83 protein-coding genes, 1 tRNA gene and 4 pseudogenes are annotated in these 98,893 nt (G+C 63.0%); 51 read left to right on the top strand and 37 right to left on the bottom strand.

Annotated elements, in window-relative coordinates; all coding sequences use genetic code 11:
- The 7 genes from FNJ47_RS02180 to FNJ47_RS02210 all read left to right on the top strand — a co-directional run.
- Positions 1–706: enoyl-CoA hydratase-related protein (locus tag FNJ47_RS02180; RefSeq protein ID WP_163150157.1), on the top strand; the 706-nt coding region annotated here is incomplete at its 5' end.
- Positions 707–820: 114 nt separating this feature from the next.
- Complete coding sequence (locus FNJ47_RS02185; protein ID WP_163150159.1) at positions 821–2,047, top strand: CaiB/BaiF CoA transferase family protein; 1,227 nt, start codon at positions 821–823, stop codon at positions 2,045–2,047.
- Positions 2,048–2,264: 217 nt separating this feature from the next.
- Positions 2,265–3,632 (top strand): adenylate/guanylate cyclase domain-containing protein, encoded by a 1,368-nt coding sequence (locus FNJ47_RS02190; protein ID WP_163150162.1) that lies wholly within the window; start codon positions 2,265–2,267, stop codon positions 3,630–3,632.
- Positions 3,633–3,697: 65 nt separating this feature from the next.
- The gene (gene ccoS / locus FNJ47_RS02195; protein WP_163150331.1) at positions 3,698–3,820 is read left to right on the top strand and encodes a cbb3-type cytochrome oxidase assembly protein CcoS; all 123 of its coding nucleotides are present in this window, start codon (positions 3,698–3,700) and stop codon (positions 3,818–3,820) included.
- Between the two features lie 236 nt (positions 3,821–4,056).
- The gene (locus FNJ47_RS02200; RefSeq protein ID WP_163150165.1) at positions 4,057–9,165 is read left to right on the top strand and encodes a trifunctional serine/threonine-protein kinase/ATP-binding protein/sensor histidine kinase; all 5,109 of its coding nucleotides are present in this window, start codon (positions 4,057–4,059) and stop codon (positions 9,163–9,165) included.
- Positions 9,166–9,326: 161 nt separating this feature from the next.
- Positions 9,327–9,872, top strand: a complete 546-nt coding sequence (locus FNJ47_RS02205; protein WP_163150168.1) for an FUSC family protein — start codon at positions 9,327–9,329, stop codon at positions 9,870–9,872.
- Between the two features lie 361 nt (positions 9,873–10,233).
- A complete protein-coding gene (locus FNJ47_RS02210) occupies positions 10,234–15,381 on the top strand; it encodes a trifunctional serine/threonine-protein kinase/ATP-binding protein/sensor histidine kinase (protein WP_163150333.1) in 5,148 nt (1,715 codons plus the stop codon).
- A gap of 19 nt (positions 15,382–15,400) precedes the next feature.
- On the opposite strand, the gene FNJ47_RS02215 is transcribed toward FNJ47_RS02210, so the two are convergent.
- A complete protein-coding gene (locus FNJ47_RS02215; protein WP_163150171.1) occupies positions 15,401–16,390 on the bottom strand; it encodes a Bug family tripartite tricarboxylate transporter substrate binding protein in 990 nt (329 codons plus the stop codon).
- Positions 16,391–16,732: 342 nt separating this feature from the next.
- Positions 16,733–17,638 (bottom strand): LysR family transcriptional regulator, encoded by a 906-nt coding sequence (locus FNJ47_RS02220; protein ID WP_163150335.1) that lies wholly within the window; start codon positions 17,636–17,638, stop codon positions 16,733–16,735.
- A 109-nt stretch (positions 17,639–17,747) separates the two neighbouring features.
- Between FNJ47_RS02220 and FNJ47_RS02225 the strand changes: the two genes are divergently transcribed.
- The 4 genes from FNJ47_RS02225 to FNJ47_RS02240 all read left to right on the top strand — a co-directional run bounded on the left by FNJ47_RS02225 (position 17,748) and on the right by FNJ47_RS02240 (position 19,892).
- Entirely contained in the window at positions 17,748–18,167 is a 420-nt protein-coding gene (locus tag FNJ47_RS02225) for a DoxX family protein (RefSeq protein ID WP_163150174.1), read from the top strand.
- 78 nt (positions 18,168–18,245) lie between these two features.
- The gene (locus tag FNJ47_RS02230) at positions 18,246–18,836 is read left to right on the top strand and encodes an NADPH-dependent FMN reductase (RefSeq protein WP_163150338.1); all 591 of its coding nucleotides are present in this window, start codon (positions 18,246–18,248) and stop codon (positions 18,834–18,836) included.
- A gap of 49 nt (positions 18,837–18,885) precedes the next feature.
- Positions 18,886–19,734, top strand: a complete 849-nt coding sequence (locus FNJ47_RS02235; RefSeq protein WP_163150177.1) for a pirin family protein — start codon at positions 18,886–18,888, stop codon at positions 19,732–19,734.
- Between the two features lie 87 nt (positions 19,735–19,821).
- Positions 19,822–19,892 (top strand) — tRNA-Arg (locus tag FNJ47_RS02240).
- Between the two features lie 264 nt (positions 19,893–20,156).
- Here FNJ47_RS02240 and FNJ47_RS02245 read toward each other — a convergent pair.
- Positions 20,157–20,510, bottom strand: a complete 354-nt coding sequence (locus tag FNJ47_RS02245) for a cupin domain-containing protein (RefSeq protein ID WP_235999323.1) — start codon at positions 20,508–20,510, stop codon at positions 20,157–20,159.
- Between the two features lie 116 nt (positions 20,511–20,626).
- Between FNJ47_RS02245 and FNJ47_RS02250 the strand changes: the two genes are divergently transcribed.
- Together FNJ47_RS02250 and FNJ47_RS02255 are read left to right on the top strand one after the other, a co-directional pair.
- On the top strand, positions 20,627–20,923 hold the full coding sequence (locus tag FNJ47_RS02250) for a hypothetical protein (protein WP_163150180.1): 297 nt from the start codon (positions 20,627–20,629) through the stop codon (positions 20,921–20,923).
- Positions 20,924–20,982: 59 nt separating this feature from the next.
- On the top strand, positions 20,983–21,201 hold the full coding sequence (locus FNJ47_RS02255) for a hypothetical protein (RefSeq protein ID WP_163150183.1): 219 nt from the start codon (positions 20,983–20,985) through the stop codon (positions 21,199–21,201).
- A gap of 420 nt (positions 21,202–21,621) precedes the next feature.
- Here FNJ47_RS02255 and FNJ47_RS02260 read toward each other — a convergent pair whose 3' ends face one another.
- A complete protein-coding gene (locus FNJ47_RS02260; protein WP_163150151.1) occupies positions 21,622–21,855 on the bottom strand; it encodes a hypothetical protein in 234 nt (77 codons plus the stop codon).
- A 580-nt stretch (positions 21,856–22,435) separates the two neighbouring features.
- On the opposite strand from FNJ47_RS02260, the gene FNJ47_RS02265 reads away from it, so the two are divergent.
- Genes FNJ47_RS02265 through FNJ47_RS02275 form a run of 3 tightly spaced genes read left to right on the top strand, consistent with a single transcriptional unit; the run spans position 22,436 to position 24,990 of the window.
- Positions 22,436–23,122, top strand: coding sequence for a hypothetical protein (locus FNJ47_RS02265; RefSeq protein ID WP_163150186.1), 687 nt, complete (start codon positions 22,436–22,438; stop codon positions 23,120–23,122).
- Between the two features lie 59 nt (positions 23,123–23,181).
- Entirely contained in the window at positions 23,182–24,222 is a 1,041-nt protein-coding gene (locus FNJ47_RS02270; RefSeq protein ID WP_163150189.1) for an OmpA family protein, read from the top strand.
- A 51-nt stretch (positions 24,223–24,273) separates the two neighbouring features.
- Entirely contained in the window at positions 24,274–24,990 is a 717-nt protein-coding gene (locus FNJ47_RS02275; RefSeq protein WP_163150192.1) for a superoxide dismutase, read from the top strand.
- A gap of 6 nt (positions 24,991–24,996) precedes the next feature.
- Here FNJ47_RS02275 and FNJ47_RS02280 read toward each other — a convergent pair whose 3' ends face one another.
- A complete protein-coding gene (locus FNJ47_RS02280) occupies positions 24,997–27,246 on the bottom strand; it encodes an SUMF1/EgtB/PvdO family nonheme iron enzyme (protein ID WP_163150195.1) in 2,250 nt (749 codons plus the stop codon).
- Positions 27,247–27,376: 130 nt separating this feature from the next.
- Positions 27,377–27,955: a hypothetical protein gene (locus FNJ47_RS02285; protein WP_163150198.1), complete on the bottom strand. Its 579-nt coding sequence runs from the start codon at positions 27,953–27,955 to the stop codon at positions 27,377–27,379.
- Positions 27,956–28,231: 276 nt separating this feature from the next.
- On the opposite strand from FNJ47_RS02285, the gene FNJ47_RS02290 reads away from it, so the two are divergent.
- Genes FNJ47_RS02290 through FNJ47_RS02305 form a run of 4 tightly spaced genes read left to right on the top strand, consistent with a single transcriptional unit; the run spans position 28,232 to position 33,516 of the window.
- Complete coding sequence (locus FNJ47_RS02290; protein ID WP_163150201.1) at positions 28,232–29,356, top strand: DUF4384 domain-containing protein; 1,125 nt, start codon at positions 28,232–28,234, stop codon at positions 29,354–29,356.
- Between the two features lie 29 nt (positions 29,357–29,385).
- Positions 29,386–30,327, top strand: coding sequence for an OmpA family protein (locus FNJ47_RS02295; protein WP_163150204.1), 942 nt, complete (start codon positions 29,386–29,388; stop codon positions 30,325–30,327).
- Between the two features lie 41 nt (positions 30,328–30,368).
- Positions 30,369–31,979, top strand: a complete 1,611-nt coding sequence (locus tag FNJ47_RS02300) for a caspase family protein (RefSeq protein WP_163150207.1) — start codon at positions 30,369–30,371, stop codon at positions 31,977–31,979.
- Positions 31,980–31,995: 16 nt separating this feature from the next.
- Entirely contained in the window at positions 31,996–33,516 is a 1,521-nt protein-coding gene (locus FNJ47_RS02305) for a trypsin-like serine protease (RefSeq protein ID WP_163150210.1), read from the top strand.
- A 602-nt stretch (positions 33,517–34,118) separates the two neighbouring features.
- On the opposite strand, the gene FNJ47_RS02310 is transcribed toward FNJ47_RS02305, so the two are convergent.
- From FNJ47_RS02310 to FNJ47_RS02320, 3 genes are all read right to left on the bottom strand, one after another.
- Complete coding sequence (locus tag FNJ47_RS02310) at positions 34,119–34,790, bottom strand: hypothetical protein (protein WP_163150213.1); 672 nt, start codon at positions 34,788–34,790, stop codon at positions 34,119–34,121.
- Between the two features lie 253 nt (positions 34,791–35,043).
- On the bottom strand, positions 35,044–37,152 hold the full coding sequence (locus FNJ47_RS02315) for an ATP-binding protein (RefSeq protein WP_163150216.1): 2,109 nt from the start codon (positions 37,150–37,152) through the stop codon (positions 35,044–35,046).
- On the bottom strand, positions 37,152–37,577 hold the full coding sequence (locus tag FNJ47_RS02320) for an STAS domain-containing protein (protein ID WP_163150219.1): 426 nt from the start codon (positions 37,575–37,577) through the stop codon (positions 37,152–37,154). The genes FNJ47_RS02315 and FNJ47_RS02320 overlap by 1 nt, the downstream gene beginning before the upstream one ends.
- Between FNJ47_RS02320 and FNJ47_RS02325 the strand changes: the two genes are divergently transcribed.
- The 12 genes from FNJ47_RS02325 (at position 37,566) to FNJ47_RS02380 (ending at position 49,427) form a co-directional block, all read left to right on the top strand.
- A complete protein-coding gene (locus FNJ47_RS02325; RefSeq protein WP_163150222.1) occupies positions 37,566–38,525 on the top strand; it encodes an anti-sigma factor antagonist in 960 nt (319 codons plus the stop codon). The two genes, FNJ47_RS02320 and FNJ47_RS02325, sit on opposite strands and share 12 nt — an antisense overlap.
- Positions 38,526–38,652: 127 nt before the next feature.
- Positions 38,653–39,879: a PP2C family protein-serine/threonine phosphatase gene (locus tag FNJ47_RS02330; protein ID WP_163150225.1), complete on the top strand. Its 1,227-nt coding sequence runs from the start codon at positions 38,653–38,655 to the stop codon at positions 39,877–39,879.
- The gene (locus FNJ47_RS02335; protein ID WP_163150228.1) at positions 39,876–40,853 is read left to right on the top strand and encodes an ABC transporter substrate-binding protein; all 978 of its coding nucleotides are present in this window, start codon (positions 39,876–39,878) and stop codon (positions 40,851–40,853) included. The genes FNJ47_RS02330 and FNJ47_RS02335 overlap by 4 nt, the downstream gene beginning before the upstream one ends.
- 266 nt (positions 40,854–41,119) lie before the next feature.
- On the top strand, positions 41,120–41,266 hold the full coding sequence (locus FNJ47_RS54595; RefSeq protein ID WP_430649346.1) for a DUF1127 domain-containing protein: 147 nt from the start codon (positions 41,120–41,122) through the stop codon (positions 41,264–41,266).
- A gap of 63 nt (positions 41,267–41,329) precedes the next feature.
- Positions 41,330–41,470: a hypothetical protein gene (locus FNJ47_RS54600; RefSeq protein ID WP_163150253.1), complete on the top strand. Its 141-nt coding sequence runs from the start codon at positions 41,330–41,332 to the stop codon at positions 41,468–41,470.
- 66 nt (positions 41,471–41,536) lie between these two features.
- A complete protein-coding gene (locus tag FNJ47_RS02350) occupies positions 41,537–44,050 on the top strand; it encodes a sensor histidine kinase (RefSeq protein WP_163150256.1) in 2,514 nt (837 codons plus the stop codon).
- 266 nt (positions 44,051–44,316) lie between these two features.
- Positions 44,317–44,547 (top strand): hypothetical protein, encoded by a 231-nt coding sequence (locus tag FNJ47_RS02355; RefSeq protein ID WP_163150258.1) that lies wholly within the window; start codon positions 44,317–44,319, stop codon positions 44,545–44,547.
- A gap of 232 nt (positions 44,548–44,779) precedes the next feature.
- The gene (locus tag FNJ47_RS02360) at positions 44,780–45,187 is read left to right on the top strand and encodes a response regulator (protein ID WP_430649344.1); all 408 of its coding nucleotides are present in this window, start codon (positions 44,780–44,782) and stop codon (positions 45,185–45,187) included.
- A gap of 75 nt (positions 45,188–45,262) precedes the next feature.
- Positions 45,263–46,210 carry an ABC transporter substrate binding protein gene (locus FNJ47_RS02365; RefSeq protein WP_163150260.1) on the top strand — a complete coding sequence of 316 codons (948 nt, stop codon included), beginning with the start codon at positions 45,263–45,265 and terminating at the stop codon, positions 46,208–46,210.
- A gap of 459 nt (positions 46,211–46,669) precedes the next feature.
- The gene (locus FNJ47_RS02370) at positions 46,670–46,900 is read left to right on the top strand and encodes a hypothetical protein (RefSeq protein ID WP_163150262.1); all 231 of its coding nucleotides are present in this window, start codon (positions 46,670–46,672) and stop codon (positions 46,898–46,900) included.
- Positions 46,901–46,902: 2 nt separating this feature from the next.
- Complete coding sequence (locus FNJ47_RS02375) at positions 46,903–47,460, top strand: CPBP family glutamic-type intramembrane protease (protein WP_163150264.1); 558 nt, start codon at positions 46,903–46,905, stop codon at positions 47,458–47,460.
- 1,748 nt (positions 47,461–49,208) lie between these two features.
- A complete protein-coding gene (locus tag FNJ47_RS02380) occupies positions 49,209–49,427 on the top strand; it encodes a hypothetical protein (protein ID WP_163150266.1) in 219 nt (72 codons plus the stop codon).
- Positions 49,428–49,548: 121 nt separating this feature from the next.
- Here FNJ47_RS02380 and FNJ47_RS02385 read toward each other — a convergent pair whose 3' ends face one another.
- Entirely contained in the window at positions 49,549–50,232 is a 684-nt protein-coding gene (locus FNJ47_RS02385; protein WP_163150268.1) for a GntR family transcriptional regulator, read from the bottom strand.
- A 181-nt stretch (positions 50,233–50,413) separates the two neighbouring features.
- Between FNJ47_RS02385 and FNJ47_RS02390 the strand changes: the two genes are divergently transcribed.
- The 6 genes from FNJ47_RS02390 to FNJ47_RS02415 all read left to right on the top strand — a co-directional run bounded on the left by FNJ47_RS02390 (position 50,414) and on the right by FNJ47_RS02415 (position 57,268).
- The gene (locus tag FNJ47_RS02390; RefSeq protein ID WP_163150270.1) at positions 50,414–51,034 is read left to right on the top strand and encodes an RraA family protein; all 621 of its coding nucleotides are present in this window, start codon (positions 50,414–50,416) and stop codon (positions 51,032–51,034) included.
- A gap of 33 nt (positions 51,035–51,067) precedes the next feature.
- The gene (locus FNJ47_RS02395; RefSeq protein WP_163150344.1) at positions 51,068–51,967 is read left to right on the top strand and encodes a DUF1932 domain-containing protein; all 900 of its coding nucleotides are present in this window, start codon (positions 51,068–51,070) and stop codon (positions 51,965–51,967) included.
- A 64-nt stretch (positions 51,968–52,031) separates the two neighbouring features.
- Positions 52,032–53,018 (top strand): TRAP transporter substrate-binding protein, encoded by a 987-nt coding sequence (locus tag FNJ47_RS02400; protein WP_163150272.1) that lies wholly within the window; start codon positions 52,032–52,034, stop codon positions 53,016–53,018.
- A 10-nt stretch (positions 53,019–53,028) separates the two neighbouring features.
- A complete protein-coding gene (locus FNJ47_RS02405) occupies positions 53,029–54,960 on the top strand; it encodes a TRAP transporter large permease (protein ID WP_163150274.1) in 1,932 nt (643 codons plus the stop codon).
- A 7-nt stretch (positions 54,961–54,967) separates the two neighbouring features.
- Positions 54,968–55,801: an amidohydrolase family protein gene (locus FNJ47_RS02410; protein ID WP_163150275.1), complete on the top strand. Its 834-nt coding sequence runs from the start codon at positions 54,968–54,970 to the stop codon at positions 55,799–55,801.
- Positions 55,802–55,825: 24 nt separating this feature from the next.
- Complete coding sequence (locus tag FNJ47_RS02415) at positions 55,826–57,268, top strand: MFS transporter (protein WP_235999339.1); 1,443 nt, start codon at positions 55,826–55,828, stop codon at positions 57,266–57,268.
- Between the two features lie 470 nt (positions 57,269–57,738).
- On the opposite strand, the gene FNJ47_RS02420 is transcribed toward FNJ47_RS02415, so the two are convergent.
- From FNJ47_RS02420 to FNJ47_RS02440, 5 genes are read right to left on the bottom strand one after another with little or no spacing between them, the layout of a single operon-like run.
- Positions 57,739–58,416 carry an RraA family protein gene (locus tag FNJ47_RS02420; protein ID WP_163150278.1) on the bottom strand — a complete coding sequence of 226 codons (678 nt, stop codon included), beginning with the start codon at positions 58,414–58,416 and terminating at the stop codon, positions 57,739–57,741.
- A gap of 27 nt (positions 58,417–58,443) precedes the next feature.
- Positions 58,444–59,388, bottom strand: a complete 945-nt coding sequence (locus FNJ47_RS02425; protein WP_165445494.1) for an amidohydrolase family protein — start codon at positions 59,386–59,388, stop codon at positions 58,444–58,446.
- Positions 59,385–60,707, bottom strand: a complete 1,323-nt coding sequence (locus FNJ47_RS02430) for an MFS transporter (RefSeq protein WP_347341600.1) — start codon at positions 60,705–60,707, stop codon at positions 59,385–59,387. Before FNJ47_RS02430 ends, FNJ47_RS02425 begins: the two co-directional genes overlap by 4 nt.
- A 27-nt stretch (positions 60,708–60,734) precedes the next feature.
- Positions 60,735–61,649 (bottom strand): NAD(P)-dependent oxidoreductase, encoded by a 915-nt coding sequence (locus FNJ47_RS02435; RefSeq protein WP_163150280.1) that lies wholly within the window; start codon positions 61,647–61,649, stop codon positions 60,735–60,737.
- Positions 61,650–61,675: 26 nt separating this feature from the next.
- Complete coding sequence (locus FNJ47_RS02440) at positions 61,676–63,016, bottom strand: MFS transporter (protein WP_163150282.1); 1,341 nt, start codon at positions 63,014–63,016, stop codon at positions 61,676–61,678.
- Positions 63,017–63,218: 202 nt separating this feature from the next.
- Here FNJ47_RS02440 and ydiJ point away from each other — a divergent pair, with 202 nt between their 5' ends.
- Positions 63,219–66,251, top strand: coding sequence for a D-2-hydroxyglutarate dehydrogenase YdiJ (gene ydiJ / locus FNJ47_RS02445; protein WP_163150284.1), 3,033 nt, complete (start codon positions 63,219–63,221; stop codon positions 66,249–66,251).
- A gap of 54 nt (positions 66,252–66,305) precedes the next feature.
- Here ydiJ and FNJ47_RS02450 read toward each other — a convergent pair whose 3' ends face one another.
- The 3 genes from FNJ47_RS02450 to FNJ47_RS02460 form a co-directional block, all read right to left on the bottom strand.
- Positions 66,306–67,229, bottom strand: a complete 924-nt coding sequence (locus FNJ47_RS02450; protein WP_163150286.1) for an SMP-30/gluconolactonase/LRE family protein — start codon at positions 67,227–67,229, stop codon at positions 66,306–66,308.
- Positions 67,226–68,140, bottom strand: coding sequence for an amidohydrolase family protein (locus tag FNJ47_RS02455; RefSeq protein ID WP_235999341.1), 915 nt, complete (start codon positions 68,138–68,140; stop codon positions 67,226–67,228). The genes FNJ47_RS02450 and FNJ47_RS02455 overlap by 4 nt, the downstream gene beginning before the upstream one ends.
- A 121-nt stretch (positions 68,141–68,261) precedes the next feature.
- Positions 68,262–69,020, bottom strand: a complete 759-nt coding sequence (locus FNJ47_RS02460) for an IclR family transcriptional regulator (RefSeq protein ID WP_163150290.1) — start codon at positions 69,018–69,020, stop codon at positions 68,262–68,264.
- 525 nt (positions 69,021–69,545) lie between these two features.
- Here FNJ47_RS02460 and FNJ47_RS50970 point away from each other — a divergent pair.
- The 5 genes and pseudogenes from FNJ47_RS50970 to FNJ47_RS02475 all read left to right on the top strand — a co-directional run bounded on the left by FNJ47_RS50970 (position 69,546) and on the right by FNJ47_RS02475 (position 71,819).
- Positions 69,546–69,740 carry a hypothetical protein gene (locus FNJ47_RS50970; protein WP_235999342.1) on the top strand — a complete coding sequence of 65 codons (195 nt, stop codon included), beginning with the start codon at positions 69,546–69,548 and terminating at the stop codon, positions 69,738–69,740.
- Positions 69,741–69,746: 6 nt separating this feature from the next.
- A complete protein-coding gene (locus tag FNJ47_RS50980) occupies positions 69,747–70,022 on the top strand; it encodes a DoxX family protein (protein ID WP_347341601.1) in 276 nt (91 codons plus the stop codon).
- A gap of 297 nt (positions 70,023–70,319) precedes the next feature.
- Positions 70,320–70,388, top strand: coding sequence for a hypothetical protein (locus FNJ47_RS54605; RefSeq protein WP_430649347.1), 69 nt, complete (start codon positions 70,320–70,322; stop codon positions 70,386–70,388).
- Between the two features lie 16 nt (positions 70,389–70,404).
- Positions 70,405–70,575: pseudogene (locus tag FNJ47_RS54610) on the top strand (hypothetical protein); the annotation flags it as partial.
- Positions 70,576–71,408: 833 nt separating this feature from the next.
- Positions 71,409–71,819: a helix-turn-helix domain-containing protein gene (locus FNJ47_RS02475; RefSeq protein ID WP_235999344.1), complete on the top strand. Its 411-nt coding sequence runs from the start codon at positions 71,409–71,411 to the stop codon at positions 71,817–71,819.
- A 279-nt stretch (positions 71,820–72,098) separates the two neighbouring features.
- Here FNJ47_RS02475 and FNJ47_RS02480 read toward each other — a convergent pair.
- The 11 genes and pseudogenes from FNJ47_RS02480 to FNJ47_RS02530 all read right to left on the bottom strand — a co-directional run bounded on the left by FNJ47_RS02480 (position 72,099) and on the right by FNJ47_RS02530 (position 82,725).
- Positions 72,099–73,323: pseudogene (locus FNJ47_RS02480) on the bottom strand (ABC transporter substrate-binding protein).
- Between the two features lie 132 nt (positions 73,324–73,455).
- On the bottom strand, positions 73,456–73,935 hold the full coding sequence (locus FNJ47_RS02485) for a flavin reductase family protein (protein ID WP_163150292.1): 480 nt from the start codon (positions 73,933–73,935) through the stop codon (positions 73,456–73,458).
- Positions 73,932–74,723 (bottom strand): creatininase family protein, encoded by a 792-nt coding sequence (locus tag FNJ47_RS02490; protein ID WP_235999362.1) that lies wholly within the window; start codon positions 74,721–74,723, stop codon positions 73,932–73,934. Before FNJ47_RS02490 ends, FNJ47_RS02485 begins: the two co-directional genes overlap by 4 nt.
- A 14-nt stretch (positions 74,724–74,737) precedes the next feature.
- Positions 74,738–76,639 (bottom strand): AMP-dependent synthetase/ligase, encoded by a 1,902-nt coding sequence (locus FNJ47_RS02495; RefSeq protein ID WP_163150296.1) that lies wholly within the window; start codon positions 76,637–76,639, stop codon positions 74,738–74,740.
- A 25-nt stretch (positions 76,640–76,664) separates the two neighbouring features.
- A complete protein-coding gene (locus FNJ47_RS02500; protein ID WP_163150298.1) occupies positions 76,665–77,513 on the bottom strand; it encodes an enoyl-CoA hydratase/isomerase family protein in 849 nt (282 codons plus the stop codon).
- 27 nt (positions 77,514–77,540) lie between these two features.
- Entirely contained in the window at positions 77,541–78,335 is a 795-nt protein-coding gene (locus FNJ47_RS02505; RefSeq protein WP_163150300.1) for an enoyl-CoA hydratase/isomerase family protein, read from the bottom strand.
- Between the two features lie 33 nt (positions 78,336–78,368).
- Positions 78,369–79,553, bottom strand: a complete 1,185-nt coding sequence (locus FNJ47_RS02510; protein ID WP_347341602.1) for an LLM class flavin-dependent oxidoreductase — start codon at positions 79,551–79,553, stop codon at positions 78,369–78,371.
- A 434-nt stretch (positions 79,554–79,987) separates the two neighbouring features.
- A complete protein-coding gene (locus FNJ47_RS02520; RefSeq protein WP_163150302.1) occupies positions 79,988–81,049 on the bottom strand; it encodes a DUF7146 domain-containing protein in 1,062 nt (353 codons plus the stop codon).
- Positions 81,049–81,375: pseudogene (locus FNJ47_RS54615) on the bottom strand (hypothetical protein); the annotation flags it as partial. The gene FNJ47_RS02520 and the pseudogene FNJ47_RS54615, both read right to left, overlap by 1 nt.
- Positions 81,376–81,660: pseudogene (locus FNJ47_RS54620) on the bottom strand (DNA-binding protein); the annotation flags it as partial.
- Between the two features lie 102 nt (positions 81,661–81,762).
- On the bottom strand, positions 81,763–82,725 hold the full coding sequence (locus FNJ47_RS02530; RefSeq protein ID WP_163150306.1) for an ArdC family protein: 963 nt from the start codon (positions 82,723–82,725) through the stop codon (positions 81,763–81,765).
- Between the two features lie 1,359 nt (positions 82,726–84,084).
- Between FNJ47_RS02530 and FNJ47_RS02535 the strand changes: the two genes are divergently transcribed.
- On the top strand, positions 84,085–85,350 hold the full coding sequence (locus tag FNJ47_RS02535; RefSeq protein WP_163150308.1) for a hypothetical protein: 1,266 nt from the start codon (positions 84,085–84,087) through the stop codon (positions 85,348–85,350).
- Between the two features lie 53 nt (positions 85,351–85,403).
- Here FNJ47_RS02535 and FNJ47_RS02540 read toward each other — a convergent pair whose 3' ends face one another.
- The 3 genes from FNJ47_RS02540 to FNJ47_RS02550 all read right to left on the bottom strand — a co-directional run bounded on the left by FNJ47_RS02540 (position 85,404) and on the right by FNJ47_RS02550 (position 89,556).
- Positions 85,404–86,183 carry an enoyl-CoA hydratase/isomerase family protein gene (locus tag FNJ47_RS02540; protein WP_163150310.1) on the bottom strand — a complete coding sequence of 260 codons (780 nt, stop codon included), beginning with the start codon at positions 86,181–86,183 and terminating at the stop codon, positions 85,404–85,406.
- Between the two features lie 78 nt (positions 86,184–86,261).
- Entirely contained in the window at positions 86,262–88,361 is a 2,100-nt protein-coding gene (locus FNJ47_RS02545; RefSeq protein ID WP_163150311.1) for a molybdopterin oxidoreductase family protein, read from the bottom strand.
- A 124-nt stretch (positions 88,362–88,485) separates the two neighbouring features.
- Positions 88,486–89,556, bottom strand: a complete 1,071-nt coding sequence (locus tag FNJ47_RS02550) for an ABC transporter substrate-binding protein (RefSeq protein ID WP_165445495.1) — start codon at positions 89,554–89,556, stop codon at positions 88,486–88,488.
- A gap of 149 nt (positions 89,557–89,705) precedes the next feature.
- Here FNJ47_RS02550 and FNJ47_RS50150 point away from each other — a divergent pair, with 149 nt between their 5' ends.
- The 6 genes from FNJ47_RS50150 (at position 89,706) to FNJ47_RS02580 (ending at position 95,283) form a co-directional block, all read left to right on the top strand.
- On the top strand, positions 89,706–90,236 hold the full coding sequence (locus FNJ47_RS50150) for a hypothetical protein (protein WP_175068340.1): 531 nt from the start codon (positions 89,706–89,708) through the stop codon (positions 90,234–90,236).
- A 164-nt stretch (positions 90,237–90,400) separates the two neighbouring features.
- Positions 90,401–91,132, top strand: a complete 732-nt coding sequence (locus FNJ47_RS02560; RefSeq protein WP_163150313.1) for a GntR family transcriptional regulator — start codon at positions 90,401–90,403, stop codon at positions 91,130–91,132.
- Positions 91,133–91,173: 41 nt separating this feature from the next.
- Positions 91,174–92,205, top strand: coding sequence for a TRAP transporter substrate-binding protein (locus tag FNJ47_RS02565; RefSeq protein WP_163150315.1), 1,032 nt, complete (start codon positions 91,174–91,176; stop codon positions 92,203–92,205).
- Positions 92,206–92,246: 41 nt separating this feature from the next.
- Complete coding sequence (locus FNJ47_RS02570) at positions 92,247–92,759, top strand: TRAP transporter small permease (RefSeq protein ID WP_163150317.1); 513 nt, start codon at positions 92,247–92,249, stop codon at positions 92,757–92,759.
- A 16-nt stretch (positions 92,760–92,775) separates the two neighbouring features.
- Positions 92,776–94,071: a TRAP transporter large permease gene (locus tag FNJ47_RS02575; protein ID WP_163150319.1), complete on the top strand. Its 1,296-nt coding sequence runs from the start codon at positions 92,776–92,778 to the stop codon at positions 94,069–94,071.
- A 117-nt stretch (positions 94,072–94,188) separates the two neighbouring features.
- On the top strand, positions 94,189–95,283 hold the full coding sequence (locus FNJ47_RS02580; protein ID WP_163150321.1) for an amidohydrolase family protein: 1,095 nt from the start codon (positions 94,189–94,191) through the stop codon (positions 95,281–95,283).
- A gap of 15 nt (positions 95,284–95,298) precedes the next feature.
- Here the strand turns inward: FNJ47_RS02580 and FNJ47_RS02585 are convergent, their stop codons facing one another.
- From FNJ47_RS02585 to FNJ47_RS02605, 5 genes are all read right to left on the bottom strand, one after another.
- Positions 95,299–95,568: a hypothetical protein gene (locus FNJ47_RS02585; RefSeq protein ID WP_163150323.1), complete on the bottom strand. Its 270-nt coding sequence runs from the start codon at positions 95,566–95,568 to the stop codon at positions 95,299–95,301.
- Positions 95,569–95,696: 128 nt separating this feature from the next.
- Entirely contained in the window at positions 95,697–96,434 is a 738-nt protein-coding gene (locus FNJ47_RS02590) for a Crp/Fnr family transcriptional regulator (RefSeq protein ID WP_163150325.1), read from the bottom strand.
- 295 nt (positions 96,435–96,729) lie between these two features.
- Positions 96,730–97,569 (bottom strand): phosphodiesterase, encoded by an 840-nt coding sequence (locus FNJ47_RS02595; protein ID WP_163150327.1) that lies wholly within the window; start codon positions 97,567–97,569, stop codon positions 96,730–96,732.
- Between the two features lie 9 nt (positions 97,570–97,578).
- Positions 97,579–98,637, bottom strand: coding sequence for an ABC transporter ATP-binding protein (locus FNJ47_RS02600; RefSeq protein ID WP_163150329.1), 1,059 nt, complete (start codon positions 98,635–98,637; stop codon positions 97,579–97,581).
- Positions 98,634–98,893: ABC transporter permease (locus FNJ47_RS02605; protein ID WP_430649345.1), on the bottom strand; the 260-nt coding region annotated here is incomplete at its 5' end. The genes FNJ47_RS02605 and FNJ47_RS02600, both read right to left, overlap by 4 nt.

Here is a 98,893-nt window from a genome sequence, read left to right on the forward strand (position 1 = left end):
CGCACTCAACACGCCGACCTGGAGGGATTTGAAGGCGGCGTTCGAGGACGCCAAGGCCGACGTCGCGGTACACGGCGCGATTTTGACAGGCAGCGGCGACAAGGCCTTCATTGCCGGCGCCGACATCAGCGAGCTCGCTCATGTCGAGGCCTTCGATGCCCAGGAGTCCAGCCGCTTCGGCCAGGACGTGCTCAACCTGATCGAAAATCTCGGCAAGCCGGTGATTGCCGCAATCAACGGCTTCGCCCTTGGCGGCGGCTGCGAAACCGCAATGGCCTGCACCATCCGGATCGCCGCCGAGCACGCCAAGTTCGGCCAACCGGAGGTGAAGCTGGGTCTCTTGCCCGGCGGCGGCGGCACGCAGCGTCTGCCGCGTCTGGTCGGCAAGGGCCGGGCGCTGCAGCTCATTCTCACCGGCGAGACGATTTCCGCGCAGGAGGCCTATCGCATCGGCCTCGTCAACGAGGTTGTCCCCGCAGCCAATGTCATTGCACGCGCCGAGACGATCCTGAAGCAGATCTCCGCCAACGCGCCGATCGCCGTGAAGTTCTCACTGGAAGCGGTCAATAAGGGCATGGACACCAGTCAAATCGAAGGCTTCGCACTCGAAGCCTCCTACTTCGGCATCTGCGCAGCGACGGAAGACAAGAAGGAAGGCACGTCCGCCTTCCTTGAGAAGCGCGCCCCGCAATTTCATGGGCGGTGAACGTCAGATACGGCCAAGGCCGGTGAAAGCGCTAGTAACTCACGCGCCTCTTGCGCACCTGTTAGGTGATTTCGATCCGCCTGTGCACGAAGTTCAAAACCACGGAGAACACGGATGACGACCGACAATATCTTCTCAGGATTGAAAGTGGTGGACCTCGCGAGCTTCATCGCGGGCCCCAGCGCCGCAGTGATCCTCTCCGACTTCGGTGCCGACGTCATCAAGGTCGAGCCGCCAAGCGGTGAGCTGTGGCGGCACGCCAACAAGCTGCCTCCGCAGCCCGTCGCCGACGATGCCTATCCCTGGCATCTCGCCAACCGCAACAAGCGCGGGATCGCGCTTGACCTGAAATCGCCGAGCGCCCAGCAGGTTCTCGAAAAGCTGGTCAAATGGGCAGACGTGCTCGTCGTCAATACGCCACATCCCGCTCGTGCACGATTGAAGCTCGAGTACGACGACGTCGTGCGCTGGAACCCGCGCCTCATCTACGCGGACATCACGGGCTTCGGCGACAAGGGGCCCGATGCCAATCTCCCGGGCTTCGATATCACCTCATACTGGGCGCGCAGCGGCCTGCTGTCGCTGACGCGCGATGCCGGCGCGCCGCCGACCTGGCCGGTGGCAGGCAGCGGCGACAACGCCACCGCCGTCGGGCTCTATTCGGCGATCGTGACCGCGCTCTATCGCCGCGAGCGCACCGGCAAAGGCGCGCATGTCACGACATCCCTGCTCGCCGAAGGCGTCTGGTCCGCGAGCGTCTCGATCCAGGCCGCGCTGTGCGAGGCGAAATTCTTCGGGCTGCACGACCGCAAGCATCCTGCCAATGCCGCGATGAATGTCTATCGCGCAAAGGACAACACATGGTTTGTCCTCATTGTGACGCCCGACAAGCTGGAAGCCGTGGCGAAAGCCATTGGCCGCCCTGACCTTCACACCGATCCGCGCTTCTCTGATCCCGCGAAGCTGATGGCGAACATGGAGGCGCTAACGGCGATCCTGGACGACGTCTTCGGCTCGCAGCCGATGGCGCATTGGTACGAGGTGTTCAGCGGCGTGCATGTGACGTTCGGCGCGGTGCGCGGGCCGCAGGAGGTGATCAACGATGCACAACTTCGGGCGAACGACATCATCGTTCCCCTCGAAGGCGCCGGCGGCAAGCTGACCTCGACGATCTCGAGCCCGATTCAGGTGCACGGAGTGACCAAAGTGACGGCCAGACGCGCCCCGAAAATCGGAGAACACAACGAGGAGGTTCTCCGGGAACTCGGATTTGGCGTATCGGAAATCGATGACCTGAGCGCAGCCGGCGCCATTCCAAAAGTGAACGAACGCGCGGTGTAAGTCGCGCCGACGGTCGATAACCACCCTCCATCAAAGGGCGCAGGGACATGGACCCGATTTGTTTTCTGATAGAGGCGGTAGCTGTGGAAATTTGCTGCCTCTACATCGTCAATAAGTGGATTCAGCTCACCGGCGGCTTCGGGGTGAAATATCGGACTTCGCCAGGAAATGCCAAGCGTCCTCTTCGCTGTGGCTGATGAGCCATTCGGAGATCGTCATGGTGCACAAGGTAACCTACTTCCACGAAGTTGCGATCGAGGCGGCTGACGGGCAGACCCTTCTCGACGCCTCGATCAAAAACCGGATTCCACACCACCACCAGTGCGGCGCGCTCGCGCGGTGCACTACGTGCCGCGTCCAGATTCTGGATGGCCTTTCGCATGTCTCCGCCCGTACGCATCTCGAAGAACGAGTAGCGTCCGAGCGAGGCTGGGACGAATTTACGCGGCTCGCCTGCCAGGCGAAGGTTCACGGCAACGTCGTCGCCCGCCGGCTGCTGCAGAGCCCGCAGGACGTTATTGTGCTCGACCTCGAGGAACGCAACGCGGTTTCCGGCGTGGAAGAGCGTGAGCTCGAGGTCGCCGTCCTGTTTTGCGACATCCGAAACTTCACCGGTCAGACCGAGAAGAGCCTGCCTTACGATGTCGTGTACTACCTGAACGGACACTTCGCCGCCGCGGCCGAAGTCGTGCTCAACAACAATGGCCTGGTCGACAAGTACATTGGCGACGGCATTCTGGCGGTCTTCGGGATTCGCGGCGAATCGCCTGAGGTTGCCTGCCGCAACGCAGTACGTGCGGCGATTGGGATGCAGGACGCCGCAAGGCGGCTCTCGCCGGTTTTCGAGCGCGATCTCAATATTTCGCTGCGTATCGGTGTCGGAGTTCATTTTGGGCCTGTCATCCTTGGTCGGGTCGGCCATCCCGGAAAACGGCAGATCACCGTTATCGGAAACACGGTCAATACCGCGAGCCGCATCGAGCGCATGACAAAGGAGCTCGATGCGCCCATCTTGCTCAGCGATAGCGTTGTCACGCATTTACCCGGCGCGCTGCGCCTGGGACCTGCGACAAGGCTGCAACTCAGGGGCAAGTCAGAGGTGGCAGAGCTGTGCCGCTGCGACGGATTCTCAAAGCCCGATCCAGTTCTCCTGGTGCAGTCGTCGTTCAACCAGATCGCGACGCGCCTGATCGCGTTCGGCAATCGGTTCTACGCGATCCTCTTCGATCATTATCCCGAGCTCCGTCCCCTCTTTGCTGACGACATCAACGTCCAAACGAGGATGCTGACGTCGATGCTGAGCTCACTGGTCAAGGGGCTCAATCGAACGCCTGAAATCTCGGGCGGGTTGCGCGCGCTCGGAAGACGCCATGACGCGTATCAAGCCACCCTCGCCGACTACAGCAAGGTCGCAAATGCCCTGCTTCTGACACTTGAAGAATTTCTCGGCGAGGATTTTACCACGGATGTCCGCGACGCTTGGATTGCGGTCTATGGTACGATTTCGAGCCTCATGATCGAGGGAACGGAAGGGCGACGCGCGCCAGGTGGCGGCGGCCTCGGATCACGTGCAGTTTTGAACTGACCTTCACGCCGTAACGTTCGACCTGCGCCGCAACCGGACGAAGCAGATAAACGCGCACGAGCCCAATCGGCCTCGGGCTGGCGGGGCTCGCATCCTTCATGTGGACGCTGCGGAACGGTCAATACGATGATCTAGAGGGCGCCGCACAAAGGATCCTGTTCGAAGGCCGTGATGGTCCCGGTTCCTGACCGCAGCCAGCCGTCGTCAAATCGTGAAAACTGGCGAAGACCCGGAGGCCCCCTCCGTTCCAGCAGCCCGCTAGGCCCATGTCGGCATTGGCTTTTCTGATCAATTCAGACCATCGACGACAACTTTGTACAAGGCTTGCCCCTCTCTACCGCCGTAAGGATCGGAACAACCGCTGCGGCTGATCAACAAACCTCGCGGGCCATTGTCGGTGCAAGTTGCAGGGCAAGCAGACAGAATGCGAGTAGCTGAAGCGGATCTCGCAGGTCACACCCGCAATGTGCTGAGGCGGGGTGACTACGCGCTCTGCCGGCTCGAGCGCGAACCGGGCGACCGCATCCTGCTCGCCGTCCCCGGCCACGAAGCGGCCCATGCGAGCAAGCGCATGGAGCATGAGCTTGCGCTGCAGGCCGAGCTGGATGCAGCCTGGGCCGCGCGCCCCATCGCGCTCACCCGGTATCAGGAGCGGCCCGCCCTTGCCCTTCAGGACCCCGGTGGCGAGCTCCTGGAGCAATGGATCGGCCAGCCGCTGGACACGACACGTTTCCTTCAGATTGCCATAGGCGTCATTGAAGCGGTACGCCAAGTCCACGAGCGGGGTCTCATCCACAGGGATATCAAGCCCGCGAACATCCTGGTTGATCCATCCGGTCACCGGGCCTGGTTGACGGGGTTCGGAATTGCATCCCGTCTGGCCCGAGAGCACCAGACGCCCGAGCCACCAGACATCATCTCGGGGACTCTCGCCTACATGGCACCCGAGCAGACCGGCCGCATGAACCGGGCGACCGACTCCCGCAGCGACCTCTACGCGCTCGGTATTACGTTCTATGAGCTATTGACGGGCACCCTTCCCTTCACGACCTCCGATCCGATCGAGCTGATCCATTGCCACATCGCGCGTGAGCCCACGCCGCCAAGCCGCGCGCCCGCGCAAATTTCATTGATCGTGATGAAGCTGCTCGCCAAAGCAGCGGAGGATCGATACCAGACCGCGCTTGGCCTCGAGACCGACCTGCGAACGTGCCTTGCCGCACTGGAGGCAACCGGCCGGATCGCGCCGTTCCCGCTGGCCGCCGTGGATGCGCCGGACCGCCTCCTGATTCCCGAGCGGCTGTATGGACGCGAAAGCCAGGTAGCGACCCTGCTCAACGCCTTCGACCAGGTCGCCACCGGCGGAGCGACGCAGCTCGTCCTGGTGTCGGGCTATTCCGGTATCGGCAAATCGTCGGTGGTCAACGAGCTGCACAAGGTCATCGTCCTGCCGCGCGGCATCTTCATCTCCGGGAAGTTCGATCAACGAAGCCGCGACGTCCCCTACGCGACGGTGGCTGAGGCTTTTCAAACCCTGATCCGCCAAATCCTGAACGGAAAGGCAAGCGACGTCGCGCACTGGCGAAACGCCATCCTCGAAGCGGTCGGGACCAACGGCCGCTTGCTTACGGACTTGATGCCTGAACTTACCCGGCTGATCGGTCCGCAGCCGGACGTGACCGCCGTCGCGGCGTCCGACGCGCAGCTCCGCTTCGAGTCGGTGTTCCAGGGATTCGTCAGCGTGTTCGCACGCCCTGAACATCCCCTGTTGATCTTCATCGATGACCTCCAGTGGCTCGACCCCGCCACCCTCGCGCTGATCGAGCAGCTTGCGACCCATCCCGACCTCGGGCACCTGTTGCTCATCGGGGCCTACCGGGACAACGAGGTCGGCGCCGAGCATATGCTGCTGCGCATGGTGGCCTCGGTTCGGAAAGCCGGAACGCCGGTCAAGGAAATTGCGCTAGCCCCGATCTCGCTCACCGACGTTGGCCAGCTCGTCGCCGACACCTTGCGCTGCCCGCGGATCCGCGCGCGACGCCTTGCCAAGCTCATCTATCGCAAGACGGGCGGCAATCCGTTCTTCGCAGTCCAGTTCCTGACCAACCTTTCCGAAGAAGGCCTTCTCCATCTCGACCCGATGATGCGCGAGTGGACCTGGGATCTCGGAGGAATCGACGCCAAGGGGTTTACCGACAACCTTGTCGATCTGATGATAGGACGGCTGAAACGCCTGCCATCGGCCGCGCAGGACATCCTGAAGCTGCTCGCCTGCCTGGGCAGCCAGGCCCACATCGACACGCTTGAGCTCGTGATCGGCTTGGCGCAAGCCGAGATCCACGAAAGCCTGCGCGCGGCTGTCCAGTCCGACATCATCGTGTCGCGCGGAGAGCACTATCGCTTCCTTCACGACCGCGTACAGGAAGCAGCCTATGCCCTGATCAGCGACAGCATGCGTCCAGCCTTGCATCTCGGGGTGGGACAGCGGCTCATGGCTGAGCTGAAAGATGAGGAGGTCGCCGAGAAGATCTTCGATATCGTCAATCAGCTCAATCTCGGGATCCTGGCTGCCGCCGATCCCGATGAGCAGGCGCGGATAGCCCGCCTCAATCTTCAGGCCGGGTTGCGGGCCAAGGCCTCTACCGCGTACGCATCTGCTTGCAGCTACTTCGCGTTCGGTCTCGGAATCCTGGGCGACCAGGTCTGGGAGCAGAGCTACGACATGGCGTTCAAGCTGCTGCTCGAACGCGTCGAATGCGAGATGCAACGTACGAATTTGTCGCTCGCCGGCGAGCTGATCGAATTGCTGCTGTCGAAGGCCCGCTCCAGGGTCGATCGTACCGAGGCCTATCGGCTCCGCATTACGCTGCAGCTCCTTCATGGCAACATGTCGCTGGCCGTCCGGACGGCGCTCGAGTGCCTGGAAATGTTCGGCATGACGTATCCCGAGCGTCCCACCGCCGAGGACGTCCGCGCGGAGTACGACGATCTGCAGCAGAGGATGGGGTCCCGGTCGATCGAGAGCCTGCTGGAGCTTCCGCTGATGGAGAATCCGGAGATCCGCGCGCTCAGCATCGTGCTGCGGGCACTCGGCCAATCCGCCTATTTCGTCGACGAACATCTCTACGGCATGTTCGCCTTCCGGATGATCAAACTCGCAATCGAGTTCGGACACAGCCCATCCTGCATCGTGGGATACGGAGGCGCCGGCATCATTCTCGGCCCTGCATTCGGCCGCTTCGGGGATGGCGAGCGGTTCGCCCGCCTTGGCGCCGCGGTCGCCGAACGCCACGGCTTCATGCACCATCCCGCGACCTTCATCTTTCTGCAGATGGCGTCTCTCTGGACCCGTCCCATCGAAGAAGCCCTGGCGTACCTCGACGCGGCGGACAAAGCCGCGCGGGAAACCGGCGACCTCACGGTTTCCTGCATCAGCGCCGAACACCGCGTCACCAACATGCTGGCTCGCGGCGAGGCTCTCGACGTGGTTTGGCACGAGACGATCAACTCGCTGCTGTTCGTTCGCAAGAAAGGATACGCGCATATCATCGACAGCCTGCTGGCGACCCAGCATTTCATCGCGATGCTAAGAGGCGACACCTCGAACGAAGAGCTCGTCAGCGACGAAGCGACGCTGTTGCGAAGCCGCCTTCCGATCGTGCAGTCCTTCTACTGGATTCAACAGCTTCAGCTCCGCTACCTGATGGGAGATGCTGCGGGCGCCATCGATGCGGCGGATAAGGCCAAACCGATCCTGTGGTCGGCAAAGCGCCAAATCCAGTTCGGGACGTTTCGATTCTACCATGCACTGGCGCTTCTGGACGTGATGCGATCCGCGCTGGCGTCCGTATCGGGCGGGCTTCCGCAGGACCTTGAAGACAGTCTCGCCTCGCTCCGAACGCTCGCCGAAACCGCCCCCCACACCTACGCACACAAGCTCGACCTAGCCACTGCGGAGCTGGCGGGCGTGGAAGGCCGAGATCTGGACGCCATGCGCCTCTATGAGCAGGCTGTCCAATCCGCCTTGGAGAAGGGGTTCGTCCAGGAGGCGGCTCTCGGTGCCGAGCTCGCCGCCGACTTCTTCGCCAGTCGCGGCCTCGACAGGACGGCCCAAAGCTACCGTTCCGAGGCGCGTGACTATTACCGCCGTTGGGGCGCGCTGGCAAAGGTTGCCCTGCTCGACCTACGTCATCCTGAAGTCACGCCACGGGTCTCCCAGGCTCATCTCCCGACCGTCGAAACGTCGCTTGAACACCTCGACCTAGCGACTGTCGTCCGCATGTCGCAAGCGGTTACGGGGGAGCTCTTGCTCGACAGGCTGATCGAGACGCTGATGACGATTGCGATAGAGCACGCCGGCGCCGACCGCGGCCTCCTGGTCCTTCCGCGCGAAGACCAACTGCGGGTGGAAGCCGAGGCGAAGAGCACGGCTGAGACCGTCAACGTCAGCCTGATCGGAGAGGACGCTCCTGCGCCTGATCTGCCGACGTCGATCCTGGCGCAGGTCCGGCGGACGCAACAGCCGGTTATCCTCGACGACGCACGGACCAAGACGATGTTCTCGGCCGACAAGTATTTGCGCCTCAAGAGCACACGCTCGGTACTTTGCCTTCCCCTTGTGAAGCAGGGCGATCTCATCGGAATTCTTTATCTCGAGAACAGCCTGGTTTCTCACGTGTTCACTCCGTCTAGGATCAGCGTGTTGAAGCTGCTTTCATCGCAGATCGCGATTTCGCTCGAAAATGCGCGTCTGTACGCCCATCTGGTGAGCGAGAACCGCGAGCGCCAGAAAGCCGAGGAGGCGCTGCGGGAAGCCCAGACAGAGCTCACGCGCGTGACGCGACTTACGACCGTCGGCGAGCTCGTTGCATCCATCGCTCATGAGATCAATCAGCCTCTGACGGCGGTCGCCGTCCAGAGCCGCACCGGCCTGAACTGGCTCGGCCGCGCTACCCCCGACCTTGAGGAAGCCCGCAAGGCACTTGAATTGATCGATCGGGACGCGCGGCGTGCCGGAGACGTCATCCGAAGCCTTCGCGCGATGGTAACGAAATCAGGTCCAAAGCGTGTATTGTTCGACATCAATGACGTGGTGCGGGAAGTGCTCGCCCTCGCCCGGACCGAACTGCACAAGCACAATGTGAAGGTTGTCACCGACCTCTCGGCCGAGGTGCCGCCGATCTACGGCGACCGTGTGCAATTGATGCAGGTGATTCTCAACCTGGTCATGAACGGGATCGAGGCAATGAGCGCCGTCGAAGCTTCCCGTTGCCTTACCGTTACCTCGAGGCTATTGCCCGAGGAGGGAGTCCATATCGCCGTCGCCGATACCGGCGCTGGCGTAGAGGCAGCGAAGATTGACAGGGTCTTCGACTCTTTCTTCACAACAAAGGCGACCGGCATGGGGATGGGGCTTTCGATTTGCCGTTCGATCATCGGCGCGCATCGAGGCCGGATCTGGCTTGAGCCAAACGCGCCGCACGGGGCTGTCTTCCAATTTGCGTTGCCCATCGGTCGTGAGGTGAACCCTTGAGGAAACGTGGGCAAAGCCGCAAACCCGTTCCAGCGACAGCAAGATCGTTCACGAGGCCAGAACCGCAGCTCTGACATAGTCACATTCAGGCTCCGCGTAGGAGCCGCCTCTTGAGATATTCACAGGTGAGGCCGCCGTCCAACACGGCGATGGAGACGAATGTGACCTACACCGATTCGCCTCACGAGCCATCGCATCACTTCGACTGGGATGTCGCGACCGTCGTCAATGGTGAACTCCTCGGCGCTGTCATCTTCTCGCTAAAGACCTTTGGCGCGGCTTTGCTTGCGCTGTTCATCGCGTTCTGGCTTGGCCTGGACGATCCCAGATGGTCGCTGCTGACGGTGTACATCGTCTCTCAACCCGACAGCGGCCTCGTCCTCGCCAAGAGCTTCTACCGAAGGCTCGGCACCATCGGCGGCGTGTTGATCACCGTCGCGTTGGTGTTCGCTCTTTCCCAGTATGGCGGACTTTTTCTCGCCTCGCTCGCGGTGTGGATCGGCGTGTGCAACTTCACGGCGCGGGCAACCCGCAATTTTGCGTCATATGGCATTCAACTGGCCGGTTATACGCTCGCGATCGTTGGCATTCCCGCGGCCCTGAATCCCGCCGGCGCCTACCCGCTGATCCTGGCACGATTTACGGAAATAGCGCTTGGAATCGGCTGCGCCGCGCTCGTCAAGCGAGTGATCGCGGCACTCTTCTAGCTGGATCAATCTCGGGTAATTGTCTGACGAAGGGAGGCCCCCGCTGCAATCGAACGAGTCCCGACGCTGACGGCGGCGAGTTTCGCGCTGCTTTGCTCGAGCTTGCCGGCGGTCTAAGCGGCCCCCTTCGTCCAGCGCCCCCCGTTTTTGGATCAGTTCTAAACGCTCCGAGCAAAGGTCACGCCGGCGCCCATCCGTATGGTGCGCGCTTGCCCGCATCCTGAGGGATGAACATTGTTCATTCTTTGTTCTAACCACAAGCGGTACATATTTGGCTCGTGGTTCAGGGTTTGAATTTAGCGGTGTCTGAATTTGATTTTGGTGCGCTAAGATGCGCCATGACGAAACCGATGCTGTTCAAATGCCCGACCTGCTGAACGGCAATCCGGATGGCACCTCTCAGGTTTTGTGGGAGGACGGGGAACGCGTCTTCTGCCGAGCCTGGCGCAGCGGCGACGACGGCAACAAGAGCGCCGTACTGATCGTGATGCCCGCCGCCGAGCACCCGGCGCGCTCGAGCATTGATCGCCTTGCTCACGAATACGCCTTGAGGGATGAGCTGGATAGGACGTGGGCCGTGCAACCGCTCGGGTTCACGAACGACGGCGCCCGGCCCGTGCTGATGCTCGATGATACGGGCGGCGAGCCGCTTCATCGGCTCCTAGGCGCACCAATGGATGTGGGAGGCTTCCTGTGCCTGGCCATCGGCATTGCCACGGCTCTAGGCAAACTCCATGAGCGCGGCCTTGTCCACAAGGACATCAAGCCGGCCAACATACTGGTCAATGCCACAGCGGGCGACGTGAGGCTCACCGGCTTTGGTATTGCCTCACGCCTCTCCCGCGAACGACAGGTAGCCGGCCCTCCAGAGACGCTCGCCGGCACACTAGCCTACATGGCGCCCGAGCAGACCGGACGAATGAATCGTTCGATTGACTCGCGCAGCGACCTTTACGCGCTCGGCGTCACCTTCTACCAGATGCTCACCGGCTCCTTGCCGTTTGCCGCCGCTGATCCCGTCGAATGGATCCACTGCCATACCGCCCGGAAGCCAGTGCCGCCATCCAAGCGGCGCGGAGATGTGCCGTGCCCGGTATCGGCGATGATCCTCAAGCTGCTCGCCAAGACAGCCGAGGATCGCTACCAGACCGCCGCTGGCTTGGAGCGCGATTTGCGGCGCTGCCTCGCTGAGTGGGAATCGCGCGGCGCGATCGACGAATTCCAGTTGGGGAAAGATGACACGCCCGACCGATTGCTGATGCCCGGGACGCTCTATGGCAGGGAGCGCGAGGTCGAGGCTCTGCGCGCCGCCCTCGAGCGTGTCGTCAAAGGCGGCGGACCGGAGCTCGTGCTGGTCTCGGGATATTCCGGCATCGGCAAGTCCTCGGTGGTCCATGAGCTGCACAAGGCGCTGGTACCGCCGCGCGGACTGTTCGCCTCGGGCAAGTTCGATCAGTACAAGCGCGACATCCCCTATGCGACGCTCGGCCAGGCTCTTCAAGGCATCGTCCGGCCGCTGCTAAGCCGGGGTGATATCGAGCTGGGCTTGCGACGCGACTCGCTATTGGAGGCGCTCGGTTCGAACGGACGGCTCATGGTCGACCTCGTCTCCGAACTGACACTTGTCATCGGCGAACAACCGCAGGTCCCCGAACTCGCACCTCGGGACGCACAGCGGCGCTTTCAGATGGTGTTCCAGCGGTTCGTCAGCGTGTTCGCGCGGCCGGAACATCCCCTCGTACTCTTCCTCGACGACTTGCAATGGCTCGATCCGGCGACACTCGACCTGCTCGACGATTTGCTGACCCACTCGGATCTACCGCATCTGCTGCTGATCGGGGCCTATCGGGACAACGAGGCCGATGCCACGCATCCGCTCATTCGCAAACTCGAAGCCATCAGGAGCCAAGGCGGAAAGGTCAAGGAGATCACGCTTGCGCCGCTGAGCCACGAGCACCTTGGGCAGCTGGTTGCTGATGCGCTGCGCTGCGACACGGCGCGGGCGGCACCATTGGCCCGGCTGGTGCAAGAGAAGACGGCAGGGAATCCGTTCTTCGCCACCCAGTTTCTTCGAGCGCTCGCCGATGAACGCCTCCTCACATTCGACCACGGCGTCTCGCAATGGACGTGGGACCTCGATCGCATTCGCGCCAAGGGCTACACCGAAAACGTGGTGGAGCTCATGGTGGGCAAGATCGCCCGCCTACCGGCCGAAACGCAGACGGCCTTGCAGCAGCTCGCCTGTCTCGGCAATGCCGCCGAGCCACCACTCCTGGCGCTCACGCTCGGGACATCAGAGGCGGACGTCGACACGGCACTGCAGGAGGCGGTGCACCAGGGGTTGGTGGATCGCTTCGAAGGCCGCTACCGGTTCAGCCACGACCGGGTACAGGAAGCCGCGTACTCGCTGATGCCTGAAGCACTGCGAGCAGAGGCCCATCTCGGAATTGGGAGACTGCTCGCGGCGACAATTCCCGAAGAACGGCGCAGCGAGGCCGTCTTCGACATCGTCAACCAGCTCAACCGGGGCGCCTCCAGGATCGATTCGCCGGAGGAGCGGGAGCAGGCGGCCAAGCTCAACCTTCTCGCTGGTAAGCGCGCGAGGGCCTCGACGGCCTATGCGTCGGCGCTGAACTATCTCGCCGACGGCCGCGCGCTGCTGCCGCAGGACCCCTGGGGCCAATATTACCGGCTCGCTTTTGATCTCGAGTTCTACCGCGCCGAATGCGAATTCCTGACCGGCGCCCTCGCCGACGCGGACGAACGGCTCTCGGCCTTGTCGGGACGTGCGATGAACTCCACGGACGGCGCAGCGATCGCCCGCTTGCGATTGGATCTCTACACGACACTCGGTCGAAACGATCGTGCCGTCGAGGTGTCGCTCGAGCATCTTCGCCAGACGGGGATCGATTGGAATGCGCACCCGTCCAGCGAGGAGGTTCGACGGGAATACACGCGGGTGTGGCGGCAGCTCGGCGATCGGCCGATAGAGGATCTTGCCGCGCTGCCCATCATGACGGACCCGCTTTGCCTGTCGACACTCGAGGTCCTCGCGTCGCTCCAGGCACCGGCCAGATTCACCAATGAGCACCTGCCCCGCCTTGTCGCTGGTCGGATGACCAACATCAGCCTGGAGCATGGCAACAGCGATGCATCGCCGCTCGCCTACGTTCGCTTCGGCCAGCTTTTGACAGGCTTGGGCGATTACCGGAACGGCCTCCGCTTCGGAAAACTTGGCGTCGATCTCGTGGAAAAAGCCGGCTTGGGACGGTTCAAGTCACGCGTCTATCTGGCATTCGGACACTCGATCAGCCCGTGGAATAACCATGTCAATATTTCACTTGGCGAGCTCAAACTCGCCTTCGAGGCCGCCGAGCAGGTCGGCGACCTCACCTTCGCGTCCTATGCCCGCAGCTCCATCATCACGCTGCTTCTGTTCGCGGGCGAGCCCCTGAACAGCGTGGACCAACAGTGCGAGGATGCGGCGGCTTTCATCCGAAAGGCTCGCTTCGATCTGGTCGCTGGCATGATCGGCCCGTCGCAGCAGCTCATCAAGACTCTCCGAGGGCGGACAGACCGCTTCGGCTCGTTCACGACCAGCCCGCAATTCGACGAGCGAGAAGCCGAACGCTTTCTCGCGACAGGCCCGCAGTCGAAAATCGCTGCCTGCTGGTACTGGATCCGGAAATTGCAGGCGCGCTTCTTCGCGCACGAATGGGCCGCCGCGGTCGAGGCTGGATCGAAGGCAAGGCAGCTCCTCTGGACGTCGCAATCGAACGTGGAGGAAGCCGAGTATCTCTTCTACGGCGCCCTTGCCCTGGCGGCGCATTACGACGCGGTGTCCGCCGTCGAGCAGGCGCAATACCGGGTCAACATCCTTGGTCTTCACGCGCGGCTCCGGGCATTGGCTGACAACTGCCCCGAGAATTTCGCCAACCGCGCCGCGCTCGTCGGGGCGGAGATCGCACGCATCGATGGGCGCGCGCTCGATGCCATGGACCTTTACGAGCGGGCCATCCGGTCGGCCCGCGCGAGCGGCTTTGTCCATAACGAGGCGCTCGCCTGCGAAATCGCCGCGCGCTTTTATGCAGCGCGCGGCTTCGACCAGATCGCGCCTGTCTACTTGCGAAACGCGCTGGACGGCTATTTGCGCTGGGGAGCCGACGGCAAGGCTCAACAGCTCGTTCGCTTGCATCCAGGACTGGGTGAGAAACAGATAGCGCCCGGGCCGACAAACACAATCGGGACTTCCGTCGAACAGTTGGATCTCGCGACCGTGATAAAGTTGTCGCAAGCGGTCTCAGGCACAATCGTGCAGGAGCAGCTGCTCACGACAGTGATGCGCACCGCGATCGAGCATGCGGGCGCCGAGCGCGGCGTGCTGATCCTCTCGCGCAGCTGCGAGCCTCGGATCGTGGCAGACGCTACCATCGACGGTGACGCGGTTATCGTGCGTCTGTGCGACGCTGCCGTGACCCCGGCGGCACTGCCCGAAGCAGTCCTCCACTACGTTCAGCACACGCGGGAGAGCGTCGTTCTCGACGATGCCGCGACCCAGAATGCATTTTCGGAGGATCCATACATCCGTGCGCGCCAGGCCCGTTCCATTCTCGGCCTGTCGTTGGTCACGCAGGCCAATTTCATTGGCATGCTCTACCTCGAAAACAACCTGGTTGCAGGGGCCTTCGCGCCAGCGCGGATCACGGTGCTGAAGCTCCTGGCTGCGCAGGCCGCGATCTCGCTTGAGAATACCCAGCTATACCGCGATCTGGCAGAGAGCGAACGGCGCTATCGCGAGACGCAAATGGAGCTCACGCATGCGAATCGGGTGGCGACGATGGGGCAGCTCACGGCGTCAATCGCTCATGAGGTCAATCAGCCGATCGCCGCTACAAAAGTCAATGCGCAAGCGGCATTGCGCTGGTTGAATCGTGATGCACCGAATCTGGAGGAGGTACGCCGGCTGCTGGCTAGGATCGTGAATGACGGTGACCGGGCGGGCAATGTCGTCAGCCGAATCCGTGACCTCGTCAAGAACGCGCCGCCGCAGATGGAGCCGCTGCACATCAATAGTGCAATCAGCGAGGTGATCGAGCTCACGCGGAGCGAAGCTACGAGAAGCGGCGTCTCGGTGCACACGCAATTTGCCGAAGGCTTGCCCGCTGTGAAAGCAGACCGGACCCAGCTGCAACAGGTGATACTTAACCTGATCTTGAACGCGTTTCAGGCAATGGGTGAGAGCGGCATGACCTTACGCGAGTTGCAGATCGGCACTGAGGCGAATGGACCGAACAACGTGCTCATCACGGTTCGGGATTCCGGACCAGGCATAAGCCCGCAAAGCATCGAGCGTCTTTTCCATCCATTTTACACGACCAAGCAGGCTGGCATGGGAATGGGATTGGCGATCTGCCGTTCAATCGTCGAAGGACACGGTGGGCGAATATGGGCGGCGGAGAACGTCCCGCGGGGCGCAGCATTTCACTTCACGCTGGTCGCCGCACCGTGAAGTTGAGCGGCTGCCGCAATCAATCGATCTTCAGCGCAAGCTGTTTGACCACCGGCGCCCAGAGTGCGACGTCAGCGGCAAGGGAATCGCGAAATTTTTCCGGGCTTGAGTCGAGGACGGGTTCGAAACCTTCCCCAGTCAGCAACTGCTGGTAGGCGGGATCCGCGAGCGCAGCGCGGGTGGCCTGCGCGATCTGCTCGATGACCGGGGTTGGTGTACCGGACGGCGCGAGCAGTCCGATCGATGCGGTCACGGTCAGGCCGGGGAGGCCCGCTTCGGAGGCCGTCTGGATATCCGGCGCAACGGTGAGACGCTTCGGACTTGTCACCGCGAGAACGCGAATTTTGCCGGAGCGATGAAATTCGATCTCCTCCGCGGTGAATCCGGCCACGATCATCTGGACTTGGCCACCGATAAGGTCCGTCAACGCCGGCCCTATTCCTCGATAGGGGACCTGTACGATATCGGGTGTCCCGGCGAGCACCTTGAACAGCTCGCCGGTCAGATGGTTGATCGAGCCGATCCCGGCATGCGCGTAAGACAGCTTCCCGGGATTGGCTTTGGCGTAACTGATGAATTCGGCAAGAGTCTGTACCGGCACTGAAGGGTTCACGGCGATGCAGAGGAAAATGTTCGCCGCGCCCACAATCGGGTCCAGATCCTTGATCGGATCATACAGCGGGCGCTTCTTGAGCAACGCCTCGTTGAGATGAGTAAGCGTACCTCCGACAAGGACGGTGTAACCGTCCGGGCGCGCACGCGCGACTTCGGCTGCACCGAGCGAAGCACCGGCACCGCCAATATTTTCAACGACGACCGTGCCGAGCAGAGGCTTCATCTTTTCGGCCCAGGGGCGCGCGAAAGTGTCGAAGGCACCACCAGGTGGAAAAGGAACCACCAGCCGGATCGGCCGCATAGGATAGTTCTGCGCGACCGCGGTGCGCGAGAAGGCTGAGGCCACGGCTGCACTCGCCGCGAGGTGCAGGAATTTGCGGCGTGGAAGATTCATGACGGCCTCCAAGCGTTGCCGCGCATGCTCGCGTGGACGCACAATTGCAAATACGATGAAGTTGAGACGCCCGCCGACGGCAGCCTAACTCGCGGCGTTCGCCGTGGGTAATCCGTCAAAAGCCACCGTTCGTACGCAATCTATCGCCGAATTTGATCCCAGAATAGGTTCCAGTCCTGGAGGCGCAACCACCGATACCGATATTCAGTTCAAGTTGCGATTTGATCCCAGCATCCCGGCGACGTCTTACGGCCACACGGGATGCGCGTTTCAGGATCGCGGCCCTGGCGTAGCTGCGCCCAAGACTGGGCAACTCAGTGCCGAGAAACGGCTGCAAGATCGTCAGTCGAGCAAGACCATCTCCTCCTCAAATCGCTTGATGACCGAGGTCACGAATGCCTTCACGGCGGGCGAGACTTGGCGATGGCTGGGATAGACGACCCACATGCTTTGATCGCGGCGCTTGTACTGCGGCAGGATCGGGACCAGCCGGCCGGCCGCGACGTCGGCGGCAGCAATCGCACCGGGCAGCAATGCAATGCCAAGGCCGGCAACAGCCGCCAGAAGGAGGGCGCGTGTGTTGTTGGCCGCGAAGGTCCCGGTGACCTCGACGTGCTCTTCGGAATTCTCCGGCGCTTGTAGCCGCCAGACGGCGTAATCCGATTGGCGTGGGGTCGTCAGGCATTGGTGGCTCGCGAGCTCAGCGAGCGCCTGGGGTGAGCCATGGCGCTCCAGATAGTCGGGGCTGGCAAAGAGCCCAGTGGGCGAGACCGGCACGCGATGGGCGAGATAGCCGGACCCGCCGCCACTGCCACCGCGAAATGCGACATCGATGCGGTCCGTGATCAGGTCGACGATTGCGTCGTCGAGCAGGAATTCAAGGCGGACCTGCGGATACGTTCCCAGGAAAGCCGCCGCCAGTTGCGGCGTGTAGAAATCGAGAAAGTTCGCGGGCGCGGTCACGCGTACCAAGCCGCTGGGGACCCTGCTTCCAGCCGTGAGATCCTGGCTCGCCTGCTGCAGGCCATCGATCGCTGCGGCACAGCGGTCGTGGAATTCCCGACCAGCGTCCGAGAGGGTCAGCCGGCGCGTCGAGCGCTGCATGAGGCGCGCGCCGAGTTGGTCTTCCAGCGCCTGAATGCGCCTGCTCACCGTGTTGGGCGGCATGCCGAGCCTCCGGCCGGCCTCCGAGAAGCTGCCGCAGCGAACGACCTGCACGAACAGGGCGATGTCGTTGAAATCTACCATCACCACTGATTACTTCATATTTTGGATAAGTACAATCCGATCTACCCATCTAATCAATCAATCGCAATGGCGCTATCCCAAGACTGCAACCAACCAATGGGGTTACGTCATGAACAACAATCTCGTCCTTCTCGCCGGGCGCATCCTGCTCTCGGTCCTGTTCCTCGTTTCGGGCGCGGGGAAAATCGGCGCAGGGCCCACCTTCGCCGGGATGCTCGGCCATATGGGCCTGCCGGCCCCGCTGCTGCTCGCCTATCTGATGGGTCTCTTCGAAGTCGTCGGCGGCGCCGCGCTGGTCATCGGCGTACAGACCCGCATTGTCGGCGTTCTGCTCGCCGCCTGGTGCGTGCTCACCGGTGTCGTCGTCCATATCGGCGCTCCGATCGACCTGATGAAGAACGTTGCCCTGGCGGGTGGCCTCCTCGTCCTCGCGGCCTCATCGCCGGGCTCGCTGGTCCTGCGCACGACTTGGTCGCGGCGTGATCGCCTGGCTGCAATGGCGCCTTCGAACGCAACGTTCAATAGCTGATGCACGCCCGGAGTGGCGGCCTGTGCAGCAGGCCGCCTGTCCTTCCCCCCTTCCCTCCCTTTATCGACTGGACATCACATGACCACGCAATCCACGCCTCGCATCGGCATCGTCCTCGGCTCGACCCGCAAGGGACGCTTCGGCGAGAAGCCCGCAAAATGGCTCAGCGACCTCACTGACAAGCGCTTGGATCTGGACTTTGAGCTGATCGACCTGCGCGACTACCCGCTACCGTTCTTCGATGAGCAGATGTCGCCGATTTATGCGCCGCCGGAGAACCCGGCTGCACAGCGCTGGGCGGCCAAGCTCGCCACCCTCGACGGGTTCATCGTCGTGACGCCGGAGTACAATCACGGCGCCAGCGCCGTGCTCAAGAACGCCCTCGACCATGCCTACAAGGAGTTCAATCGCAAGCCGATCGGATTCGTCGGCTACGGCGGTGTCGGTGCGGCCCGCGCGATCGAGCATCTGCGCATGGTTGCCGTCGAACTGCAGATGGCGCCGGTGCGCTCCGCGGTTTATCTCGGCATGGTCGAGTTTCTCGGGATCTGGCAGCAGGGCAAGAGCTTCGACGATTTCCCCCATCTCGAACAATCCGCCACTGCCATGCTCGACGACATCGCGTGGTGGGCCCGCGCGCTGAAGTCGGCACGGGAAGCACAAGGCTGAAACCGCCCAAGAGCCCGTGCACGCCACTGCCTTTCAAGGAGACCAAACAATGTCACGCAATCTTTCAACCGCGCGCGCGATGCCCAAGCTCGTCGAGCGGAAAGTCTTCAGCCGGACTCGCGGCTCCGAACAGGGGCCGATCACCCGCCTGATGAGCCCCTCGGACCTTGGCCAATATCTCAAGCCGTTCGTCTTCCTCGACCATGTGGACGCGCCGTCCTCCATCACGAGCAGCGACAACCTCCACCCGCATTCGGGCATCGCCACCGTCACCGTCCTCACCGAGGGTAATCTCCGCTTCGACATGGGGGACTGGGGCACCGGACTGCTCGACTATGGCGGGGTCGAGTGGATGCGTGCCGGTAGCGGCATCTGGCATGGCGGCGAATATCGACCGGCTAGCGCGCCACGCTTCAAGGCGTTTCAGCTCTGGGTGGCTCTGCCCGCCGCGCTGGAAGCGAGCGCGCCCGAGTGGCAATTCGTTGAGGCAAGCGGCATTCCCACCGTCGGCCCGGCGCGCCTGATCGTCGGCGCCTATCAAGGCAAAACCAGCCCCGTGCGCGCCTTCAATGGCCTCAACTATCTGCTCGTCACGCTTGCTCCGGGAGAGACGTGGGTCTACGAGACACCAATTGGCCATGAGGTCGGCTGGCTCAGCCTGTCTCACGGCAGCATTGTGGGCGAAGGCCGATACAAGGCCGGCGACATGATCGCATTCGACCGAAGTGATGCCGCGATCCCGTTTCAGGCCGGCCCCGAAGGCGCGACCTTCGTTCTCGGTTCGGCGGTGCCTCATCCTCACGAACTGCTGCTGGGCTATTACTCGGTTCACACCTCTGACGAGGCGTTGAAAGCTGGAGAAGCGCGCATCGCCGAAGTTCGGCACCTCTACGTGTAGGGCGAATTCGACCACGCTCGACGCGCGATGCGCGGCAGCACCTGTACCGGTTAACGAAATCTGCGCAAAACGCTACGCGAGCAGTACGCACCCGTTGCTCATAGAGCGTTGCCCTCCGAAGGCAAAGGTCACACGTTCGAGTCGTGTCGGGTGCGCCAGCACAGTTAATTCTTTAGAAGCTGTCCGACTTTTCGATGTCTTGCGGTTGCGTCAGCGTCGGATAAGCAACCGATCGAATTGGGCCGTTCTTGACGGGTCGTTGTGCCGATGCAGGTCTCTGCGCAACGACCAAACATCAGGACGTCGGCCTAACCGCGACCTCCGGGCCATCTCGGTCTGAACGGCTCGTTCTCTCGGACTCGCACAGATCACGTTCGGTCTTGTTTAGCGGGCACGTGGCTGGGGAGGGTCGCGCGAACTGCTTAGCCGCGGCTATAGCCGTCTAGTGAGGCGTCATCGACATCGGGCAGGTTCACGACGATATCGTCCGGCGTCCGGCAGGCGAGCCACCACAGCTCTTCGGTCGCGCTCATGTTTGCTTCGAGGTGCGGCAGCACGGGCGGCACGAACATGAAATCACCTGTCTCCAGATCAACAAATTCCGCGAAGCCGTTGCCAAAATAGATACGCGCTCGCCCTGAAAGAACAAAAGCGCCAGTCTCTGCCGCGCCATGGTGATGCGGCAAGGAACGGAATCCGGGCCCGGCTAACCGACGCGTGATCGTGAGAGCCTCGCCGCGCGACGCCTGCGCCTGTGCGACTCCGTCGACCTTCAAGCTGCTTGGAAGCCTGGCCGTTGTGATTTGCCTCGGCTGTTGCTCTTCTGCGGCCTCACGCAGGAAAGAGGGCGCACGGCATGCAGAACCGAGCTTTGGTGTTGCTGGCGACAGTCATGATCTCGACCGGTGCCGCACACGCTGATCCGATGGAAAAGCCGGCTGCGCCCGCCGAAACGGCAGCCGCGCCGATCGGACGAAATCCGCAGGCCGGCGAACCTTCGAAAGCGCAGACGCGCGACATGTTCAGCAACATGGCTGACGGATTCAAGGATCTGTTCAGCGGCAAGACAAGCTTCTCGGATATCACCGAGGGGGCGAAGTTGTTTGTCCCGCAAGCCGAGGTCGACCAGGCGCAACCGGGGCGGCCGCCGGATCCCCCGGCCGTGGATAACGGCAAGCCTGATGAATGAGACCGCTTGAGATCGAACCGCAGGAATCCAGATCGGCGCAACATCGGGGAGACAACGCCATGCCGCGCATTTTGAAGTCCGCCTTTTGTTCGCTCACGCTCCTTGCTGCGCTGCTGATTGTGCCGTCGCATGGGCACGCGCTGCCGGCGGGCGCGAAGTCGCCGCCCCGTCTCCCGGGCGCGATCCTGGCGCGGCGCGAGTGCATCGCGTGGGAGCGCGATGAAGATGGCGTCATGCGCTGTGTCCGATGGGAGGAGTGTGGCCCCAGCGTGTGCTGATCCTGCGCCCAACAGTCACGGCGCGACAGGGTGATGGTGTTCCTGAACCGCGAGACCGATAATATGAAAAAGGGCTTGGCCTGCGAATTGTTGGCGCTTGTCATTGTTTCCGCGGTCCCGCTCACGGCTCCTGTCTTCGCCCAATCGACGCAGCGGGTCAGGGAGCTGCCGATTGACTCTGGTCCGCATCTCGTAGACCCCAATGATAATGGTCGCGCTCCGACCTCCCGGTCGGAACAGGACGAGTCCGAACGGCCGGCGCTCGAGCCATGCCGCACTATTGAGGGTGGTTCCGCTTCAACGCAGGCGCCGCCGCAGGCCGTCACGCCCGGACCGTGCAGACGATAACTGGCGACCCGGAGCGAAGGAAATCATGACGCGTCTGGTTTTTCTTCGCCGCGCGTGACAAAGCGAGCCGGGCTACGGCGTGCCGCACCACATCGGCCGCACCGCGTACGCGATCAACCCAAGCGCACATACCAGCGGCGCTGCGATCAGCAGAACGAATGCCAATGTGAGCGCGATACCGAACAGAAGCGCGACAACGGCCGTCAGGATAACGGTCACAACGACCATCGCCGCCGCAACGATCAGCCATTTGCGCCAACCCGTGATGGTGACGACTTTGCCACCTTCCTCATACGTCACCAGCATCGTGAGCTCCTGACTGACGTTCATCGACAGCGGCGGGCATCGAACCGATCCTCGCCGTCACGTTAGTGGGTGGCCGTGACGGCTGCTAACACCGTCTGCGGTTCGCCGGCAAGCGGAAGACCTTCAAGCCGTTTGCAAGTCGCAACGATGTGCCTGGCGAAACCCGGTTGCATCGTCACGGACGTTCGATCCGGCGCGTCACTCGCCCTCAATTCAGAAATCTTCACAACGTTTCATCTGGGCGCCAAAGCGTTAAGACCCCGCGGTTCGCATAGTCGCGGCCTGATCCGCGCGAATCCAGCGCCGAGGGAGACAAGCCATGCCGTCGGTTCCCAAGAGCACAGCTTCGCAAGCCAGGATCCATGCGCCGGCCGTGCTGCAGACGGACTTCGAGTCCGAGCGCTTCGCAACCTCGAATCGGAGCCTGTCGGGTCCCGCGGACGCCGACCGTTGCCTCCGATTTCTCCGGCTCATTCACAGCAATCCGTATTCGCGCCCCTCCGCTGCTCGCGAGGGTGCCATCTTTATCGTCTCGAGCTTGCGAGCCGCCCGCTAGGGACGAGCGCCCGAGGACAACAGGATGCGCATCCCGAGCTTCGCTCTCTGTCTTGCGATCAGTCTTGCGGCCGGCTCCAGCGTGGCGTTCTGGGGGTGGACCGCGAGCGCGCAGGACCAGGCGTGCCGCTATTACAAGGTCCAGGCCGGCAGCCTGAATATCAGCAAAGAGCCGCGCGGCGATGCCGTTTTCATCGACGTACTCGACAGCGGTGAGGTGGTCTGCGTCACGCGCACCGAAAAGGCCGGCGATCGCGAGTGGGTCTACATCGCGCAAAAATATCCAAAGCCAAACGAGCGCGCGGCGGTCGAAGGTTGGACCAACCCGCGGTTGCTGCAGGAGATGTCGCCTGCCGAGGCGGCGGTCGCGACCGGGGCTCCGCCTCCCGCGCCGGCGCCGGCGATCGCCGCAGCTCCGGCCGATGATACACTGCGCTTCACACAGCCGATTCCCGAAGGTCCGTTCCCGGTGCAGGGTCAGTCCATCGAGCAACTCGCGCGCGGCATTCCGCAATTTCCGCCGATCGAAGGGCTTCCCGAGGAAGTCTGGAAGAAAAACTGCCAGTCCTGTCATCAGTGGGACCGGCAGGCGCTGTGCGAGCAGGGTGCCTCATACGCGAAAAACCCGCGCTCGGCGCTGCGCCATCCCCATCCCTACGGCGGCGCCTACAAGGCCGCGCTGATGCGCTGGGCGAAATCGGGGTGTCAGTGAGCGTCAATCGCGCCGTGCTGCAGGACGGCGCCGGCACGTGCAAAGCGAGGATCAAGCCCATGCGTCGACAACTTGCAACGCTGATGATGGCGATCGCATTGCCGCTCGTCGGCACGGCGACAGCCAACGCGCAGCAGGAGTGGCTGCTGAACGCGAACGCGTCGCATTTCTACATGCAGACGGCGAAGAACAACACCACCATCGAGACCCAGCGCTTCACCGGACTCGACGGCAGCGTGCGCCGCAACGGCGACGCCACGCTGAAGATCGATCTGATCTCGGTCAAGTCCAATATCGACGTGCGCGATGTGCGCATGCGCTACCTGCTGTTTGAAACGTTCAAGTTTCCGCAGGCAGAGATTACCGCCAAGCTCGACATGCAGAAGCTGCAGGATCTGACCTCGCAGATCCGAATCGCCTACCCGCTCAAGTTCAAGCTCAGTCTGCACGGCGTCGAGCGCGAGTTCGAGGCGCCCGTGACGGTGACGCGTATCACCGACCAATCGGTCTCGGTCACCTCGGCCGAGCCGATCATCGTCACGGCAGAGGACTTCAACCTGACCGCCGGCATCGCCAAGCTGTCCGAAGCGGTCGGCGGCATTCCGATCGTGGCGGCGACCTCGATCAGCTTCGATCTCGTGTTCGAAACCGGCGAGAAGATCCCGGCGATCGAGGCGGCTCGCGCGGAGACGCAGAGGCGCGTGCGCGCCGAGGAGACGGCGACGATCTCCACGGAGGCCTGCGAAACCCGCTTCAGCGTCATCTCGACCACGCAGGCGATCTACTTCAAGATCGGCAGCGCGGAGCTCGATCACAGCAGCGAGCCCCTGCTCAACAGCGTCGCCGACATTGCGAACCGCTGCCCGAGTGCGCGGGTCGAGGTCACCGGACATACCGACTCGGTCGGCGGCAGGGAGGCCAATCGGTCGCTCTCGACCAATCGCGCCAGCGCCGTGGTGGGTTATCTCGTGCAGCATGGGGTGCCGGCAACCCGGATCGAGTCGACCGGTTACGGCGACACGCGCCCGATCGCCGCGAACGATAGCGAGGAGCACCGCGCCAAGAACCGCCGCATCGAATTTCGCGTTCTGCCGAAATAGCAGGCGCCAGGGCGCCGGGATTCAGCTCGGCGCAAAAAAGTGAGACTAGAAATGCCCAAGCTCACGCGCCGTGCTCTCCTTTCTCAGGCGGCTGCCGCCGCCGTAAGCGTTCCTCGCGGGCGCGCTTTCGCGCAAGGCGCAGCACCTTTTCAGCTTGCGCCGCTCCCCTATCCGGCCAAGGCGCTCGAGCCACACATTGATGCGGAGACGATTGAGCTTCATCACGACCGCCATCACGGGGCGGCGGTGAGCGCGCTCAACGCGGCCGTCAAGGACTATCCGGCGGTCGCCGCGATGCGACTCGAGCAGTTGCTGTTCCGGCTCGGCGAGCTCCCCGAGGCGATCCGCAATGCGGTTCGCAACAATGCCGGCAGCCACGCCAACCACACGATGTTCTGGCAAGTGATGGGTCCGCCCGGCACGGCGCCCGAGCCTGAGCTTTCGGCTGCGATCGAGCGGGACTTCGGCGGGCTTGCGAAGCTGCAGGAGGAGTTCAACGCCGCCGGGTTGCGCATCTTCGGCTCGGGTTGGGTGTTCGTCACGGCCGATGCCGACGGCAAGCTCGCGATCGTGACCAAGCCCAATCAGGACACGCCACTGATGGAAGGCCGCCGCGCGCTTGTCGGCAACGACGTGTGGGAGCACGCCTATTACCTCACCTATCAGAACCGCCGCGCCGACTACCTTAAGGCCTGGTGGAACGTGGTGAACTGGACTGCCGTCGGTGCGCGCTATGCCGCCGCAAAGGACGGCAATCTCGGGATTTGATGCGGCTTACAAGCCGCGTGCGATCCGGAACCCGACATTCTCGGTGCGATTCTCGGTTGCAAAGCCACTGCGCGCGGCGGAGCGCAGTGCATCCGGCCCGTCGCGGAGCGAGCCGCCGCGCAGTGCGTGCGCGGCGCAATCAGCCTCCATGCGCGCCGAGCCGTCACTCGGTGAGCCCGCATCGGAAGGGCGCCAGCAGTCCTCAGTCCACTCATAGACGTTGCCGTGCACCTGATAGAGCCCGAACGGATTGGCGGCGAAGAAGTCGACCGGCAGCGAGCGATTGCGAAACTCGCCTTTCTCGCCATTCGCATACTGGATCGAGCCGTTATAGTTCGCCTGCCGCGGTGTGATGCTGGCGCCGAACCAGAAGGGCGTGGTGGTGCCGCCGCGCGCCACATATTCGCGCTCGGCCTCGGAGAGCAGCCGATACGGCTTGCCGGTCGTCCTGGCGAGCCATGCTACGTACCGTTTGGCGTCCTTCCACGAGACGTTGACGACCGGATAGCGACCGCGCCGGCCGTTCTGATCGGCCGGACGATACCCGTCGCAGCCGCCCGCGGCGACACAGGCGTCCCATTCGTCGAAGGTGACCGCGAACTTGCCGACCGCGAAAGCCTTGATCGACACGGAGCGCTCGGTGCCCTCGTTGCTCGCCCGCCCGGCCTCGCTCTTGGGTGACCCCATGGTGAAGCTACCGGCGGGCACCACCACCATCTCGGGACACCTGGCACAATCGCGGAACGCACCTCCCGGCTTGAGAGCAAACGGGGCGATCGGGAACTGCACCGGCAGCGCTGCGACTTGCATACGCTCGGTGCTGTCGTGCAGATCGGCGATCCTCTGACGCGCCTGTGCCGCATAGATGCTGTCGCCATAAAGCTGCAGGAACGCTTCGAGCATTTGCGGCTCGGTCGCATCCTTGACGGCGACCCAGGCCTTTGCGACCTCGGCCGCGTTCGACGGCCGCGCCGGCGAGGCGGGGGATGCAGGGCCTTGCGGGGTAGCCGCAGCCTGGCGCCGGCGCGCGGCTTCGAGCCGCTCGCGCGCCGGGGCCGCATAGATGCTCTCGCCGTGCACGCTGATAAAGCGCTCGAGTGCGGTCACGTCATTCGAGTCCTTCGCCTCGATCCACGCCTGCGCCGACTCCATCGCGCTTGGCGGCTTGCGGCGTGACGGCACGAGTGCCGGGCTGATCGCCGCCGGCGGCTGCGGCACCAGAATGGCCGTCGGCGCAGCCGCCGAGGCCGCCGGCAGCGATGCGATGACGGTTGCTACGGCTTGCGGCTTCGCCGCCGTATCGAGCCTCGCCTGCGCTAGTCCGGCGTAGAAGGTGCCGGGGAACTGGCGCACGAAGGCCTCGAGCAGATTGCGATCGGACGTGTCCTTTACGCTTGCCCAGGCCGCCGCAGCCTCGCTCACGCCCGACGAGGGCGCGCTGACGGATGGGCGCGGACCACTTGGCGGCACCAGGAAGAAGTCGCCCGACAATTCGTGATAAAACGCCGGCCGCTGGTCACGCCCGATCGTTGACGCCAAGGCCTCGACATCGGTCCGCAGGCGCTTGGCGAGGTCAGTAACCTCGAGACCGGGCTCCTTCAGGAGCGGCAGCAAGGTGCGCGTGTAAACCGAATTCGGATTGGCGTCGGCGTCGGAAAGCGCGTCGAGCGCGCCTTGACCGCTGCCCGCCGACATCATCACCAGCGTGCCCTTGGGAGGATCTTCGCGCTTGAGCCCGCGGGTCGAGCCGACGCCGCGCGTCACTCCCGGCCCCGCAAAAGGGCTATCGCGGCAGGCATCGATGATCCAGATCGCGACCTGTGGGTTCTGCTCGCGCAGCCGTTCCATCAACGATCCCACACGGATCGCATTCCCGCGCATCAGTTCCTCGCCATCGTCAGGGCGTGGAACATCGCGGGTCAAAATGAAGTTCACGCCGTTGAGCTCGATGCCATGGCCGGCGAAATAGATCGTGGTCACATCGCCGGGCTGCACCGAGTCGAGGAAGCGCTGCCAGGTGCGCAGGAAATCGCTGCGGGTTGCGTTCTCGGCTTGGACCACCTGAAATCCGACATCCTTTAGCGTCGCGGCAACCGCACGTGCGTCGTTGACTGCCTTGTGCAGCTGCTGATCGGACTTGAGATTGTCGTAGCTGTTGATTCCGACGACGAGCGCAACGCGCTTCGCCTCGGCCGGTGCGACCGAGAGAGCCAGCAGACCGAACAGGACTGCTACCAGGCGCCTTAGGCGATGCATGTCGTCGAACCCGCTCTCCCGCGCGGCCGTCGGGTCATAGCATAGGAGGTATGGCCCGCGGCCCAGCGTGCCTCCAAACATTTTGGTGCCCGAGGGGCCGGCGGCCGAACCGGCGCAGGGGTCAGCACGGTCATGCGGACATTCCGGGCTGGAGTTCCAATCGCAGCTGTCGAATCGATGCGCCGAACATCGCCTCGACGATCCCTTTCGAGCGGATCACCACGGTCCCATGCGGCGTGCGGATGCGTTCCAGGAACCCCGCCTTCGTGAAGGCGACGACCAACTTGCGGCACGTCTCGGTCGACATGATCGTAACCAGGAAGCGGGCAAGATTGCTCTGATCGAGGCTGCCGCGCGAGCTGCGCCAGACGTCAAGCAGGCGAGGCATCGTGTCGCCGGTGAAGATCGCCTGCAGCAGGCGTTCCGAGGTCAGATTCATGCGCCGCATCTTCTCCTCGTCCTTGAGCACTTCGGCGAGATAGCGATTGTGCATGTCGGCAAGCGCGTGGATGTCGTCGGTGTCGTAGAAACCATTCGCCTTGAGGAGAAAGAAGAACTCGCAAAGGTGATAGGAGGACTCGAGCCGCAGCGCGTTCAACACATCGGCGCTCTGGTCGACGCTTGCCGCGCAAATCTCCTCGTTCAGCTGCGCCCGCGCGTGGCGCATCCGTTCCAGGAGATTGAGATCGGCATCGAGCTCCGTGCCCATGATCGTCGGCTTGCTATCCATTATCAGGGGTGGACGTAAGGTGCATGGCGGTGGCCTCCAATTCAATGGGAGGTGTACTTAATCGTGGTGAGCAGGGGAAGGGGTCCGCGCCTTCTCACATTCCGGGCTTTCCTCTAAGGCTGCACAGGTTGTGCGGGCTCGACGTCGCAGGGCTCGCACCACACCGAACGCATCCTCGCAGGTTGTCGAACGGGTTCTGGCAAGCTGCGAGCTGGAACACGATCGAGGATCGAATCGCCCCGACCAGGAGATCCCATGTCCAAGCCTGTCCTCTTTGCACTCGTGGCTGTCGCCTTGACGGTTGGTCCGGCAGCTGCGCAACCCCAGCTCGGTCAGGGCACCGAGCGCCAGCTCAGCGTGCAGCAGGTTCAAGCCTACAACGCGACGGGCCCCAGCAACACGATCCAGCTCGAGGCGAGCTTCGACCGCCCCAGCGGGCTGTATGCGAATGGCGAGCACGTCCAGCTTTCGGTTCGCACCAGCGAGGACGCCTATGTGACGATCGTCACCGTCGGCCCGACGGGCAAGGTGACGCAGTTGTTCCCAAACGAAAGCCAGCCGCAGTCCCTGGTGCGCGCCAACGCCCCGCTGCAGGTTCCGGCCTCGCCGAGCAGCGCGCAGATCGTCGTTGGCCCGCCCTTCGGGTCTGAGCTGATCAAGGTGGTCGCCACGTCGCAGCCGAACGGCTTCGTCGCCGCGAACCAACTGAGCGGCACCGGGGCATTTCGCAGCGTCGAGGCGAGCGTCGAAGATCTGATGCGCAACCTTACCGTCGCGGCCGCGTCGGCGCAGGGAGGCAAGTTCGCGCAGCAGAATCTGGTCCTGCGCACGGTCGCGCAGGCGACGCCGGTCGCCGCGCTGCCGCCTGCGCCACCGGCTCAAGTCGCGCAGGCCGCCGTGGCTCTGGCGCCAGCTCCGACCGCGCAGGCCGGACTGGTGCCGCAGATGAACAACACGCTGCTGCTCGCAGTTGCGACGGACAAGCAGACCTACCGCGTCGGCGAGCGCATCACCTTCGCAGCGACGACCCAGACCGCCTGCTCGCTGACGGTGTTCGACGTGGCGGCGAACGGCCAGGCGCGCCAGGTGTTTCCCAACAAGAACGCGACCGGCAACGCGATTCCGGCCGGACAGCTGACGGTGGTCTCGGGAGGTTCCGCCTCGACCGTGATCGATGCGCGCGGGCCGGTCGGCACATCCACGCTGATCGCGGTCTGCTCGACCGACGCGACTCCGGCAACCGTCGTCGCGCCTGACCAGACCAACATCTTCACCGCGATGCCGTCGCTCGAAGGGCTGCGTACCGACCTCCTGAATGTCTCGCGTCGCCTGCCGAGCGGCACCTCGATCACGTCTGTCAATCTGACCATCCAGCCTTGACCGAGCAGAGGGGCGGCCGGAGAATCACAATGCCAAAACCTTCCATGGTTATGGGCGCCCTGGTCGGCATCGGTCTCGCCGGGACGATCTATGGCGAAACCGTGAGAGCGGCGGATTGCACAAGCTTGCTTGCGCGCTTCAATACCGCGGTGCAGGCGCGCTCGCTGGAGGATGCCAAGAAGGCCGAGAGTGCGATCGCGGGCGACGCCGTGTGCGGTGCGTCGCTGATCCAGGTGCAGAACACCCGTGCGGCGCTCGAGCTTGTCATTGCCGAGGCGCTGCCCGCCAATTCGCCGCAGCGCGAGGCGCTGACCGTCGATGCCGACAAGCCGCAAGTCTCGTGGAAGGCCGCAGCCGTGCTCGGCGCGCAGCGCTTCGAGCAACGGCGTTTTGCCGATGCGGCGGGCACCTACATGCGCGCAATCGAAATCATCAAGGACGCGACCAAGACGCCGCATGCGCCGGCTCCCGAGCTGATCAATGAGATCCTCGACCGCGCCACGCAAGCGCGCCTTCTGGCCGCGAACGAGCAGGCGCCCGGCTCGGTGTTCGTCGCTTCCGCGAAGGATCATCGCGACGGCAGCGTCGGAGGTGTGATGTCGGAGGACGTTCGCGGCTTCCATCCGGTCTCGATTCCGCTGCCGATCCGCTTCGATTTCAATTCCGCACAGCTCTCGCCGATCGGGCAGCAGGCCGTGAACGAGCTTCTTTCGGCAATTCAGCAGCAGCATCCGGCGCAAATCATCCTGGTCGGGCATACAGATGCCGTTGGTTCGGACGAATACAATATGCGCCTGTCCGCGGAGCGGCTGAAGGCGGTCGAGCGCGCGCTGCGCGAGGCCGGCGTGTCGCAACCGATCCAGGGCGTGGCGATGGGCAAGCGCCAGCCGCTGCGCGTGGTCGATCCCGGCTCGCTCACGCAGGAAGACATCAACGCGCTCAACCGGCGCGTCGAATGGCGGCGGCGCTAGTGCCGGCTGGTTCACAGTTGGGCGCGCGGGCTAGAGGCACGGTGTCTTGGCTGAAATTGAGCAGCACCGCCGGTCTCCTGATCGGACTGCAGGCGGGGATTGCCGACGCCGCCACATTGCAGAGCCCCACCGGCGGCCCGGTGCGTGCGCTCGTCATAGGGGCCGATGACTATGTCGCGGAGCGCCACCTCAAGGGGGCGGTCGCGGATGCGAGCGATCTCGCCGGCGCATTGCGCAAGGCGGGTGTGAGCGACCTGACGGTACTGCTCGACCGCCAGGCCACGCGGCAGAGCGTCATGGGGGCGCTGCAGCAGATGACCGCCAATGCGAAACCCGGCGATCTCGTCTTCATCAGCTTCGCGGGTCACGGCGCGCAGTTGCCCGAACGCACCCCTGGATCGAACCCGGACGGCATGGACGAGGTATTCGTTCTGCCCGGCTTTGAATCAGCCGGGCCGGGAACGGCCGAGCGTATCATCGACAAGGAGCTCCATGCCCTGCTGCAGCGCCTCGAGCAGCGTGGTGTGTTTACGCTTTTCGTCGCCGATACCTGCCACGGTGGCGGGCTCGTCCGCAGCGTCGATGAGCGCGCGACCGACATCAGCTACCGCCAGGCGAGTATCCTGCGTATCGAAGCGGACGAGTTGCAGCCGATCAACACCCCTGCAGAAGCCATGCTCGATGAGACGAACTTCGAGAAGCTCACCTTCCTCGGCGCCGTCGACAAGAATTCCAAGGCGCCGGAAGTCCGCATCTCCGGCCAGCCGACCTTGCGCGGCGCGTTGAGCTACGCGGTAGCTCGCGCGATCGAGGGCACGGCGCCGGCGCTGATCGAAGGCGGCGTGGTCAACCGCAAGCGGCTGTTCGAGTATGCGCGACAGCTCGTTTCGCAATATTCCGAGCAGCGCCAGGTCATCACGGCCGAGCCGCTACGTTCGGCCGCGCTGATCGAGGCACCGGCCTTCAGGCTGCTCGCTGCGGCGCCGGCGGCCGGCAACGCGCTGCTGCCCTGGAAGGACGTGCCGGTTCGCATCCGTTTCGCCGGTGGCCCGCGCGAAGCGGTTGCGCTGGTCACGCCGGTGACGACGCCGTTCAAGATCGTCGGCGACCGTGAGCCGGCCGAACTCATCTGGGATAGCCGTTCCGGCGACGTCGTGAGCGATACCGGCAGCATCATTGTGCTGGGCGCACCCGAACGCGATCTTCCCGGCATCGTCGACCGCACGCGCGCGCTCAGTGCGCTGCAGAAGCTGGCGGAAGCGCGACCGCAGACAATCGTGCTGCAACCGAACAATGCGGTGCACCGCAATGGCGAAAGCGTCGCGTTCGAGGCCGACGGTGTGCGCGGCCGTTTCGTGGTCGTCCTCAATATCAGCGGCAACGGCACGGTCCAAATGCTGTTCCCGCGTGTCGGAGAGAACGACGCATTTCCGAAGGGGACATGGCGGCTTCCCTTGACCGTGAGCGAGCCGTTCGGCGGCGACACGGTCGTGGCGTTCGTGTCCGAGCAGCCTTCGCCGACGCTGCTTGATGCGCTCCATCATCTCGACGGCAAGAAGAACCCGGCACGGGTCGTCGAGCTCCTCGAGCAGGAGATCAAGCGCGCGCCAGGTGCAAAGATCGGAATGGTCGGGTTGTTTACCACTCCCTGAAGTGAGGCGAGAACTCATGTCTCTCAAGCAAATCGCGGCGCTCGTCGGTCTCATCATCCTGGTGCTGCCCTTGCCGCTGCGCGCACAAAGCGCTGTCCCCACGGCTAACGACGACGACTACGAGGAGAGCATGCGCGTGGTCGGCGGCAATCCCGCCGAAAACAATGCCTGGCCATGGCAGATCGCCTTTTTCCAGCGCCGCGCCTCCGATGGAGTGTTCACATTCTTCTGCGGCGGATCGGTGATCGCGTCGCATTGGGTCTTGACCGCCGGGCATTGCTTTGCCGGCGGCCGGCTCGGCCCAGACGACGTGCTCGTGGTCGAGCAGACCAACATGATCGCGCGCAGTCTGCCGGGCGGCACGGTGCCGGCGGATCGCGGCCGGTCCCTGAAGGTGCAGCGCATGATCGTGCACGAGGGCTACGATGCGGAGTCGCACGAAAACGACGTCGCGCTGGTGCAACTCGCGACCCCGGCGCGCTCCAAGCCCTCGAAGCTCGCGCGCTTGCCGTCGCCGATCGAAACCGAGGGGCGGCTCAGCACGGTCACCGGATGGGGCCTGTTGAAGTCGCGCTATTTCGATCGCGAGAAGAAAGTGTGGATGGATTCCGACACGCGCCAGCCGATCCCGGACGGTCAGGAGAACCTCTATCTCACCGAGTCGATGATGCAGGTCGACCTGCCGCTGATCGATCACGTGGCCTGCCGGCAGGCCTATCAAGGTGACCGCGGGCGCGGTATCGACCGCCGCACCATCTGCGCGGGCTATGCGGAGGGCGGCAAGGACGCCTGTCAGGGCGACAGCGGCGGACCCTTGGTCACCAAGGACGAACAGGGCCACTATATACAGATAGGCGTGGTGAGCTGGGGGCTCGGCTGCGCCCGCGCCGGACGGCCCGGCGTCTACTCGCGCGTGTCGGCTTTCTCCGGCTGGATCAAGCAGCAGACCGGCAGTGACGTGTTCACGGCTGCCGACGCCGTCGCTCCGGCCGCCGTGCCGGTCGCTGTGCAAACCTCGATCGCGCATTCGAACGAGGCCAACCTGCGCATCGGCGTTGCGCCCGGGACGACGTTGCGCATCGGGCAGTCGGCGCAAATCCGGGTTGATTCGAGCCGCAGCGGCTATCTGGTGCTGTTCGACGCGACGCCGGATGGGAAGGTGACGCAGATCTTCCCGAACAAGCAGTCGCTCTCCAGTCCGGGCAGCGGCGGAAATCAACTGCGCGCGGGAGTACCGTTCCAGATTCCGGACCAGTTCGCAGGCTTCACCTACATGATCGACCCGCCGGTCGGCCAGGGTACGCTGATCGCGGTGCTCGCCGACAAGCCGGTCACATCGGTCGACGTCCCGCCGATGCCGCGTGCGCTCGGCGAGCCGGAGGATGCGGTCGAATATATCGGACGCATCGCCGACGAGCTGATCGCGCGCGATCTCAATCTGGTACCTGCCGCGCCCGCGGCGCCGGGGGCTGGTCCGCAGAGGCCGCCGAACACGAACTGGTCGATGGCGTCGCTGCGCTACCGCGTAGTTCCCTGAGCGGCATGCATCGCAAGGGGTGGGCGCGGCGCACCACAATCAGCAACACGCGCCAGGTGCGATAACGTCAAATCGGCGGAAAGACAAAAGCGAGATGACGGAAAGCATCGTCATCTCGTTCCATGAGCAGGTCGAAGCCGTAGCCGCGGCGGATTGCGTGCGCGAATCCGCCGTCCGAAGAGCTGCTATTTCGACTTCGTCTGGTCCTCGCCGTTATGGTCTTTGCGGGTGGTAAGCGCGTTGATCATGCCGTTCAGAGCGTCCTTACTCGGCTGGCCGAGGAGGACATCCCTGCCAATCCACTTCGCGACCGGCGCAGCGTTGTGCTCCATCACATGGGGCAAGTCCTTCGAAAAGAAGTTGCCGATGTTGTCGAAAATCGAATCCGGTTGCGCGCCGCCGCCCTCGCCGGCGCGTGTCTTCGGCTGGGGCGTGGCTTGGGTGGAGGCTCCGGCGGGATACGACCAGGGCTCAGCGCTAACCGGTTGAGCCAGCGATCAGAGCAGGAGGGCAGCAAACAGAAAAGGCGACGGGTTACGCGAAGGCCGTAACTCGCCGCCTGATGGATGCCGCCGATGGCGGCGAAATGGGGAAAGCGATGGCTAACGACCGCAGGAGATCGTCCGGCGATAGATCGCACGGCTCGGGACACGCACCACACGGCACCACATTCCGGCGGGCCGAGAATTGAACGCGAGCGGGCGTCCCGACGCGTCGAACAGCATCATGCGGCTCTCGTTGGCGGGCTCGTTGTCCTCACTGTCGGCCAGCATCGCGCGCTGATCGTCGCTGAAGGTTTCCTCGGAGTCCTGCGAGCGGAAGGCGCCGGGGTCGAACCCCTGCTGCTGCGGGAAGGCGCCGCCGTACTGCGGATTGATGAACGCGCCCGAATTCATGTAGGCAGTCGGGCGCGAGATGAAGGCATTCATCGTGTCCTGCCCGAAACCGCAGCGTGTCATCCTGCGGTACATGCGGCGCACCGGGACGCGGCGCGCGCGGCAGGTGAAGCCGTCCCGGACGCCGTCATACATGTAGGGCCGGCCATTGGCATCCATGATCATCAGCCGGTTGGCGTTCGCCGGATCATTGTCCTCGGCGTCGGCTTGCATCGCGCGCTGATCGTCGCTGAACTCCTCCTCGGCCTCTTGCGCGGCACGCAGCTGGTTGGGATCAACCTGGTCCTGCGCCCTTGCGATCGGGGAAGCCGCGAGAACGGCCGTGCCAAGCAACAGCACGGCGGCAATCGAAATTTTGGCGAACTGTGATGTCGACATGTCTGTCCTTTCGGCTCGGTGAGCGTCGCTGTGCCGCCCCTCGGCAACACGGTTGTGATGACAGAGCGCAAATTTCTTTGAAAGACGCCGGCCCCCCATCGGTTTGGCAGGTCGACGTCGTGGCGCCGTGGCGCGCGGGGCCTTCAATCAGATCGGCTGCCCACGCGTCGCGCGCTTTCGGTCGACGTGCAGGTCCCGCGCGATCAATCGCCCGAGGATTCGCTGACGGTCGGTGCCGGTCGCGTCGTCTCGTTCACGTCCTCAACCCGCTGGACCCGTCCGACGCTGCCACGGCCTCCGTCTCCGCAAGGCGCTGCGTGATCGCGAGAGCCTCACGGTGCAGCGCCTGCGCCTGCCCCATGTCATCGGCAAACAGGCGCGCGGAAGCGAGCGCCGAGACGCATTGGGCAAGCGCCTTTGTGTCACCGGATGGCGCGAGCAAGGCGCGCGCCGTCCGCAGCAGCGCCTCGCCGCTATCGTGGTCCGCGGGCGTGCTCGTCTGCGCGCTGTCCTGCATCAGGCGGCCCGCGCCGGCTCGCATCAGCATCTTGCCCTCGTGAAACGCGTCTCCGAGTCCGCGATAGAGGGAAGCGGCGCTGAGCGCGTCGTCGATGTCGCTCGGATCGTCGGCGTCCTTCACGTCACCGGATTGCCACGACAACAGCCGCGCCTGCGTCAGCGGCGGCGTGTCCGCGGTGACGCATGCGCGGGCGCGCTCGACCCAATGCCGGTGCTCCAGCATCAGCCCGAGCTCGGACCAGATCACATGACTGCAGCCGACGAGGTCGAGCGCGATGTCGCGGCTGCCGTCCGGACCGAACGCAAAGGTGAGCGCGGTGCGCAGATTGTCGACATCGGCGCCGTAGCGCGCCAGCCAGAGTTCGGACGCCGACGTCTCGAAGGCTCGGGTCGCCTGCGCGAACCGCTCAGCGAAATAGCGCGCGTGCCGCCGATGCCGGTCATGCTGCTCTTCGGCGGCAAGCCGATCGAGCGCGAAGTAGCGCGTCGACTCGGGCATCCGGTAGCGCGTTTCGTCGTGGCTTCGGTCCGGTAGAATCAGCGATTTCTCGACCAGCGAGATCACGAGGTCGAGCACGTCAGCGTGCGCGGCGTCGGGCTCGGCGACTGCCACGATCGAGGCGAGCGAGGTCGGGCCGGCGCAGACCGCAAAGCGCCGCAGCATCTGCTGCTCGGTGCGATCCAATAGCTCGTAGCTCCATGCGATCAGTGCCTGCAGGGTCTGGTGCCGCGGCACCGCGGTACGGCTGCGGCCGGTGAGCAACCCGAAGCGCTCGTCGAGCCCACTCGCAAGCTGCCGCTCGGACAGCACGCGCAGGCGCGGCGCCGCAAGCTCGATCGCCAGCGGAATGCCGTCGATGCGCCGGCAAATTGCCGCAACGATGGCGGCGTTCTGGTTGGTCAGCGCGAAGCCTTCGCCGAGCGCGGCGGCGCGCTCGACGAACATCTCTACCGCGCCGAAGCGCTGCGCCGCCTGCGCCGTTAGGGCGTCGGTCGCGTCCGGCGTCGGCAGTGAGGGAACCCGAAACACGTTCTCGCCCGCGATCGCGAGGCGCTCGCGACTCGTGGCCAGGATCGAGAGTTCAGGGCAGGTCCGGATCAGCGTCTCGACGAGCGCGGCGCTCTCGGCAATCACGTGCTCGCAATTGTCAAGGATGATGAGGCGCTGTTGCCCCTTGAGCACGGCCGCGAGAGAACCTGCACTGCCACTCGCATGGCCGAGACCAAGCACCTCGGCGACCAGTGCGGCAACGAGGCCGCGGATCGGCGCTAGGTCGACGAACCAGACACCGTCAGGATAGGCGGGCAGCGCCTGCCGGCCGGTCTCGATCGCCAGTCGTGTCTTGCCGACGCCGCCAGCGCCGGTCAGCGTGACGAGGCGATGGCGCTTGAGGTGTTCTTGCAGAACGCCAAGCTCGTCGCTGCGACCGATCAGGCGGGTCAGCAGTTGCGGCAGATTGTGCGGAGCGTCTTTCGGCTCGACGGGCACGACCGGTGGCACGACAGCGCGCGCAACATCTTCCTGCGTGACCGGCGCCACGAACCGATAGCCGCGGCCTGCGACCGTCTGCAGGTAACTCTTGCCGTCCTCGGTCTTCCCGAGAATCTTGCGTAGCGCCGAGATGTGCACCGCGAGATTGTTCTCTTCGACCACGAGGCCGGGCCACACCGCGCTCATCAACTCGTCCTTGGTGACGAGCTCGCCGTGGCGGCGCACCAGCGCGAGCAGCACGTCGAGCGCGCGCTGTCCGATCGTGACCGGCACGCCCTGCGCCAGCAATTCGTGCCGCGCGGCGAGCAGCCGGAATGGACCGAACACGAAGCTTATTGCGTGCTGCGCCATCAGACCAGGTCTGAGCCGAGCGCCGAGAGCGCGGCGCTCTCGCTCGTGACGATCGGCGCGAGCGCATCGAAGCGTGCGATGCGTAGCACTTTAGCCACATCGGCCTGCGGGCACAGGATGACGAGTTTTCCGCCCTTGGCGGCGCAAAGTTTGGCGCCGACCAGCAGCAAACGCACGCCGGAGGATGACAGTATCGTCACGCCCGACAGGTCGACCACAACGGCGCGCTTTTCGGTCGCAACGGCGTTGAACGGCAGCTCGATCTCGATTGCGCCGGAGGAGTCGAGCCGACCGGAGAGCACGACCTTGCTTCCTTGTCCCGGCAGGTCTTCGAACCTGATATCCATTGCCCCAAAACCGATTCCCGCTGTTGTGGTGGTAGCATGAGCCGGCCGTCGCGGGGGTAGGTTTTCATGGGGATTCATAACTTTTCATACGTCAGCCAACGCCCAACGCGCGCGCGGAGCCTACAGTACGGGCGACGCGAACCGCTCGGGCCTGCCGGTTTCCCGGCCGGAGCTCGCATTTGGACATGTCATTGGTTGACGAAGCCACACCTTTCGGCTGAGCTGGCCCACGTCCCGGAAACGAGCCTGATGCTGCATTGTGAAACTCGCATCGAAAGCCGCCAGGCGGAATTGCGCAGGATCGTGGCGCTTACCGAGCAATTCGGAACCGAGAACTGCCTGCCGGGTACGGTCGTCAACGACATCCAGATCGCGCTCGACGAGACGCTCAGCAATATCGTGGTCCACGGCTACGACAACCCGGCGAGCGGCACGATCGTGGTTCGCCTCGCCTGCCAGAACGGCGAGGTGTGCATCGAGGTCGAGGACGAAGGCCAGGCGTTCGATCCGCTACAGGCTCCGCTCCCGGATCTCACCGCGGACCTGGCGCAGCGTCAGGTCGGGGGAATCGGCATACACATCATCAAGAGCCTGATGGACACCGTCTGCTATGACCGCCGCAATGGCAAGAACCTGCTGCGCATGATCAAGCGCTTGCCGGCGCGTTCGTATGAGCGGCAGCCGAACTCGATGACGCCACCTCCTACTGAGGGCGTCGCCGTCCTGGCGCCGCACGGGCGGATCGACACCGCGAGCGCAGAAGGCTTTGGCGACCAGATCGTCGCCTTGATCCGGGCCGGCTGTCGCAGCGTGGTCATCGATCTTTGCAACATCATCTATGTCAGCAGCGCCGGCTTTCGCGCTATGCTGCTCGCCCACAAGCTGATGCACAAGACGAACGGCAGGATAGTGATCTGCGGCTTGTCCCCGGAGCTGCGACGATTGTTCGAAATCGCGCATTTCACGACGGTCTTTGCCATCTGCGGCACGCGCGAGGAAGGGCTGGCCTGGGCGGAGCCCTGCTGATACCCGGGAGGACATGGTGCGGCCCAGCAATCTGATCTACGGCATTGCCGGCAAGCCGCCAGCCGTCCGAGCCCTCTGCAGGGCGGAGGGGGCCCTCCCCGCCATCCACTTCCAGCACTGAAGAATTATGACCGCACCTGTAACGACACCTGGCCCGCGCATCCTCGTCGTCGATGACAATGACGACAATCGCTACACGCTGACCATGTATCTCGACCTCGAGGGCTACCAGCACGTCGTCACGGCGAATGATGGCGAGGAAGCGGTGGCGCTACTCGAAGCCGAGCCGTTCGATCTGGTGCTGCTCGACGTCATGATGCCGCGCCTCGACGGCTTCGGCGTGCTCGCCTGGCTCAAGGCCAAGGGGTGGCTGCATCATCTGCCGGTCATCATGATCTCGGCGCAGAACGAGATTGAAAACGTCGTGAGCTGCATCGAGCTCGGCGCCGTCGATTACCTGACCAAGCCGTTCAACAAGGTGCTGTTGCGCGCGCGGCTCGGCGCGAGCCTGGAAAAGAAGCGGCTGCGCGATCAGATGCGTGCGCATCTGGCGCGGCTCGAGCGCGAGCTCGACGCCGCGCGTGCGCTGCAGATGGGCATGGTGCCGCAATCCTTTCCCGCGCCCGGTGCGGCGTTTCCGTGGGACATTCATGCCAGCATCGCGCCGGCGCTCGAGGTCGGCGGCGACCTCTACGACGTGTTCCGCGCGCCGAACGGAGACTTGTGCTTCTTTATCGGCGACGTTTCCGGCAAGGGGATGCCGGCGGCGCTGTTCATGGCGCGAACGAAGAGCCTGATCCGTGTCGTCACCGAGCTGACCGCGCGCGAGGAGCCCCCCGATCCGGCCGCGATCATCACGCGGGTCAATGCGGAGCTTTGCGACGGCAATGACGCGGTCATGTTCGTCACGCTGTTCTTCGGCGTGCTGTCGCCGGGCGGCATGCTCAGCTATTGCAATGCCGGGCACAATCCGCCGTACCGCATCGCCGGCCGCAACATCACGCCGCTTGTGGAGGCGGCCGGCCTCGTGCTCGGCGTCGAGCCGAGCGTTGCGTATCGGACCGCGCACGCGGAGCTCGCGCCCGGCGAGGGGTTGTTTCTCTACACCGATGGCGTGACCGAGGCCGTCAACGCCGTTGACGAGCCGCTTGGCGAGGCGCGGCTCGAGGCCGCATTGGCGGGGGTCGCATCCACGAGCTCGGCCATGGTCGCGGCGGTCGCGGCCGATCTGGCAGCTTTCGTGCGCGAAGCGCCGCGCTCCGACGACATCGCAATGCTGGCGCTGCGGCGCATCCCGGCAACGCTTGGGCTTGAAGTGCCGGAAACCGTGCTGGTCGACAAGGTCATCGAATGAGGCGACGGGATTTCATCGCCGCCCTTATCGGTGTCGTCGCCGCTCCCTCGCTTGCGCGCGCACAGCAGAGCGGAAAGGTCGCGCGGCTCGGCCTGTTGCTGCCTTTCCCGGCGGTGAACTCGGATTTCGCCCAGTATTTTCGCGGGGGCATGCGCGAACTCGGCTGGGAAGAAGGGAAGAACTGGGTGTTCGAGACGCGTGCCTATTGGCGCGACCTCAGCGCCGTGCCGGGCTGCACCGAAGAGCTGATCCGCGCCAAGGTCGACATCATCATCGTGGTGACGCTGCAGGTCGCCCTGGCAGCACGGCCGGTCGCCGGCGATACGCCGATCCTGGTGGCGGTCGCCGGCGATCCGGTGCGCGTCGGCGCGGCGGAAAGCCTCGCACACCCGGGTGGCACGATCACCGGCCTTGCCACCATGTCGCCGGAACTCGCGACTCGGCGCGTGCAGCAATTGCGAGAAATCCTGCCCGGCGCGACGCGCCTCGCCCTGCTCGGCGAGCCGGGTACCCCGCTCATGCCGTTGATGCTCGACGCGATCCTGCCGGCCGCGCGGAGCCTTGGATTCGTCGTGCGCGTTTTCGACGTGCGCGCGCCGGAGGGCTTCAAGGCCAGCTTCGAGACGATGCGGCAATGGTCGGCCGATGCGGTCATCGTGCTCGACTCTGAGATGTTCTGGCGCAACGGGCCGCGGCTGGCGGCGGCGGCGACGACGGTCAACATGCCGATGGCCTGCGGCTTCCGCGAGATGACGCGCGCAGGCTGTCTGTTCTCCTACGCGACCAACATTCGCGAGCACTTTCGCCGCGGCGCCACCTACGTCGACAAGATCCTCAAAGGTGTGAAGCCTGGCGACCTGCCGTTCGAGCAGCCGACCCGGTTCGAGCTGATCATCAACCTCAAGACCGCCAGACAGCTAGGTGTCACCATCCCCGACACGCTGCTGACGTTGGCCGATGAGGTGATCGAGTAGCGAGTCTCGTGAGTGGTGCATAGTGCGGTCACCATCGGACTTTTTCCTATCGCGCTGCTCGCCCCCGAATTCATAACAATTCAGACACACCCCAAAGATTACGGAGGCGTATCGCGCCATTCTGCTCCCATGAAAGTCGCCCCGGCGCTGTCCTGCGCCGTAACCCCATAAGGAGCATCGTGCCGATGGCCAATCCGTTCGTCGGGCAAGAAGTCGTCAACCATCGCATGCAGCGCAACCACGTCCGCGTCGTCGATCTGCTCGCCATGGCGTGGCGGACCGTGACGATCTGGAGCAATCGCGCGCATCACCGCCGCGTGCTCGGCGAACTCGACGACGACCAGTTGAGCGATATCGGCGTATCGCGCGTGCAAGCAGCCGAAGAGGTACGCAAGCCATTCTGGCGGAGCTAATCTGCGGTAATTTTGGATCAACGCCATGGCCGCGCAATTCAATGCCTGCCGGGCCGGCAACGATTGGCCGTTTGTCAGACAGTCGTCCTGACGATCGCCTGCATCCACGTGGCCGGTCTCCTGGCGATCGGCGCGGTGGTCCGGCAGACGGGTGGAAAACTCGAGCCGAGCGCCGACATGGCGCAGATGCGGGCGACGCGGTGATCTGCGCGGCCCGTCGGGAACTTATTTTAAAGACAAAGCAATCGAGCGTGTTAACGTGGTGGCCCGATGACAGTAATGGGCCACAGCGAAGAGCGCAGCGCCGCTGATCCTGCTGGGGCGACGGACACGTCGTCGCTCGATGGAGCCGTGCGGCCGCGCCGCAGACGGCTGTTCGTTAAATACGCAACACTGTTCGTCGCGGTCGTCACCGTCGCGTTGCTGTTCAGCGGCGTGTTCGATGCGCTCTCCTATTATCGCGAGCATCGCCGGGCATTGGTCCGCATTCAGCGCGAGCAGGCCACGGCCGCGGCCGGCAAGATCAGCCAGTTCATCACGGAGATTGAGGGCCAGCTCGGTTGGACAACGCAATTGCCCTGGTCTGCTGGGGTCTTCGATCAACGCCGCTTCGATGCGCTGCGGCTGTTGCGGCAGGTCCCTGCGGTGACCGAGCTCGCCCAGACAGACGCCACCGGCAAGGAACGTCTGCGCGTTTCGCGGATCGGGATGGACGTGATCGACAGCGGGCTCGACTTGTCGCGCGAGTCGAAGCTCACCGAGACGGTCGCGCGGAAGGTCTACTACGGGCCGGTCTATTTCCGCGGCGAGTCCGAACCCTACATGACCCTCGCAGTCGCGGGTGCACGGCGCGACGCCGGGGTGAGCATCGCCGAGGTCAATCTCAAGCTGATCTGGGACGTCGTCTCGCAGATCAAGGTCGGAGAGGGTGGCCACGCCTATGTGGTGGACTGGCAGGGAAGGCTGATCGCGCATCCCGATATCAGTCAGGTGCTGCGCAATATCGATGTCTCGCAGCTTCCGCAGGTGCGCACGGCGCTGTCGCGCGGACCGCGCGGCGATGCCAGCCAGCCGGACACATTGAGCCAGGCAAAAAACCTTCGGGGTGAGATCGTGCTTACCGCCTCGGCGCCGATCAATCCGCTCGGCTGGCATGTCTTCGTCGAGCTGCCGATCAGCGAGGCCTATGCGCCGCTCTACGCGGCGCTCTATCGCCTCGGTTTGATCGTGCTCGCCGGCCTGATCTTCGCGGCGCTGGCCGGCATGTTCCTGGCGCGCCGCATGGTCGGACCGATCGAGACGCTGCAGCTTGGCGCTGCGCGCATTGGCGCCGGCGACCTCTCTCAACGTATCGCGGTGAAGACCGGCGACGAGCTCGAGGCGCTCGCCGATCAGTTCAACGACATGGCCGGCCGCCTGCAGGAGTCTTACGCGGATCTCGAGACGAAGGTCGAAAGCCGCACCGCCGAACTTGAACGCTCGGTCGCGGAGTTGCGCGCGCTCAGTGAGGTGACACGCGCGGTGAACTCGACGATTGACTTGCAGACCGTGCTGTCGACCATTCTGGCGAATGCGATTTCGCTCGCCGGCATGGAATCCGGCGGAATCTATGTCGTCGATCCGGCAACACGAAAGCTTCAGTTGCGTGCGGCGCACGGCATCACCGCCGAGGAGCTCGCGCTGCTGCGCGCGCAACCGGACCACGAGCGCCACCTGCAGCGCCGCCTGGGGAAGGACAATCACGCCCGCCCCTTCAATGTTGACATTCACCTCGAGCCCGACACGGAGGTGCGCGCGCTGCTCTATCGCATCGGCATTCTTGCGCCGTTGACGATTCCGTTGCACGATCCGGCGAACGGCACACTCATCGGTGCATTGGTGGTGAACCAGCAGGCGCCCGGTCAGATTCCGGCCGAAACGATCGAGCTGTTACAGACCTTTGCGGCGCAATCCGTTCTGGCGATCCGCAACGCCCATCTGTTCGCCGAGATCGAGGCGAAGGGCCGCCAGCTCGAGCTCGCGAGCCAGCACAAGTCCCAGTTCCTCGCCAATATGAGTCATGAGCTGCGCACGCCGCTCAACGCCATCATCGGACTGACCGAGATGCTGGTTTCGAGCGCTGCGCACTTCGGCACCGAAAAGGCATCCGAGCCGCTGCGCCGGGTGCATCGCGCCGGCACGCACCTGCTCGCGCTGATCAACCAGGTGCTCGATCTTTCCAAGATCGAGGCCGGCAAGCTCGATGTCGCGCCAGAGCGCGTCCATCTCGCGAGCTTGCTCGATGACGTGCTCGGCACGGCGCGCCAGCTTGCCGAGCAGAACAACAACAGCTTGAGCCTGCGCGTGCCGGAGAAGCTCGGCTCGCTCACGGTCGATCCGACGCGGCTGCGCCAGATCCTGCTCAACCTTCTGAGCAACGCCTGCAAGTTCACCAAACAGGGCGAGGTGACGTTGAGCGCGGGGCGTGTGACGACGGGTGCGCGCGACTGGATCACCTTCACGGTCGCCGATACCGGCATCGGCATGACGGCGCAGCAGCAGGAGCGGCTGTTCGAGGATTTCAGCCAGGCCGATCCCTCGACAGCGCGCCGTTACGGCGGCACCGGGCTCGGGCTCGCGATCACGCGCCGGCTCGCGCGCATGATGGGTGGCGACGTGAAGGTCGCAAGCGAGCCCGGCAAGGGCTCGACCTTTTCGGTCCGCCTGCCCGCCGGGGCAGGCGGTGAGGAGCAGGCAGCCGAGCCCGCGCCACATCGAATGTCTGGTGGCGCTGCTGATCCATAACGGCTTCTCGAATCGGTCCTCTCGCAACGCGACGGTCGCCTGCGCCTTCTAACCCCGACCGCAACGATGCTCTCGCACGACCGGGACTGGCTTGCCGCCAATTATCTGCCGTTGCAATTGAATGTTCCCCGATCCGGGCTACGGCGAAGTGATGCGATACGATCCGGAGGTTCGGCACGCACCGCGTCGAACGGCGATCAGCGTCTCTGGGCACGGCGCCCGGATTCTGGGCGGCAATCCGGACATGATGCTGTTCCACGAGCGCGATGCCGTTCAAGCTCGCCCTGATGGCCGGCACGCCGGGCGGCCGCGCCGTCGAGCTTGACTACAAGGACATGGGTGCGCGTTTCGGCGTATCGCGCACCCATGTGCAGAAAATCGTACAGGACGCAGCGCGCGGGACTGGTCGCGGCGACCGGTTGTGGCAGACGTTTCGTCGCGCTGACGCCGGCGATCAGGCGGGATCGCTTTATCGCCGAGAGCATGTCCGGGCGTGACATGCCGTTCAAATATCGCGCGGCGTGACATAGAGGCTGTCTCGCGCGTCGCTTGTTGGTTGCGCAGAGGTTCCCAGCTGACGCAAAATGTTGTAACGCCGCTCGGGTGGCTCTGCTAAATGTAGCCCGTGGCAGAGCTGTTCGGGGCATTTATGACATTTCAGGATTGCTCAAAAGACCCGGAGGCGCCAGCGCGCCGCGCTCATCAGCGGTGCCGACTGCCGCGAATATTGTGCCCTGGGGCGCGACGAGGACCGTAACAGCCGTGCCGAAAATCCTCTACGCCGAAGACAACGAGGACAACATCTACCTCATCCGCATGCGCTTCAACCTGTTGGACGCATACCAGTTGCTCGTCGCCGAGGACGGCGAGAGCGCCATCGCGGTCGCGCGCGCCGAGCGGCCGGACCTGATCCTGATGGATCTCGGGCTGCCGGTGGTCGACGGCTGGGAGGCGACGCGGCGTCTCAAGACCGATCCGGCGACGCGCGCCATTCCGATCATCGCACTCTCTGCCCACGCGCTCGCCGGCGCGCGCGAGAAAGCGCTCGCCGCGGGGTGCGACGAATTCGACACCAAGCCGGTTGAATTCGATCGCCTTCTGGCGAAGATCGAGCATATCTTGCGAGAGCGACGGTGAGGTCGTCCGCGCGACACGATGCGACCAAGATAGGATCGAATGAAACGCCGCGATTTCATGACGTTTCTTGCCGGGGTGGTCGCGGGCTTTCCGCGTCCGGCGAGTTCCACCAGCCGGCCGCGCCATATCGGCGTGCTGATGGGCGTCGATGGAGCCGACGCCTCGGCGCAAGCGCGCGTGGCGGCGTTCCGCGAGGCCCTCGCCGAGCTAGGCTGGACGGAGGGCCCCAATCTTCGGATTGATGTCCGCTGGACAGCCGGCGACATCCAGCGCATGCGGTCCGAGGCGGCCGCGCTGGTCGCGGAGGCGCCTGACGCGGTCCTGGCGAGCGGCACGCCGGCGATCGCCGCGTTGCGCGACGCGACGACGACCATCCCGATTGTGTTCGTAACTTACGGCGATCCAGTCACGCGCGGCTGGGTAGCCAGCCTCGCGCAGCCCGGCGGCAACGTCACAGGCCTCGCCAATTTCGAGGCTTCAATCGGCAGCAAGTGGCTTGAACTGCTGCGCGAGATCGCTCCGCACATCGCGCGCGTCGCGCTCCTCTCCAATCCACACACCGAACCCCCCTCACTGTTCATAAAATCCATCAAGACGGCGGCGACCGCTCTCGGCATCGAGGCGCTGACGGCGGACGTTTACGATGACGGCGAGATCAGCCAGGCCATCAGCAATATCGGCCGCAATGGCGATGGCGGCCTGATCGCGCTACCGGATATATTCAACACGACGCATCGCGCGACGATCATTGCTGAGGCAGCGCGCCATCGCGTTCCTGCCATCTACTCGCTGCGTTTTTTCGCGCTAGCCGGTGGACTGATCTCGTACGGGATCGACAATCTCGACGTCTACCGGCGCGCGGCGTCCTACGTGGATCACATTCTCAACGGTGCGCGGCCGGCCGACCTGCCGGTGCAGCTACCGAGCAAGTTCGAGTGTGTGATCAACCTGACGACGGCCAAGGCCCTCGGTCTCGTCATCACGCCGAGACTGCGGGTGATGGCGAACGAAATGATTGAGTAGTCGGCGACCTGGGTCCACACACCGACCCGATGGATGGCGGTTGTCGCGGCTGAAGGGGTCCGCAGGCTTCTCGCCTTCCGCGCAGCCGGATACAGAACCATCGTGCCGCGATTCATGACAATTAAGATTCGTCCCAAGGCCTGGCCCGACCATACGCGGCATGCTGTTCGGGTGACAGCCGGCAGGCGAGGTCTCAAGCGCTCCGCGGCCCGAACGATCGGCGCGCGCGTAACACCCGCTCGCCCGGTCTGGTTTGCATGGTCGTCATTCCCGATGCGGTGCGATCGAGGTCGAGATTCATGACGTTTCAGCACGCTTCATGACCGGCACAAGGACGACAGCGCGGGCTTGCACGAATCTGCCTGCATGGCGGCGGAATGGGCCGTGACCATGGGACCAGCGGCGCGCGCAGTATTGCCGCCTGCGCGGGTTCAACGGCGTGCTGAGCTGGAGCATCGAGTGTCGGAGTGCGAGGAAATCATTCACTTCGGGAAAGAAAGCGGCGCGCCGGCCGATCGGTCTGGAATGGCGCTCGCCGCAGGGGACGCCGGTTTCCGTCCGTGGGGTGCCTGGACGTCGCTGTTCTGGGTGGCGGCGGCCGAAGTCATCCGCGCGCTGGTCGATCTCGGCCTCGACCGCGCGCCGCTGCCGCGAGTGCTCGCATCACGCTCTCGTGGGTCACGCCATTGATCGTGCTGCTCGTCGCGGTGCGGATCGCGCGCGAGTCATTTGCCACGTATTGCAATTTGCGCAGGCCACACGGCGCCGCTGTTGCGCTCGCGGTCGGAACGTTTCTGGTAGCCGAAATCGTTTTGCGCGGCATACCGTATCTGGCGACCGGTAGCCTCAGAAACAACCTTCCGGTCGAAGACTACCAGGCGATGATCGCCCCCGGCATGTGGCCCTGGTGGTACGTGTTGAAGTACTGGCCTGCGGCGATCTTTGCGCCGCTGGTCGAAGAGACGGCCTATCGCGGATTCCTCTGGCGTGGCCTTGCCGCTTCGCGGCTCGGCCATGGCGGTTCCCTGCTCGTCAGCGCGCTGTTCTTCGCTGCGGTCCACTATCACTACTACATCCAGGGCGGCCAAGTCGTCCTGGGAGCGCTGATCAGCCCCTTCATCTTCGGCTTGATCTTCGGCTTCGTGCGTTGGCGCAGCGGCAGCACCATCGCCGCGATGATCACCCACGCGCTCGGGAATATCGCACTTTCCGTGCTGACCGTGCTGGCCGTTCGGCACGGTTGGCCATGAGGGCAGCTCGGTTCACCGCGCATTCATCGAGGGAGTGTCGCCCATGGTGCGATCCAGGTTCTTGCTTGCCGGCGCTGTGTTGGCCGTGGCAGCACCCGTGCAGGCCGACGAAGGCATGGCTCTTCGATGCAGAATCTCCCACGGGCCTGACGATCCAAGGCGCTCGCCGAGAGACCGATGCGCAGACAAGGAGTGCAATCGTGCCTAGGCCATTGCGACACCTCATTGTCCCACTGGCGCTCACATTGTTGGTCGTGAACGGCATTCGATCTGCGTCCCATTCGCACGACTTAGCGCGCCGCGACCGGGTGGCCGAAGAATCCTCGCCACTCCCGGGCGTGTTTCAAGGTCCAGGAGAAACTTGCGATTCATGGACGGATGGCTGCCGCGCTTGCGCCCGCCACCACGATGGGACGATTGACTGCTCCAATGTCGGGATAGCATGCATACCACACGAGATCAGGTGTCTCCGCCGGAGCGCTACACCGCTCGGACGACCCGATCATTGATCGATATCGACGTCGCCCATGACCATGATCCGAACAGCGACCAAAGAAGACCTGCCCGCCAACGCCACCATCGTGGTCGATACCTGGCGGACCATTGCGCCCGGTAACCAACGGCTATCGTAGCTTCCCATGGTAGCCGAACTTGCGATTTGTCGGCCAACCCTGACACGAGACAGGTGCAGCATCTCACGCAACGCGCCGAGAGAGGAGCCGCCACTCGGCATCCCGCAGGCAACCGCCAAGAGCCGCATCTTCTACGCGCGGAAACAACTGGCCAAAATTCTCATGAGCGCCGGTTTCGAGGCGGAGCGCTACTGCCGCCCGCACGAGATCGCAGAAAATCGAAATCTGGCGTAGAAGATCCTGGGCCCATGACGTCGCGCTTCTCATCGGCGGCCGAGACTGCGAGGCGCGACGCGTCTATCGCGGTGAGCTAAGCGATCACGCCGCCAACCGCCGAACATGGCAGGAAGTGCAGGCGCCGGAACCGACGGTGCTCGCTATTCGCCGCGATGGTTACCGTCCCTGCCTGCTCTTTTATTTTTGCGCGCTACAACCAAGCGTCACGTTGTTGGTATTTGTGTTGGTATCGGCTGCAATTTCCCCACGAAAACGATTTTGAATTCAATTACTTACAACAATGGGCGATTGTTGGCCAGGGGTACCATGTCGAAAACATCAATATAAACAAGAGCTTAATCACCCCCCCTAGTTCGATTCCATATCTTTGGGAAAATTTCGGATCTCGCTGAAAACACCGGTAAATAGTTAGCTCCAGCTGTCCAATTTGTTGGTATTTTTGTTGGCATCGGGAAAATTTAACGATCGATGCGAATTTTGCTATTCCGAACGATGGAATCGAGCAGTTGGCCCGCAGGAACGATGGTGCGGGCGCCATCCCCAAGCAGATCTGATCGACCTCGATTGCCACGCCGCGCGACCGAACTTCGACATGGGCGTACGGATCGCTCGCGCTTTTCGGCTCGCGCACGAAGCTCATGCAGCATTGGTTGATCGGATCGACCAATGGCCCCATCCCAAGACGGCGATGCCGATCAAAGGAGGCGCGCAGGAGGTTCTCGTTTAGGGCGGTTAGCGAATTACCTGCGGTGGCCGACGACTACGTCTCGCCGGCGGACCGACAACGAGGAACACGGGTGGAGCGCTTACCAAACGTCATCGAGCAACTAACAACGGCTACCTTTATAGCTCGCCGCTCACATTCGGTTCGAGTTGTTCATGCTTGTCCATCAGGAGCAGGCTCCGTCCTCTGATATCTCGACGACCCAACGCTTGGTACCCGAAGCGCGCCGGAAGTCCATGCAGCAGATCGGCTACGGGATTGCCGACGATGCCTCCATCTTAGAACAGACCCGTTATGCGATCGAAATCGAAACTCGTTATCAGACGCTGTTAGAAGTTGCCGTAGTCCCGACTCCCTTGGCCAATTCTGCGTAAGGTTCGAGCACCCGTCCGACAGCTCGGATCCTACCAGCTATGAGCGGTGAAGAGCTAAGGAACCAAAAAAGCAAACAACACACGGTACGGTAGGTACGCCGTGGCAGAGGTGCTCGCTCCCTCACTGAGTATCAGAGGAGGCGTTTGGGCGTTGCTCGCGCCAATTCTCGCGGTGCTGAAGGACCCGGGCGTATGACATCGTAAGATGGAGCTGCATCGCGCGTCGCCCGAGCTGTCCATCGCGTAGGCGTGCTGCGATCGTGATGTCCTCGTGATGGTGAAGGCTCTGAGCGAGTTCTGCCGGTGAGTACAGAAAAAACGACCGCACCACGATTGGCATGTCGATCATTGGCTCTAGGATCGCACGGAGCCGAGGCGAGCCGGCGAACTCCAGTAGGGTGCGATGAAACTCCCTGTTGGTCGCTTGAATGACCGAGATCGACTCATCGTCGCCTTTTGCGATGGCAGCTGCCATGATCTGGTTGCTTGCCTCCAAGCGCTTGGTAAGCTCCTCGTCACCTCGCGCCACTGCACGTTCGGTGGCGTGCGCTTCGAGCAGGATGCGGAGGCGGAACGTCTCCTCAATGTCGGCCTCGCTCCATTCCGTTACATGAATGCCTTGGCCGGCGTCCGTCGTCGCGAGTCCGTCCTCAACCAGCCTTCTAAGGGCTGCCCGCACCGGCGTGCGGCTGAGACCCAGCTCTCTCGCCAGCGGTTCTTCTCGAAGGTGGAAACCGGGCGGGTAATGACCGCCGACAACCCTCAATCGTAGAACGCTGTAAGCCCGGTCCTGTCCACCCGCCATTGCCTTACCCCTAAAGCAGAACTCGGAGCTTAGTCCCAGGGGAATTCGTAAGGCAATGGGATTGCTGCGGATTGTACAAATATTGTACTATCTTCTAAATAATTCCGCTGTATCACGAGAAGAATTGACATATTTGTATTTTTTTTGTTTTTAGACAGCAAAACAAGAGGGGGAGGACAGCATGGCCGAACTGAAGAACGTGAGCGGGCTTCATCCGGCGCTGATATTCAAGGACGTGGCGACTGCGGTTATCAGCGACAATCTTGAGCGCATGCCGGGCGCCACGGGGTTGCGACCCTTTCACCGAGGCGGATCCATGGTCGGCCTCGCTTTCACGATCAGAACTGCCGCCGGCGACAATCGCGCTATTCATCAGGCCCTCGAATTGTTTCGCCGGGGGGACGTCCTCGTGATCGACGGCGGGGGCGATACGAGCCGCGCTCTGGTTGGCGAGATCATTGCCGAAATCGCGGCACGTCGTGGTGCGGCTGGCATCGTGGTCGATGGTGCGATCCGTGACGCTGGGGCGCTCGGGCGTTCGGATTTTCCCGTTTTTGCACGCGCCGCGATTCATCGTGGTCCCTACAAGAATGGGCCTGGCCAGACGAATGTAGCGGTCTCGATCGGCGGCATGGTCGTGCAACCCGGCGACATCGTCGTCGGTGACGAAGATGGCGTCGTCGCATTCCCACCCTCAATGGCCGAGGATCTCATCCGCTCCGTCAAAGAGCAGGAGGCCAAGGAAGATGCGATTCTGAGGAGCGTCCGCGATGGCACGTACAAGGGAGCGTACGCGAAGTAGCGCCTTAGAAGATTTTAGATCGAGGAGGATAATCTGTTGGACAAGGTTCAAGTCAGGCTTGGCCTCGTGGGATATGGTGAGATCGGCAGCACGCTCGGGGCGGGTCTGCGTCATGCCGGGCTTCAAGTCGTTCATGCCTACGACAAGTATGCGTTCGATGGCCCGTTTGCCTCCCTGATCCAGCGCCGCGCCGCCGAAGCCGGCGTTACGCTCGTCCGGTCGAATCGTGAACTCAGCGAGTCGGCGGACCTTATCATCAGCGTGACGCCCGGATCGGCTTCGCTTGAAAGTGTTGCGGCCTTCGTGGGCTGCCTGGGGGCGCAACATACCTTCGTCGACTTCGCGTCGGCCACGCCGAAGATCAAGGTCTCGGTCGCTGATACTCTCGCATCAAGTGGAGCGCTGCTTGGGGATGCGTCCATCGAGGGGACGCCCAAGAACGGCTACGCAATGCCTATCTTGTCGAGCGGGCCAGCCGGCGAGCGCGTCCGTGACCTGCTCAATCCCTGGGGCATGAACATCACGTTCGTAGGGAGCGAACTGGGGCGGGCGTCGGGGATCAAGATCTTGCGCTCCGTCTTGCTCAAGGGGATCGAGGCGCTGACCGACGAGATGATGCTGGCCGCCCGCCATTACGGTGTGGACGACGTGGTGCTGGCTTCGGCCTGCAAGACGTTAGCGCGGCCTTGGATGGACACCGTCGAGAGTCTGATCCCATCGGGCGTGATCCACGCGAAACGCCGCGCTGAGGAACTGGAGATGTCGGCCGAAGCGGTCGCGGACGCAGGTATCGAACCCGTTATGGCGCGCGCTATCGTCGCCCGCCTTCGTTGGAAGCAGGGACTGGGGCTCAAGGAGCATTTTCAGGGCGTCGAGCCCGCCGACCACAAGGCGGCAATTGACGCCATGCTTGCGAGGCTGCCGCCACATTGAACGCCGGCCGGCAGGGCCGGCCCGTCCAAAACAACAAGAGTTCAAATCCAGGGAGAGATACATCATGACGCTATCGAGACGCCATTTGCTCGCAGCCGGGTTGTCCGCGCCGCTTATCGTCCGTTCGAATTTCGCGAGGGCGGCACAGCACACATTGAAGATGGTCTATCCCGACACGCCGTCGCACCCGTTCATGGGAGTTGCGCTGCGCTTCGCCGACAAGGTCAAGGAAAAGACAGATGGGGGCGTCGAGATTCAAGTCTATACGACCGGACAACTTGGGTCGCAGGTCAACATGTTGACCGGCATGCAGACCGGCATCGTCGACCTTTGCTGTCACACGTCGGGCTTCATCCAGACGCTCTACCCGAAGTTCATGGTCGTCGACCTCCCGTTCCTGTTCAAAGATGCGGCGTCGGCGGAGCGCATGCTTGACGGGCAGATCGGCCCCAAGTTGCTGGAGGAGCTGCCCGCAAAGGGCATCTATGGCCTTTCATATGCCCATTTCGGCTGGCGCGTGACATCGACGACAGGTCGCGCCGTGGCGACGCCTTCCGAAGCGAAAGGAATGAAAATCCGCGTTCAGCCCGGCGCGATCTACGCAGCGATGTTCAATACGCTCGGCGCCAACCCCGTCCAGGTTGACCTCTCCGAGGTGTACCTTGCGCTCTCCCAAGGTGCCATCGAAGCCATCGAAACGCCCATGATTTCAATGGCTGCATCGAAGCACGATGAGGTCATCAAAGTCATCACGAAGACTAACCACGTCTATAACCCGGGCGTGATGATGGCGAGCAAGCGCAAGCTCGACGGCCTTGCCACGAAGTACCAGCAGGCCATACGCGAGGCGGCGCACGACATGACGGCGGATGCGCGTGCCACCATCGCTAAAGCCAGCGAGGACACCGAGGCGCGGTTTGTCAAGCAGGGGATCAAGATCCAGGGCGCCGACCGCACGGCCTACCGCGCGGCCCTGCAGCCCGTTTACGACCAGTTCCGTCCGACTATCGGAGCGGAGTTGATGGACGCCGTCATGAGTCAGGCCGGTTGAGGGGCAACCCATGTCGGAAGCGAGCGCCATTGAGTTGGCCGACGAGGTTCATCTCGGGTTGAGGCCGCCGGTCGATCTTCCGCCAGAGCGCGGTGCGCTCGTGCGCGGGTACGGTCAAATGATGTCCGCGATCGACACAGCGGCGCGCGTGGGGCTGTTCTCCGTATTGGTCGGCGAACTCGGGCTCATCTTGGTGGAGGTCGCCCAAAGAGGGCTGAGCGGTCACTCGTTCCTGTGGGCCGAGGAGGTCTCGCGCCTCGCCCTTCTGACGATTGCGTTCGTCGGCGGCGCCCTGGCCTATCGCGGCCACCACCACACAGCCGTAGCGCTCGTGACTGACATGCTACCACTCGCCGCCCGGCGCGCAGCCTTGGCAACCATCGACGTTACCATTCTCGTCGTTGCGGTAGTCTCGTTCCTCGCTGCGATCGACCTGCTCGAGATCAACGCGCAGTCGATCATGCCAATGTTGCAGTGGAACCTCGGTCTCACGGTCGTGCCGTTCATTGCCGGGATGGTCCTCGTGGGCCTTTTCGCTGTCGAACGTCTCCTGAAAGTCCACAGGGTGCTCCCGATCCTCCACGGCTGCGTCGTTCTCGGCGTGGTCGGAGCGCTCCTGTCGACCATGCGCGTTGTGCCCGGGATGCAGCTGGGGACCGGATCCGGTCTCGTGTTGATGCTGCTCTTTTTCTTCGGGGCAATCCTCTTCGGCTTGCCAGTCTCGTTCTCGATGCTCGCCGGATCGATCCTGTTCCTGCTCGCGACCGATCTCGCCCCCATTGTCGCTATTGCCCAGAACACCATCGACGGCTCGGGCCATTTCATCCTTCTCACACTGCCGTTCTTCATCTGGGCCGGAATGGTCATGGAAAAAGGCGGCATTAGCCGGCGGCTCGTGGCGCTCGCAATGGCGCTGGTCGGTCACTTCCGCGGCGGCCTGCTGCAGGTTGTCGTAATGACCACCTATCTCGTTTCCGGAGTCTCCGGATCGAAGATCGCAGACGTGGTAGCGGTCGGATCGGTCATGCGGGAAGAACTCGAACGCAAAGGTTACCGCCTGAAGGATGGAGCGGCCGTCCTGTCAGCCTCCGCGGCGATGTCGGAGACGATTCCCCCCAGCATTGCCATGCTGGTCCTCGGGTCGGTCGTTCCGGTTTCGATTGGCGCGATGTTCATCGCCGGGCTTCTTCCGGCCGCGGTCCTGGCCGTGATCCTGATGATACTTGTGTATGTCATGTCGGTGCGCAATCCGACGGCGAGTGTTCGGCAAGCCACGCGCAAGGAGATCGGCCAATCGGCCCGCGGAGCCGTGCTCCCGTTGATGATGCCCGCCATTCTCGTCGTTGGCATCAAATTCGGCGTGGCGACACCCACCGAAGTTTCGTCCGTAGCCGTCCTGTACGGCATCCTACTCTGCATGCTGGTTTATCGCTCCATCGGCTGGCGGACCTTCGTGACGGTCGCGACCGAATGCGCGGTGATGTCTGGAATGGTCCTCTTCATCATTGCAGCGGCCGGCTCATTTGCGTGGATCATGGCAGCGGGAAATCTGCCGCAATACCTGGCCTCGATGCTCCATGCGGTCGGCGACAACCGCTATTTCTTCCTCGCCGGGTCCATCGTCATCCTGGTCATCGTGGGCTCCCTCCTCGAAGGGCTGCCCGCGCTCATCATTCTCGGCCCGATCCTGTACCCGATGGCGACCCAGCTCGGCATCGACGGTGTTCACTACGCGATGGTGCTCCTGCTCTCGATGGGTGTCGGCATCTTCATGCCGCCGCTTGGGATCGGCTTTTACGTGGCCTGCTCTGTCATGGGTACGAGCGTGGAGGACGCCTCGAAGGCAATCGCCCCCTACATCCTCGCTCTCCTCCTGGGCATCATGTCCGTAGCGGCGTTCCCGATCTTCTCGCTCGCGCTGCTACACGTGTTCGGACGCTGAAGCCTCAATGAAGGAAAGCCCGAAAGCACGTATCATGGCCAGTTTTGCCGGCGCGGCCGATTGCCACTTCCACATTATGGACGCAGCCTTTCCCACCGTGCCGAATGCAGTCGTCAGCAACATGACCGCATCCGTGGACCAGTATCGCGTGTTTGCGGCCGAGAGGGGCACAACGCGCGGCATCGTGGTGCAGCCGTCTCTCTACGGTACGGACAACCGGCACACGCTGGGCGCCGTCGCTGCGCTAGGCTCCGGCTACCGCGCGGTGGTGGTAATCAACGATCGTCTCGCGTATGACCAGATTTGCGGACTGCATGTGCAAGGTGCACGGGGCGTTCGGTTCAATCAGGTCCAGGTCGGCAGCACCACCATGGATATGATGCCGAAGGTCGCACAGGCAATCGCACACCTCGGATGGCACCTCCAGTTGCACATGAAGGCGAGCGAACTCGTGCGGCACGAGGCGATGCTCAGCGATTTGCCGGTGCCACTCGTCATCGACCATTGCGGACGGGTTAACCCCGGCGATCCCGCCCGCACAGGCCTTGATACGTTGCTGCGCCTTCTCGATAGCGGACGGACCTGGATCAAGCTCTCGGCTCCTTACCTCAACACGAGATCCAGGGCACCGTACTACGACGATGCCGTCGCGATCGCGCAGCTTTTCGCCGACACGAACGAAGATCGCGTTCTATGGGGCTCTGATTGGCCGCACGTGACTGAAGCCGACAATCCGCCGGCTCCCGGGCCCCTCGCCGAGTTCCTCGTATCATGCCTGGGCGATGAAGTCCGGCTTCGCAAGGCGCTCGTGGACAATGCAACGGCCCTCTACGGGTTCTGAGCCGCTCGTCGGCGACGGGATCGCATGGTCCTGAAGATTCACGATGACAGGGATGAAGGTCGACAAAAGGAAGGTCCGACGATGTCGCAAGTGCTGCGGGCAGACGCCGAGAACAAGGCTCCTGCAAAATCGAACTATCGATGGGTCGTGATGACTCTGATCTTCTTCGTTTACACGATGGCCGCCGCAGACCGCGCGAACATCGGCATCGTGCTGCCGTTCGTGAAGAGCGAATTCAACATGACGAACACCGAGGCCGGTGCGATCGTCAGCCTCTTCTTCATCGGCTATTCCGTCGCCCAGATTCCGGCCGGGTTCGTGGTGAAGCGCTTCGGCGTGCGGATGATCTTCCCGCTCTTCATGATTTTGACGTCGGCTTTTACGGGTCTACTGGGCACCGCGACGTCGGCTCTGCACATGAAACTCAACCGGCTGGCGCTCGGTCTGGCTGAGGCTCCGCTGCCTGTCGCGATGCTCGCGACCATGAACCACTGGTTTCCGCCAAAAGAAAAAGGAACAGCGGTCGGCATTTTTCTTTCGGCTGCAAAGTTCGGACCGGTCTTGGTGCCTCCGATCGGTGCCGTCGTGATCGCCTCCCTGGGCTGGCAATATATCTTTTTTATTTGCGCTGTTCCCGGCATCATATTCTCTGTACTTTGGTACTTCCTCGTCACCAACGATCCGGCGCAAAGTCGCTTTACGTCGAGCGCGGAAGTTGGGCACATCCAATCCGCCTCGCCGCCGGCCACTTCGGATGAGGCCGGCGAAATTCCCTTTGCGTCTGGGGACGGGAGGCGTAAGTTCGGTTGGCTGGACAGGCTCGTCCGTGCCAGGACAGTCCGACCAATCGCCACAGTCTCGGAGACCTTCCGCTCCCCCAATATCTGGGGACTGGCCATCGGATATTTGATGATGACGGGCATCATCAATGTCATTCTCGCTTGGCTTCCGACCTATCTGACGACTGTGAAGAAATTCTCGATTCTGAACGTAGGCTTCGTGGCAGCGGCTCCTTTCGTGGGTGGGGTGCTCGGAAACCTACTTGGCGGTCTGCTCTCCGACCTCGTGTTCGACAAGCGCCGCAAGCCCACCATCGTCATCACGGCTCTGTCCAGCGTGTTCATGATGTACGCCCTCATTCATGCGCCGAGCGATCCGCTCCTTCTCGGAGGAGTACTTTTCATGGCGGGGCTACTACTCAATTTGGGATATTCATCGTTCACGGTCTATCCGGCAGGGCTGACCACCAAGGAGGCTTATCCCCTCGCGGTCTCCGTCGTAAACACCGGTGGCCAGGCTGGCGGCGCCTTGTTCCCGTTCCTGACCGGCGTGATCCTCGACGCATATAGCTGGGATTCTGTCTTCCTCTTCCTGGCCGCCTCGTCCTTTATCGCCCTCGTGGTCATGATGTTCGTTGTGGAGCCGGTCGAAGATCCTGCGTCCGGGCAGGCGGCGGCAGGGCGATAATGGTTGCGCCAGTCCAAGTGTGCCCATCGCAGCTACCTGACCCACTCGCGGTCGGCGAGACGTCGCGTCTTCGAGCGCACCAGGTTCATGGCGAACTCAGTTGCAGCGGCAACCCAGCCTGATTGCGCCCATGCTCCTCACTTGCTGACGACACCGTCGCGGTGATCGAGGCATGGTGAAAGACGGCGGGACTGTCGCGATCGATACGCCCCCGTACGCCGCGGTCGGCCGTTCTGCGTAAGCGTTTGAGCACCCGTCGTGCGTGCCGGCATTCAGTCAGTCGATTTCGCGTGGATAGCCCTCGGCCCGCCAGCGCTTTGCTCGATCGAGCAGCGACCAAGCTACGGTCCGAGTTTACCAGAGAGCATTCCGCACCGAACGGCAGCTCTGGCGATTGCTGTGAAAAGGTCCGGGACGGTAAGGGCGGCGGCTCGCCAGATTGGTCTGCTCAGGCGATGACGCGAGCAGCTTCAGTCGAGCCCTTCGCATTTCAAATCGCGGAGCTGCTTGTCGACCCAAGACGGGTCGTGCATGCCGGCCTGGATGTTGGCGATCTGCTTCTGCTCCGCTTCGAACTTCGCGATCGCCGCCTTGAACACCGCATCGGTTTGATCGAACGGCACGCAGAGCAATCCGTCGTCGTCGCCGATGACGAGGTCGCCGGGCTCGATGACCATGCCGTCGATCGCGATCGAGACATTGATTTCGCCGGGGCCGTTCTTGTACGGACCACGGTGCGTGATGCCGGCCGCGAAGACTGGAAAGTCCTGGCTTCGGATGTAGCCGGCATCGCGGATCGCGCCGTTGATGATCAGGCCGGCGACGCCGCGCTTGATCATCTGCATCAGCATCATCTCGCCGGTGATGGCGTTGGTGAGATCACCGCCGGCATCGACCACGATGATGTCGCCGACCTCGGCAAGGGCGATCGCCTTGTGAACCATCAGATTGTCGCCGGGCGGCGCTTTCACCGTCAAGGCCGGGCCCGCGAGCCCGCCAGCGCGATGCATGGGGCGCAGCCGCGCGCCCCCGCCCGTCATGCGCGACATGCTATCGCTTACATTTGCCACGGGCAGACGCGCAAAGCGCTCCACCGTACCGGCGTCGACTTTCCGATGCCGCTTCAGAATTCTGAACCCTGCAGACATGATGCCCTCTTGGCTAATTGAATGATGTTAGAAGCCGAACAGCTCGACGGGATTTTCAACCAGGATGCGCCGACGGGTCCTCTCGTCCGGCGCCCAGTCGGCCAACAGGTCGACCAGCAGCGCATCATCAGGCTTGCTGTCGCGCTGTGTCGGATGCGGCCAGTCGGTACCCCACAGGATGCGCTGCGGTGCCGCCTGCACATAGGCCCGCGCAACTTCGCTGGAATCCGCATAGGGTGGCCCGAGCTTGCTGTCCTCATAGGGTCCAGTGACCTTCACCCAGGTCCGGCCCTCGTCCAGCATGCGTCGCACAGCCGCGAACGCTGGATGACGTACGCCGTCGGGCTGCGGGATACGTCCGAGATGATCGATCACCACCCTGGCGGGCAGTGCCCGGATGACAGCTTCGTGCGTCGCTATCTGTTCGCCCGTCATCAGGATCTGGACATGCCAGCCGAGCGGATTGATGCGCTTCGCCAGCGTGTTCAGCATCTCCTGCGTCGTCGTCCCCCATGTCTGCGGCGAGATGAAATTGACGCGGATGGCGCGAACGCCGGCATCGTTCAGCGCACGCAGTTCCAGGTCTTTCACCTCGGTATCAACGACGGCGACGCCGCGCGAGGCAGCTCCGAGCTGGCTCAGCGCATCGACGAGACACCGATTGTCGATCCCGTAGGTCGACGGCTGCACCACCACGCTCCGGGTCGTGCCGAGCCGCCGCTGTAGCAAGCGATAGTCCGCCACGGTCGCACCGGGTGGAAAGCCCTGCCGCCAATGCGGCGATACGGGAAATCGCCCGTCATAGATGTGATGGTGGCAGTCGCATGCGTTCGTCGGTACATCGAGTTTCGGCGCGGCAGAGCCGGTACTGTTTGGTACGACTTGCTCGATCCCCGCCGCCCAAGCGCCGGTGCTACAGGCGAGCATGCCGGCGATGACGCCACGGCGTGTGATCGATGTGCATGCGCTCATGGCTTCACCGCGACCATTTCAGCCGCACGCGCGGCACTCCGACCCAGCACGAGGACGCAAACCGCGGCCACCGCACAGAGCAGCGCCACCGGCAACATCCCGAGCACAAAGCTGCCCGTCGATTGTTTGACCAAACCGACCACGTTCACCATCAGGCCGCCGCCGATCAGGTTGGAGATCGCATTGATGCCGGCGAGGCCGGCCGCGAGGGTACTGGTCGAGAGCCAACTCGCCGAAAGCGCCCAGAACGGCCCCTTGAAGGCATAGGCGCCCACCAGACAGCAAGTGACCATGACGACCGTCGGGACGACGGCGGTGCCCGTCAGGCCCAAGGCCGTGAAACCGCCGGCCGCAAGCAGAAGCGTCAGTGCCGTGTGCCAGCGGCGCTCACCCGTCTTGTCGGAGTGGCGTCCCCACAGGACCATGACTACGGTCGCGATGCCGTAGGGAATCGCGTTGACGAAGCCAGTCTGAAGGTTCGAGAGTCCGAACGATTTCAGAAGCTGCGGTTGCCAGACCGACAGCACACTTCCCGTTGCGGACGCACCCGAGCACACCAGCGCCATTACCAGAAAGTACTTGTTGGTGGCGAGTTGCCAGAGCGAGAGATGCCCGACGGGCCGGCGCGCGGCCGCATCAGCCTCCATGCGCCCGGTCAACCATGCGCGCTGCTCGTTGGTCAGCCAGGATGCCTGCGCCGGCTTATCGGTCAGCACGAACAGGCACGCGAGGCCCAGCAGAACCGTGGGCACGCCCTCCAGGATAAAGAGCCACTGCCAGCCGCGCAAGCCGAGCGCGCCGTCGAGCTCGAGCAGGCCGACCGAGAGCGGCGAACCTAGGAAGGTCGCGAGCGGGATCGACACCGTGAACGTCGCCAGGATGCGCGCGCGATACTGCGATGGCAACCAGTAGGTCAGGTACAGGATGGCCCCCGGAAAGAAGCCGGCCTCCGCAGCGCCCAGGAGGAATCGCATCGCATAGAGCGAGTACGGCCCGACGACGAACGCCATGCACATGGTCACCAGCCCCCAGGTGATCATGATGCGGGCGATCCAACGCCGGGCGCCGACCCTCTGCAGAGCCAGGTTACTCGGCACTTCGACCAGAAAGTAGGAGACGAAGAAGAGACTGGCGGCGAAGCCGAACATCGCCGGCGTCAGACCCAGATCATTGTTCATCTGCAACGCAGCGAAGCCAACGTTCACGCGATCGAGCAGCGCGAAGAAGTAGCAGATCATCAGGAACGGAACGAGCCGCAGCAGCACGCGGCGCATCGTTGTCTTTTCGATCTGGTCGAGGTCTGTCCGAACGGTGGTCACGTCTGTCTCCCTCCCTGTGTCGCGTTGTTATTCGGCCGCCTTCGTCTTGGTGGTCATCTTCGCCACGACCGCGTCAATCGCGATTTTGTAGTTTTCCGGCACGACGCCGTTGAAGTGATCCTTCAGGCCCAGGCTGTTCTTCCAACGCAACCGCGCCGCCGTTGCGTTTGCCATCAGCGGCTCGATCCCTGCGTCCGCCACGGCCTCGGCAGCCATCTCGACCTCCTCGGCGCGGCGTTTGGCGTGAATGACGCCGGAGGGCGTGAGACTTTCCACGGTATCCATGAATGGCCGCGTCAACGTCTTCGATGCGGACGCCAGCACGGTCTCGTCGAGGCCGTAGGCACGCGCCGCCAACAACGTCTCGTCGATCAGCGCTTCGATGCCCTTGACCAGCACGGAACGGAGGATCTTGATGCCTGACGCCGTGCCGAGCTTCTCGCCCGCGTATTCGATGCTCATGCCCCAGGGCACCAGCAGATCGACGACGCGTTGCCCAGCTGGACCGCTCGACATCATGTGCATCGAGTAGCCGTTCTTCGGCGTGCCCATGATCGAGCCGTCGCCGAGCGTGGCGTCGGTCTTGGCCAGACGTTCCGCGACGCCGTACTTCACCTTCGGCGTGGCCGATGCAAAGTCGAGAAAGGTGTGACGGCCGTCGAGCACGGGCGCGAAGGCGTCCGCGCTTTGCAGCGATGCGGAGCCCGGCGTTACGCTGAAGATCAGCTCGGCCGCATCGGCCAGCCCTTTGTTGGACTTGACCAGCGTCACGCCGGCGGCCCTGGCCCGGCTCTGGATCAAATCGGCATAAGGGCCGTCAAAGGCGTATTTGTCGTAACAGAAGATCTGCTGCAGGCCGGCCCCGCGCAGCCCCTTGCCGAGCGTGCTGCCGATCTCGCCATATCCGACCAGGCCGAGACGGAATTGTTGTTTCTGGCTCATTGTGTTCTCCTTCGATGTGTTGCGGGTCACGCGCGCGCGGTTTTCGGCAGGGCGGATGCGCGCCCCTGCAGGCTGACGCCGACGATCCGGATGAGGATGGCAGCGAGGATGAGGAACGCGGCAACTGAGATCAGCGCCCAGGAGAAGCTGCCGGTCGCTTGCCTGATTTCGCCGATCAGATAAGGGCCGACGAAGCCGCCGAGATTTCCTATCGAAACGATCAGTGCCAGCCCGCCGGCGGCGGCGCTGCCGGTCAGGAAACTCGACGGGATCGGCCAGATCGTCGACTGGTAACACATGATCCCGATGACGGCGCCGCAGAGCGCGATGATCGACATCAGCGCCGACGAGGTCGCATAGCCGCACACGATCAGCGATGCGGCACCGACCAGCAGCGCTGACGCGACGAACCAGCTCCGTTCGCCGCCCCTATCGGACAAGCGCGCCCACAGCATCATTGTGATGGCGCCGCAGACATAGGGGATCGCGGCCAGGAAGCCGACGGCCACGACTGAAAAGCCGAACCCTTTAAGGATTTGCGGCATCCACAGGCCGAGGCCGACCGAGCCGATGATGGCGCAGAAGTTGACGACCGCGCAAACCAGCACCCGCCAATTCGTGAAAGCATCTTTCAGCGAGGACGAATGCTTGGCTGCGATGGCCTGACGCTCGCTGGCCAGCGTCTTGGTCAGCCAGGTTCGTTCTTCGCTGCTCAGCCATTTGGCCTGCTCAGGCTTGTCGGTCAGCGTGAACAGGCAGACGAAGCCGAGGATGCTGGCGGGCAAACCTTCGAGGATGAGCAGCCACTGCCAGCCATGCAGGCCGGCGACGCCATTCAAAGCGAGCAGCGAGCTTGAGAGCGGCGCGCCAAGGATATTCGCGATGGGAATGCCGAGCAGGAACGCTGCGGTCGCGCGGCCGCGGATGCGGACCGGGAACCAGTAGGTGAAGTAGAGAAATACGCCGGGCGTGAACCCGGCCTCGCCGAGGCCGAGCAGAAAGCGCATCGCGCCGAAGCTTACTGGACCGACGGCGAAAGCAGTGGCGGCCGACAGCAAACCCCAGGTGATCAGGATGCGGGCGATCCATCTGCGCGCACCGACCGCCTGCAGCGCAAGATTACTGGGAACTTCGGCCAGGAAGTAACCGAGGAAGAACAGGCCGGCGCTCCAGCCGAATTCGGACGGCGAGATGCCGAGATCCTGATTCATCGTCAGGCTCGCAACGCCGACGTTCACCCGATCAAGATAGGCAACGATGTAGCAGAGCAGCAGGAAGGGGACGATCCGCCACATCACCTTCGAGAGGATACGCTCCTCCTCGGGGGTGAAGCCTGCGCCGGCCGAGGCGGCGGATGTCGTTGCCATGGGTTCCTCCGGGTCGGCCGTTGTACCCCGGCCATGGCGCCTGATAGCCAAAACAGAACGCCGTTGCAATTAATTTTGAAACGGTGTTTCATTTGCAAAAGCGCGCACGAAAGCGCTTGCGTCCCGTCCATCAGGCGCGCTCCACTCGAAAAACGGAGCGCCGGCCGTCGGTTACGACATTCGGCAGGCTTGGGGAGACACCATGCTGCTACGCGTTTCCGATATGCCGGCCCCTGCTCCGCTGCATGCCGAGCTTCTCGCCGAGATTCGTCTGCGCGGGTTTCAGGGCGATCTGACGCCGGCCTATGCCGATCGGATCGTCTCGGCGACGGACAACTCGATCTACCAGCTGCTTCCGCAAGTCATCGCCTTTCCGCGCAGCGTCGACGATCTGGTGCGCCTCGCGCGCGTCACAGCGGAAGAGCGCTTTGAGGATATCGTGTTCGCGCCGCGCGGTGGCGGAACCGGCACCAACGGCCAATCGCTGACCGAAGGCCTGGTGGTGGACGTCTCGCGCCACATGAACCGCATCCTCGAAATCAATCCCAGGGAGCGCTGGGTGCGGGTGCAGGCCGGCGTCGTGAAGGATCAGCTCAATGCTGCGCTCGCCGAACACGGCCTGTTCTTTCCGCCGGAGCTCTCCACGTCCAATCGCGCCACGATCGGCGGCATGATCAGCACCGACGCCAGCGGTCAGGGTTCCTGCCTCTATGGCAAGACGCGCGATCACGTGCTGGAACTGACGACCGTGCTGCTGGACGGCACGGTCTGGACCTCGCGCGCGATGGACGACGAGGAACTGCAGCACATCAAGCAGCGCAGCGATCGCGTCGGCGCGGTTCACCGGTTGGTCGATGCGATCCAGCGCGAGCAGGCGGAGCTGATCGCGGCTCACTTCCCGAAGCTGAACCGGTGCCTGACCGGCTACGACCTCGCGCATATCCGCGATGACCGCGGGCGCTTCAACCTCAACTCAATCCTGTGCGGCAGCGAAGGCACACTGGCGCTGATCGCTGAAGCCAAGCTCAATGTGGTGCCGATCCCAAAGCACAGCGCGCTGGTCAATGTGCGCTATGACAGCTTCGACGCCGCCCTGCGCGATGCGCAGGAGTTGATCCGGTTCGGCGCCGCCTCGATCGAGACCGTGGATTCCAAGGTGCTGGGCCTCGCCCAGGGCGATGTGATCTGGGAGTCGGTCCGGCAATACTTTCCCGAAGACGACGGACAGCGCGCTACGGGTGTGAACCTCGTCGAATTCGTCGGCGACATCGAGGCCGAGGTCGAGACGTCCGTGCGCAAGGTCACCGGGGCGCTTACGTCCGCTAGGCCATCGCACGGCCGTCGTGGCTTTACTGTGGCGCGGGGTGAAGCCGATGTCGGCGCGATCTGGGACATGCGAAAAAAATCGGTCGGCCTGCTCGGCAACATGCAGGGCGACAAGCGGCCGATTCCCTTTGTTGAGGACACCGCCGTTCCGCCGGAACACCTCGCCGACTACATCGCCGAATTCCGCGCTGCACTAGACGCCCGCAACCTCACTTACGGCATGTTCGGCCACGTCGATGCCGGCGTGCTGCACGTACGTCCCGCGATCGACATGAAGGATCCGGCACAGGAGGTGCTGATCCGCGAGATTACCGAAGACGTGGTCCGGATCACCAAGAAATATGGCGGCCTGCTGTGGGGTGAGCACGGCAAGGGCGTTCGCTCCGAATTCTCACCGCGCTTTTTTGGCCCGCTCTACCCGACCCTGCAATCGATCAAGGCCACATTCGACCCGCACAATCAGCTCAATCCAGGCAAGATCGCCGCGCCCGAGGATGGAAAGCTGCTTGCAATCGATGGGCTCACGACGCGCGGCCAGCTCGACCGGACTATCCCCCGCTCCGTGCGCGCCGCCTATGACGAGGCCCTCCACTGCAATGGCAATGGCGCATGCTTCACCTGGGACGCCGACGAGGCGATGTGTCCGTCCTACAAGGCGACGCGCGATCGCCGGCATTCGCCGAAAGGACGCGCCTCGCTCACCCGCGAATGGCTGCGCCAACTGGCCGTGCGCGGTGTCGACCCCGTCGCCGAAGCTGCCGCCCTTCGCAGCGGGACGCTTTGGAGGGATTTTCCCGCGCGGTTGCGCAATACGTGGTCCCGTGCGCCCGACTTCTCACATGCCGTGATGGATTCGATGGACGGCTGCCTCGCCTGCAAGTCTTGCAGCGGGCAATGCCCGATCAAGGTCGATGTCCCCTCGTTCCGGGCAAAATTCCTCGAGCTCTATTACGGCCGCTACCTGCGGCCGCTGCGCCACCACATGGTCGCTTCGCTTGAAGCGATGCTGCCAGCGCTCGGCAAAGTCGGCTGGCTGTACAATTTGCTTCTCGACAACCCGGCGGGTCGCGCGGTGATGCGGATGATCGGCCTTGTGCACATGCCAAGATTCTCCGACGTTTCACTGCAACGAGAATTGGCGGCGCGCGGGATAGCAATTGCAACGCCGGCGGAGCTGGCCGCGCTACCGGCCGGGCAGCGCGCACGCAGCGTGGTGCTGGTGCAGGACGCGTTCACGAGCTGGTACGAAACGCCTACCGTGCTGGCGGTGCTCGATCTGATGCAGGCCGTTGGCTTCAGGCCGTATGTCGCGCCCTTCCATCCGAACGGCAAGCCGCTCCATGTGCACGGCCTTCTCGGCGCCTTCACCCGCGCCGCATCGCGCAACGCCGCGATGCTACGCAAGCTTGCCGCGACCCGCGTCGAGCTGGTCGGTGTCGACGCATCGATGACGCTGACCTATCGCTCAGACTACAACATGCTGCCGGAAGCGGACCGTCCGCCGCCGGTGCTGCTGATCCAGGAATGGCTCGCCCGTCACCGCGATTCGTTTCCAAGAATGCCCGGCTCGGACGCGGAATATCTGCTGCTGCCGCACTGCTCGGAACGCTCGCTTGCCGTGTCCAGCCTGAAGGATTGGCAAGCGACGTTCGCGGCAGCGGGCGCGACGCTGCGCGTGCTGCCTTCGGGCTGTTGCGGAATGGCGGGAACTTACGGCCACGAGGCCGAGCATCGCGCCACGTCAGAGCAAATCTACGCGATGAGCTGGGCCGCTCATGTCGCAACATCGGCGCAGAGCGGCCGTCTGCTCGCCACCGGCTATTCTTGCCGATCGCAGGTCAAGATCGTCGACGGGCGCACCCTGCCCCATCCGGCGCAGGCACTGCTCGCCTGTCTCCGCGGGAGCTGACGTGTTTGAGCATAATCTTTTCGGAAACCCGCTTCACGTTGTTCCGGATCATGCTTAGTCAGCATGTGAGTACATCGGCAGACCCGGTGTCTCCAGTTCGGCGCGGAGCAGCGTTGCCGTGCGGCTTTCGGTGATGAAGAGGCTTTTTCGCTCTGGCCCGCCAAACGCAAGATTGGTGTTGCCGGCGCCCGCGCAGGACACGATGCGATCAAGCGGCTCGGCTACAGGTGACAACCGCCACACCGAGCCGAAGCCGGTGTGGCAGACTAGCAGATTGCCGCCGTTGTCCAGCGCCAGCCCGTCGGGTCCACCAGGACCGCCATGCAGATGCGAGAAGATGCCGACCTTGGTCGTCAGGCCGCTGGCGGGCAGCGGCACGCGCCAGATCTGGTTGGCGCGCGTCACTGCAACGAGCAAAAAGCTCTCCTCCTGATTGACGACGATGCCGTTCGGACTCGGGATCGTGTTGATCAGACACGTCAGCCGGCCATCGGGCGTCAGCTTCCAGACGCGCCCGGTCGGATCGTGCATCCCGGTCTGGCCCTGGTCGGTGAAATAGAGGTTTCCCGACGGCGCGAAGACAAGATCGTTCACGCCCTTGAAGCTTTCGCTCGCCGCCGTCTCCAGGAACGGCGTCACTGCGCCGCTTGCGGGATCGAGCAGCATGATGCCGCGCTTGTAGTCGGTGATGAAGATGCGGCCGTCGCGGTGGATCTTCAGCCCGTTCGGCCATCCATCGTATTCGGTCACGAGCTCCCACGCGCCTTCCGCGCTGACACGGAAGATGCGGCCATAAGGAATATCCGTGACGTAGAGCTGTCCCTGCCGATCGAAGGACGGACCTTCGAGGAAGGAGTCGATCTCGCGGCCGCCCTGGTTGGCATCAGCCCAGGATGTGCGACGGGGTTTGCGGAATTGGTCCGGAAGCCGCGTGAAGACGGTCGTCTCGATGCGGCGCGGCGGATTGAAGAATGTCATTGGACAGCTCGCGGAAAGCCGTAAAGCTCGGCCGGATTATCGACGAGAATGCGCTTGAATGCAGCCTCCCCGGCCCACTGGCTGAATAGATCAAACAGCCGCGCATCGTCGGGCTTATTCTCTCTCTCGGAGGGATGCGGCCAATCGCTGCCCCAGACCAGTCGCTCGGGCGCCGCCTTGACGTATGCAGCCGCAACGGCGCCGGCATCGGCATAGTCGGGGGCGCCCAGCTTGCTCGACACGTAGGGGCCTGACAGCTTGACCCAGGTCCTGCCACGATCGAGCAGGCCGCGAATGACCTTGTACGGCGCGCTTGCCAGACCATCCGGCTGGGGAACTTGCGCCAGATGATCGAACACGAGCCGCCCGGGCAGCGACGAGAGCAGGTCCGCGTTGTCCTCGATCTGCTTGGGACGCATGTTGATCTGGCAGTGCCAGCCGAGGTCGGCCAGCCGCGGCGCCAGCAATTTGAGCGAGCCGACCGATAGCACGCCAGGAAAGCCGAGATTGAAACGAACGCCGCGGACACCCTGCTCGTCGAGCTGGCGCAATTCCTGATCCGAGACGTCCTCGGCCACGACGGTGATCACGCGAAAATTGTCGGCGCCCAGTGCGTTGCGCGATGCGATCTGCAGCCGGTTGTCTGTTCCATAAGTGGAAGGCTGGATGATGACGCCACGCGTGGTGCCGATCCGGCGCTGCAATGCTCGATAGTCGTCAGGCAAGGCGTCCTCGGGCAGCAAGGTTGCGCTCTTCATGACCGGGTAGGTCTTGTCGTAGGTGTGGAAATGGCAATCCGTGGCGCCTGCTGGCGCAACGAAACGCGGCTTCGCCGAGCCGCTCGACCAACGCACCTCCCCTGCCTGCGCTGCCGCAATCGGCGCAACCGCGGTTACGGCGAGGCCGGCCATCACTGTCCTTCGCGTAAGCGACGCTGATGCCACGACGTTCGTCCTCCCCATTGCTTGTTATGGAGAGGCTTATAAGCCCGCGGCGGCGGAGCAGCAAGATTAAATGAAACGTCGTTTCGTTTTAACTAGAAGCGCCTGCCGGGCGAGCGGCGCTCCGTTTGCGCGGGCTTTTTGAGGCACCGGGCGGTACGCCTCCGCATGCCAGGGTCAGTTTGTGCGCCGCCTCGACCAGCGGTCCCTTGACCTGCTCGGCCCGCGCCTCGGTGAGCCGGCTGATCGGACCGGAAATAGCCAGCGCACCGACCAGAGAGTCCGCAATGCCGAACACCGGCATGGCGAGCGCAGCCGCGTGCGGATCGGTCACGCCGGACGTGAAGAGCGGAAGTTCATCGTCAGGACCGGGCAGACCAGCCTCATAGCGCAGCAGCGTCCGGGCGATGGCGGACTTATCCATGGGCCTGGTATCGCCCGGCTGCACGGTCATCCTGATACGGTTGGTGCTCTCCACGCGGAACAGGCAAAGCCGCTCTTCGCCATTTCGAACATAGAACGAGGTGGTCTCACCGGTCTTCGCCGCAAGTTGCTCGAGCACGGGCATGACGTGGTCGGAAAGGCGAAACGCTTGCTGATAGGCCGTCCCAAGCCGCAACGTCTCCGCATCGAGGCGATAGGAGCCGTCGGGCAGCCGCGCGATCAGCCGATACTGCTGCAGCGACAGAGCGAGCCGCAAGATCGTGCTCTTGACCAAACCTGTGCGCTCGGCCAGTTCGGCCAGGCTCAAGGCGCCGTCGCCCCGACGGAACGCCGTCAATACCGCCAAAGCGCGTTCGGCGGCGGATACGCCCTTCAAGGCTGGTGTTTTCTGGGGTAGCTTCGCCATCTCGAGTCCTTTTCCTGTCACTTCCTACGTCATTCTCGTGGCAGGTAGAAGGGCCGGAACCTGGACGGACGACACGCCGGAATCGATCTACGATGCCGAGTGGCGCGCTGGCCTCGTAAATTTCCTGGACATTCCGGGCGCCTCGAGTACGAGGACGCTGAGCGCCTTCAAACGCAGATAGGGCATCTTGCCAGCTCCCGCAGTCAAGCTGCTCGAGGAGCTCCGGCGATTGGCGGCTCGTCCTGCCAGATGGTGATGCACTTCAGATCCGCTTCCGTCGTCTGCGCCCGATGACTCAAAAGAGCTTGTTGTTGAAGCCAAGGTCGACCAACTGCCGGATGTCTTGCGAACGGTCGACATCCGCCTGTCAACGATCAAGATCACTCGGCAGTAACCGCATTACTCAGGGGTAACCACGGTCCGCCACTCAGCGCCAATCGCGCTCGGGACGAGAACGCAGCTTGAGCTGCGTCAACTCGAACTGCGAGCTTTGGTGCGATGAACGAGCGAACAAGGGGACCGACCATGCTCTTATCGCTCGACGACTTCCGTATCAAACCTGAGAACTTCGATCCGACGAAGATCGAAAACATCACTCGGATCGCTTGCGGGCTGTTTTACCTGCCGCACGCCGCCGGGAAATTCGTCGCCTTCGGCGTTCTCAATCCGCCAATCGTGAAGTTCTTCGCAGCTGCAGGCCTGTCGCCGCCGGAGGTTTAGATCTACATCGCTGCCACCGCTGAACTGTCTGTTGCCGTTGCACTAACACTCGGCATTTGCACTCGTTTTGCGGCGCTCGGCTCCGCCGCGCTGATGGCGATTGCAGTCTACTCGCTTCAGGTCGTGAAGGGTTTCGGCTGGACTTGGAATACCGGCGGCTACGAGTATCCGGTGTTCTGGGGAATTTGCTCGCTCGCCGTGGCGTTGCACGCCTGGCAAGCTTGGTTCGCAGCGCGCAAGACCGCCGCGCATCCGGTTACGCGGCTGTCCGCCGCGGAGTGAGATAAGCCCCCTCGAATGCGGACTGCATTGCCTGCATGGCGTGAAGATGGATGGCCGCAGCCGGTCCATCATTCCCCATCCCGATAGTATGTCCGGCGACGGCGTGACGGCGCCGCGCAACCATGCAGTCTTTCGCGAAGGGGAGCAGCCTCACAATCGATAATTTGTTCGCAATCGATAGGCTTTGCTTATAATCCCTTGGCCTTCTTGATGCGATCGTCCTTCGCGGCGGCCTCCAATTCCGCCAGCGATGTGATGCCGAGGTCCTTGTAGATCAAGCTGAACCAGGTCGGCACGATCGGCGAAACGATAAAGGCGGTTGAGATGTGCCGTGATGCTGGCTGGGGGCTACGTGGTCTCGCATAGATGAGGTGAGACTGATGACACGTTCATTTCCGATTTTGCTGTCGCGATGGGCGGCGGGCAGATCAAGGCCGGATCACTGTCCCGCAGTGAGCGGCTCGCAAAATACAATCGCCTGCTCGAAATCGAGCGTGAGCTTGGTTCTGCGGGCGTCTACGAAAGTCCATTTCTGACGCATGAAGGCACCTAGGGTGCTGTCCGCGAGTTGCGATTCGTCTTTATTTCGGCGAGTAGCGGCGCCTGTGCGCTTTGGCTTGTTTCTTTGAACTGCTCGCGTGCCATCTGACGACCGATCAGGCGAGCGAGCGTCTTAAGGGCCTGATCTGCGCGGATGGAAATGACATGAGTATCAGAGATCGGAATTTCTTCGTTCCGTTTTCACATCAGTCAATGAAATCCTACTGCCTGAAGTCGGCCAACCTCAGCTCGGACGTTCGCGGTGGTGACGATTCGATGCCTGTGGTTGCGGGGTGATTTGAACCTGTGACTTAAGTCATTGATGTTGTTGAGGCCGATTTCGGGCGCAAAAATAACCCCAGCAAGTCACAGAGATTGCTGGGGTTTTTTACTAACTTGGTTGCGGGGACGGGATTTGAACCTGTGACGGCTGCGATAGCCGGCGACTTCGATGCTAAGCGTGGGTTTATGGTGCGCTCGGAGGTCGTTCGCGTTTGTTGCGATTTCAACAGCTTATCTGGATGGTTGAAGTTGCTAAGTGCACTTCGCCGTCAAAGGTGCTTTTTCGGCCCTAGTTCAGACAAGAGCTAGTCGCCCGGATGCAACCCCGCCCTATTCTCGTGAGATCCGCCGGCTACTCATAACGGTCTGGTTGCAGGTTCGAGTCCTGCCGGGCCCAGCAAGAGGATCAATATCTTACTGCGCGTTCGTTGCCCGTAGCACGACGTCCGCACCAGAAACCGCACCAGATACGAGCTCTTTTCGTTCGTGTACTGGCTCAGCGGCGCGGATTCATGCGGGGGCGTTGACTAGCTACCTGGGCTTCGCGCAAATAGCGACCAAGGCTTGGCCAGAACTCATCTCACCGAGGTAATCCGTGACGAAATCCGATCGCTGCCGCGCGAGCAATTCGGTTTGCCCATGCCAACCGATCCACGACTGCTTCGGGTTGCGCGCGCGCTTGCAGACGATCCTGCCGATAAGCGACGCCTAGACGACTGGGCCATCCTCGCCGGAAGCCCGGTGCGGACGCTGACGCGACGATTTCCAATCGAAACCGGGTTCAGCTTCACCGAGTGGCGACAGCGCGTACGTCTGATGCGAGCGCTGGAAATGCTCGCCGACGAAATTCCGGTGACCACCATCGCCCTCGATCTCGGCTATGAAACAGTAAGTGCATTCATCGCGTTGTTCCGGCGCACATTCGGGACAACGCCGGCGCGCTATTTTCCCCGCGCCCCAGCCCGGCAGCGGTGACGCCTCCGCACGCCCGTCGTCGCTTGCCAAACCATTTCCAGCGGGCGGAAGCGCCAAGCCATTGTCTTGCGGATAATCGAGTGAGTTCCGAATGCTTGCGCGGAGATACTGAAGAAGGTCATCCGCCGGTGAGAGACAAGAGAGGCTTGACGGTACGATAAGCTATCGTATGCGCCATCCGCTTAAGAAAAAGGGCTCGGCGATAGTCCGCCGAGCCAGGGGAGGAGCGGAAGACAACGTCTACGGCCGACAGGCGGCGATCGGATCAGAACTCAGCAACTAGCCCGCCGGACTCGTTTCCCCCAAAATTGGGCCGAACAACTCCCAGCGTTCGCCGTTGAATCGCATCATCTGCAACTGTTTGTGGAGGCGGTAGTCGGTCGGCGAAGTGTTAATCTTGATCCCGGGCAGCGCGAGGTCGCCCCGCGAAATCCTTGAGCGAGGTCGCTTGCTTCATGACGTTCTCGCGCGTTAGGTCGTCACCGCACTGTTCGAGCACCTGGGTCAGAAGCTGCGCGACGCCGTAGGCATATGTATTGAAGTTCGAGCTCTTGTCTCCGTCCGGATAATACTTCTCCATGAAGGCAAAGTAGCGCTTTACGCCCGGATCGTCCTTCCATTGCGGATCGAGCGGCTCCTTACCGTAATTGGCGCTGATGATGCCCTTGGCGTTTTCAAGCCCAGCCGGTTTCAGGACGCTGCCGACCGAGGTAGCCTTCGAACTGACGATCTGCAGCGGGTGCCAGCCCAGTTCTGCGATCTTCTTGATCGCCTGCGCGGCCTGCTTCGGCGTTGTCGCACTGAAGAACAAATCGGCGCCAGCGTCCTTGATCTTGAGGATCTGCGAGTCGGCCGTGGGATCAGAAACCTCATAGGACGCTTCGCTCACGATCATCTTCGCAGCGTTGTCGCCAAGGCCAGCCTTGACGCCGTTCAGATAATCCTTGCCGAAGTCGTCGTTCTGATAGAGCACGCCGATCTTGGCACTCGGATACTCCTTCAGGATGTACTGGCCATAGATGCGCCCTTCGACGAAGTTGTTTAGATCGTAGGCCATGGTCCAGGGAAAGCTCTTCGGATCGGAGAACCTCGAGGCGCTGGCAGCCGCGAACAGCTGCGGCACTTTCCTGGAATTGAGGTATTTCTGCACGGCTGCGTTCGAAGGCGTGCCGAGGATCTGGAAGGTCAGTAGCACCTCATCACTCTCGACGAGCTTGCGTATCTGCTCCACGGCTTTTGGCGGAGAATAGGCGTCGTCATATTGAATCAGATTGATCTTGCGTCCATTGATGCCACCCTGGTCGTTGATCATCTTGAAATAGGCGGCCTCGGTCTTGCCGATCGACGAATAGGCCGACGCTGGTCCGGAAAACGGCATGGTCTGTCCGACCTTGATTTCGGTGTCGCTGGCACCGGGGTCGTATTTTTTCTGTGCATTGGCCGCAGAGATTGATAGCGCCATGGTCAGCGCCGTTGCCATGGTCAGATGCACTTTATTCCTCATTCGCAGTTTCCTTTCCTGAGCTTGTTTGTTTCAACGGGATGTGAAGCAGAGCTTCCGTGCGGCGGGCGCTTCTCTCAAGCCGCGCGGTCGACGTTTGGGCGAGGCGCTTAAACGCGAATTACGGTATGACGGCTACGCGAGCCTTCCGAACTCGCTACGGTGGAAGATGAGGGGCTGCCTGCGGCTATGAACGACGACGGCATGAAGTTTCAGCAGCACGATGATGTGGTCGCCCGCCTCAAATTCGTCGCGGACGCTGCAGTCATATTGGGCGATCCCCTCGGCGAGCATCACCGCACCGCTGTCGGTGATCTCGAAGGCGACGCCGGTGAACCGTTCCGGGGCCGGACCGGCGAGCTGGCGGCACAACGCGCCGTGGTCTTCAGCGAGCACGGTGACGCCGAGGTGTTCGGCTCGGCGCAGGTCGGGCCACGTGGTCGAGCCTTTCGCGACAGAGAATGACACCAGCGGGGGGTCGAGAGAGACCGAGGTAAATGAGGAGGCCGCGAGACCCATCAGCTTCCCGTCAACTTGCGCCGCTACGGCGACCACGCCCGTCGGAAACGCGCCGAAGGCGTCGCGCAGCATCCTGCTGTCCATCTGCTCGCTCATGTATGGCATGCGGCTCGCGCTCCGTGTGCGGTGGCGTACTCGACGACGAGATCGGTCACGGCGTCCAACGCCGCGTGACCGATCACTTTCGAACTCCCGGCGGGATCGCCGAGGACACCGTTGGGCGAGACCGCGTCGACGCCCTCGACGAATGCCCGACGCAGGAATTCTTCGTCTACCGTGCCTAGATATCCGGCGGCGGCCCGGTCGGGCCGAACCTTCTCGGGGTGCAGGACGAGCATCACCGATGTCTCCGCTACGTCTGCGTGACCACCTACGTGACTACCCAGGCCAGCGACTGACTGCGCGGACTTCCGCCACGCGTCGAGGATCGCGGCACTGTCTCCATAGACGATGACCTGAAGCGCCGGGGCGAGCGCGGCGGCCAGCCGGGGCTCGAAGTCGCGCATGATCGGGTAATTGCCGATGTGCCCGGAGAAGAGGACCACGCGGGCGAACCCATGCGCAGCCAGGCTGCTGCAATAGTCCAGGCAAATCGCCTCTAATGTGGAGGGGCGCACCGAAAGCGAGCCGCAGAAGCCGAGATGGTGGGGCGAGTATCCAACCCTGACCGTTGGTAGGACCAGTGCAGCGCCAAGCTTGCGGGCGATGCGGAGTGCGAGCGCGTCGGCGTGATCGCTATCCATTGACAGCGGAAGATGAGGTCCGTGCTGCTCGATCGCGCCCAGCGGAAGGATCGCTGTGTGGGCTCCGGCCGCGATCGCCTCAGCGATCTCAGAGCTGGTCAGGTGTTCGATCCGCAGCTCACGCGATTGCTCTGAACGCATCACGTCTCGCTCCTTCAACCTTGGAGCCGCGCCTGGTCAACGAACGCGTTGTGCTCCGCTGAGTCGTACATCTCGTCCACGAGTGCGCTGAACGAGGTGAGCACCGCAGCCCGACGGATCGTGCCCTTGGCAGTAAGCTCTCCCGCTCCAGGCAAGAGCGCACGTGGCGCGATGCGGAAGTCCTTGAGCTGAAGGGGACGCGCAAGCTCGGCGTTGAGATCCTCAATCTGCTTTCGCAAGCCCTCGTGCAGCGCGTCCCTGTCGAGCTTGCTGCCGTTCTCAGTCGGCCAGATGAGAACGGTGAGGTATTTGCGGCCGTCACCGACGACCACGGCCTCCTCAATGAGAGCGCTGGCCTTGAGGCGCACTTCGGTAGGCTGCGGATTGATGGTCTTGCCGCCGTTGGTGACGATGATGTCCTTGGCCCGTCCGATGAGCTTGACCTCGCCGGAGGCGTCGATCTCGACGAGGTCGCCGGTGCGGTACCACTCCCCGTCCATCACGTCCGCGGTCGCCTCCGCGTTGTTCCAGTAGCCGCGGAACAGCAAAGGCCCCTTCACCAGCAGCTCGCCTTCGCTACTGACCTTGATCCCAAATCGCGGGTCGGGCATGGGCTTGCCCACGGTCCCAGGGGGCGGAAAGGCGCGATCCCACTGCGCGAGGACCCAGCCGCAGGTCTCGGTCGTGCCGTACATCTCGCGCAAGTCCACGCCCCACAGCTGCCACAAGGCATGCACCTCGGGGGTCATCGCTCCCGACGCGGTCCAAGCGATGTTGACCCGGTCCACGCCTAACTTTACGCGTAGGGGCAGGAATACCTGCTCCTGGGCTCGGTCGTAGCGCGCTTGCAGTTCGGCAGACACGCATTCGCCGCAGCGGCGCGCGGCGGCGACCTCGCGGGCCACCGCCATCGCGTCCTCATAGGATTTCTGGAAAGATGCCGGCGCCCCCTTGATTCCGGCCAGCGCTACGCTGAGCAGCTTCTCATGCAGCCGCGGCGGCCAGACGATCCCGGTCGGACGTACGCCGCGGAGGGCCTCCGAGAGCTGGTCCAGGCGGCAGAAGGTCACCACCGCCCGGGTCATGATCGGCACGTAGACGCCGGACATGGCCGGAGAGACATGCGAGAGGCCCAGGAAGCTGAGCGAGTCTCGGCGGGTTGTGGTCACCTCCGGGTTGAGCACGGCGGAGCCAAGCACAGAGTATTGCAGGGTCCGGTGGGTATGGATGACCCCTTTGGGAGCTCCGGTGGAGCCGGACGTGTAGAACAAGGCTGCTGGCTGGTCGATGTGGCCGCCGACGAGGCGCTCGTCGAAAAGCGTCGGGTTGGCCGCATCATAGGCTCGACCCGTGTGACGCAGTTCGGCCCATGTCTTGCCGACAACCGTTCCTGAAAGTCCTGACGGGGAGCTATCGAAGCTGATCACGGCTCGCAGGGCGGGAAGCTCCGTGGCAACTGAGGCGACCTTTGCCACGTCATTGTCGTCGCCAACAACCATGGCAACGGCTTCGCTATGTCCGACCAGTTGCCTCACTTCCGCAGCGGAGCTCATGGGGTAGACACCGACTGGGATCGCCCCGGCCGAGAGGATGCCAAGCGCCGCAATCACCCACTCGCCGCGGCCCGGCGCCATGATGGCGACTCTGTCGTCCGGCGCGACCCCGAGGGCCGCGAGCCCGAGCGCAACCTCGCGTACGGCCGAGGCGTACTGCGCCCACGTGGTCGGGATCGCGCGCGTTCCGTCCCACTGACAAAACGCGACCTCATCGGGTTCAACCTCGGCTCGTTCCTGCACCATCTGGGCGAAGGTTCGCTCGACGGCTTGGAAGTTGGCGACACCGATGTCGGTGACGCCGCTCAGTACCGGCACCTGCCGTACGCGGGCAGTGGCTGCGGGGATGGGATTTGTGGCCATGGTCGTCGCTCCGGCTCGTGCAGGCCTACCGGCCTGAGTGTGGGGTGGGGTTTGGGGCTGACGCTTCTGCGTCCGAAGGCTGCAACGACGCCCGCGCCTGTCTCCATCCTTGACGGAGGCCCCGGGCCACAGGGTCGTTGAACCATGAGGCGGCCTTGGCGAGCGTCAGTTCCGCTTGGCGTTGATCAACAGCGTCGTCGCAGTCGTTCACGGCCCTCTTGAACGCCGCATAGAGCACAGGCGCTCGACGGCCGGCCTCTCGGGCCCGGTCAAGCGCTTCCGCCGCCAGTCGACCAGGCTCGACAATCGCGTCGACGAGACCCCAGCGCGCCGCCTGCTCGGCGCCGATGAGCTCACCGTTGAGCAGCAAGTCACGTGCGGGCCGTGTTCCGATCAGGCGGATGAGGCGCTGGATTCCCTTGTCCGCGGGCAGGAGGCCGTGTCTGATCTCGGGGAATCCGAACCGGGCGTGAGGCGCCGCGAGCACCACATCCGCGAAAAGCGCGTACTCCACGCCGCCGCCGACACAGTCGCCGTTGACGGCAGCAATGACTGGAGCCGGGTATCGCTCCATCGCGACAAGAAGGTTGTGGAAACCCCGCATTCGGGCTTCGACCGGGTCGGCGGCGGCTCCGTCAGCTTCCTTGATGTCACCGCCGGCGCAGAAGAACCGCCCCCCGGCTCCGGTGATCACGATCGGCGCCGGGTCGCTCCGGCCACGATCTCGGAACAGCGCCGTCATCGCGAGCAACAGCGCACGGTTCAGGGCGTTGGCCGGAGGCCTGTCGAGCGTCGCGACCACGACGCCTTCATGGTCGGCTGTCCACAGCCCGGCAGCCGCATCACTTTCGTGCCGCGTGGAAAGAGTCGTCATCGGATGCCTCTCGTGTCCGCGCCGGGCTCACGTCGGCTTTTTGGCTTCCGCGAAGCGCTTGCGTTTCTCTCGAAAGGCCGCGACGGCTTCTTTGCGATCGGGACTCTTGAAGGTCAGCGCCTCGAGCGCCATCGCGGTATCCAGATTGAGATGCACCTGCTCCTTGAGCAGCTTGTTGACGCTGTATTTCGTCCAGACGATTGCGTTGCGGGGACCACTCGCGAGCAGTTCGGCGTATCCGATCGCATGATCGAGAACCGTACCTTCCGGCACGACCTTGTTGATCATCCCCGCAGCCGCCGCCTCTTCCGCCGAAATGAAGTCACCGGTCATCAAGAAATGCTTGGCCCGCGCCGGACCCAGGAGAAGCGGCCAAATTACAGCGCCCCCATCTCCGGCGACGACACCGGCCGTAACATGCGTATCGGCGAAACGGGCGCTCGGCTGGGCAAAGATAACGTCGCAAAACAGGGCGAGCGTGGCGCCCAACCCGACCGCTGCGCCGTTCACGGCAGCGACCACGGGGGACTCGACTTCGAGAATGTTCCTGATCAGATGTCGACCCGAGCGCGTGGGCGATATCGGTTGCCCGCCGGTATCAAGCGCGTTCTGATCGCCCCCTGAGCAGAAACCCCGACCAGCGCCGGTGAGCACAATGGCCTTCACCGCGGGGGAATTATCGAGGTCGACGAACACCTCCTCCAACGCGGTGTGCATGGGCCAATTGATGGCATTGAGGATTTCAGGCCGGTTCATGGTTATGACGGCCACACCGCTCGGACGTATCTCTACGAGCAAGCCCTCATATTTTTTGTCTTTCATTTCAGTCTCCAGTTTTTCAGATAGGCGGCAGGCCTAAGCCGCAGGATTGCGGACGGCGCCATCGACTGTCCCGGCGGCCGCCCTGGCGTTCTCGAAAGCCTCACGCTCGGCATAGTGAGCGGGGCGGGCGGCGCGGATGTCTGCAAGGATCGCATCGGACTTGCGCACGACGGACCGAGGGTTTTTGAATCTCGGGATGACGTACTTGCCGAACAGTTCGATCGACTTCATCAGCTCCTTGTGCGGCATGCCGTCGATGCGCAGCGCGAGCGCGTCGATGCCCACGTCGATGTACCGCTGGACCTGCTTGGCGCAGGTCTCGACGTCACCGACGATGAAGCTCCCCGACTCGTCGAACAAATAGCGCTCGTTCTTGAAGTCGATATCCTTGATCTTGCCGAGCGATCCGTAGTCGGCGGACAGCTTCGACAGCCGCTCATAGGCGTCGATGGACAAGGCGACGCTATGGGCTAGCGTAGTCGCCCACTGCTCGGCCTCCTCGTTTGTATCCGCGCAATGCATTCCGCCGGATATCACTGCCACCTTCTGCGCCTGCACGGGGTATACGTGCTCGGCGCTCGCAAGCTCCTTGTCATAGAGCTCGGCCGACCTCTGCACCGACGCGAATCCGCTATACCCGCCACCCATCATGGCGCCGATGCCCATGCGCGCCGCGGCGGTGACCGATTGCGGGCTCGAGGTCGCCATCATGATCGGCGGATAGGGCAGCGTCACGTGCTTGGGCGTCAGGCTGCGCGGCGGAATCTTGTAGTGCTCGCCGACGAAAGAGAAGATGTCGTTCGATAGGGCCCGGCGAATAACCTCAATGCCCTCCATCTGCTGCGCCTTGGTCTCCTCGGGGTCGACCTCGAAGGCGCGCAGCGCAAGGGTGGTGTTGCCGCGGCCAACGGCAAGCCCGACGCGGCCGTTCGACAGGATATCCTCGGTCGCCAGTCGCTCCGCGACGCGCAGCGCGTGATTGATCTTCTTGGGAAGCGGCGTGATCAGGTGGATGAACTGGATCCGACTGGTTAGCGCCATCATGTACGGGTAGATCACCTCGGGAGCGGAGGTCGAGGCCGTGCCGATCGCGAAATGCTGTTCGGAGCACCCGAACGCGTCGAATCCGACTCTCTCCGCCAGAATTACTTCGTCGATGCGGGAAGCGGCCGTGGATCGGGCTGGTCGTCGAAGGGGCGGTAACCGAAGAGCTGCAATTCGGTAAGAACGTGTTCGGTCGGAGATGCGGCCTGCGGCGGTTCGATGTCGTCGTGGTCGGTCATGGAGGCGATCCTTTGCCGGATCGGCCGCGACCATCGCGGCCTTCGTGGCGATCACTCAGACGGCAGGCGGAACGGGCCAGAACCCGGAGCAGCTTGTCCGCCGAAGCCCTGAGGGCGTAGGCGGAAGCGGAGGGCCGAAGCGCAGCGGAGGATGGCGAAGGCCGGCTATTTTGCTTCGCGATGCAAAGCGCTCGCCAGATGGCTAATGTGTCTTCTCGTCGCTGGCGCGCGGCGGAAAATAGCCGGTCGCAGCCATTGCCGGCCCGAGCCGCTTGCCGTCCGATCGCCCTCTAGAAGGCCGTGGTCGCGTCCTCTTCCGGCAGTGGCCGCACCGCGACCGACCTGTCGACGCCGATCGAGACGTCGCGGCTATTCCGCGGCTACTGCCGGAGAATGCAGGAAGCGGACGACGTCCTCTGGTACGAGCTGACGCCGCAACGCTGCCCGGAGGGTCTCGAGGTCGAAGATGTGCAGATCTTCGTTGAAGTCGCCCAGCCGAGGCGACAGCGAGATCGCTTCAATGCCAGCGGCTTCTGCGCGCTGGGTGAGAATAGCCTGTACGGCATTTCCCGCGGCATCATTGTCTCGGGCGATATAGAGCCGACGCAGGCCAGAGGGCAGCAACATCGCTGCGAGGTGATTGGCGGAAAGCGCAGCGGCCATGGGTAGGGTTGGCAGTGCATAACGCAGTGACAGCGTCGTCTCGATCCCCTCGCCCACAGCTAGCACGTCATCGACGACGCCGAAACGAACCGCGTTGCCGAGCAGGTCACCCATGGCCCGTCGCGGCGTGTCGATCGGAGCCTTGCCGAGTCGCGAGCGCTCAAAGCCATCTGGATCGAGCCAGGTGCGGTGCACGCCGGTGATCTGTCCCTTGAGGTTCGTGACGGAAGCGATCATTGCGGGCCAGGTTTCGGTTGGCGAACGCTCATCCGGCCGATAGTAGCAACGTGGGTGGAAACGAAGGCTGCCACCATGGTGGATACGGTCTATCCCACGACGCCGCAAATACGTTTCAACCGCCGTCCTCTCGATTGGACTAGATATCGCAAAGAGCCGACGAGCGGATTCCTGCGATCCGGCTGGTATGAGTGGGCGAATTGGCTTCGAAGCCAATGTTTGTTCAAGACGAGGCTGCTTCAGAAACCGTTTCGCCTCTTCGGCCACCTCGCGAAAATCGCGCAATCCCAGACTCTCGCGGATGATGTCGAGGAGATCGCCGTGCTCGCCGGTTGCAGCGTCATTCCACTTGCCGGCGGGACCCTTCGGCGATTCCTGGAGCCGCACGAACATCGAGCGGCCCGGCGTGTTGTGGACGTCGCCGACCACCCAGTACCGCCCCGCGCGCTTGCCATTGGAGAGATAGTATCGACACACTGCCTCGGCCTCGCGCGCGAGGCGGACTGCCAGTTCGGAGGCATCGTTGGACATCACGCGGCCTCCAGTTCGCTGATACGCGCGATGCGATACGTGTCGAGCACCTTCGAACGGACTTTGGCGCCGCTCGCATCCATCGGCGCGAACATGCGCAGCTTCCAGGAGATGATCTCCCCAAGAAAAAAGCCATAAGCCCGCAGACGATCGCGCATCGTGTCGTTGAATCCCGACAGCTCGATGCGGTGCGCGCCCATCACCCGGACGTGGCGATGTTGGAGTTCCTCCAAGAGGTCGAGGTCAGTATGCCCTTCCATCAGCGCGGCAAATGAGGCGTCCACCGCGGGGGCATTTGCGACCCACGCGACCGAGACCTTGAGGCCGCCGGCCCACTCATCGTTCTTCGCCACCGAATCGTCCTCGGCGATATCCCCTTCGCAAACGACGCACAGCACCACCTGCGTCTTGGACATCTCGTTGCCATCTGCATCAACGACGGCCCGGACACTCTGACTTTGCAGAAGCGTGGGCTGCGCGACGCTCTCGGCTAGCTGTTCGATTGAGACACCGGCCTTGACGCGACGAACGTTCGACTGGCTGAGCACGAGCTTGTTGAAGGGAATGTCCGGGGAAGGCGACAGCGTGATCTTTTGTAGCGCTCTCGTCATTTTGGCTCTCCACGACGGGCGCCGTGAGACTCTCTCTCGGCTTCCAACCCGTCGCGAACAGCCTCGCCTCCTCTCACTCTCGCGCAGCCACGAAGCCGAGCATCACGCCGCCTCGTGATCGGCGACAATCGAATCCAGTGACGCGGGCTCAATGGACCCGGGAACGAAACCGAGCAAATAGTCCGCAGCCTTGCTCGCCTGCGAGGCGGCACGCACGATGGCCCGATTGTCTTCGCGCAGGACGTCAAGCCAGGAGCCAATATAGTCGGCATGGCGCACGTTCGGTACGATCCCGAGCGACGCGCAGCTGAACGCCGAGCTCAACTCGGCAACCAGTTCTTCGAAGGCATATTTTCTCGTTCCGTAGGATCCGCTCTGGTCGCGGTTGAGGCGCGAGGGATGCCCGGTCGCATGACCGAGTTCATGCAACGCCGTGCGGTGCCAGTTGATGGGTTCGAAATAGGCCTGCGGCGGGGGAACCTGAACATAGTCTTCGGCTGTTGCATAGAATGCACGATCTCCACCAATCCGAAATCGAATTCCGCTGGCCTTGATCAGGGCATCAACTGTAGGTTCGATGAGGTCAGCGCGCGGTGGCGGCGCCGCGGCGGCAATGCCGTCGGGCAGCTCCTCGCACTGATCGGTGTTGAAAACGGTAAATCGTTTGAGGAATGGAATGGCCTGCGCTTCTTCGCCGTTCTCAGCAGCGCGACGCTTCTCGTCATTCGGCACAAAGCGATCAGCGTAGACGACTGTGGTGCCGCGCTCTCCCTTGCGAACGTGACCGCCGAGCGAGTGGGCCTGACGAAAGGTGAGCCAACTTTGGCCGGCAAATCCGTGTTCGATCAGCGCTCCCCAGAGGATGAGGATATTTACGCCGCTGTATTGCCGGTTGGTTGACGCATTTTTCGGCATGGCCAGCGGCGCTTTCGCCGCGGCCCTACCCCAGGGCTGAACCCAGGGGACGCGTCCGGCCTCAAGCTCGGCGATGATCTTGTCAGTGATTTCGCAATAGAGGTTCGCCCGGTTTTGGCCGGCGCGCGCTCCAACTGTATGGTTTGACATCGCGGTTCTCCGCGACGGGCGCCGCGAGCCTCTCTCGCAGCTTGTAACCCGTCACGGAAAAACCCAGCCTGCACTCTTACTCTCAGCTCCTTGCGCCATCTCCCTGGGGCTGCAGGCTTGATCAGGCGTGCGCGAGGGGCGTATCGCCTCAACGGAAAATGGCACCCGGAGAGCGTGAGCAGAGCGACCCGAAGGGGCACGCGGATCCGAGTGCAGCGACGAGACCGGTTAAGAGGGTACCCGGGACAGGGGCAGTGATAGCGACGCCGGCATACTCATGACGGCGGGGCCCTTTCCCGAGTACCCCCGGCGAGGAACTCCGCAGTTCTAGGTGCTGGTGCGACTGTACGTCCCTGGTCTGCGTCTATCGCGTCAGGGATGGAAGCCCGAAGGGTGAAAACCCGGCGAAGCCGGGGTTTCAGCGCAGCCGACAGCCCGGCCCGCTAGGGCGACGCCCAACTGGACCGACACAATCACCCCTCCAAGACAGGTCACGTCAGCTGGCAACGCCAGGGCGGCATTTCGCCATTCCGACAAAGGAGATGACGCCGATGGGCTGAATGTCGCGTGAGCACCAGACTTGTCGGAATAACAGCTGATAGCTCACCAAAATCACATGCCTCTCGATCAGCGGCCTTCCCCGCGCTTTTCACGGAGAGGAATGGACTAACGCTCGCCACGGGTCACGCGCGTGAACACGACATCGGCAAGTATTACACCGATAGTTGCTGCGGCTCACGTTACGATCCTGGCCAACGCACTTGTCCGGATCTCGCATGCTGAGCCGGGCTGCACTGCATCGCCGCGTCGATGACAGCCGGCACCCATGTGCACCCTAGGCCCGCCGATTGCCGCTTCAGCTTTTGAAGCTCTTTTCTTCAACGCCGTCTCGTGTCCGAATTGGACATCTGACAAGAAGCTAAAGCAACATATGGGCTAGGCCTGTTCAAGCAGCGAAACCAGGTTGGCGCGATGCGACGGACCTCAGCATGTAAAGTGTTACCGCATTGGCGCGTAGGCCGACTTCGATGACATCTCGTTCTGCTCTTCCTGCTCGTTATCCAACCGTCGGCGCTTGGCCCGCACTCATGCTTGCAGACATGGCCGCTGCCTACTTGGATTTCGCAAACACCCATGAACTCGCGCGAGCTGTTGGCCGCGGCGAGGCCCCCAAGCCGATCGCCTATCGTGGAACTGGACGAGCACGGCAACCAGTCTGGTCGAGAGCCGCAATCGATGATTTTGCCGCACCCCGCAAAACATTCCATTTTGATAGATCAGAAGGCGACGATTTGGCCACGCTTGTAAGACGTTAGCGGTGCCGCATTGTCCCTTCCGCGTTACTGCAGGTCGAAGTCGTTGAAGAACGGTAGGCGCGCATATTTCTTCGAGCCGCCGACTTGGGCTCGCAATGAAGGCTGCCCCGTCAAAGCTGAAGCATTAGGAGAGAACCGTGCGGCAGCCTTCAAAAGGGCCGAGAAGACTCTGCTGCCCGCCTTTGACAGCTGGCGATCAGGCGGACTAACCGACATGATGCCAGCATCTCCGGTATCCGGCACTTTTGATTGGCTTATCGGCGTATTCAAGGCGAACTACCGATGGCACGAAATCGATTTCAAGACACAACGCCTATATGGTCAAGGTCTGGCACTTTTTGCCAACTACGAATTGAACGATGGTAGCCGCGCGGGTTCGAAGCTCATTGCTGATTTCACCAAAGCATTTGTCGATGCTGTTTATGCAAATCTGCTCGTCGTTGAAAGTAGAAGCACCGACGGAAAAGTCGTCAAGCGTGAGCGTCGGCGTTTCGCCAATGCAGCCATGACGGCCTGTAGGCGGGCTTGGTTTGTTGGCCAGCGCGCTGAAGAAGCCAGAGTGCCGCCGGTCAATCCATTCTCACGGATGGGCTTAAAGTCGCGCGCGCCGGGTCAAGCAGCGAGAGAGACGCCAACAGCGACCTGGCAGGAGCTTGTCGCATTCAGGCGAGCTGCGAACACCATGGGATACCACTCGGTCGCAACCGCAGCATTGCTGACTTGGGAGTGGTTGCAGCGCGAGGAACATATCTTTGGCGCCTTCGAAATCGAGCACTATCGACCAAAGGAGCGTCCGAGCAGCGTGAGGATCGTACATCCGAAGAACGGCGAGGAAGCCTGGTGGCCCTTATTCGATGAGAACAATGAACCGCTCTTCCCGGAACTCATGGCCGAGCTCGACGTCCTCAAATGCTCACTCGCCTCTGGACTGGCCTTTCGCCGTGATCATGCCCATCGCCGGTCGCCCGCCCAGCTCCCTTGGATCACCGAGCGTAAGGATCTGCGTTACCTGCGCCACGTCGTCAAGAAGATCATCATGGCAGCCGGGCTCCGGGGCGAGCTCTCATTTACGTCCTTTCGCCACGGTGGCTTCACCGAAGGCGCAGACAGCGATCTCACGGACGCCGAACTGCGCGCAGCGGGTCGCCATCGCTCGAGACTACAGCTTCCGACCTATGCCAAACGCACGCGAAAGCAATTGATCGTGGCTGCCAAGAAGCGCCGCGAGGAGCGAGCCAGCTCGACCGTTTTGTCAGAAGGCGCGCTTGCCCCTCATTCTTCGATAGCTTCCATCAACCGGCGCACTTAATCCTCCACGCCGGCGCGCGGCTCCTAAACGAAACCCGGCGATCAGTCGTCCGCCTAACGACCGGTCCATGTCGGCCTGCGCTTCTCGCCAAAAGCCTTGAGGCCTTCCTTGGCGTCCTCGGTCATCGCGAGCAGCGCGATCTGGCTCTCGGTGTAGGCGATGCTTTCGTCGAACGACATCGAGGCAATCGCCCGCATCGCGTACTTGCCGCGCCGGATCGCGGTCGGCGACTTGTCGACGATACGGCCGATCAACCAGTCGACCTTGGTGTCGAGCTCGGCCGCCGGCACCACGTAGTTGAGCAGGCCCGCGGCTTGGGCAGCCTTGGCGTCGAACGGCTCACCGGTCAGCGCCCACTCGTTGATGAGGCGTGCGGGAGCGATCGATTGCAGCAGGCTCAGCACCTGCATCGGAAACACGCCGACCTTCACCTCGGGCAGGCCGAAGATCACGCCATCGGCGGCAACCGCCATGTCGGTCATGCACAACAGCCCCATGCCGCCGGCCATGCAGACGCCGCCGACCCGCGCGATCGCGGGTTTTGTGGCGTTCTGCGACAGCCGCAGCAAATCGGCATAGTCGACATTCGGTCGCGAGAAATCCATCGAGAAGGCAGCGCCGCTGTTTTGCAGATCGGCGCCGGCACAGAACGCCTTATCGCCCGCGCCGGTCAGCACGATGACGCGCACATCCTTGTCGTCATGCGCCTCGCGATAGCCTTTGGCGATGCCCGCGATCACACCCGCATTGAGCGCGTTGCGCTTGTCCGGGCGGTTGATGGTGATCCAGTACGCCTGCCCGCGCTTCTCGAGAAGAACGCTGTTGTCGGTCATGTTTCCCGCCTGTTTTCTTGCCTGTGTGCCGTTGTCAGCCGACATTTGCGGCAGGATCGGCGCCGACTGCAAGCAGGATTATGCGGCGGCCGGCGCCTTCCTGATCCAGACCTTGTTGTCGTGGAAAGCAGCCCCGCCAAGCGGCGCGACAGCCTCCGCCCCAGTCAGCATGTTGATGCCGCGTCCGCCGATATGGGACTTGTTGGGGTGGATCGACTCGGCGATCAGCACGCCGCGGCGGACGCCATCGAACAGCTTCGCGGTGAGCGTCGTCTCGCCGCGCATGTTGCCGAGCGTCACGGCATCGCCGTCGGCGATCGAGAGGCCGGCCGCATCGTCGGGGTGGATCATCACGGTCGGCGCACCCTCACGGGCCTGCGACGACGGCGTTTCGTTGAAGCTGGTGTTGAGGAAGCTGCGCGACGGCGAGGTTGCGAGCCGGAACGGATGCTGCGCGTCCGCCTCCTCGATGATGGTCCAGTGGTCGGGCAGCGAGGGCATCTTGTCCCACGCGCCCATCAACCCGCCCGCGCCGACCGGAACCTTGCCCCAATCGACCTTGAAGTGGAATTTCTTGTCAGCATGAGCGAAGCCGTCGAGATAATGCGAGGTGCGGAAATCGGGCTGCAAATCACGCCACAGCTCGGCCTCGAGCGTTCCGATATCGCCATGCCCGCTCTTCTTCAGCGTCGCATCGATCAGTTCGCGCGCCGTCATGTCGAAGCCGGGATGCGCGGCATTGAGGCGGCGGCCGAGCCCCTGCAGCACCTCATGGTTGGAACGGCACTCGCCGGGCGGATCGATCAGCTTCGGGCCGACCGAGATGTGCTGATGACCGCCGCCGTAATAGAGGTCGTCGTGCTCCATGAACATCGTCGCCGGCAGCACGATGTCGGCCATCTGCGCCGTCTCGGTCATGAACTGCTCGTGCACCGCAACGAACAGATCCTCGCGGGCAAAGCCCTGCCGCACCAGCGCCTGCTCGGGCGCCACCGTCATCGGATTGGTGTTCTGGATCAGCATCGCCTTGACCGGCCCACCGCCACGCAGGGCCTCGGCATCGCCGGTCAGGATGCGGCCGATCTTCGACTGATCGAGCACCCGCGTCGATGGATCGATCGCGTCGTGGCCTTCGATGATCGATTCGTCGAAACGCCAGATTCCGGCATTGTTGAAGAACGCACCGCCGCCCTCATATTGCCAGGCCCCGGTCACCGCGGGAATGCACAGCGCAGCATGCATCTGCGCGGCGCCATTGCGGCTGCGTGTGAAACCATAGCCAAGGCGGAAGAAGGAACGCTGCGTCTGCCCGACCAGTCGCGCGAATGCCTCGATCTCCTCGACCGGCACGCCCGAGATCGCCGAAGCCCATTCCGGCGTGCGGGTCTTGAGATGCGCTTCCAGCTGATCGGGACAATCGGTATAGCGCGCCAGATAATCGCGATCGGCAAATCCCTCGCGGAACAGCACGTGCATCACGGCGCAGGCGAAGGCGCCATCGGTGCCCGGCCGCAGCAGGATCTTGATGTCGGCCTGCTTCATGGTCTCGTTGTTGTAAACGTCGACCGCCGCGATCTTCGCGCCGCGCTCCTTCCGCGCGCGCGATGCATGCGTCATCACGTTGACCTGAGTGTTCACCGGATTGGTGCCCCAGATCACGACGAGATCGGAGACGCCCATCTCGCGCGGATCGACGCCGGCAATCTTGCCGGTCCCGGCGGCAAAACCGATGCGCGCGATAGTTGAACAGATCGTACCGTAGAAGCGCGAATACTTCTTCACATGCGACAGCCGGTTGAGGCCGTCGCGCATCACGAGCCCCATGGTGCCCGCGTAGTAATAAGGCCAGACCGACTCGGCGCCGAATTCGCGCTCCGCGGCGTCGAACCGCGCCGCGATCTCGTCCAGGGCCTCATCCCATGAGATCCGCGCGAACTGGCCGGAGCCCTTCGGCCCGGTCCGGCGCATCGGATGCATCAGCCGTTCGGCATGATGGATCCGCTCGGCATAGCGCGCGACCTTGGCGCAGACAACGCCGGCCGTGTAGGTCTGCAGCTTGGAGCCGCGTACCCGGCCGATCGAGCGTCCCTCGATCACTTCGACGTCGAGCGCACATGCCGAGGGGCAGTCGTGCGGACAGGTGGAATGGCGGATGTCGACCTTGGCATGCTGGTTCATGCCAAACTGGTAACATCAAATATCCGCTCCGCCGAGGGGCATTATTGCGCCAGTCCGGGCGAAAACCGGGCATGAGCCATGCGGCAAGCGCCCGGACCGGAATGCTAACCGCCCGACCCGACGATTAAACGCGGAAGATGCGGGTGTAGTGCGCCTTGATCGATTCCCCTTCCCGCTCCACCGCCACGGGATCATCCTTCATCGTCTTGATGTCCTTCAGCGGCCTGCGCCCGGCCTTCTCCTGGGCCTGCGCGTGGACGGACCTGAGGCCGCCGATCTCGACATTGAGCTGCTGCCCCTCGCGCCCGAGCGCGAACGACTGAAACAGCCTGGCAGCATTCGGATGCGGACAATCCTTGAAGATCCCATTCGGGCCAACAATGATCGGCGACCCCTCGGTGGCGTAGACCGGCTCGACCGGGCGGCCCATCTCCTTCATCTGAAAGATGTTGTACTCGTTGCCGTCGGCCATCACCGCGCGCTCGCCGAGATCGAGCTTCTTCGGCGGATCGGTCGAGGACTGCACCTGCATGATGTTCTGCTTGGCGAGCTGCTCGAAAAAGGTCCAGCCGAGATCGCGCTGCATCTGATAGGTCGCGGTCATGATGGTGCCGCTGTAGCCGGGATGCGCCTTGACGATCTTGCCCTTCCATTTCGGATCGAGCAGATCGGCAAAGCTCTTCGGCGCCTCCTCGGTCTTCACCAGGTTGGTGTTGTAGGCAACGATCGACAACCAGACCCTGAAGCTTGCGAACTGACCATCCGCATCGCGATGCTCCTCCGGATAGTATTTTGCGACCTCCTCCGGGACATAGGGCGCCAGAATGCCATCGCGCTTCCACACGATGAAGTGCGCGGCATCCGAGGAATTGACGACGTCGACCGCGTGAATATTGCTGGCATATTCCTGGCCGACCCGCTGGAACACACGCTCCGCGCCGGTACGTTCGACCCGTACGGTGATGCCGGCATACTTCGCTTCGAACGCCTTCGCCAGCTTCTCCGCGACCGGCAGATCGGTCGAGGTGTAGTAGACGACCTGCCCCTCTTTCTTCGCCGCCTCGATCAGCGCCGGCGTCACCGGTTCCGCTGGTGGCGCCGCGGCCATCAGGCGCGTTGAGAAAGCGGTCCCTGCCAGCACGGCGCTGGTGCCCTTCAGAATAGCGCGGCGCGATAGCCCAAGATGTTTCCTCATTTGTCTCCCCGCTCGTGATGGCGAAGTTGGGTACACCGTTCTCCCGCTGATATTCCGATGCGCGAAAACGGAGTCTGTCGTCGACAGAAGCTTCAGGTTGCAGCTAGACTTCTGCTCAAGAAACAAGACTAAAGTTGGGGAAACGATCAATGGCGGGGTTGCGGTACGCCTTGGTGTTTGTCGCTGTGTTGCTGATCGTATCGATATCAGCCTCACACGCGGATGCCGAAGACTATCCCGCGCGACCGGTCAGGATCATCGTTCCCTTCGGTCCCGGCGGTCCGGCCGACATCGGTCGCGTTGAAACCGCTCTTGCCGTTCGTGCCGGCGATCCATTGGTCAGCGCCGACAACGCGATCAGCCTGCGCGCGGCGCTGCTCGCGACGGACGCGATCTTCGTGCCCGATACCAGGGCGTCCACAGCCGGAATTCACGTTGCCAGAGTGCTCGCGCAACTCGACATCGCCGAAATCGTCGCTGACCGGCTGAAAGTCTTTCCGAACGGCGCCACGGCCATGCGGCATTTGGCCGAGTCCCGTGACGGGCGGCCGATCGGCTGCACGCAATCGACCGAGATCATCAGCACCAAGGGCGTCGTGCTATCGGGCACCTTGCCGCCGGGATGCGGGCTCGCGACCATGTACACGGCTGCCGTTGCGACGCGGGCATCGAATGCATAGCAGGCGCACCGTCTGATCGCGCTGCTGACCTCGGCGAAGACGTCCGAACTACGCAACCAGGCCGGCTTTGTCTCGGGCTGACGCGGACTTCCCGGGATGCGCGCGCTGCTCGTTTGCGTTCCGTGCTGACTTCATATACTAATATATTAACTTTGGGAGCAACGATGGCCGCCCGCTCGCCGAAAAAGTCGGAGCTCCGCAACCGCGCCGGCCACCGGCGGACCGGTCGTCCGCGGACTGCAACGGCGGCGGCGCGGATCTATGCCGAGCTGCGCGCTGAACTCGTCGCGTTGCAGCGCAGGCCGGGCGATCCGATCCTCGAGGCCGAGATTGCACGCTCATATGGCGTCAGCCGGACACCGGTGCGGGAAGCCATCCTGCGCCTGTCGGACGAGGGGCTGGTCGAGATCTTCCCGCAATCCGGCATCTTCGTATCGCGCATCCCGCTCGCGGCCCTCCCCGAGGCGATCATCGTCCGCCGATCGCTGGAAGAAACCACGACCCGGATGGCGACCGAGCGCGCCAGCGCGAGCCAGATCCTTGGCCTGCGCGCGATTCTCGAACGCCAACGCGAGGCGGAGACGGCCGGGGATCGCGACGCCTTCCATCAGGCCGACGAGGCCTTTCACGCCGCCATCGCTGACGTTGCCGGACACCCCGGCATCTGGAAGCTGATCCTGCAGGTCAAGGTTCACGTCGACCGCTTCCGATGGCTCACCCTGCCGCAGCGCGGACGGATGGCTGAAGTCATCGACGAGCACGAGGCCGTCTTGGCCGCGATCGAGGCACGCGACCCGGCATCTGCCGGGATCGCGATGGCCAGACATCTCGAACGGCTTCTGGCCGACATCACGGCGACCCAGCACAACAATCCGGAATTCTTCGACGAGCAATGACCCGGCCGGACTCCGGCAAGGCAGATTTGGGAGGAAACAACATGAACCGTACCGATCGATCGCAGCACTGCGGCGCCGGGCTCAACCGTCGCGACCTCATCAAGATCGGCGCCGGCCTTGGCGCGATCGCTGCGACCTCAGCGCAGACGGCGTTTGCCCAATCGAAAGCCGTCTTCAAGGCATCCGACGTCCAGCCTCCGGGCTACCCGACCGTGGTCGCGACGGAAAATCTCGGCAAGAAGCTCGCGGCGGCGACCAACGGCCGCCTGTCGCTGCAGATGTTCCCCTCGATGCAGCTCGGCGGTGAGAAGGAAACCATCGAGCAAACCCAGATCGGCGCGATCCAGATGCTGCGCGTCAGCGCGGGCTCGATCGGCCCCATCGTCGACGACATCAACGTCGTCAACATGCCCTTCCTGTTCAAGAACATGGCGCATGCCGAGCGGATGATGGACGGCCCGATAGGCCAGGAGCTGCTGGACAAGATCACCGCGAGCCCCAATGCCGGCCTAGTCGCCCTGTGCTGGATGAATTCAGGAGCGCGCAGCCTCTACAACACCAAGCATTCGATCAAGACGATCGCCGACATCAAGGGCCTCAAGTTCCGCGTCATCGGCAATCCGATCTTCATCGACATGATGAATGCGCTTGGCGGCAACGGCGTCGCGATGGGCTACGATCAGGTGTTCAGCGCGTTGCAGACCGGCGTCATCGACGGCGCCGAGAACAATCCGCCGAGCTATGTCTTCAGCAATCACTACACCGCGGCGAAGCACTTTACGCTCACCGAGCATTTGATCGTGCCCGAGCTGCTCGTGTTCTCGAAACGGGCCTGGTCCGCGCTGTCAGCCGATGACCAGACGCTGATCAGGAAGCTTGCCCGCGACGCGCAGATGGAAGAGCGCGGGCTCTGGAACGCCTACGAGCAGCAGGCGATGGACAAGGCGAAGGCCGCCGGGTGCGAGATCATCGAGATCGCCGACAAGGCGCCATTTCAGAACGCGGTCAAGCCGGTGTGGGATAAATACGGCCCGAAATACCAGGACATGATCGGACGTATCCAGTCTGCCTGACACCGCGCCACAGGGGAAATCGACATCCGACGGGAAATGACATGGCCGGATCATATCGCCGCGCGATGGACTATCTGTATCTTGCCTGCATCATCACGGGCTCTGCAGCACTGGTACTGATTTCAGCAGTCATCCCCTGGGCGGTGTTCACGCGCTACGTTCTGAACAGCGCCGCGTCCTGGCCCGAGCCGCTCGCGGTGCTGCTCACCATCGTCGTGACGTTCATCGGCGCAGCCGCCGGCTATCGGCTCAACCTGCACATGAACGTCGGATATTTCGCCAACAAGCTGCCTGACCCATTGCGCAGCCTCACCGACCTCATCGTCCAGCTGCTGATGGGGCTGATCGCGCTGTTCATGGTCATCTGGGGTTATCGGCTCGTCGAGGTGACCTGGCACAACACGATCGCCGACTTCCCGTCGCTTTCGGTCGGCGTCACCTATCTTCCAATTCCGGTCGGTGGCGCCTGCCTGCTGCTGTTCATCATCGAGCGGATTTTCCTGGGTGCGCCGCCCGATCCGATCGCACCACACCGCGACTTATCCGCCGATTGATCGCGAGAGGCCTACGATGGACATCCTCATTCTGCTCGCGACAATGCTGCTCTGCTTCCTGATCGGCATGCCGATCGCCTATTCGCTGGCGATGGCGGCGATCGTCGGCGCCTTGTGGATCGGCATTCCGTTGGAAGCGGTGATGCTGAAGATCTCCGACGGCGTCAGCAAGGTCGCGATGCTGACGATCCCGTTCTTCGTACTGGCCGGCGCGATCATGGCCGAGGGCGGCATGGCGCGGCGGCTGGTTGCCTTTGCCGATGTGCTGGTTGGACTGACCCGTCTGCGCGGCGGCCTGTCGATCGTCAACGTGCTTGCGACGACATTCCTGAGCGGCATTTCCGGATCGGCGGTCGCCGATACATCCGCCATCGGCTCTGTGATGATCCCGCAGATGGAAAAGAACGGCTATCCGCGTGTGTTCGCGACCAATCTGACGATCACCTCGTCGGTGCAGGCATTGCTGGTGCCGCCGAGCCACAATGCGGTGCTCTACTCGCTTGCGACGGGTGGAACGATCTCGATCAGCGCCCTCTTCATGGCCGGCGTGTTCCCGGGGCTGCTGCTCGGCTTCTCGCTGATCATTCTGTGCCTGGCCGTCGCCTATCGCGAAAAGCATCCGCATGGCCAGACCGTGCCGACCAAAGACGCGATCCGGATCGCCATCGATGCCGCCTGGGGCCTCATCACCCTCGTCATCATCCTGGGTGGGATTCTCGGCGGCATCTTCACCGCAATCGAAGCCGGCGCGATCGCCTGCATCTGGGCGTTCTTCGTCACGATGTTCATCTATCGCGACTATCGCTGGCGCGATTTGCCGGTGCTGCTCCATCGCACTTTGCGCACGGTCGCGATGGTGATGACGCTGATCGCCTGCGCCTCCAGCGTCGGCTACATCATGGCGCTGACGCAGATGCCGGCCAAGATGACCGCGTTCTTCCTGTCGATCTCCGACAACAAGTACGTCATCCTGCTCCTGATCAACGTGCTGCTGCTGATGCTCGGCACGCTCGTCGACATGGCGCCATCGATCCTGATCGCGACGCCGATCCTGTTGCCGGTCATGAAGAACTTCGGCGTCGATCCGGTTCATTTCGGCATGATCATGCTGCTTAATCTCGGCATCGGCCTGTGCCACCCGCCGGTCGGCGCGATCCTGTTTGTCGGCTGCGCGGTCGGCAAGGTCACGATCGAGCAGGTCATGCGCAAGATCTGGCCGTTCTACACGGTGATGTTCTTTGTCTTGATGTGCGTGACGTATCTCCCGGAAATCTCGCTGTGGCTGCCGCGGCAGCTCCAGGTCCTGCACTGAGCGCACCAGCATCTTGCAGATCAACATTGCGCAACACGCACAGCGTGCGATCTTGCGATCGCTCGCCGGCATCCATAGGCTCCCCGCCCATAACAAAATGACAGGGAGGCGTTCGTCATGACGACAAGGCGGGATTTCCTGAGATCGGGTTCGACGGCGGCGGCAGGCATCGTGTTCTGCAACTGCGGACTCGTCCACAACGCGAACGCAGAGCAGTCGCGGCAGAAGTTGCCGGTCGGCGTCGACGGCAAGCGCGTCAAGACCATCGACATTCATTCGCATTGCCACTTCCGCGAGGCCGGCGCCCTGCTCGGCGCCGACGCCGGAAAGCTGCAACTGCCGCCGGTCAACGGTGCCAGTGAAGCCTTTGTCGAGATCGACAAACGTCTGGCTGCAATGGATTCACGGGCCGTCGACATGGAGGTACTTTCGATCAACCCGTTCTGGTACGACCGCGATCGCGATCTTGCGGGGAAGATCGTCAAGATCCAGAACGAAAAGCTCGCCGAACTCTGCGCCTCGAAGCCCGAGCGGTTCGCAGCCTTCGCCTCGCTGACGCTGCAGGCGCCGGACCTTGCGGTGCAGGAGCTCGAAACGGCGGTCAAGAAACAGGGACTGAAGGGCGCGGCGATCGGCGGTGTCGTCGACGGCGTCGAATTCTCCGACCCCAGGTTTCACCCGGTATGGGCAAAGGCCGAGGAACTCGGTGTCCCCCTGTTCATCCATCCGCAGGGCGTGCCCGAGCTCAACAAGCGACTGTCCGGCAATGGCTGGCTTGGCAACACGATCGGCAATCCGCTCGAGACCACGATCGCGCTCTCTCACCTGATCTTCGAGGGCACGCTCGACCGCTTCCCGGGATTGAAGATCATTGCGGCGCATGGCGGCGGCTATCTCCCCTCATATGCCGACCGCTCGGACCATCCCTGCCTGGTCGGACCCAAGGGGTGCAATCCGGAGATCAAGTTGCAGAAGGCGCCGACCGAGTACCTCAAGCAGATCTATTTCGACTCGCTGATCTTCACGCCCGAGGCGATCCGGCATCTCGCCGCCCAGGTTGGCGCCGGCCAGATCGTGTTGGGCAGCGACTATCCCTATCCATGGCAGCTAGCACCGGTCGACCACATCTTCGCCTGCGAGTCGCTGAGCGACGACGACAAGGCCAACATTCTCGGCCGGACCGCAGCCAAGCTGCTCGGCGTTGCGGCGTAACGGCGGCCTCAGCGATCAGTAAGCTCTCACCGTCCGCATCTGATTGCGCGGCTGCGCCGTGGGCGCCAGCTCCGCGACGTTGGGTACCGGATCGGCATAGACGGCCTCGGTTCCGGCGAACTCCGCTTGCGCCGCATCCGATATCCATTTGACCGCCGCGGGGTGGCTGACCAGCATCCCGAAGAGTGCAACGATCACCAGCACCGGCAAAGCGATCAGCTTGATGCTGAAGCTCTGGTAATTGTGCTTCGGGTCCTGCCGTCGATTGTCGAATGAGCCCTGCATGGATTCCTCCACATTGCGGATGTTATCCACCGAGGGCTCACTTACCGCAGGGCACGCAAGGCCGATGTGAACGGTTTCACAGGGTTTGTCCGGTTCACCGTTTCGTGAACCTCGAACAGCCGAAGTGGCTACTCGCCGTCATCAGCGCCGGCGTCGACCAGCTCTTGGAGCAACTCGGGCTTCAGCACGACGATCGCGCCATGCTCGAGCCTGACCCAACCGCGCGTCGCCCACGCGCGGAGCTGCTTGTTGATGCTCTCGCGGGTCATACCGACCATCTCGCTGATCTCCTGCTGGGTGATCGAGATGGTTCGCCCCTGTGGCTTGTGCTTGTCGCTCAGGCGCAGCAGCGCGCTCGCCAGACGGCCGGGCAGGTCCTGCAGGATGACCTGCTCGACCTGGTCGCTGGTCCAGCGCAACCTTGCGCAAAGCAATTCGATGAACTTCATCGCCAGCGTCGGCTGGCTACGCACGAAGGGAATGAACTCGCGCCGGTCGATGACGAACAGTTCGCAATTGGTGTTGGCGGTGGCATCAGCGGTGCGCGACAAGCCGTCGAGCAGAGCGATCTCGCCGAAGATCTCTCCTGCCTCGATCAGGTTCAGGATGGCGTTGCGACCATCCGGCGACGAGATGCTGATCTTGACCGTGCCCGAAATCACCGCAATCAGGCTGGTGCCCGGATCGCCCTTTGAAAAGATCGTCGTACCGCGCTTCAGCGTGGTGTGCTTGGCGTAACGGCAGAGCTGATCGAACGCTTCGGGCTCGAGATCGGCAAAGTAAGGATGCTTGCGCAGCACCGACAGCTTGTTGTTCGAAAACGACGGCGCGCCGGCAGTTCGTTCTATGTGCGGCGCACCGGTCATTGTGATCCAGACTGATTGTGTTGCATTCAATCGGCCCGCTACCAGGAGCGGACACCGACAAAGCCATCGATCAATGAAAGCGGAAAGGACTATAACCGCACCGGGCCACTACAGCAACAATAGGTCCGCCCCCGTGGCATTGGGCTGGAAGGCATCCAAGGTACAATTTGGAATAAATATGTGCCTATGCAACGCTCAATTGCAGGCAGCGGACCGCCCGTGATGCGGAATGTCCGGTCCATCAACCACACTCTCGCCCGGCAAAACAGTCCCTGCGGGGGTCTGCGCCGCCAACTTACAGCAGCTTGCCGTCTGGCCCAAAGAACGGGTGCGGTCCGTCAAACTGACCGATCGGGACCTGGTGGGTGACCAACTGTCCGAAATCCTGCCCGGGAAACCAGGTGTGCAAGTGAAAGGCAGGCGGTTCCACCTTGAACGACGGTTCGCGGAGCTGTCCGAGGTCCAGATCGACCGCATGGTTCGGCGCGGGGCACAGCGTCACGGGAATTCCGGCAAAGGCCGTCAGCATGGCGCGGTGGACGTGCCCGCAGCCGATCAACCGCACGCGCGGGTGACGCCTGACGATTCCTGCCAGTTCGTCGGCATTGAACAGGTCCTGGCGGTCCATATGCCAGATTCCGCCCTTGAACGGCGGGTGATGCAGGAAGAGCAGCGCCGGCCGGTCGACGGCCGCCGCCAGCGTCGCATCCAGCCATTGCAGCGTGGCGGGTTCGAGCATGCCGTGCGGCTTCCCGGCAACGCTTGAATCAAGCAGCAGCAGATCGAGGCCATTCACCTCGATCTTCTGATCGAGCGGGCCCGTCGCGTGAGCATAGGACGCGGCAGGAAACGCGGCGCGCATCCACTCACGCGAATCGTGATTGCCGGGAATGCCGGCAAACAGCAGGCGCAGCGGCGCGAGCAATCGCTTGAGATAGTCGTATTCTTCAACCGAGGGCGTATCGACGAGGTCGCCCGAGATGACGACGAAATCGGGTGCCGGCTCGAATGCGTTGAGCGCCGCCACACAGCGTTCGAGCGCCTTGGCGGTATCGACCCGGCCATAGGCCAACGCTCCCGGCGGCTTGATGTGGAGGTCGGATATCTGGGCGATGAGGACCGGTTTCGACGGCATCGATGAATCTCAGGGTTCGGAAGGCAGAAGACGAACAGCGTCGGCCGCAATCGAAAGTCCGACCCGATCGCCGACCTTGGCCTGAATGGTGTTGGGCGCGTCAACATTGAGCGGCTTGCCCGATGCGCCGCTCACGACAATTCGCTGTCGGTCGCCAATGAAGCTGACGGAATCGACAGTTCCCGAGAGCTGCCCTGCCCCAGCGTCCGCAACGCGAATGGTTTCAGGGCGGATCATCACGGTCGCGTTCGCAATTGTCGCACCGCCGTCGATCGGCAGTCGTCCGCCGGGAAGGATCATAGCACCATTCTCGATCGGCGCTTCAATGATGTTCGCCGCTCCGATGAATTCCGCCACGAACCGATCCTTCGGCGCGAAATAGACTTCGCGCGGCGTGCCGATCTGGGCGATCGCTCCCTTCCGCATCACCACGATCCGGTCACCCAATTCCATCGCCTCGGCCTGATCATGGGTGACATAGATCGTCGTGATACCAAGTGCGCGCAACAGCCGGTTGAGTTCACCCCGCAACCGGTCGCGCAAGGCGGCGTCAAGCGCGGTCAAGGGCTCGTCGAGCAGCAAGATGCCGGGCCGGATCGCAACCGCGCGCGCCAGCGCAACGCGCTGACGTTGGCCACCCGAAAGCTGGTCGATGCGGCGGTTCTCCAATCCCGTGATGTTCGTGAGAGCAACGAGTTCGGCGACGCGTGCGGCACGCTCGTCCCTCGCAACGCCGCGGATCTTCAAGCCATAGGCGATATTGTCCGCCACCGTCATGTTGGGAAACAGGGCGTAGGACTGAAACACCATCCCGACATTGCGCCGCTCGATCGGCACCGAAGTCATGTCCTTGCCGTCGAACAGGACCTTGCCGCCCACGTCCGGCAGCTCGAGCCCCGCGATGATGCGTAGCATCGTGGTCTTGCCGCAGCCGGACGGGCCGAGCAGCACCAGCGTCTCGCCTCGCGCGATGTCGAGGGTTGCGGGATCCAGGGCGCGTGTGCCGTCGGCAAAAGTCTTGCCGCAACTCTCGATCCGCACCGCAGCGCCGTGTCCCGCCGTACTCATCGCCTGTGATCCCTGTCGGCCAGCAGTTGCATTGCGACCAGGAGCGGAATGATCATCACGAAGAAGATCAGCGTGTAGGCCGAGGCCACTTCGAGCCGCATCGAGGCGTAGCTGTCGGCGAGCCCGATCGGCAGCGTCTTCGTCAGCGGCGTATGCAGCATCCAGGTCAGATTGAATTCACCGAGCGAGAGCGTGACCACCATCAGCGCGCCGGCGAGAATTCCCGGCAACGCATTCGGCACGATGACATCGCAGA

The organism is Bradyrhizobium uaiense (assembly GCF_010811875.1).
GTDB lineage: Bacteria > Pseudomonadota > Alphaproteobacteria > Rhizobiales > Xanthobacteraceae > Bradyrhizobium > Bradyrhizobium uaiense.

Bases quoted from the DNA above. Each gene is read 5' to 3' on its own strand.
- FNJ47_RS02185 (WP_163150159.1), top strand. From the start codon at position 821: ATGACGACCGACAATATCTTCTCAGGATTGAAAGTGGTGGACCTCGCG.
- FNJ47_RS02190 (WP_163150162.1), top strand. From the start codon at position 2,265: ATGGTGCACAAGGTAACCTACTTCCACGAAGTTGCGATCGAGGCGGCT.
- FNJ47_RS02200 (WP_163150165.1), top strand. From the start codon at position 4,057: ATGCGAGTAGCTGAAGCGGATCTCGCAGGTCACACCCGCAATGTGCTG.
- FNJ47_RS02210 (WP_163150333.1), top strand. From the start codon at position 10,234: ATGCCCGACCTGCTGAACGGCAATCCGGATGGCACCTCTCAGGTTTTG.
- FNJ47_RS02215 (WP_163150171.1), bottom strand. From the start codon at position 16,390: ATGAATCTTCCACGCCGCAAATTCCTGCACCTCGCGGCGAGTGCAGCC.
- FNJ47_RS02220 (WP_163150335.1), bottom strand. From the start codon at position 17,638: ATGGTAGATTTCAACGACATCGCCCTGTTCGTGCAGGTCGTTCGCTGC.
- FNJ47_RS02225 (WP_163150174.1), top strand. From the start codon at position 17,748: ATGAACAACAATCTCGTCCTTCTCGCCGGGCGCATCCTGCTCTCGGTC.
- FNJ47_RS02230 (WP_163150338.1), top strand. From the start codon at position 18,246: ATGACCACGCAATCCACGCCTCGCATCGGCATCGTCCTCGGCTCGACC.
- FNJ47_RS02235 (WP_163150177.1), top strand. From the start codon at position 18,886: ATGTCACGCAATCTTTCAACCGCGCGCGCGATGCCCAAGCTCGTCGAG.
- FNJ47_RS02250 (WP_163150180.1), top strand. From the start codon at position 20,627: ATGATCTCGACCGGTGCCGCACACGCTGATCCGATGGAAAAGCCGGCT.
- FNJ47_RS02255 (WP_163150183.1), top strand. From the start codon at position 20,983: ATGCCGCGCATTTTGAAGTCCGCCTTTTGTTCGCTCACGCTCCTTGCT.
- FNJ47_RS02260 (WP_163150151.1), bottom strand. From the start codon at position 21,855: ATGCTGGTGACGTATGAGGAAGGTGGCAAAGTCGTCACCATCACGGGT.
- FNJ47_RS02265 (WP_163150186.1), top strand. From the start codon at position 22,436: ATGCGCATCCCGAGCTTCGCTCTCTGTCTTGCGATCAGTCTTGCGGCC.
- FNJ47_RS02270 (WP_163150189.1), top strand. From the start codon at position 23,182: ATGCGTCGACAACTTGCAACGCTGATGATGGCGATCGCATTGCCGCTC.
- FNJ47_RS02275 (WP_163150192.1), top strand. From the start codon at position 24,274: ATGCCCAAGCTCACGCGCCGTGCTCTCCTTTCTCAGGCGGCTGCCGCC.
- FNJ47_RS02280 (WP_163150195.1), bottom strand. From the start codon at position 27,246: ATGCATCGCCTAAGGCGCCTGGTAGCAGTCCTGTTCGGTCTGCTGGCT.
- FNJ47_RS02285 (WP_163150198.1), bottom strand. From the start codon at position 27,955: ATGGGCACGGAGCTCGATGCCGATCTCAATCTCCTGGAACGGATGCGC.
- FNJ47_RS02290 (WP_163150201.1), top strand. From the start codon at position 28,232: ATGTCCAAGCCTGTCCTCTTTGCACTCGTGGCTGTCGCCTTGACGGTT.
- FNJ47_RS02295 (WP_163150204.1), top strand. From the start codon at position 29,386: ATGCCAAAACCTTCCATGGTTATGGGCGCCCTGGTCGGCATCGGTCTC.
- FNJ47_RS02305 (WP_163150210.1), top strand. From the start codon at position 31,996: ATGTCTCTCAAGCAAATCGCGGCGCTCGTCGGTCTCATCATCCTGGTG.
- FNJ47_RS02310 (WP_163150213.1), bottom strand. From the start codon at position 34,790: ATGTCGACATCACAGTTCGCCAAAATTTCGATTGCCGCCGTGCTGTTG.
- FNJ47_RS02315 (WP_163150216.1), bottom strand. From the start codon at position 37,152: ATGGCGCAGCACGCAATAAGCTTCGTGTTCGGTCCATTCCGGCTGCTC.
- FNJ47_RS02325 (WP_163150222.1), top strand. From the start codon at position 37,566: ATGGGGATTCATAACTTTTCATACGTCAGCCAACGCCCAACGCGCGCG.
- FNJ47_RS02320 (WP_163150219.1), bottom strand. From the start codon at position 37,577: ATGAATCCCCATGAAAACCTACCCCCGCGACGGCCGGCTCATGCTACC.
- FNJ47_RS02330 (WP_163150225.1), top strand. From the start codon at position 38,653: ATGACCGCACCTGTAACGACACCTGGCCCGCGCATCCTCGTCGTCGAT.
- FNJ47_RS02335 (WP_163150228.1), top strand. From the start codon at position 39,876: ATGAGGCGACGGGATTTCATCGCCGCCCTTATCGGTGTCGTCGCCGCT.
- FNJ47_RS54595 (WP_430649346.1), top strand. From the start codon at position 41,120: ATGGCGTGGCGGACCGTGACGATCTGGAGCAATCGCGCGCATCACCGC.
- FNJ47_RS02350 (WP_163150256.1), top strand. From the start codon at position 41,537: ATGACAGTAATGGGCCACAGCGAAGAGCGCAGCGCCGCTGATCCTGCT.
- FNJ47_RS02355 (WP_163150258.1), top strand. From the start codon at position 44,317: ATGCCGTTCAAGCTCGCCCTGATGGCCGGCACGCCGGGCGGCCGCGCC.
- FNJ47_RS02380 (WP_163150266.1), top strand. From the start codon at position 49,209: ATGCTTGTCCATCAGGAGCAGGCTCCGTCCTCTGATATCTCGACGACC.
- FNJ47_RS02385 (WP_163150268.1), bottom strand. From the start codon at position 50,232: ATGGCGGGTGGACAGGACCGGGCTTACAGCGTTCTACGATTGAGGGTT.
- FNJ47_RS02390 (WP_163150270.1), top strand. From the start codon at position 50,414: ATGGCCGAACTGAAGAACGTGAGCGGGCTTCATCCGGCGCTGATATTC.
- FNJ47_RS02400 (WP_163150272.1), top strand. From the start codon at position 52,032: ATGACGCTATCGAGACGCCATTTGCTCGCAGCCGGGTTGTCCGCGCCG.
- FNJ47_RS02405 (WP_163150274.1), top strand. From the start codon at position 53,029: ATGTCGGAAGCGAGCGCCATTGAGTTGGCCGACGAGGTTCATCTCGGG.
- FNJ47_RS02410 (WP_163150275.1), top strand. From the start codon at position 54,968: ATGAAGGAAAGCCCGAAAGCACGTATCATGGCCAGTTTTGCCGGCGCG.
- FNJ47_RS02415 (WP_235999339.1), top strand. From the start codon at position 55,826: ATGGTCCTGAAGATTCACGATGACAGGGATGAAGGTCGACAAAAGGAA.
- FNJ47_RS02420 (WP_163150278.1), bottom strand. From the start codon at position 58,416: ATGTCTGCAGGGTTCAGAATTCTGAAGCGGCATCGGAAAGTCGACGCC.
- FNJ47_RS02425 (WP_165445494.1), bottom strand. From the start codon at position 59,388: ATGAGCGCATGCACATCGATCACACGCCGTGGCGTCATCGCCGGCATG.
- FNJ47_RS02435 (WP_163150280.1), bottom strand. From the start codon at position 61,649: ATGAGCCAGAAACAACAATTCCGTCTCGGCCTGGTCGGATATGGCGAG.
- FNJ47_RS02440 (WP_163150282.1), bottom strand. From the start codon at position 63,016: ATGGCAACGACATCCGCCGCCTCGGCCGGCGCAGGCTTCACCCCCGAG.
- ydiJ (WP_163150284.1), top strand. From the start codon at position 63,219: ATGCTGCTACGCGTTTCCGATATGCCGGCCCCTGCTCCGCTGCATGCC.
- FNJ47_RS02450 (WP_163150286.1), bottom strand. From the start codon at position 67,229: ATGACATTCTTCAATCCGCCGCGCCGCATCGAGACGACCGTCTTCACG.
- FNJ47_RS02455 (WP_235999341.1), bottom strand. From the start codon at position 68,140: ATGGCCGGCCTCGCCGTAACCGCGGTTGCGCCGATTGCGGCAGCGCAG.
- FNJ47_RS02460 (WP_163150290.1), bottom strand. From the start codon at position 69,020: ATGGCGAAGCTACCCCAGAAAACACCAGCCTTGAAGGGCGTATCCGCC.
- FNJ47_RS50970 (WP_235999342.1), top strand. From the start codon at position 69,546: ATGCTCTTATCGCTCGACGACTTCCGTATCAAACCTGAGAACTTCGAT.
- FNJ47_RS02485 (WP_163150292.1), bottom strand. From the start codon at position 73,935: ATGAGCGAGCAGATGGACAGCAGGATGCTGCGCGACGCCTTCGGCGCG.
- FNJ47_RS02490 (WP_235999362.1), bottom strand. From the start codon at position 74,723: ATGCGTTCAGAGCAATCGCGTGAGCTGCGGATCGAACACCTGACCAGC.
- FNJ47_RS02495 (WP_163150296.1), bottom strand. From the start codon at position 76,639: ATGGCCACAAATCCCATCCCCGCAGCCACTGCCCGCGTACGGCAGGTG.
- FNJ47_RS02500 (WP_163150298.1), bottom strand. From the start codon at position 77,513: ATGACGACTCTTTCCACGCGGCACGAAAGTGATGCGGCTGCCGGGCTG.
- FNJ47_RS02505 (WP_163150300.1), bottom strand. From the start codon at position 78,335: ATGAAAGACAAAAAATATGAGGGCTTGCTCGTAGAGATACGTCCGAGC.
- FNJ47_RS02520 (WP_163150302.1), bottom strand. From the start codon at position 81,049: ATGTCCAACGATGCCTCCGAACTGGCAGTCCGCCTCGCGCGCGAGGCC.
- FNJ47_RS02530 (WP_163150306.1), bottom strand. From the start codon at position 82,725: ATGTCAAACCATACAGTTGGAGCGCGCGCCGGCCAAAACCGGGCGAAC.
- FNJ47_RS02540 (WP_163150310.1), bottom strand. From the start codon at position 86,183: ATGACCGACAACAGCGTTCTTCTCGAGAAGCGCGGGCAGGCGTACTGG.
- FNJ47_RS02545 (WP_163150311.1), bottom strand. From the start codon at position 88,361: ATGAACCAGCATGCCAAGGTCGACATCCGCCATTCCACCTGTCCGCAC.
- FNJ47_RS02550 (WP_165445495.1), bottom strand. From the start codon at position 89,556: ATGAGGAAACATCTTGGGCTATCGCGCCGCGCTATTCTGAAGGGCACC.
- FNJ47_RS50150 (WP_175068340.1), top strand. From the start codon at position 89,706: ATGGCGGGGTTGCGGTACGCCTTGGTGTTTGTCGCTGTGTTGCTGATC.
- FNJ47_RS02560 (WP_163150313.1), top strand. From the start codon at position 90,401: ATGGCCGCCCGCTCGCCGAAAAAGTCGGAGCTCCGCAACCGCGCCGGC.
- FNJ47_RS02565 (WP_163150315.1), top strand. From the start codon at position 91,174: ATGAACCGTACCGATCGATCGCAGCACTGCGGCGCCGGGCTCAACCGT.
- FNJ47_RS02570 (WP_163150317.1), top strand. From the start codon at position 92,247: ATGGCCGGATCATATCGCCGCGCGATGGACTATCTGTATCTTGCCTGC.
- FNJ47_RS02575 (WP_163150319.1), top strand. From the start codon at position 92,776: ATGGACATCCTCATTCTGCTCGCGACAATGCTGCTCTGCTTCCTGATC.
- FNJ47_RS02580 (WP_163150321.1), top strand. From the start codon at position 94,189: ATGACGACAAGGCGGGATTTCCTGAGATCGGGTTCGACGGCGGCGGCA.
- FNJ47_RS02585 (WP_163150323.1), bottom strand. From the start codon at position 95,568: ATGCAGGGCTCATTCGACAATCGACGGCAGGACCCGAAGCACAATTAC.
- FNJ47_RS02590 (WP_163150325.1), bottom strand. From the start codon at position 96,434: ATGACCGGTGCGCCGCACATAGAACGAACTGCCGGCGCGCCGTCGTTT.
- FNJ47_RS02595 (WP_163150327.1), bottom strand. From the start codon at position 97,569: ATGCCGTCGAAACCGGTCCTCATCGCCCAGATATCCGACCTCCACATC.
- FNJ47_RS02600 (WP_163150329.1), bottom strand. From the start codon at position 98,637: ATGAGTACGGCGGGACACGGCGCTGCGGTGCGGATCGAGAGTTGCGGC.